At 62.5% G+C, this 114022-nt stretch carries 107 protein-coding genes, 1 tRNA gene, 1 other RNA gene and 1 pseudogene (2 of these 110 running past the window's edge); 53 read left to right on the top strand and 57 right to left on the bottom strand.

Going from position 1 to position 114022, the window contains the following annotated elements; all coding sequences use genetic code 11:
* Window positions 1-508, top strand: partial view of an enoyl-ACP reductase FabI gene (fabI, locus tag ABIE33_RS21240; RefSeq protein ID WP_429129065.1) — the 3' portion only. It extends 299 nt beyond the left edge of the window; 508 of the gene's 807 nt are visible here — the last part of the coding sequence; its start codon lies beyond the left edge, outside the window; the stop codon is at window positions 506-508.
* Between the two features lie 70 nt (window positions 509-578).
* Here fabI and ABIE33_RS21245 read toward each other — a convergent pair whose 3' ends face one another.
* The 12 genes from ABIE33_RS21245 to rimP all read right to left on the bottom strand — a co-directional run bounded on the left by ABIE33_RS21245 (window position 579) and on the right by rimP (window position 14743).
* A complete protein-coding gene (locus ABIE33_RS21245; protein ID WP_429129068.1) occupies window positions 579-794 on the bottom strand; it encodes a hypothetical protein in 216 nt (71 codons plus the stop codon).
* A gap of 310 nt (window positions 795-1104) precedes the next feature.
* Entirely contained in the window at window positions 1105-2121 is a 1017-nt protein-coding gene (locus ABIE33_RS21250; protein ID WP_429129070.1) for a class I SAM-dependent methyltransferase, read from the bottom strand.
* Between the two features lie 83 nt (window positions 2122-2204).
* Complete coding sequence (gene pnp / locus ABIE33_RS21255; protein WP_429129073.1) at window positions 2205-4346, bottom strand: polyribonucleotide nucleotidyltransferase; 2142 nt, start codon at window positions 4344-4346, stop codon at window positions 2205-2207.
* 357 nt (window positions 4347-4703) lie between these two features.
* Window positions 4704-4973, bottom strand: a complete 270-nt coding sequence (gene rpsO, locus ABIE33_RS21260; protein ID WP_025425494.1) for a 30S ribosomal protein S15 — start codon at window positions 4971-4973, stop codon at window positions 4704-4706.
* 170 nt (window positions 4974-5143) lie between these two features.
* Window positions 5144-5485 (bottom strand): SH3 domain-containing protein, encoded by a 342-nt coding sequence (locus ABIE33_RS21265; RefSeq protein ID WP_429129075.1) that lies wholly within the window; start codon window positions 5483-5485, stop codon window positions 5144-5146.
* A 43-nt stretch (window positions 5486-5528) separates the two neighbouring features.
* Window positions 5529-7250: a sensor histidine kinase gene (locus tag ABIE33_RS21270; protein WP_429129077.1), complete on the bottom strand. Its 1722-nt coding sequence runs from the start codon at window positions 7248-7250 to the stop codon at window positions 5529-5531.
* A gap of 277 nt (window positions 7251-7527) precedes the next feature.
* Window positions 7528-8463, bottom strand: coding sequence for a tRNA pseudouridine(55) synthase TruB (gene truB, locus ABIE33_RS21275; RefSeq protein WP_429129079.1), 936 nt, complete (start codon window positions 8461-8463; stop codon window positions 7528-7530).
* A gap of 8 nt (window positions 8464-8471) precedes the next feature.
* Entirely contained in the window at window positions 8472-8879 is a 408-nt protein-coding gene (gene rbfA, locus ABIE33_RS21280; protein WP_429129081.1) for a 30S ribosome-binding factor RbfA, read from the bottom strand.
* A 72-nt stretch (window positions 8880-8951) separates the two neighbouring features.
* Window positions 8952-11654, bottom strand: coding sequence for a translation initiation factor IF-2 (infB, locus tag ABIE33_RS21285; RefSeq protein WP_429129084.1), 2703 nt, complete (start codon window positions 11652-11654; stop codon window positions 8952-8954).
* 105 nt (window positions 11655-11759) lie between these two features.
* Entirely contained in the window at window positions 11760-12458 is a 699-nt protein-coding gene (locus tag ABIE33_RS21290; protein WP_429129087.1) for an RNA-binding protein, read from the bottom strand.
* A complete protein-coding gene (nusA, locus tag ABIE33_RS21295; RefSeq protein ID WP_429129089.1) occupies window positions 12458-14074 on the bottom strand; it encodes a transcription termination factor NusA in 1617 nt (538 codons plus the stop codon). The genes ABIE33_RS21290 and nusA overlap by 1 nt, the downstream gene beginning before the upstream one ends.
* A 48-nt stretch (window positions 14075-14122) precedes the next feature.
* On the bottom strand, window positions 14123-14743 hold the full coding sequence (gene rimP, locus ABIE33_RS21300; protein ID WP_429129383.1) for a ribosome maturation factor RimP: 621 nt from the start codon (window positions 14741-14743) through the stop codon (window positions 14123-14125).
* A 276-nt stretch (window positions 14744-15019) separates the two neighbouring features.
* On the opposite strand from rimP, the gene ABIE33_RS21305 reads away from it, so the two are divergent.
* Window positions 15020-16654 (top strand): MFS transporter, encoded by a 1635-nt coding sequence (locus tag ABIE33_RS21305; protein ID WP_429129091.1) that lies wholly within the window; start codon window positions 15020-15022, stop codon window positions 16652-16654.
* A gap of 97 nt (window positions 16655-16751) precedes the next feature.
* Here the strand turns inward: ABIE33_RS21305 and ABIE33_RS21310 are convergent, their stop codons facing one another.
* The 3 genes from ABIE33_RS21310 to ABIE33_RS21320 form a co-directional block, all read right to left on the bottom strand.
* Window positions 16752-17990, bottom strand: a complete 1239-nt coding sequence (locus ABIE33_RS21310) for a lytic murein transglycosylase (protein ID WP_429129094.1) — start codon at window positions 17988-17990, stop codon at window positions 16752-16754.
* A 166-nt stretch (window positions 17991-18156) separates the two neighbouring features.
* Entirely contained in the window at window positions 18157-18762 is a 606-nt protein-coding gene (recR, locus tag ABIE33_RS21315; RefSeq protein ID WP_429129096.1) for a recombination mediator RecR, read from the bottom strand.
* A gap of 107 nt (window positions 18763-18869) precedes the next feature.
* Window positions 18870-19481 (bottom strand): LysE family translocator, encoded by a 612-nt coding sequence (locus tag ABIE33_RS21320; RefSeq protein WP_429129099.1) that lies wholly within the window; start codon window positions 19479-19481, stop codon window positions 18870-18872.
* 128 nt (window positions 19482-19609) lie between these two features.
* Between ABIE33_RS21320 and ABIE33_RS21325 the strand changes: the two genes are divergently transcribed.
* Window positions 19610-21442, top strand: coding sequence for a hypothetical protein (locus ABIE33_RS21325; protein ID WP_429129102.1), 1833 nt, complete (start codon window positions 19610-19612; stop codon window positions 21440-21442).
* An 8-nt stretch (window positions 21443-21450) separates the two neighbouring features.
* On the opposite strand, the gene ABIE33_RS21330 is transcribed toward ABIE33_RS21325, so the two are convergent.
* The 3 genes from ABIE33_RS21330 to ffs form a co-directional block, all read right to left on the bottom strand.
* Window positions 21451-21774 carry a YbaB/EbfC family nucleoid-associated protein gene (locus ABIE33_RS21330; protein WP_025425480.1) on the bottom strand — a complete coding sequence of 108 codons (324 nt, stop codon included), beginning with the start codon at window positions 21772-21774 and terminating at the stop codon, window positions 21451-21453.
* Between the two features lie 48 nt (window positions 21775-21822).
* Complete coding sequence (locus tag ABIE33_RS21335) at window positions 21823-23694, bottom strand: DNA polymerase III subunit gamma/tau (protein ID WP_429129106.1); 1872 nt, start codon at window positions 23692-23694, stop codon at window positions 21823-21825.
* 141 nt (window positions 23695-23835) lie between these two features.
* An RNA gene (ffs, locus tag ABIE33_RS21340) (signal recognition particle sRNA small type) lies at window positions 23836-23932 on the bottom strand.
* A 107-nt stretch (window positions 23933-24039) separates the two neighbouring features.
* On the opposite strand from ffs, the gene ABIE33_RS21345 reads away from it, so the two are divergent.
* From ABIE33_RS21345 to ABIE33_RS21360, 4 genes are all read left to right on the top strand, one after another.
* Window positions 24040-24444 carry an HIT domain-containing protein gene (locus ABIE33_RS21345; protein WP_429129109.1) on the top strand — a complete coding sequence of 135 codons (405 nt, stop codon included), beginning with the start codon at window positions 24040-24042 and terminating at the stop codon, window positions 24442-24444.
* Between the two features lie 2 nt (window positions 24445-24446).
* The gene (nudC, locus tag ABIE33_RS21350; RefSeq protein ID WP_429129111.1) at window positions 24447-25427 is read left to right on the top strand and encodes an NAD(+) diphosphatase; all 981 of its coding nucleotides are present in this window, start codon (window positions 24447-24449) and stop codon (window positions 25425-25427) included.
* Window positions 25428-25458: 31 nt separating this feature from the next.
* A complete protein-coding gene (locus tag ABIE33_RS21355; protein ID WP_429129114.1) occupies window positions 25459-26169 on the top strand; it encodes a helix-turn-helix transcriptional regulator in 711 nt (236 codons plus the stop codon).
* A 128-nt stretch (window positions 26170-26297) separates the two neighbouring features.
* Complete coding sequence (locus ABIE33_RS21360; protein WP_429129116.1) at window positions 26298-26666, top strand: VOC family protein; 369 nt, start codon at window positions 26298-26300, stop codon at window positions 26664-26666.
* A gap of 104 nt (window positions 26667-26770) precedes the next feature.
* Here the strand turns inward: ABIE33_RS21360 and ABIE33_RS21365 are convergent, their stop codons facing one another.
* The 3 genes from ABIE33_RS21365 to ABIE33_RS21375 all read right to left on the bottom strand — a co-directional run bounded on the left by ABIE33_RS21365 (window position 26771) and on the right by ABIE33_RS21375 (window position 28676).
* The gene (locus ABIE33_RS21365; RefSeq protein ID WP_065784874.1) at window positions 26771-26908 is read right to left on the bottom strand and encodes a DUF1127 domain-containing protein; all 138 of its coding nucleotides are present in this window, start codon (window positions 26906-26908) and stop codon (window positions 26771-26773) included.
* A 144-nt stretch (window positions 26909-27052) separates the two neighbouring features.
* A complete protein-coding gene (locus tag ABIE33_RS21370) occupies window positions 27053-27907 on the bottom strand; it encodes a prephenate dehydratase (RefSeq protein ID WP_429129119.1) in 855 nt (284 codons plus the stop codon).
* 13 nt (window positions 27908-27920) lie between these two features.
* Window positions 27921-28676, bottom strand: a complete 756-nt coding sequence (locus ABIE33_RS21375) for a 3-deoxy-manno-octulosonate cytidylyltransferase (RefSeq protein WP_429129122.1) — start codon at window positions 28674-28676, stop codon at window positions 27921-27923.
* Window positions 28677-28832: 156 nt separating this feature from the next.
* On the opposite strand from ABIE33_RS21375, the gene ABIE33_RS21380 reads away from it, so the two are divergent.
* Window positions 28833-29534 (top strand): c-type cytochrome, encoded by a 702-nt coding sequence (locus tag ABIE33_RS21380; RefSeq protein ID WP_429129124.1) that lies wholly within the window; start codon window positions 28833-28835, stop codon window positions 29532-29534.
* Between the two features lie 81 nt (window positions 29535-29615).
* Here the strand turns inward: ABIE33_RS21380 and ABIE33_RS21385 are convergent, their stop codons facing one another.
* Complete coding sequence (locus ABIE33_RS21385; RefSeq protein WP_429129127.1) at window positions 29616-30560, bottom strand: AEC family transporter; 945 nt, start codon at window positions 30558-30560, stop codon at window positions 29616-29618.
* 162 nt (window positions 30561-30722) lie between these two features.
* Between ABIE33_RS21385 and ABIE33_RS21390 the strand changes: the two genes are divergently transcribed.
* The 4 genes from ABIE33_RS21390 (at window position 30723) to ABIE33_RS21405 (ending at window position 34379) form a co-directional block, all read left to right on the top strand.
* Entirely contained in the window at window positions 30723-30995 is a 273-nt protein-coding gene (locus ABIE33_RS21390; RefSeq protein ID WP_429129130.1) for a BON domain-containing protein, read from the top strand.
* 247 nt (window positions 30996-31242) lie between these two features.
* On the top strand, window positions 31243-32445 hold the full coding sequence (gene cml / locus ABIE33_RS21395) for a CmlA/FloR family chloramphenicol efflux MFS transporter (RefSeq protein ID WP_429129133.1): 1203 nt from the start codon (window positions 31243-31245) through the stop codon (window positions 32443-32445).
* 164 nt (window positions 32446-32609) lie between these two features.
* Complete coding sequence (locus ABIE33_RS21400) at window positions 32610-33413, top strand: MerR family transcriptional regulator (protein WP_429129134.1); 804 nt, start codon at window positions 32610-32612, stop codon at window positions 33411-33413.
* 36 nt (window positions 33414-33449) lie between these two features.
* Complete coding sequence (locus ABIE33_RS21405; RefSeq protein ID WP_429129137.1) at window positions 33450-34379, top strand: hypothetical protein; 930 nt, start codon at window positions 33450-33452, stop codon at window positions 34377-34379.
* Between the two features lie 212 nt (window positions 34380-34591).
* On the opposite strand, the gene ABIE33_RS21410 is transcribed toward ABIE33_RS21405, so the two are convergent.
* On the bottom strand, window positions 34592-35383 hold the full coding sequence (locus tag ABIE33_RS21410) for a helix-turn-helix transcriptional regulator (RefSeq protein ID WP_429129140.1): 792 nt from the start codon (window positions 35381-35383) through the stop codon (window positions 34592-34594).
* Between the two features lie 86 nt (window positions 35384-35469).
* Here ABIE33_RS21410 and ABIE33_RS21415 point away from each other — a divergent pair, with 86 nt between their 5' ends.
* Complete coding sequence (locus tag ABIE33_RS21415; protein ID WP_429129143.1) at window positions 35470-37050, top strand: MFS transporter; 1581 nt, start codon at window positions 35470-35472, stop codon at window positions 37048-37050.
* A 90-nt stretch (window positions 37051-37140) separates the two neighbouring features.
* Here the strand turns inward: ABIE33_RS21415 and ABIE33_RS21420 are convergent, their stop codons facing one another.
* From ABIE33_RS21420 to ABIE33_RS21430, 3 genes are read right to left on the bottom strand one after another with little or no spacing between them, the layout of a single operon-like run.
* Window positions 37141-37764, bottom strand: a complete 624-nt coding sequence (locus tag ABIE33_RS21420; RefSeq protein ID WP_429129145.1) for a dihydrofolate reductase family protein — start codon at window positions 37762-37764, stop codon at window positions 37141-37143.
* Between the two features lie 13 nt (window positions 37765-37777).
* Window positions 37778-38257: an SRPBCC family protein gene (locus ABIE33_RS21425; RefSeq protein WP_429129147.1), complete on the bottom strand. Its 480-nt coding sequence runs from the start codon at window positions 38255-38257 to the stop codon at window positions 37778-37780.
* Between the two features lies 1 nt (window position 38258).
* Window positions 38259-38597: an ArsR/SmtB family transcription factor gene (locus ABIE33_RS21430; RefSeq protein WP_429129150.1), complete on the bottom strand. Its 339-nt coding sequence runs from the start codon at window positions 38595-38597 to the stop codon at window positions 38259-38261.
* Between the two features lie 225 nt (window positions 38598-38822).
* Between ABIE33_RS21430 and ABIE33_RS21435 the strand changes: the two genes are divergently transcribed.
* Window positions 38823-39260: a DoxX family protein gene (locus tag ABIE33_RS21435; protein WP_429129153.1), complete on the top strand. Its 438-nt coding sequence runs from the start codon at window positions 38823-38825 to the stop codon at window positions 39258-39260.
* Between the two features lie 75 nt (window positions 39261-39335).
* Here the strand turns inward: ABIE33_RS21435 and ABIE33_RS21440 are convergent, their stop codons facing one another.
* A complete protein-coding gene (locus ABIE33_RS21440; protein WP_429129156.1) occupies window positions 39336-39863 on the bottom strand; it encodes a Clp protease N-terminal domain-containing protein in 528 nt (175 codons plus the stop codon).
* Between the two features lie 430 nt (window positions 39864-40293).
* Window positions 40294-40383 (bottom strand) — tRNA-Ser (locus ABIE33_RS21445).
* Between the two features lie 367 nt (window positions 40384-40750).
* Here ABIE33_RS21445 and ABIE33_RS21450 point away from each other — a divergent pair.
* From ABIE33_RS21450 to ABIE33_RS21460, 3 genes are all read left to right on the top strand, one after another.
* Window positions 40751-41068, top strand: a complete 318-nt coding sequence (locus tag ABIE33_RS21450) for a hypothetical protein (protein WP_429129159.1) — start codon at window positions 40751-40753, stop codon at window positions 41066-41068.
* Between the two features lie 46 nt (window positions 41069-41114).
* A complete protein-coding gene (msrA, locus tag ABIE33_RS21455) occupies window positions 41115-41768 on the top strand; it encodes a peptide-methionine (S)-S-oxide reductase MsrA (RefSeq protein WP_429129162.1) in 654 nt (217 codons plus the stop codon).
* Window positions 41769-42125: 357 nt separating this feature from the next.
* On the top strand, window positions 42126-43118 hold the full coding sequence (locus ABIE33_RS21460) for a BMP family lipoprotein (RefSeq protein WP_429129165.1): 993 nt from the start codon (window positions 42126-42128) through the stop codon (window positions 43116-43118).
* Between the two features lie 73 nt (window positions 43119-43191).
* Here ABIE33_RS21460 and ABIE33_RS21465 read toward each other — a convergent pair whose 3' ends face one another.
* Window positions 43192-43401, bottom strand: a complete 210-nt coding sequence (locus tag ABIE33_RS21465; RefSeq protein WP_429129168.1) for a SlyX family protein — start codon at window positions 43399-43401, stop codon at window positions 43192-43194.
* Between the two features lie 205 nt (window positions 43402-43606).
* A complete protein-coding gene (locus tag ABIE33_RS21470; RefSeq protein WP_429129170.1) occupies window positions 43607-44344 on the bottom strand; it encodes a sulfate transporter family protein in 738 nt (245 codons plus the stop codon).
* 331 nt (window positions 44345-44675) lie between these two features.
* Here ABIE33_RS21470 and ABIE33_RS21475 point away from each other — a divergent pair, with 331 nt between their 5' ends.
* The 3 genes from ABIE33_RS21475 to ABIE33_RS21485 are packed head-to-tail and all read left to right on the top strand — an operon-like array spanning window position 44676 to window position 47667.
* Window positions 44676-46037 carry an amidase gene (locus ABIE33_RS21475; protein WP_429129173.1) on the top strand — a complete coding sequence of 454 codons (1362 nt, stop codon included), beginning with the start codon at window positions 44676-44678 and terminating at the stop codon, window positions 46035-46037.
* Window positions 46034-46945 (top strand): ROK family protein, encoded by a 912-nt coding sequence (locus ABIE33_RS21480; protein WP_429129176.1) that lies wholly within the window; start codon window positions 46034-46036, stop codon window positions 46943-46945. Before ABIE33_RS21475 ends, ABIE33_RS21480 begins: the two co-directional genes overlap by 4 nt.
* Entirely contained in the window at window positions 46942-47667 is a 726-nt protein-coding gene (locus ABIE33_RS21485; RefSeq protein WP_429129179.1) for a copper homeostasis protein CutC, read from the top strand. Before ABIE33_RS21480 ends, ABIE33_RS21485 begins: the two co-directional genes overlap by 4 nt.
* Before the next feature lie 152 nt (window positions 47668-47819).
* Here the strand turns inward: ABIE33_RS21485 and nagA are convergent, their stop codons facing one another.
* The 4 genes from nagA to ABIE33_RS21505 are packed head-to-tail and all read right to left on the bottom strand — an operon-like array spanning window position 47820 to window position 51673.
* Window positions 47820-48980: an N-acetylglucosamine-6-phosphate deacetylase gene (gene nagA / locus ABIE33_RS21490; RefSeq protein ID WP_429129182.1), complete on the bottom strand. Its 1161-nt coding sequence runs from the start codon at window positions 48978-48980 to the stop codon at window positions 47820-47822.
* Window positions 48977-49999 carry an SIS domain-containing protein gene (locus ABIE33_RS21495; RefSeq protein WP_429129184.1) on the bottom strand — a complete coding sequence of 341 codons (1023 nt, stop codon included), beginning with the start codon at window positions 49997-49999 and terminating at the stop codon, window positions 48977-48979. Before ABIE33_RS21495 ends, nagA begins: the two co-directional genes overlap by 4 nt.
* Before the next feature lie 28 nt (window positions 50000-50027).
* Complete coding sequence (locus ABIE33_RS21500) at window positions 50028-50792, bottom strand: GntR family transcriptional regulator (protein WP_429129186.1); 765 nt, start codon at window positions 50790-50792, stop codon at window positions 50028-50030.
* Complete coding sequence (locus ABIE33_RS21505; protein WP_429129189.1) at window positions 50789-51673, bottom strand: BadF/BadG/BcrA/BcrD ATPase family protein; 885 nt, start codon at window positions 51671-51673, stop codon at window positions 50789-50791. The genes ABIE33_RS21500 and ABIE33_RS21505 overlap by 4 nt, the downstream gene beginning before the upstream one ends.
* A 197-nt stretch (window positions 51674-51870) precedes the next feature.
* Here ABIE33_RS21505 and ABIE33_RS21510 point away from each other — a divergent pair, with 197 nt between their 5' ends.
* The 9 genes from ABIE33_RS21510 (at window position 51871) to ABIE33_RS21550 (ending at window position 63656) form a co-directional block, all read left to right on the top strand.
* Window positions 51871-52767 (top strand): N-acetylmuramic acid 6-phosphate etherase, encoded by an 897-nt coding sequence (locus ABIE33_RS21510; protein WP_429129192.1) that lies wholly within the window; start codon window positions 51871-51873, stop codon window positions 52765-52767.
* Window positions 52768-52823: 56 nt separating this feature from the next.
* A complete protein-coding gene (locus ABIE33_RS21515) occupies window positions 52824-54083 on the top strand; it encodes an ABC transporter substrate-binding protein (protein WP_429129194.1) in 1260 nt (419 codons plus the stop codon).
* A 373-nt stretch (window positions 54084-54456) separates the two neighbouring features.
* Window positions 54457-55407: a carbohydrate ABC transporter permease gene (locus tag ABIE33_RS21520; protein WP_429129197.1), complete on the top strand. Its 951-nt coding sequence runs from the start codon at window positions 54457-54459 to the stop codon at window positions 55405-55407.
* An 11-nt stretch (window positions 55408-55418) separates the two neighbouring features.
* Entirely contained in the window at window positions 55419-56255 is an 837-nt protein-coding gene (locus ABIE33_RS21525; protein ID WP_429129200.1) for a carbohydrate ABC transporter permease, read from the top strand.
* Window positions 56252-57316, top strand: coding sequence for a Gfo/Idh/MocA family protein (locus ABIE33_RS21530; protein WP_429129202.1), 1065 nt, complete (start codon window positions 56252-56254; stop codon window positions 57314-57316). The genes ABIE33_RS21525 and ABIE33_RS21530 overlap by 4 nt, the downstream gene beginning before the upstream one ends.
* 13 nt (window positions 57317-57329) lie before the next feature.
* Window positions 57330-58331 carry an ABC transporter ATP-binding protein gene (locus ABIE33_RS21535; protein ID WP_429129205.1) on the top strand — a complete coding sequence of 334 codons (1002 nt, stop codon included), beginning with the start codon at window positions 57330-57332 and terminating at the stop codon, window positions 58329-58331.
* Window positions 58332-58589: 258 nt separating this feature from the next.
* Window positions 58590-59807: an efflux RND transporter periplasmic adaptor subunit gene (locus tag ABIE33_RS21540; protein ID WP_429129208.1), complete on the top strand. Its 1218-nt coding sequence runs from the start codon at window positions 58590-58592 to the stop codon at window positions 59805-59807.
* A gap of 10 nt (window positions 59808-59817) precedes the next feature.
* Window positions 59818-62958, top strand: a complete 3141-nt coding sequence (locus tag ABIE33_RS21545; protein WP_429129210.1) for a multidrug efflux RND transporter permease subunit — start codon at window positions 59818-59820, stop codon at window positions 62956-62958.
* A gap of 53 nt (window positions 62959-63011) precedes the next feature.
* Entirely contained in the window at window positions 63012-63656 is a 645-nt protein-coding gene (locus tag ABIE33_RS21550; RefSeq protein WP_429129212.1) for a TetR family transcriptional regulator, read from the top strand.
* On the opposite strand, the gene purU is transcribed toward ABIE33_RS21550, so the two are convergent.
* Both purU and polA read right to left on the bottom strand, forming a co-directional pair.
* Entirely contained in the window at window positions 63649-64503 is an 855-nt protein-coding gene (gene purU, locus ABIE33_RS21555; protein WP_429129215.1) for a formyltetrahydrofolate deformylase, read from the bottom strand. The two genes, ABIE33_RS21550 and purU, sit on opposite strands and share 8 nt — an antisense overlap.
* 219 nt (window positions 64504-64722) lie before the next feature.
* Window positions 64723-67704 carry a DNA polymerase I gene (polA, locus tag ABIE33_RS21560; protein WP_429129385.1) on the bottom strand — a complete coding sequence of 994 codons (2982 nt, stop codon included), beginning with the start codon at window positions 67702-67704 and terminating at the stop codon, window positions 64723-64725.
* A gap of 89 nt (window positions 67705-67793) precedes the next feature.
* On the opposite strand from polA, the gene ABIE33_RS21565 reads away from it, so the two are divergent.
* The 3 genes from ABIE33_RS21565 (at window position 67794) to ABIE33_RS21575 (ending at window position 70573) form a co-directional block, all read left to right on the top strand.
* Window positions 67794-68180 (top strand): hypothetical protein, encoded by a 387-nt coding sequence (locus ABIE33_RS21565; protein WP_429129217.1) that lies wholly within the window; start codon window positions 67794-67796, stop codon window positions 68178-68180.
* Window positions 68181-68532: 352 nt separating this feature from the next.
* Window positions 68533-68976 (top strand): MarR family winged helix-turn-helix transcriptional regulator, encoded by a 444-nt coding sequence (locus ABIE33_RS21570; protein WP_429129219.1) that lies wholly within the window; start codon window positions 68533-68535, stop codon window positions 68974-68976.
* 205 nt (window positions 68977-69181) lie between these two features.
* A complete protein-coding gene (locus ABIE33_RS21575; RefSeq protein WP_429129222.1) occupies window positions 69182-70573 on the top strand; it encodes a M20/M25/M40 family metallo-hydrolase in 1392 nt (463 codons plus the stop codon).
* A gap of 38 nt (window positions 70574-70611) precedes the next feature.
* Here the strand turns inward: ABIE33_RS21575 and ABIE33_RS21580 are convergent, their stop codons facing one another.
* Window positions 70612-70950, bottom strand: a complete 339-nt coding sequence (locus ABIE33_RS21580) for a hypothetical protein (protein WP_429129225.1) — start codon at window positions 70948-70950, stop codon at window positions 70612-70614.
* Between the two features lie 299 nt (window positions 70951-71249).
* Between ABIE33_RS21580 and ABIE33_RS21585 the strand changes: the two genes are divergently transcribed.
* Complete coding sequence (locus ABIE33_RS21585) at window positions 71250-72197, top strand: lysylphosphatidylglycerol synthase transmembrane domain-containing protein (protein WP_429129227.1); 948 nt, start codon at window positions 71250-71252, stop codon at window positions 72195-72197.
* A 17-nt stretch (window positions 72198-72214) separates the two neighbouring features.
* On the opposite strand, the gene ABIE33_RS21590 is transcribed toward ABIE33_RS21585, so the two are convergent.
* A complete protein-coding gene (locus ABIE33_RS21590; RefSeq protein WP_429129230.1) occupies window positions 72215-72706 on the bottom strand; it encodes a hypothetical protein in 492 nt (163 codons plus the stop codon).
* Between the two features lie 92 nt (window positions 72707-72798).
* Window positions 72799-73682: pseudogene (locus ABIE33_RS21595) on the bottom strand (DMT family transporter).
* Window positions 73683-74129: 447 nt separating this feature from the next.
* On the opposite strand from ABIE33_RS21595, the gene ABIE33_RS21600 reads away from it, so the two are divergent.
* The 5 genes from ABIE33_RS21600 (at window position 74130) to dnaJ (ending at window position 81183) form a co-directional block, all read left to right on the top strand.
* On the top strand, window positions 74130-74480 hold the full coding sequence (locus tag ABIE33_RS21600; protein WP_429129233.1) for a hypothetical protein: 351 nt from the start codon (window positions 74130-74132) through the stop codon (window positions 74478-74480).
* 120 nt (window positions 74481-74600) lie between these two features.
* Window positions 74601-74810: a hypothetical protein gene (locus tag ABIE33_RS21605; protein WP_429129236.1), complete on the top strand. Its 210-nt coding sequence runs from the start codon at window positions 74601-74603 to the stop codon at window positions 74808-74810.
* A 472-nt stretch (window positions 74811-75282) separates the two neighbouring features.
* Window positions 75283-77517, top strand: a complete 2235-nt coding sequence (locus tag ABIE33_RS21610) for a transglycosylase domain-containing protein (protein ID WP_429129238.1) — start codon at window positions 75283-75285, stop codon at window positions 77515-77517.
* 261 nt (window positions 77518-77778) lie between these two features.
* Entirely contained in the window at window positions 77779-79701 is a 1923-nt protein-coding gene (gene dnaK, locus ABIE33_RS21615) for a molecular chaperone DnaK (protein ID WP_025425431.1), read from the top strand.
* A 345-nt stretch (window positions 79702-80046) separates the two neighbouring features.
* On the top strand, window positions 80047-81183 hold the full coding sequence (gene dnaJ / locus ABIE33_RS21620) for a molecular chaperone DnaJ (protein WP_429129240.1): 1137 nt from the start codon (window positions 80047-80049) through the stop codon (window positions 81181-81183).
* A 124-nt stretch (window positions 81184-81307) separates the two neighbouring features.
* Here the strand turns inward: dnaJ and ABIE33_RS21625 are convergent, their stop codons facing one another.
* The 3 genes from ABIE33_RS21625 to ABIE33_RS21635 form a co-directional block, all read right to left on the bottom strand.
* Entirely contained in the window at window positions 81308-82186 is an 879-nt protein-coding gene (locus ABIE33_RS21625; RefSeq protein ID WP_429129243.1) for a DUF2182 domain-containing protein, read from the bottom strand.
* Window positions 82187-82191: 5 nt separating this feature from the next.
* Window positions 82192-82827, bottom strand: coding sequence for a DUF1326 domain-containing protein (locus ABIE33_RS21630; RefSeq protein ID WP_429129245.1), 636 nt, complete (start codon window positions 82825-82827; stop codon window positions 82192-82194).
* Window positions 82828-83018: 191 nt separating this feature from the next.
* Window positions 83019-83768, bottom strand: a complete 750-nt coding sequence (locus tag ABIE33_RS21635; protein WP_429129247.1) for an SDR family oxidoreductase — start codon at window positions 83766-83768, stop codon at window positions 83019-83021.
* 157 nt (window positions 83769-83925) lie between these two features.
* Here ABIE33_RS21635 and ABIE33_RS21640 point away from each other — a divergent pair, with 157 nt between their 5' ends.
* Window positions 83926-84825 carry a LysR family transcriptional regulator gene (locus ABIE33_RS21640; protein ID WP_429129250.1) on the top strand — a complete coding sequence of 300 codons (900 nt, stop codon included), beginning with the start codon at window positions 83926-83928 and terminating at the stop codon, window positions 84823-84825.
* A gap of 145 nt (window positions 84826-84970) precedes the next feature.
* The gene (locus tag ABIE33_RS21645) at window positions 84971-86356 is read left to right on the top strand and encodes a serine hydrolase (RefSeq protein WP_429129252.1); all 1386 of its coding nucleotides are present in this window, start codon (window positions 84971-84973) and stop codon (window positions 86354-86356) included.
* A 56-nt stretch (window positions 86357-86412) separates the two neighbouring features.
* Here the strand turns inward: ABIE33_RS21645 and ABIE33_RS21650 are convergent, their stop codons facing one another.
* Window positions 86413-87417: an inorganic phosphate transporter gene (locus ABIE33_RS21650; protein WP_429129255.1), complete on the bottom strand. Its 1005-nt coding sequence runs from the start codon at window positions 87415-87417 to the stop codon at window positions 86413-86415.
* The gene (locus ABIE33_RS21655) at window positions 87417-88061 is read right to left on the bottom strand and encodes a DUF47 family protein (RefSeq protein ID WP_429129257.1); all 645 of its coding nucleotides are present in this window, start codon (window positions 88059-88061) and stop codon (window positions 87417-87419) included. The genes ABIE33_RS21650 and ABIE33_RS21655 overlap by 1 nt, the downstream gene beginning before the upstream one ends.
* A 302-nt stretch (window positions 88062-88363) precedes the next feature.
* Between ABIE33_RS21655 and recF the strand changes: the two genes are divergently transcribed.
* Genes recF through ABIE33_RS21670 form a run of 3 tightly spaced genes read left to right on the top strand, consistent with a single transcriptional unit; the run spans window position 88364 to window position 90757 of the window.
* Entirely contained in the window at window positions 88364-89488 is a 1125-nt protein-coding gene (recF, locus tag ABIE33_RS21660) for a DNA replication/repair protein RecF (protein ID WP_429129260.1), read from the top strand.
* Window positions 89489-89516: 28 nt separating this feature from the next.
* Window positions 89517-90290: a molybdopterin-synthase adenylyltransferase MoeB gene (locus tag ABIE33_RS21665; protein WP_429129263.1), complete on the top strand. Its 774-nt coding sequence runs from the start codon at window positions 89517-89519 to the stop codon at window positions 90288-90290.
* On the top strand, window positions 90290-90757 hold the full coding sequence (locus tag ABIE33_RS21670; protein ID WP_429129266.1) for a GNAT family N-acetyltransferase: 468 nt from the start codon (window positions 90290-90292) through the stop codon (window positions 90755-90757). The genes ABIE33_RS21665 and ABIE33_RS21670 overlap by 1 nt, the downstream gene beginning before the upstream one ends.
* On the opposite strand, the gene ABIE33_RS21675 is transcribed toward ABIE33_RS21670, so the two are convergent.
* Window positions 90758-91762 carry a 2-hydroxyacid dehydrogenase gene (locus ABIE33_RS21675; protein WP_429129268.1) on the bottom strand — a complete coding sequence of 335 codons (1005 nt, stop codon included), beginning with the start codon at window positions 91760-91762 and terminating at the stop codon, window positions 90758-90760.
* Between the two features lie 189 nt (window positions 91763-91951).
* Between ABIE33_RS21675 and ABIE33_RS21680 the strand changes: the two genes are divergently transcribed.
* Complete coding sequence (locus ABIE33_RS21680; protein ID WP_429129271.1) at window positions 91952-92491, top strand: SH3 domain-containing protein; 540 nt, start codon at window positions 91952-91954, stop codon at window positions 92489-92491.
* A 43-nt stretch (window positions 92492-92534) separates the two neighbouring features.
* Here the strand turns inward: ABIE33_RS21680 and ABIE33_RS21685 are convergent, their stop codons facing one another.
* Both ABIE33_RS21685 and ABIE33_RS21690 read right to left on the bottom strand, forming a co-directional pair.
* Entirely contained in the window at window positions 92535-93527 is a 993-nt protein-coding gene (locus ABIE33_RS21685; protein WP_429129274.1) for an adenosine kinase, read from the bottom strand.
* A gap of 86 nt (window positions 93528-93613) precedes the next feature.
* Entirely contained in the window at window positions 93614-94042 is a 429-nt protein-coding gene (locus tag ABIE33_RS21690; RefSeq protein WP_429129276.1) for a VOC family protein, read from the bottom strand.
* Between the two features lie 70 nt (window positions 94043-94112).
* Here ABIE33_RS21690 and ABIE33_RS21695 point away from each other — a divergent pair, with 70 nt between their 5' ends.
* Window positions 94113-94706 (top strand): TetR/AcrR family transcriptional regulator, encoded by a 594-nt coding sequence (locus ABIE33_RS21695; protein ID WP_429129277.1) that lies wholly within the window; start codon window positions 94113-94115, stop codon window positions 94704-94706.
* Window positions 94707-94748: 42 nt separating this feature from the next.
* Here the strand turns inward: ABIE33_RS21695 and nth are convergent, their stop codons facing one another.
* Entirely contained in the window at window positions 94749-95525 is a 777-nt protein-coding gene (gene nth, locus ABIE33_RS21700; protein ID WP_429129279.1) for an endonuclease III, read from the bottom strand.
* Window positions 95526-95547: 22 nt separating this feature from the next.
* Between nth and ABIE33_RS21705 the strand changes: the two genes are divergently transcribed.
* Both ABIE33_RS21705 and ABIE33_RS21710 read left to right on the top strand, forming a co-directional pair.
* Window positions 95548-96045: a DUF2244 domain-containing protein gene (locus ABIE33_RS21705; RefSeq protein WP_429129388.1), complete on the top strand. Its 498-nt coding sequence runs from the start codon at window positions 95548-95550 to the stop codon at window positions 96043-96045.
* Window positions 96046-96119: 74 nt separating this feature from the next.
* Complete coding sequence (locus ABIE33_RS21710) at window positions 96120-96992, top strand: methylated-DNA--[protein]-cysteine S-methyltransferase (RefSeq protein ID WP_429129281.1); 873 nt, start codon at window positions 96120-96122, stop codon at window positions 96990-96992.
* A gap of 51 nt (window positions 96993-97043) precedes the next feature.
* On the opposite strand, the gene ABIE33_RS21715 is transcribed toward ABIE33_RS21710, so the two are convergent.
* From ABIE33_RS21715 to mepA, 6 genes are all read right to left on the bottom strand, one after another.
* The gene (locus tag ABIE33_RS21715) at window positions 97044-97679 is read right to left on the bottom strand and encodes a 2,3-bisphosphoglycerate-dependent phosphoglycerate mutase (RefSeq protein WP_429129284.1); all 636 of its coding nucleotides are present in this window, start codon (window positions 97677-97679) and stop codon (window positions 97044-97046) included.
* 31 nt (window positions 97680-97710) lie between these two features.
* Window positions 97711-98529 (bottom strand): 4-hydroxy-tetrahydrodipicolinate reductase, encoded by an 819-nt coding sequence (dapB, locus tag ABIE33_RS21720; RefSeq protein ID WP_429129286.1) that lies wholly within the window; start codon window positions 98527-98529, stop codon window positions 97711-97713.
* A 25-nt stretch (window positions 98530-98554) separates the two neighbouring features.
* The gene (locus ABIE33_RS21725; RefSeq protein WP_429129288.1) at window positions 98555-100357 is read right to left on the bottom strand and encodes an ABC transporter ATP-binding protein; all 1803 of its coding nucleotides are present in this window, start codon (window positions 100355-100357) and stop codon (window positions 98555-98557) included.
* 112 nt (window positions 100358-100469) lie between these two features.
* Entirely contained in the window at window positions 100470-101489 is a 1020-nt protein-coding gene (locus ABIE33_RS21730; RefSeq protein WP_429129290.1) for a glucokinase, read from the bottom strand.
* A 143-nt stretch (window positions 101490-101632) separates the two neighbouring features.
* Complete coding sequence (locus ABIE33_RS21735; protein ID WP_429129292.1) at window positions 101633-102013, bottom strand: methylglyoxal synthase; 381 nt, start codon at window positions 102011-102013, stop codon at window positions 101633-101635.
* A gap of 85 nt (window positions 102014-102098) precedes the next feature.
* Window positions 102099-103154 (bottom strand): penicillin-insensitive murein endopeptidase, encoded by a 1056-nt coding sequence (mepA, locus tag ABIE33_RS21740; protein WP_429129295.1) that lies wholly within the window; start codon window positions 103152-103154, stop codon window positions 102099-102101.
* A 212-nt stretch (window positions 103155-103366) separates the two neighbouring features.
* Here mepA and ABIE33_RS21745 point away from each other — a divergent pair, with 212 nt between their 5' ends.
* The 5 genes from ABIE33_RS21745 (at window position 103367) to ABIE33_RS21765 (ending at window position 110238) form a co-directional block, all read left to right on the top strand.
* Entirely contained in the window at window positions 103367-105226 is a 1860-nt protein-coding gene (locus ABIE33_RS21745; protein WP_429129298.1) for an extracellular solute-binding protein, read from the top strand.
* Between the two features lie 183 nt (window positions 105227-105409).
* Window positions 105410-106492, top strand: coding sequence for a microcin C ABC transporter permease YejB (locus tag ABIE33_RS21750; protein ID WP_429129300.1), 1083 nt, complete (start codon window positions 105410-105412; stop codon window positions 106490-106492).
* Entirely contained in the window at window positions 106492-107631 is a 1140-nt protein-coding gene (locus ABIE33_RS21755) for an ABC transporter permease (protein ID WP_429129303.1), read from the top strand. The genes ABIE33_RS21750 and ABIE33_RS21755 overlap by 1 nt, the downstream gene beginning before the upstream one ends.
* 8 nt (window positions 107632-107639) lie before the next feature.
* Window positions 107640-109268, top strand: a complete 1629-nt coding sequence (locus tag ABIE33_RS21760) for an ABC transporter ATP-binding protein (RefSeq protein WP_429129306.1) — start codon at window positions 107640-107642, stop codon at window positions 109266-109268.
* A gap of 10 nt (window positions 109269-109278) precedes the next feature.
* Window positions 109279-110238, top strand: a complete 960-nt coding sequence (locus ABIE33_RS21765; RefSeq protein ID WP_429129309.1) for a 2-hydroxyacid dehydrogenase — start codon at window positions 109279-109281, stop codon at window positions 110236-110238.
* 54 nt (window positions 110239-110292) lie between these two features.
* Here ABIE33_RS21765 and ABIE33_RS21770 read toward each other — a convergent pair whose 3' ends face one another.
* The 3 genes from ABIE33_RS21770 to ABIE33_RS21780 all read right to left on the bottom strand — a co-directional run bounded on the left by ABIE33_RS21770 (window position 110293) and on the right by ABIE33_RS21780 (window position 113102).
* On the bottom strand, window positions 110293-111147 hold the full coding sequence (locus ABIE33_RS21770; RefSeq protein WP_429129312.1) for an NlpC/P60 family protein: 855 nt from the start codon (window positions 111145-111147) through the stop codon (window positions 110293-110295).
* 6 nt (window positions 111148-111153) lie between these two features.
* Window positions 111154-111504: a MarR family transcriptional regulator gene (locus ABIE33_RS21775; RefSeq protein WP_053252495.1), complete on the bottom strand. Its 351-nt coding sequence runs from the start codon at window positions 111502-111504 to the stop codon at window positions 111154-111156.
* Between the two features lie 206 nt (window positions 111505-111710).
* Window positions 111711-113102 (bottom strand): leucyl aminopeptidase family protein, encoded by a 1392-nt coding sequence (locus ABIE33_RS21780; protein ID WP_429129316.1) that lies wholly within the window; start codon window positions 113100-113102, stop codon window positions 111711-111713.
* Between the two features lie 134 nt (window positions 113103-113236).
* Between ABIE33_RS21780 and ABIE33_RS21785 the strand changes: the two genes are divergently transcribed.
* A protein-coding gene (locus ABIE33_RS21785) for a tetratricopeptide repeat protein (protein ID WP_429129318.1) crosses the window boundary here: on the top strand, window positions 113237-114022 show its 5' portion. The gene runs 36 nt beyond the window's last position; the window shows 786 of its 822 coding nt (coding positions 1-786); its start codon is at window positions 113237-113239; the stop codon falls past the right edge of the window.

A 114022-nucleotide genomic window follows, 5' to 3' on the forward strand; every position in this document is an offset into this window, starting at 1 on the left:
GCTGAAGGGCCTCTACGCCGACACGACGCGCGACAACTTCAGCCGCACCATGGTGATCTCCTGCTTCTCCTTCACGGAGATCGCAAAGCGCGCAGCCGAACTGATGAACGACGGCGGCTCGATGCTGACCCTGACCTATGGCGGCTCGGTGCGGGTGATGCCAAACTACAACGTCATGGGCGTTGCCAAGGCGGCTCTCGAGGCCTCCGTGCGCTACCTTGCGGCCGACTACGGCGTGCGCGGCATTCGCGTCAACGCGATTTCCGCCGGCCCGATCCGCACGCTTGCCGGTGCCGGCATTTCCGATGCGCGGGCCATGCTCTCCTGGCAGCAGAAGAATTCACCGCTTCGCCGCACCGTCACCATCGACGATGTCGGCAACTCGGCGCTGTACCTGCTTTCCGACCTGTCGCGCGGCGTCACCGGCGAAATCCACTATGTGGACTCCGGCTACAACATCACCTCGATGCCGGCGCTCGACGCGCTCAGGACCGCTGACGCCGAGTAAGCATCGGCACGGCAACTATCATCAAAGCCCATGGATCTCCGGTCCGTGGGCTTTTTTTCATGTGCCTTCGTCAGACCGTCAGCAGACCCGCCAGCAGCAGGACGGCAACAAGGCCGATGGCGGCCACGCCGAGCATCAAGCAGGCGTGCGTCTTTCGAATGGGAGTTGTCATCAACGGCAGGCGATAGAGGCTTTTCAGAAACGGCATCGGCACTTCCGAGGTCGCGCCATGTCCTTCCGCCTGCTTGATATCCTTGGCGATCACTTCCGCCACATCCTCGGTCAAAGGCGACCTTCCTGGCCCGAATGGCATGACACCGCACCTCCGATGAGAAACACCGTCTGAAGCCGCATCGTGTGCCTGTTCGCGAGCGATGGCAACGGGATTTCGAGTATAACTTGACTGTCTGTTTTGCCGCCCGCAGAAAAGCAAAAGGCCGAGCACTACAGCGCCGCGCGTCCTATTGGACGCGCAAAGGCCGCTGTAGCACTTTGAATTGCTGCATGTTTTTGTCCCTTAAATCGGTTGCGATTTAAGGGACAAAAACATGCAGTAGGCCCGGCCTCTCCAGTTCACGTCTATCGCAATTATGCGCTCAGCGCTTGCCCCAGAGAACCTTGAAACGTGCGTTCCGGCAGGTCTCGCCATATTCCTTGAAGGTCTCGGCGAGCACCTGCTCGTACTGCAGGCCGCGATTGGCGACCAGCATGACCTTGCCACCCTGCTTCAGCGCCTTGTGCGCCGCCTTGATGATGGCCACGCCCAGCGCCGGTTCGGCCGCATGGCTCTCGTGGAACGGCGGGTTCATGACGATGAGGTCGTATTTGTCGCGCGGGTCTTCGCTCGTCAGATCGAACCAGTAGAACCGCGCCGGCATGCGCGGAGCGTTTGCCATCATGTTGACGCGGGCAGCCTCCAGCGCGTCGTGGTCGGCCTCGAACAGGTCGATGCCCTTGGTGCCTGGGGACGCCTCGGCGAGTTTGACCGCGAGATAGCCCCAGCCGGCGCCGAAATCGGCAGCATGGCCGTTGAAATCGCGCGGCAGACGCGAGGCAAGCAGTTCCGAGCCGGCGTCGATACGATCGTGCGAGAACATGCCGGGCGAAGCTTCGAACAGGCCGTCGACCCGAACCGGTACCTTGGCAAGCTTCTGCACGGCATCTGTGACGTCTTCTGGTCGCGTGAACCAGAAAGCGACGCCGTGATACTTCGGCAGGTGATCGCCATCCCATTCGAACTTGGCAATGCGCTTCTTCAGCGACTGGATGCCATCTTCCTTGCCGCCGGCAACGACGATGAGCGCGCCATCACGCGTGCGCTTCAGCGCCTCGGCAATGCGGTCTTCGTTTTCGCCCTTGTGCTTGCCGCACAGGATCAGCGCGACGTCGTAGTCCTCACCGGCGACCACAGGCGCCACATCGGCGCGCATGGCCTCAAGCGCGCGATAGAGCGGCCTTAGCGGCTGGACGGCAGCGATCGACGCCGCGAAACCCTCAGGCAGCCTGTAGCCCGCCTCAGCGCCGAGGAAGAGCACACGCTCGCCCTCGCCCGGCGGGTCGATAACCCCGGTTTCGAACGGGTGGAACAGGGTCTTCAATGCGTCTCGGCTCATCGGTTTCTTCCGTCGATATCAGTACAAGAAAAGGGCGCGGAGCGATCCGCTCCGCGCCCCGAATGCGTTCGGGCAGAGGCCGCTTATTCAGCAGCTTCGCCGTCACCCTTCTTTTCTGCAGCAACTTCCTTGCCGGTCGCCTGGTCGACGACCTTCATGGAAAGGCGAACCTTGCCGCGCTCGTCGAAGCCCATCAGCTTGACCCAGACCTTGTCGCCTTCCTTGACGACGTCAGTGGTCTTGGCAACGCGCTCGGAGGCGAGCTGCGAGATATGGACGAGGCCGTCACGGGCGCCGAAGAAGTTGACGAAGGCGCCGAAGTCGGCGGTCTTCACAACGGTGCCTTCATAGACCTGGCCGACTTCCGGCTCGGCAACGATCGAGTGGATCCACTTGCGGGCCGCTTCGATTTCCTTGCCCGAAGAAGAAGCGATCTTCACGGTGCCGTCGTCTTCGATGTTGATCTTGGCGCCGGTCTTCTCAACGATTTCGCGGATGACCTTGCCGCCGGAGCCGATGACTTCACGGATCTTGTCGACCGGGATGTTCATGACTTCGATGCGCGGTGCGAATTCGCCCAGCTGGCCGCGGCTTTCGGAGATGGCCTTGGCCATTTCACCTAGGATGTGGAGACGGCCGCCCTTGGCCTGGTTGAGCGCAATGCCCATGATCTCTTCGGTGATGCCCTCGATCTTGATGTCCATCTGCAGCGAGGTGATGCCGGCGTCGGTGCCTGCAACCTTGAAGTCCATGTCGCCGAGGTGGTCTTCGTCGCCGAGGATGTCGGAGAGAACGGCGAAGCGCTCATCTTCCTTGATCAGGCCCATGGCGATACCGGCAACCGGCTTTGCGAGCGGAACGCCTGCATCCATGAGAGCGAGCGAGGTGCCGCAGACCGTCGCCATCGACGACGAGCCGTTGGATTCGGTGATCTCGGAAACGACGCGAAGCGTGTAGGGGAACTGCTCGGCTTCCGGCAGCATCGGGCGGATAGCGCGCCAGGCGAGCTTGCCGTGACCGATTTCGCGGCGGCCCGGGGAGCCCATGCGACCGGTTTCGCCGACCGAGAAGGGCGGGAAGTTGTAGTGCAGCATGAAGCGTTCTTTGTACATGCCGGTCAGGCTGTCGACGTACTGTTCGTCTTCGCCGGTGCCGAGCGTGGCAACGACGATCGCCTGCGTTTCACCGCGGGTGAAGAGCGCCGAACCGTGGGTGCGCGGCAGCAGGCCGACTTCCGAGACGATCGGGCGAACGGTCTCGAGATCGCGGCCGTCGATGCGGCTCTTGGTGTCGAGGATGTTCCAACGAACGATCTTGGCCTGCAGGTGCTTGAACACGGCGCCAATGACTTCGGCGGTGTGCTTCGGCTCTGCGCCTTCCGGGAAGAAGTGTGCCTTCACCTTTGCCTTGACGGCGTCGACGGCTGAGTAGCGGGCTGCCTTCTCGGTGATCTTGTAGGCATCGCGCAGTTCGGCTTCGGCCATGCCGAGCATTTCGGCTTCAAGCGCGGAATGATCTTCCGGCTCGAATTCGCGCGGCTCCTTGGCAGCAACTTCAGCAAGCTTGATGATGGCGTCGATGACCGGCTGGAAACCCTTCTGGCCGAACACGACGGCGCCGAGCATGATGTCTTCGCCCAGTTCCTTGGCTTCCGACTCGACCATCAGCACGGCTTCCTGCGTGCCGGCGACAACGAGGTCGAGGGTCGATTCGTCCATCTCGTCGAGATGCGGGTTGAGAACGTACTGGCCGTTGATGTAGCCGACGCGCGCGCCGCCGATCGGGCCCATGAACGGGATGCCGGACAGCGTCAGCGCAGCGGAAGCTGCAACCATCGACAGGACGTCGGGGTTGTTTTCGAGGTCATGCTGCATGACCGTGACGATGACCTGGGTGTCGTTCTTGTAGCCATCGGGGAAGAGCGGGCGGATCGGGCGGTCGATCAGGCGCGAAACCAGCGTTTCGTTCTCGCTCGGACGACCTTCGCGCTTGAAGTAGCCACCCGGGATCTTGCCGGCGGCGTAGGTCTTTTCCTGATAGTTGACGGTCAGCGGGAAGAAGTCCTGGCCCGGCTTCGGCGACTTGGCCGAAACGACGGTGGCGAGAACGACGGTTTCGCCGTAGGTGGCGAGAACGGCGCCGTCAGCCTGACGGGCGACCTTGCCGGTTTCGAGCTTGAGCGGACGCCCAGCCCATTCGATTTCAACCTTATGGGTATCGAACATGTTCTGTCCTTCGTGTGCGGCAGACCTTTCCGCGGCTGTTGCAGCGCGGGTGGTCGGAAAGCCGCCTGGTATGGCGCATCACGGGCAAGACAACGGGAGGCTTCAAACGAGACCGGCGCTCTCCGCTTTGCAAAACCTGGCTGCTCCGCAGCGGGTTCTGCAAGCAGGCGCCGAAGCATCCTGCAATCCTGCCCCATGACGGGCCATCGGTTGATCCGCGGATCCGGCCCATCCGGCCCGCTGGATACCTCTCCTTGTATGCGCCTAGTGCGCTTGCGGAGAGTTCATTTGCTGAGCGCTCTGCGCTCCATAATAAAAAAGGCCGGCGGACCGCATGCGATCCGCCGGGCAAGTCGCTTAGCGACGGATGCCGAGGGCACCAATCAGCTTGGTGTAGCGCGCTTCGTCTTTCTTCTTCAGATAGTCGAGGAGCGAACGACGGCTGGAAACCATCGCGAGAAGACCACGGCGGGAATGGTTATCCTTCTTGTGGCCCTTGAAGTGTTCGGTCAGGTTGTTGATCCGTTCCGTCAGGATAGCTACCTGGACTTCCGGAGAACCGGTGTCGCCTTCAACGGTCGCGTATTCCTTGATGAGCTGAGCCTTACGCTCTGCAGCAATCGACATCGGATGATCCTTTCGATTTCGAGGATTTAGGGACGCCTTCAGCCGGGATGTCGTCCAGCTGCGGCCGTGATTGCAATGGGCATGCGCCTTTTGCTGGCGTGCCTATAACCGAATTGGATGAAAAAGGAAAGGGTCATGAAAATGGCCCTTCAGCGATGGCCGGGCGCCTCTCAGTTGCCTGACGGTCGTGGGTGCATCGGCGCCGACTTCAGCAGGTCGCCGTCAACCGGGACGCAGTCGAGATAGGCGGCAAATACCCAGCCGAGTTCTCCGGCAACGCTCGAAACGAGCGCCCAGCCCTTGCCGGCTTGCCGGCGTTCGCCGACGCGGCGAACCTTGCTGCCATTGGCCAAGGTCATGACGATCCGGCCGTTCGGTTCCGTGCGAACGTTGAGCGGCGTGCCGGTCGGGTCTGCGACGACACAGGAAACGTCCTGGCCGGCGGCCGGTGCCACGACCATCAGGCTCAACGCGACCGAGAGAATGCCGATGCTACCTGTCCGGACCCGCATTGTCGCCCCTTTCAAAAACGAACCGTTCGAAGCCGAATGCGTCTCAAGGCTCCGCGTCGTCGCCATCGCCATCCTTCGCATTCCGCGGGATGTTGATCCGCCACTCGATGCCGTCGGGATGCATGATCCGTTCGAGCTCGGCCTTCAGCGCCATGCCGAGCATGCGCTCCAGCACCAGTGTGCCGAAGCCCTTGCGGGTCGGGGTCGTCTGCGCCTCGATGTCGGCCCCCTCCTCGCGCCAACGGATGGCAATGCCCTCGTCGGACAGCGACCAGGAGAGCTTGACGACACCGGTGGTATTGGCAAGCGCACCATACTTCGTGGCGTTCGTCGCCAGCTCATGCAGCGCCATGCCGAGCGTCTGGGCGCTCTCCGTGTCGAGCCGCAGGGCAGGCCCCGACAGGACCACGCGCTTGGGATCATCCGGCGTGAACGGCTGCAGCTGGTTCTGGGCGAGCTCGCGGAAGTCGACGCCCTGCGCGGCATTGGCAATCATCAGATCGGTGGAGCGGGCAAGGCCGGCGATGCGCTTGCGGAAGGATTCGGCGAAGTCGGCGACACTTTCGGCCGAATGCACCGACTGGTTCAGCATCGACTGGATCACCGTCAGCTGGTTTTTCGAGCGGTGGGCAACTTCGCGCATGAGGAAGCGGATCTCGCTCTCGGCCTTGGTGCGCGACGCCGCAGCCTTGGCAAGGGCGGCGGATACGGTCTCGACTTCGGCGATCACGTGCGGGCGCGGCTCGATGCGTTCGCCGGCGCCAAGGCGGCGCGCGTCGAGCGCGACCAGTTTCACCCCCTGCGACAGAAGCCTTGCGATCGCCAGCGATCCGGCAATGGCAATGCCGGCAAAGATGATGCCGCCAAGCGACAGCCACAGGAAGGACCAGGTGGCCGGCGCGTCGACCGTGGCACGCGGCGCCCAGGCGATGATCCGCCAGCCGGTCACGACAGAGAACTCCGTCGCTACCCGATAGGCTGTGCCATTCTCGGTGATGTTGCGCACGCCGATGCTGATCGCCGGCACCTTGTCGAGGAAGAACGGCTCACCCGCCTTGACGCCTCCGTCCGAAGAAATGATGACCTTGCCGTTGCCGTCGACCAGAGCGGCATTCCAACCCGGCGACAGCGTTTCGCGGTTCACGGCCTTGGCCATGCTCTCGGCGTTCTGCGTCAGCGTCAGCAGATACTCCTCACCGGTTGGAAGTTTCGCCGGCAAATAAACGTTGAAGACCCATTTTTCAGCCGTCTGGCCGAAGAACACGTTCGAGACCAGCGGCGCGCCATTGTTGGTGAAAGCCCGCTCGACAGAGGTGGGATCGGAAGCCTTGGCGATCGGCGTGCCAAACGGCACCCGCGTGTTTATGAGCTGATTGTGCTTGCGGTCGATGACGATCAAATAGGAGTCGGTGTCGGCGAGCGCCGTCGAAGCCCTGCGATAGAAGGCCTCCATGTTGCCGTCTTCCATCGCGCGCGCGGTCGACAGCACCTTCAGGGTCGTCAGCATGCCCTCGACGTCGCGCTCGACGATGCGGGTCACAGATCCGGTCGAGGCCTGCAGCAGCGCCGTGATGACCTGTTCCTGCGCGTCGACGCTGCGCTTCAGCACCACGAGTGAGAAGATGAACGCAGGAACGATCGCGATCAGCAGCAGCGACGTCAGGTAGAAACGGAAAGGCCGCGTCATGCGGCGGCGAGCGAAATCGAGAGCTGTCGCCAGGCGGCCCACGGCAGTCTCCCTTCCCTCTTGCGAAACCTGCGCCAAATGCACCGCCTCTCAACCACAGCGTCGCGCGCCGAATATAGCGCGCGAAGGCCACCGCAACACCTTAAAACTGCGCCATAATCCCCTCTCCAAATCGATGTCGATCTGGAAAATCATGCAGCAGCCACGACCGCCGGACGGCGGCCGAAACGGGCGAAAGCAGGCAACGAGCGCCTGCTTGCGAGCTGGAAACGGAACCGTTTCGAAGCAGCCGCAAGCCCTTCGGCGGGATCATGCGTCAGCGATGCAGCAAAGGCAAATGCCGGGATCGAAGAGATCAGCCGACGGCAAAGACGCGCTTCGGACGGAACTCACCCTCGGCGATTTCACCGATGGCAATCAGCTTGCCGCGGGCCGTCGCATAGGCCTCGGGCGTTGCCAGGGGCGCATCGCGGCCGCGCAGGATGATGGGATTGCCCATCTTCAGCCGGTGCGCCTGGTCGTCATTGACGGCGATATGCGGCAGGCTGGACAGTGCCTCGCCGGTTTCGATCACGAAGGCGTCGAGCGCGGCCAGCCGCTCCTCTTCGCTTTCGATCTTTTCGAGCGCCACCAGGTCGGCAAGCGGCACCATGTCGTCCTCGCCGAACGGCGCAACGAAAGTGCGCCGCAGCGAGGCGATGTGTCCGAAACACCCGAGATCGCGGCCCATGTCGCGGGCGAGCGAACGGACATAGGTGCCCTTGCCGCATTCGATCTCGAACTGGGCGAGATTGGGCGTGGCACCGAGCAGCGTCAGGCGAAACACCTCGACCTCGCGTGCCGGAATATCGACGGTTTCGCCCTCACGAGCGAGGTCATAGGCGCGCTCGCCGTCGATCTTGATCGCCGAGAACTGCGGCGGCACCTGGCTGATGACGCCGGTATAGTTCGGCAGGAGAGCGCGGATCGCCTCTTCCGTCGGGCGTTCGTCCGAGGAATGGGTCACTTGTCCTTCGAGGTCGTCGGTCGAGCGTTCTTCGCCCCAGGCGACGGTAAATTCGTAGATCTTGCGGCCGTCCATGACATAGGGAACGGTCTTGGTCGCGTCGCCAAGGGCGATCGGCAACATGCCAGAAGCCAGCGGATCGAGTGTGCCGGCATGGCCGGCCTTCTGCGCCTTGAACAGCCACTTGATCTTGGAAACGGCTTCGGTCGAGCCGAAATCGAGCGGCTTGTCGAGGATCAGCCAGCCGGAAATCGGGCGGCCCTTGGGTTTACGCGGTTTGGACATGAACTCTTCTATTCTTCGTCGTCGGTATTCGGATCGAGATCGCGGCTCACTTCGGGCGAACGAAGGAGGGCGTCGATCTTCTTGTAGTTGTCGAAGCTCGTATCGTCGCGGAAGCGAACTTCGGGCATGTACTTCATCTGGCGCAGCTGCGGGCCGAGGCGGCCGCGAATGTACTTGGCGTTCTTGTTCAGCGCCTCGATGACCTCAGCATGATTTGGAACGCCGAGCGGCGTCACAAAGGCGGTGGCGATCTTCAGGTCGGGCGACATGCGTACTTCGGAGATCGCGATCAGCGTCTTCTCGATCACGGGATCGCGGACTTCGCCACGCTGCAGGACCTGCGTGATCGCCGCGCGCACCTGTTCGCCGATGCGCAGCATGCGCTGGGAGGGGGCAGAGGATGTGGCTCTGGTCATTGGTCAATACCTCAAAAAATGCGAGCGCCGAAGGATAACCCGGCGCCCGCACAATTTCTAATCGGACGGATCTTACAGCGTCCGCGTGATGTGTTCGACGCGGAAGCACTCGATCGTGTCGCCTGCGCGGATGTCTTCGTAGTTCTCGAACGCCATACCGCATTCCTGACCGACGTTGACTTCCGAGACTTCGTCCTTGAAGCGCTTGAGCGTCTTGAGCTTGCCTTCGTGGATGACGACGTTGTCGCGAACCAGACGGACGCCGACGCCACGCTCGACCTTGCCTTCGGTGACGCGGCAACCCGCGACCTTGCCGACCTTGGTGATGTTGAACACCTCCAGGATCTCGGCGTTGCCGAGGAAGGTTTCGCGACGCTCGGGCGAAAGCAGACCGGACATCGCCGCCTTAACGTCATCCACCAGATCGTAGATGATGTTGTAGTAGCGGATTTCGATGCCTGCACGCTCGGCTGCCGAACGGGCCTGGTTGTTGGCACGAACGTTGAAGCCGATGATGGCGGCGTTCGATGCTTCTGCGAGCGAGATATCCGACTCGGTGATACCGCCGGCGCCCGAATGGACGATGCGCGCACGCACTTCGTCGGTTCCGAGCTTCTCCAGCGCACCGGCAATCGCTTCGATCGAGCCCTGCACGTCGCCCTTGATGACGAGCGGGAACTCCTTCAGACCGGAGGTCTGAAGCTGGGTCATCATCTGCTCGAGCGAACCGCGCGAACCGGACTGACGGGCAACCGCCTTGTCGCGGGCAAGCCGCAGACGGTATTCCGAGATCTCGCGAGCGCGGCTTTCGTTTTCGACGACGGCGAACTTGTCGCCCGCTGCCGGCGTGCCCGAAAGGCCGAGAACTTCGACCGGCATGGACGGACCGGCTTCCTTGACGTGTTCGCCCTTGTCGTTGACCAGAGCGCGCACACGGCCCCACTGGTCGCCGGCAACGATGATCTGGCCCGGACGCAGCGTGCCCTTCTGAACGAGCACGGTTGCGACGGCGCCGCGACCACGGTCGAGTTCGGCTTCCACCACAGTACCTTCGGCCGTCCGGTTTGGATTGGCCTTGAGGTCGAGGATTTCCGCCTGGAGCAGGATCGCTTCAAGCAGCTTGTCGAGGTTGGTGCCGGCCTTCGCCGAGACTTCGACGTCGAGAACTTCACCGCCCATGGATTCGACGAAGACTTCGTGCTGCAGAAGTTCGGTGCGAACCTTCTGGGCATTGGCCGTCGGCTTGTCGATCTTGTTGATCGCCACGATGATCGGAACACCAGCCGCCTTGGCGTGATTGATGGATTCGATCGTCTGCGGCATCACGCTGTCGTCGGCCGCAACCACCAGAATGGCAATGTCGGTCGCCTGGGCGCCACGGGCACGCATGGCGGTGAACGCCGCATGGCCGGGGGTGTCGATGAAGGTGATCTTGTGGCCGTTCTGCTCGACCTGGTAGGCGCCGATGTGCTGGGTGATGCCACCCGCTTCGCCGGCAACCACGTTTGCATGACGGATAGCGTCGAGCAGCGAGGTCTTGCCGTGGTCGACGTGACCCATGATCGTGACGATCGGCGGACGCGAAACCAGTTCTTCCTCGATGTCGGAGACGTTGAAGATGCCTTCTTCGACGTCGGACTCGGAAACACGCTTCACGGTGTGGCCGAATTCGCCGGCGATGAGTTCAGCCAGGTCGGCGTCGATCAGATCGCCGGGCTTCATCATCTGGCCTTCCTTCATCAGGTACTTGATGACGTCGACGGCGCGTTCGGACATGCGCTGCGACAGTTCCTGAATCGTGATGGTTTCCGGCAGAACGACTTCGCGCGAAATCTTCTCGCGGGTCTCCTGCATCTGGCTGCGCTTGAACTTCTCCTGGCGGCGACGCATCGCCGACAGCGAACGGGCGCGCTGGCCGGCATCCTCGTCGGCAGCGGTGGTCAGCGTCAGCTTGCCCTGGCGGCGACCATCGTCACCCTTCGGGCGCGTTACCGGCTTTGCCGGCTCCGGACGCACGACCTTGCCACGAACCGGACCTGCACCGGGGCGCGGGCTACGATCGTCATCCTTTTCGTTGTCGACCTTGCGACCGCGCAGAGCACCGGCCGGTGCCGGCGTCGGTAGGCCAGCCGCCGGGGCGGCTGCGGGCCGTCCGGCCTGCGGGCGGTTGTCGACGCGACGCTCGGTGGAAGCTGGTGCGCGAGCAGCCACGGGGCGCTCTTCGACAACCTCTTCGGCCTTGGCTTCGGGCTCGACAGCCGGACGGGCTGCTTCTTCTGCGGCGCGGCGTGCGGCGTCTTCCTTCTCCTGCTGGAGACGGACTTCTTCCTCACGCTTGCGGCGCGCTTCGTTCTCGGCCCGGATGATCGCTTCTTCGGCTTCGCGGATCTGGGCTTCGGCCAGAGCACGGCGGCGCGCATCGATCTCACCGGCGGAAAGCTGGTTCAGAACGACGCCGACGCGCGGACGGTTCGCCTGGTTGGCTTCCTGGCGTGTCTGGTGCTGCTGCGGCTGTGGTGCCGGGCGGCCCGAAGGCTGTGGCTGAGCCGGACGCTGTTCGACCGGCCGTGCCGCAGGAGCCGCGGCCACCGGCGTGATCGGACGCTCGTCCTTGGGGCGATGGAAGGGGCGCTTCTTGGTTTCGACCACGACCGCCTTGGTGCGGCCACGGCCCATGTCCTGACGCACGGTCCCCTGCGAAACCCCGGAGGGCTTCAGGGTCAGCGTCTTCTTGCCTGCTGCGCTGCCTGTCTTGTCGTCGTTGTTGTCGGTCATTCCGTTCCGTTCCTAGCGATCAGGGCCGGATGCGTATCACCTGACCCTGTCTTCCAAATTGTCTCAAACAATGTACGCGATGCCGGATTTTGCCGGTGACGCGCGTCATTGCTGTGGCTTGCCAGCGCCGCCTTCGGCCCGGACCGGGACGGATCCACGGTACTTTTCGAGCATGATTGCGCGCTTCACTACACCCTCACCCGCCTGCCCTGCAAGCGTTGCGGCATGGATAAAAGCATTACTTCCCAAAAGGCCCTCCATTTCCGCCGCCGTGAAGGGGCGGAACGCGGGTATTTCCGTTTCATCTTCAACCACAAAGCTCATCGCCTTGCGGGCCTGGTCAATCTTGCGGACGCCGTCAGCTGCCGCATCACTCGCGTGGAAGACGGCGAGTGCCGCCAATCCACGAACTGCCTGCTCCGTCTTCGTCGCGCCGGAGATGAACTGGGCCGCTTTGCGCGCCAAGTTCATCATTCCGGCAAGCTGCTCGACGAGCAGCCTGTCCACGTCGTCGGCAAGCGTCGCCTCGACCTTGACGTCGGCCTTCAAGGCACGGGCGAAGAGCTTCTTCGCCATGGCCTTTTCGACCAGCGCTCGCTCCGCCCTGATCCAGCAGCCGCGTCCCGGAAGCTGACGCTTCAGATCGGGAACGATGCGGCCGTCGGGTCCGGCGACGAAGCGGATCAGATCGTCGGGCGCGCCACTTTCGCGCGTGACGATGCAAGTCCGGGTGCTGCCGCTCTTGTCCTTCGGGCCATTGTCCGAAGGCAGAACGTCAGCGTCAGTCGATGCGGTGGTCGCCATCAGGCGTCCTGTTCCGCGCCTTCGGCAACCTCGATCGCCTCTTCTTCTTCCGGCGCGACGGCAAGGTCATCTTCCGTGATCCAGCCGGCCGCAAGGCGGGCCTGAACGATCATGGCTTCAGCATCGGCACGCGAAACTTCGAACTTCGTGAACGTGCCCTCGAAGCGCTTGGTCTCGCCGTCCTTGCGTTCGCTCCAGCCGACCAGATCGTCGGCGGCGCAACCGGCAAAGTCCTCGATGGTCTTGATGCCTTCCTCGCCGAGCGCGACCAGCATCGGGCTGGTCAGGCCATTGATCGTGCGCAGTTCGTCGGCAACACCGAGTTCCTTGCGCTTGGCATCCATCTCGGCTTCCAGCCTGTCCAGGTACTCGCGGGCGCGGGTCTGGATTTCGGTGGCGGTTTCGTCGTCGAAGCCGTCGATCGAAGCAATTTCGTCGAGATCGACATAAGCGAGCTCCTCGACGGCCGCGAAGCCTTCGGAAGCCAAAACCTGGCCGACCATCTCGTCGACATCGAGCGAGTCCATGAACAGGTTGGTGCGCTCGTTGAATTCCTTCTGGCGACGTTCGCTTTCTTCCTGCTCGGTGAGGATGTCGATATCCCAGCCGGTCAGCTGCGAAGCGAGGCGAACGTTCTGGCCGCGGCGGCCGATGGCCAGCGACAGCTGCTCATCCGGAACCACGACTTCGATGCGCTCCGCATCTTCGTCGAGAACGACCTTGGCGACTTCCGCCGGCTGCAGCGCGTTGACGATGAACGATGCCGGATCCTGCGACCATGGAATGATGTCGATCTTTTCGCCCTGCAGTTCGCCGACGACGGCCTGAACGCGCGAACCGCGCATACCGACGCAGGCGCCGACCGGGTCGATCGAGCTATCGTTCGAGATCACGGCGATCTTGGCGCGCGAACCCGGATCGCGGGCAACCGACTTGATCTGGATGATGCCGTCGTAGATTTCAGGCACTTCCATGGTGAAGAGCTTGACCATGAACTGCGGATGCGTGCGCGACAGGAAGATCTGCGGGCCGCGCTGTTCGCGGCGAACGTCGTAGACGAAGGCGCGGACGCGGTCGCCGTAACGCATGTTTTCGCGCGGGATCATCTCGTCGCGACGGATGATGCCTTCGCCACGGCCGAGATCGACGATGACGTTGCCGTATTCGACGCGCTTGACGGTGCCGTTGACGATCTCGCCGACGCGATCCTTGAATTCGTCGAACTGGCGGTCACGCTCGGCTTCGCGAACCTTCTGCACGATGACCTGCTTAGCCGACTGGGCGGCGATACGGCCGAAATCCATTGGCGGCAGCGGGTCGGCGATGAAGTCGCCGAGCTTTGCGTCCGGGTTGCGGTCGCGGGCCAGTTCGAGCGGGATCTGGGTGGAATAGTCTTCCGCCTTCTCGACCACTTCCAGGAGACGTTGCAGGCGAATTTCGCCGGTCTTGGAATTGATGTCGGCACGGATGTTGGATTCCGAACCATAGCGGGAGCGCGCGGCCTTCTGGATCGCATCGGCCATCGCGGCCAGAACGATCTCGCGGTCGATCACCTTTTCGCGTGCCACTGCATCTGCGATCTGCAGAAGCTCGAGCCGGTTAGCACTGACTGCCATCTCATGTCTCCGTCTGGTTGCAGGGGGCCTCAAGCACCGCCCCGGCTTTTATTCTTCGATAGGTGAATCTTCGTCTTCAAAATTCTCGTTCGCGGCGCGCGCTGCCTTGGCCTTCTTGTCGGCCGTCAGGGCGTCGCGGATCAGATCGTCGGTCAGGATCAACCGCGCTTCCGCAAGCGTGGTGAATGGAATGACCACCGTCGCTTCCTCGCCATAAGCAGGCTGATCGCGCTCAATCTGGAAACCATCCGCATCCACGGACACGATCTTGCCGCGGAAACGCTTGCGGCCTTCGACCAGCACCGAGGTCTCGCATTTCAGCAGGTGACCCTGCCAGCGGAAGAAATCGGACTTGCGAACCATCGGGCGATCGATGCCGGGCGACGACACTTCCAGATGATACGCCTTGTCGACCGGATCTTCCACATCGAGAACCGGGGAAATGGCCATCGAGATGGCTTCGCAATCTTCGACGGTCATGGTGCCGTCGTTGCGCTCGGCCATGATCTGCAGCGTCATGCCGTTCTGGCCGGACATGCGCACGCGCACCAGGCGATAGCCCATCGGCGTCAGCACCGGTTCGATGATGTCGGCTATGCGCTGATCGAGACCAGTCTCGGTGATCAGGCGGGGTTCATGTTCATTTTCAGCCGTTGTCGGATCGGACAAACGATGTCTCCTCATGGGACCGGCTAATAAAAAAGAGCGGGTCCTGACGGGCCCACTCTTCATCTACCGATCAAGAATTTGAGGCCCATATACGCCTCGTTGCCGCAAATTGCAAGGTGTTCCACCGGCGGCGACCGAAGCCGCCAGATCGGTGCGGGCGACAGGCAATCGATGCGACGGCAAGTTTCAGCGGCTGGCACTTCGGCCTTCGAGGTTTATAACAGGCAACGAACCGCTTCGATATCGCAATCAAAAAGACACGAGAGAGAAGACGAGGTGCCCACCCGAATCTCGCCACTGGCCCCCTTCAAGCACGACATCTTCCGCACCATCTGGATCGCAAGCCTCGCGTCCAACTTCGGCGGCCTCATCCAGTCGGTCGGCGCCGCCTGGCTGATGACCTCGATTTCCTCGTCGGCCAACATGGTTGCGCTGGTGCAGGCATCGACCGCGCTTCCCATCATGATGTTCTCGCTGATATCAGGCGCGCTTGCCGACAATTTCGACCGGCGGCGGATCATGCTGGTGGCGCAGTGTTTCATGCTGACGGTGTCGGTGCTTTTGACCGTCAGCGCCTATCTCGGCATCATCACCCCTTGGCTGCTCCTGCTCTTCACCTTCATGATCGGCTGCGGCACCGCGCTCAACAACCCTTCCTGGCAGGCTTCGGTCGGCGACATGGTTCCACGCGACGACCTGCCGGCGGCCGTGGCGCTGAACAGCATGGGCTTCAACATCACGCGCAGCGTCGGCCCGGCGATCGGCGGCGTGATCGTGGCGACCGCGGGTGCGGCTGCAGCCTTTGCCGCCAATTCGCTCAGCTATTTCGCCATCCTCTTTGCGCTGGTGCGCTGGCGGCGCGAGGTGACCATGAGCCCGCTGCCGCGCGAAACGCTCGGCCGGGCGATCACTGCGGGCCTGCGCTATGTCGTCATGTCGCCCAATATCGGCAAGGTGCTGGTGCGCGGCTTCCTCTTCGGCCTTTCGGCAAGCGCCATTCTCGCGCTTCTGCCGCTGGTGGCGCGCGATCTCGTTAAGGGTGGCCCGCTCACCTACGGCCTGATGCTCGGCGCCTTCGGCCTCGGCGCAATCGGCGGCGCATTGCTGAGCGCGAGGCTGCGCGAAATGATGTCGAGCGAGGCGATCGTTCGCCTGGCCTTTGGCGGCTTTGCCGTGAGCACGCTCGTCATTGCCTTCAGCCCCTATGCTTGGCTCAGCTGTCTCTTGCTGCTGGCCTCCGGGGCATCCTGGGTGCTGGCGCTGTCGTTGTTCAACACCACCGTCCAGCTTTCGGCCCCGCGTTGGGTCGTCGGCCGGGCGCTGTCGCTCTACCAGACCATGACTTTCGGCGGCATTGCCGGCGGCAGCTGGCTCTGGGGTACCACGGCCGAACTCTACGGCGCCACCAACGCGCTTTTCGTCTCCTGTCTGCTGATGCTGGCGGGTGCGGCCATCGGCCTGCGCCTGCCGCTGCCCGAGTTCAAGTCGCTCAACCTCGACCCGCTCAACCGGTTCAACGAGCCGCTGCTCGAGCTGGACCTGAAACCCCGCAGCGGCCCGATCGTCATCATGATCGATTACGAGATCGACGATGCCGACATACCGGAATTTCTGGAGACCATGGCCGAGCGTCGACGCATCCGTATCCGCGACGGCGCCGGCCATTGGGCGCTGATGCGCGATCTGGAAATTCCGACCACCTGGACGGAAACCTACCATGTGCCGACCTGGGTGGAGTATGTGCGCCACAACCAGCGCCGCACGCAAGCCGACGCCTCGGTCGGCGACCAGCTGACGGCGCTGCATCGCGGGGCAGCGCCGCCGCGGGTGCACCGCATGATCGAGCGCCAGACGATCGTTCCGACCCATTACGAGCGCTACAAGCGCCAGGTCGACGTCGACATGCACTAGCTAGAGCGCCCAAGGGGCGCGGATCACCCGGCTTGCATGAGGCAAGCCTCGCCCTTTTCAGACGCCGCGATAACTCCGTATGTCGTCCGGTGGGAAACTACCGGAGCTTAGCCTTCAGCGAGGCATCGGGAAAGCAGGTCGGCGCCAGGCCGTTCTTGGCCTGCCAGTCGCCGAGCGAGCGGCGCGTCTTGTAACCGGCAAGACCATCGGCCTTGCCGACGTCGTAGCCCTTGGCAACCAGTGCCTTCTGCATCGCCAGGACATCGGAGCGCAGCATGTTGCCGACATCGCCCCAGGCGCCGCGGAAGGCGCCGCCACCCGAGCCGATGCGATCGGCGAGATTGCCGATGAACAGCGCATAGAGATCGGAGTTGTTGTACTCCTTGAGCACGTAGAAATTCGGCGTGACGATGAACTCCGGCCCGTGGGTGCCGGCCGGAACCAGCATCATCGAAGGTGCCGAAAGCTCGTGCGACGGGAATGCCTTTCCGGAAATGCGGGTGATGCCCTTGGTCGCCCAGTCGGACATCCGCCGGGCAAGATCGGGGCCTTCCTGCGCGCAGGAGACGCCAGCCGGGATCGACACCTCGAAGCCCCAGTCGCGGCCGCGCTGCCAGCCCTTCTTGACCAGATAGTTGGCGATCGAGGCCAAGCTGTCGGGGACCGAGTTCCAGATGTCGCGGCGGCCGTCGCCGTCGAAATCCACGGCATATTGCAGGAAGCTCGACGGCATGAACTGCGGCTGCCCCATGGCGCCGGCCCAGGAACCGCGCATCGCCGCCTCGTCAACATCGCCGCTTTCCAGAATATGCAGGGCGGCAATCAACTCGCGGCGAAACAGATCCGGCCGCGTCGACATGAAGGCCTTGGTCGCCAACACATCGACGACCGGATAGGGAATTTTCGCGCGGCCGAAGCCGGATTCGCGACCCCAGATCGCCACGACCACCGATGCCGGAACGCCATAGGTCTTTTCGATCCGCTTCAGGGTGGAGGCGTGGGTGGAGGCGAGGCCTCGCCCCGTGGCGGCCAGTCCCTGCAGACGCTTTTCGGAAAAGTAGCTGCCGGGCGAGGAAAACTCCGCCTGGCTCTGCTTCTGTTCCTTAGGCTTCGGAAAGCCCGGAGGCGCCAGGTCGGGCAGGTCCCAATTGAGCTTCACGTCGGCGAACGCCGCCTTGAAGGAACGCGCCGACACGCCGGACTTCTCAGCTTCAGGCCAGAGATCGCGCTGCAGCCACTGGCGAAACTGGTTTTCGACATCCGCCTTGGAGGCGGCCTGGGCCAAGCCCGCGAAAACGAACAAAAGCAATGTCGACAGTGATAGAAATCTCAGCATCCGGTTTCCCTAGAGCGTGTCGCGCAAAAGTGCGCAGCGGTTTTGCGACAACGACATGCGCAAAAACAAGAACGTAAAGCGCAGTCAGCGAATCTGAAAGACCGCAAAGCGCTTTATCGGTTGGATCGCGGGCGGTCGGGGCGAAAGCCCCGGCAGGTTCGAGGCGTCAGATCGAGGTACGGGCGCGAAGGGCGGCGGCCAGCGTGCCTTCATCGAGATAGTCGAGTTCTCCACCGACCGGCACGCCATGGGCAAGCCGGGTGATCTTCACCTCCATGCCCTCGAGCTGGTCGGTGATGTAATGGGCGGTGGTCTGGCCCTCGACCGTCGCGTTGACGGCGATGATCAGCTCACGCACGCCGCCATTGGCAACGCGCTGCACCAGACCCTTGATGTTGAGATCGTCGGGGCCGACGCCGTCGAGTGGCGACAGCGTGCCGCCAAGCACGTGGTAGGCGGCGTTCATGGCCGCGGCACGTTCCAGCGCCCAGAGATCGGCGACATCCTCGACGACGATGATGACAGAATGGTCGCGGCGCTCATCGGCGCAGACCGTGCAGGGATCGATCGTGTCGACATTGCCGCAGCACGAGCAGATGCGCACCTTGCGGTGGGCCTCGCCCATGGCTTCCGCCAGGGGGCCAAGCAGTTGGTCCTTCTTCTTGACCAGATGCAGTGCCGCGCGCCGCGCCGAACGCGGCCCCAGCCCCGGCACCTTTGCCAAAAGCTGGATCAGTTTTTCGATTTCGGGACCGGTGACTCGCTTTGCCATGCGGCGCTTTTAGCCCATATCGCCGACAAACGGAATCGCCTTGCCGGAATATGACGCGGCTCCTCGCCACGATAGCACTGGAGCCGACCGATGCGTCGAAACAGAACTCAGCGCGTCGCGATGACGACCGCCGCCCCGGCGATGGTCCCGGCGCTGGCGCGGTTGGCGATGCGAACGGCGCGCTTGCTCTTCAGCAATTTACGGGCATTGGCAGCCATGATCACCCAGCCGAGATCGACCACGACCAGAACCACCAGCATGGTCGCAACCAGCTCCATCCAGCCGATCAAGGTGACCGAACGCAGATCGATGATCGAAGGCAACAGCGCGACGTAGAACATCATCACCTTGGGATTGCCGAGCGTCACGGTCAGGCCGGCGAAGAACAGCTTGGAGGCCGAACGCGATTGCGGCAGGCTGTCACCGGGCAGATCCGGTTCGGCCATCCACATTTTCCAGGCGAGATAGAGCAGGTAGGCGACGCCCAGCCACTTGATGGCGACGAACAGCAGATGGAAGCTTTCGGCGATCGCTGCCAGGCCCGCGACAGCAAACGACAGCCAGATGCCCTCGCCGATCCAGAGCGCCACGAGGAAGGGGAGCACGTCGCGTGCGCCCTTCGACAGCACGCGCGCCACAAGCGCTGCGACACTCGGCCCGGGCGAGCCGGCAGCAACCAGCAATGCGGCGGCAAACATAAGCAGGGACGTCATGGTCATGCGCGATCCTCCTCGGGCGGCGGCAATTTATCATGCTTTGCCGTCGGCGCCAGCCTTCCGCCGGCGCGAAATCGCGTGCATCGAATATCAACACAATCTAATGTTGTTGTTCGGAGATGGAGGGTGCGATGAACGACACGACTTTCCGTTACGCCAAGCCCAGCAAAGAGTGCGACCTGATCATGAAGGGTGGTATCACCTCCGGCGTGGTATTCCCGCGCGCCATCACGGAGCTGGCGACCCGTTACCGCTTCATGCACATTGGCGGAACGTCGGCCGGAGCGATCGCCGCCGTGATGACGGCGGCAGCGGAGTACCGGCGGCAAACCGGCGCGACGGTGGAAGAGAAAAATGCCGGCTTTGCCCTCATCGACGCCATGCCCGGCGAGCTGGCGGCAAACCTCGCAACCTTCTTTCAGCCCTCGCCCGACACGGCCCCTCTCTTTCGCATCGGCATGGCAGCCGTTCGCACGCGGCACAGCGGGGCCTGGGCCTGCATCCTGGAGACGCTACGGGTCTTTGCCGTGCCGGCGTTGCTAGGCGCAGCACCCGGCATTTTGATCTCTATTGCCGGTGTGCTCAGCCTCGGCGTCGCGACGATGCTGCTTGGCATCGTTGTCGCCTTGATCGGCGCAATCCTGATGATCCTCTACCAATTCTACCAGGCGGTGGCGGTGGTCCTGCCGGCCAACGATTTCGGTCTGTGCAGCGGCCTGACCCAGCCGGGCGCGAAGAACCCGGCCTTCACCAACTGGATCTCGGAAAAAATAGAGGCGATCGCCGGGCCGGACCGGCCCGACGGTTCGCACAGGCCATTGACCATCGGCGATCTCGAGGCACATGACATCACACTTAGAAGTGTGACCACCGACCTCTCCTCGCGCCGTCCCTATGAGCTGCCGTTCGGCGACAGGGTCCATAACTATCGCAAATCGGAGTTCGAGGCATTGTTTCCGCCCTCGATCATGGCGCACCTGCTCAAGGAGAGCAAACCACGCGACATCGTCGCCGCCGATGGATCGAAGGACTTCTACCAGCTACCGCCGGCAAGCAAGCTACCCGTCGCCATCATCGCCCGGATGAGCCTGAGTTTTCCCGGGCTGATCCGCGCCGTGCCGCTTTACCGCTACGACTACTCGCTGAAAAGCAGCGCACGACGCGACCCCGCTACGCACATCCGCTGCCTGTTTTCCGACGGCGGCATCACCAGTAACTTTCCGATCCACCTTTTTGACGGCCTTCTTCCCGGGCGACCGACCTTCGGCATCTCGCTTGCCAGCTACGATCAGCGGCGGCACGGCGATGACACGGACAGGGCAAGCCGCGTCAATCTTCCGCGCAAGACATCAGAAGGCAAGGTCGCGCCCATCTACCCGGTCGAAGGACTGTTCGGCTTTGTCGGCGCCATCCTCGACACGGCGCGCAATTGGCAGGACACGCTGCAGAGCCAGTTGCACGGCTACAGCGAGCGGATCGTCGAAGTCAGGCTCGACGACAGCAAGGAGGGTGGGCTTAACCTGGATATGGATCGCGAAACGGTTGCCTATCTCAGCGCACTCGGCGGAAAAGCCGGGGAGACGCTTCTTGCCGATTTCGACTTCAACGAACACCGGTGGCGTCGAGCGTTGACGATGCTGCCGACGCTGGCGGAATCGCTGAGAAAGCTCTCGGCACGCTACAATGCGCCACCGACGGACAGCACCGCCGACTATCCAACGATCCTGACGAAATATGACCCGACCGGATTGGTGGGGTCGTCCAAGGCCGAACGCGCGGCGCTCAACGATTTCGCCTCGAAGCTCGCCGAGATCGGCGCGACGCTCGATCAGCGGCCGATATCGCCCGCCTCCACACAGAAAGCCGATCTCCGCATCACCGCCAGCATGGACACCAATCCGCGCGGTGCCAGCCCGGCGAAGCCGATCGTTCCTTCGCCGCCGCCCGTTTCATCGTTGCAATGAATGACCGATCAGAACGGCAGCTTCATGCCCGGCGGGATCGGCAGACCGGCGGTGAGTTCGCGGGTCTTTTCAGCCTGGACGGCCTCGGCCTTGTCCTTGGCGTCCTTGTGGGCGGCGACGATCAGGTCTTCGAGAATCTCGACATCGTCTTCCTTAAACAGCGACGGGTCGATCTTCAGGCTCTTCAGGGTGCCCTTGCCATCGAGACGGACGGTGACGAGGCCGCCACCGGAGACACCATCGACTTCGAGCGCAGCGATTTCCGCCTGCATCTTCTCCATCTTGGCCTGCATTTCCTTGACCTTGCCCATCATCCCCATGATGTCGCGCATCGTCGTCTCCTGTTTCTCTTGAGATTTCCGGTCGTTCGTTCCGACGGATTATTCGATATCGTCGCCGGGGACGATATCACCATCGGCAGATTCGGCTGTGGCCGGAGCAACGCTCTCGGCCTCTTCTTCCTCGACGGCGCGAATGCGCACGTCGGTGATCTTGGCGCCCGGGAAGCGGGCGAGGATCGCGGCCACATCCGGATCCTGGCGCGCGTCGCTGACGCGCTTTTCCTGGGCCCGCTGTTCGGCTTCGATCATGGTCGGCTCGCCGGGTTCGCGGCTGTAGCTGACGATCCAGTGAATGCCGGTCCATTCCTTGAGCTTGACGGCGAGTTCGCCGAGCAGCGTCTTCGGCGCATCGTCGGGAACGTTGACGTCAAGCCTGCCGGGCTCGATGCGCACCAGCCGCACGAAGCCGCGCACCAGCGTCTTCAGCTTGATGTCTTTGTTCTTGGCGCAGAGGTCGGCAATGTCGCTGACCGAGTTGACCGGCACCGACGGCTGCGCTTTCGCTGCCGGGGCGGCTGCCGGCCGCTCCTCGATGTGTCCGACGCTGATCGGCTGCGGGCTGACATCGGGAACCGCACGCAGCATCGTCGCACCGTTGCCGGTCGGCCGTCCCATCGACGTCGGCTGGGCAGCCTGCACCTGCAAGGGGGCACCGGCTGACGCCTGCATGCCGCCGCCATTGCCGCCCCCTGGTGCAGGACGGGCGCCGCCATTGTCGCTGCCGGACAGTTCGAGCACGCGTCTCGCCGCGTCTTCCGGCGACGGAAGATGGGCCGCGTGAGCAAGCCGGATCAGCACCATTTCCGCAGCACCTGCCGGGCGCGATGAACTTTCGGCCTCGGGAATGCCCTTCAGCAGCATCTGCCAGATGCGCGACAGCGTGCTGACGGCGACATTGCCGGCAAATTCCGCTCCGCGCGTCCGCTCGATCTCGCTCAGGGATTGATCGCTGGCCGCATCCGGCACGTATTTCAGCCGGGTGACCAGATGGGTGAAATCGGCAAGGTCGGTCAGGACCACGGTCGGGTTGGCGCCGGCCTCGTATTGTGCCGCGAATTCGCCGAGCGCTGCAGCAACGTCGCCCCGCACGATATGTTCGAACAGATCGACGATGCGGGCGCGATCGGCAAGGCCCAGCATCGAGCGCACTGTCTCGACCTCGACGGAACCGCCGCCATGGGCAATCGCCTGATCGAGCAGCGACAGGCCGTCACGGGCAGAGCCTTCGGCCGCACGGGCAACCATCGCCAGCGCCTCGGGATCGAAGGGAACGCCTTCCTTGCCGAGAATGGTCGAAAACAGGCCGACCAGGTCGGAGCCGCTGATGCGCCTCAGATCGAAGCGCTGACAGCGCGACAGCACGGTGATCGGAACCTTGCGAATTTCGGTGGTGGCGAAGATGAACTTCACATGTTCCGGCGGCTCTTCCAGCGTCTTCAACAGGCCGTTGAAGGCCTGCGTCGACAGCATGTGCACTTCGTCGATGATATAGACCTTGTACCGCGCCGAAACCGGGCGGTAGCGCACCTGCTCGATAATCTCTCTGATATCGTCGATGCCGGTATGGGAGGCGGCGTCCATCTCGATGACGTCGACATGGCGGCCGTCCATAATCGCCTGGCAATGCTCGCCAGGAGCGCGCAGGTCGATGGTCGGCCGATCGATTTCGGGTGTCTTGTAGTTCAGCGCCCGGGCGAGAATGCGGGCGGTGGTGGTCTTGCCCACCCCGCGCACGCCGGTCAGCATATAGGCTTGAGCGATGCGGCCGGTTTCGAACGCGTTGGTCAGCGTGCGCACCATCGGCTCCTGGCCGACCATCAGGTCGGAGAAATCCTTGGGGCGATACTTGCGCGCCAGAACGCGGTAGGCGGCTGGTTTCTGTTCGGATGAAATGGACGTTTCGTCGCTCATCGACCCTGCCGCTGCTTGAACTCGTGTCCCGACAGGACGGATTTACGGCACCGCGCGTCGCATGGGATGCGCCTGGACGCCGCAACATTCTGTGGTGCTGCCTGATTGCTGAGAGCGGTCTCGATCTCAGCAATCAGGCAGGTGGGAGGCTGGCACGATGACCCGTGCCGGGCTCGTTAGGGCTGCTTCCTTCCGGACCTGACCCGGTTGGCGAGTGGCTCGTCCACCACCAACCTCCCGGCTCCCATATCGGCAATATCGCAACCAAATGCAAGCCAAGCCATCAAAAAACTGATATCGATATGCAAAACAAGGCGAATCTGCTCCCGGCCCAAGGAGACCTTCTTGACGACATTCACCCTCGACGAGCGGCTTGAACGCGACGGCATCCCGATCGCCTCGATCGGCCTCTGCCAGATGCGCCTGATGAACGATCGCCGCTGGCCCTGGCTGGTCCTCATTCCCCAACGCGGGGACATTTCCGAGATCTTCGATCTCACGCCGCTCGACCAGACGATGCTGACCTTCGAAACCAACATGGTGGCGAGCGCCTTGAAAAAGGTCACCGGTGCCGAGAAGATCAATGTCGGCGCGCTCGGCAACATCGTCCGGCAGCTCCATGTGCATGTCATCGCCCGCAGCAACGGCGACCCGAACTGGCCCGGCCCCGTCTGGGGCTTCGGCAAGTCGGAGCCGTGGAGCGAGAAAGACCATCAGGCATTTGCAGCCCGCATTCTGGAAAATCTCTGAACATGACGAAATCGATCTTTGACCTTCGAAGCCCTCATCCGGAGCCGAGCACCCTCGTCGCCTTTTCCGAGAACCACCTGGATCGCCAGTCCGAGCATCGCGCCGACGACTGCATCGAAGTCGCGCTCAAACATCCCGGCGCCCATTTCCTCGCCTTTTCCGGGCCGAAGCTGATCGTCAAACACGACGAGAAGATCATCGACCCGCTGTTTGCCCCCTATGAACTCGAAGGGCTCGAGCCGGTGCTCGACGAGACCATCCTGCTCGGTTACCTGCCGAACGGCGAGCCGCGGCTCGCCGTGCCGACCGGTCTTACCGAGGACAACATGGCCGAGCCGTTCAAGATCGCCGACGGGCGCACGCTCTACCGCCAGCAGATGCTGCCGGAAGAACTTCTCGGCCAGTTCGCCCAAGGCTCAAGCCTTGTCACCTGGAACGCCAACAACCGCTTCTGCGGCCGTTGTGCCGGACCGATGGAAGGCAAGGCCGGCGGCTATCGCCGGGTCTGCACCGCCTGCGGCCACATGGTTTTCCCACGTACGGATCCCGTCGTCATCATGATGACCATCGATCTGGAGCGTGATCTCTGCCTGCTCGGCCGCAGCCCGCATTTCACGGCGGGCATGTATTCGTGCCTTGCCGGCTTCGTCGAGCCGGGAGAAACGATCGAAAACGCCGTGCGTCGTGAAACCCATGAGGAATCCGGCATTCACATCGGCCGCGTGCGCTACCACGCCTCGCAACCCTGGCCGCTGCCGCATTCGCTGATGATCGGCTGCTATGCCGAGGCGAAATCGACGGCGATCAAGCGCGACGAACAGGAGCTCGAGGATGTCCGCTGGTTCACCCGCGACGAAACAGCGGCAATGCTGGAGCGTACGACCGGCGTGACCGATACCGGCAACGAACATATTCCGCCGCCGAAGGGCGCCATCGCTCACCGGCTGATGCGCGACTGGCTGGCCTGGGACGAGAACGGCTGAGCGCAGACCGGCCGATACGAGGAGACTTCCCTTGTCCCGCTCCGAACGGCTGCTCGACCTGCTGCAGGTTCTCAGGCGCTACCGACAGCCCGTCAGCGGGCGGCGGCTGGCGGAGGAAACCGGTGTCAGCCTCAGAACGCTCTACCGCGATATCGCCAGCCTGCAGGCGCAAGGCGCCCATATCGAAGGAGAGCCGGGGCTCGGCTACATCCTGAAACCCGGATTCATGCTGCCGCCGATGATGTTCTCGCAGGAGGAGATCGAGGCACTGGTGCTCGGCTCCCGCTGGGTGGCAAAGCGTGCCGACACCCATCTGGCGGCGGCCGCTAGCGATGCGCTCGCCAAGATCGCCGCGGTGCTGCCGGCGGACCTTCGCGACGAGCTCGACGCCTCGACGCTGCTCGTCGGGCCAAGCCCGCCGGTGCCGGACGGCATAGACGTTGCGCTTTTGCGCAAGGCGATACGGCACGAGCGCAAGCTCGACCTGCTTTATATTGACAACGACGGCAGCGAGACCCTTCGCACGGTCTGGCCGTTTGCCCTGGGCTTCTTTGAGAATGTTCGGGTTCTGGTAGCCTGGTGCGAACTGCGCCAGGGTTTCAGGCATTTCCGCACCGACCGCATCAGGCAGGCCGACATGAGCGAGACGCGCTATGCGCGCCGCCGGCAGGTGTTGCTTCGGGAATGGCGAGCGACGCAGAATATCGCCGCGCCGGAAGGCAGGTGGGTCGGTTCGGCCTAAAGCATTTCCAGGATAAAGTGCGGAGCGGTTTTCCGTTCGGAAAATGCGTAAAAGACGGACCAATCGATGCTGACAGAAATTGGCAGTGGCGCGCACTAATCTGCAACTCCCAAGCAAGGAGACAGATCATGGCCAAGGCAAATCTCATCGTTCTCTATGTCGACGACCCGCTCGCAAGCGTCGCCTTCTACCGCAAGCTGCTCGACAAGGAGCCGCTCGTTTCCTTCCCGACCTTTTCGTCATTCGAGCTGCAGGACGGTTTCGTGCTCGGGCTGTGGGCGCAGAGTACGGTGACGCCTCCGCCGTCGAAGACCGGCAACCGCTCGGAATTGGCATTCATGGTGGAAGACGAGGAGGCCGTTCGCGCGCACTATGAAAAATGGAAGGACGCTGGCCTGCCGATTGCGCAGGAATGGACGAAGATGGATTTCGGACCGACCTTCGTGGCGCTTGACCCGGATGGACACCGCCTGCGCGTGTGCCTCTTCGACGAGTAGGCCTACTGCATAATTCCTTTGCGTGTCATATTTGACGCGCGGCGTTGTAGGGCATTGCGCGTATCCCGCCAGCTTTGGTGGCGGGATACGGCGAATTGTGCTGATTAGCGACCGTAAACGGCGGCCTGGATCTGCGAACGGGAAATACCGATATCGCTCAGGGCGTGGTCGTCGAGCGAATTCAGCTCGCGGATCGCACGGCGCATTTTTGCATATTCAACGATCTTCTGACGGATCTTCATTTTTAACACTCCATATGTGAACGAGTGTCAAATAGGCATTTGCACATTATTTAGATACCTCCGCGATTGCAGACCGGGCATGCACCAGACGCGTAGCCGGTTAACGCATCGGTAAGCCTGATCTGCAGTCGCGGTCGAAGCGGCTTAAAGCACGCCGCGCATCGGATGCGCCTTGTAGGTACCGAGAATACGGACTTTCTCCGAGAAGAAGCGCAATTCGTCCATGGCGTGACGCACACCAACATCATCCGGGTGGCCCTCGATGTCGGCATAGAACTGCGTGGCCACAAACTTGCCACCGAGCTGGTAGCTCTCGAGCTTCGTCATGTTGATGCCGTTGGTGGCAAAACCGCCCATCGCCTTGTAGAGGGCAGCGGGAATGTTGCGCACGTTGAACACGAAGGTGGTGATGATCAGCTCGTCATCGGCGCTGCGGGCAAGCCGCTGCTCCTCGCGCGACAGCACCACGAAGCGCGTCACGTTGCTTTCCGTGTCCTCGACGTTCTCGGCGACGATCTCGAGGCCGTAGAGATCGGCCGCAAGCCGCGGCGCCAGCGCCGCCATCGAGCGATCGCCCTGTTCCGACACCAGTTTCGCAGCGCCGGCGGTATCGCCGGCAACCACCGGCTTCCAGCCATTGGCGCGCACGATCTTGCGGCACTGTCCGAGCGCATGAATGTGGCTGTGAACCGTGCGGATCTCGTCGCGCGTCACGCCCGGCAGCACCATCAGCTGGAAACGGATCGGCATGAAATATTCGCCGACGATATGAAGGCGCGATTCGGGCAGCAGGTGGTGGATGTCGGCGACACGACCGGCGATGGTGTTTTCGATCGGGATCATCGCCAGATCCGCCTCGCCGTTCTCGACCGCCACGAAGGCGTCTTCGAACGTCTGGCAGGGAAGCGGCTCCATCGACGGAAACATGTCGCGGCAGGCCATGTCGGAATTGGCGCCGTAATCGCCCTGGAAGGAGATCCTGTTGGTCTTCGTGGTCACACTGTCTTCCTTCTCAGGCTTTTTCGGAAAGGATGCGGCGGGCTTTTTCCAGCTCGACCGGCGTATCGACGCCAAGCGGCACGGTATCGACGATTTCGACATCGATGCGCATGCCGGCTTCGAGTGCCCTGAGTTGCTCGAGCGATTCGCGCTTTTCCAGCGTCGACGGCTTCAGAGCAACGAAGTTTTCGAGCGCCGGGCGCCGGTAGGCATAAAGCCCGATGTGGTGATAGAGAGGACCCTCGCCGTAGGGCGCGGTCGCGCGCGTAAAATAAAGAGCGCGCAGGCGTGTCTCCGACAGCGGCGAACCGACGATCTTGACGATGTTGGGGCTCTTTTTCTCTTCCTCGTCGGTGATCGCCACCGTCAGCGTGGCGATATCGGTCGAGGCATTGTCGATGAGCGGCTTCAGTGAGGCGCGGATCGGAGCCGGCTCGATCGTCGGCAGATCGCCCTGCACGTTGATGACGAACTGCGCCTCGCCATGCGGATCGGCCTTCGACAGCGCCTCATAGATCCGGTCGGATCCGGACTGGTGATCGATCCGCGTCATGATCGCTTCGAAACCGGCGTCGCGCACGACATCGAACACACTCTGGTCATCGACAGCGACGACGACGCGTCCGACATCGGCTTCCGCCGCACGCTTGGCAACCTGGACGATCATCGGCAGGCCGCAGATATCGGCGAGCGGTTTGCCCGGCAGACGGGTGGAGGCCATGCGCGCCGGAATGAGCACGATGGCTTTGCCTGAATTTTCGCGATTCATGATGTGGCCTTCAAAAACCCCGCCCAAAGTGTCAAAAAGTCTCAGTTCGGGGCCCATAATCTCTGTTGCAACGCAGAGCCAAAAGACATAGGTTCCGCGCGATTTCAAGATGGGCCGGGTTTTTGTTTACGCCGGTGGCAAAGGGAGCGTTTGCAGATGAACTCATATGTGAACATGGGCGTGGGTGCCTTTCTGGGTACGGTTTTCGTTCTGATGTCCGTATCCATTGCGTCGGAAGGCATTTTCCATTCCGAGGCTCCCGAGAAGGAAGGCTTCGCGATCGTTGCCGAAGAAGGCACGGCCGAAGCTGGCGGCGGCGCCCAGGAAGCGGCTGAAGTCGACATCAAGCCCTTGCTCCTCAAGGCAGATGCTGCAGCCGGCGAAACCGTGTTCAAGAAATGCGCAAGCTGTCACACCGTGGATAAGGGAGGGGCCAACAAGGTCGGCCCCAACCTCTGGGGTCTCGTCAACCGCCCGATCGCCTCACATGAAGGTTTCAGCTACTCGGCTGGCATGAAGACCTTTTCCGAAGGCGGCAAGGTCGTCTGGGACTACGACCACCTCAGCTTCTTCATCGAAGCTCCGAAGAAGCACGTTCCGGGCACCGCAATGGGCTTTGCCGGCGTGAAGAAGCCTGACGAACGCGCCAACCTGATCGCATGGCTGCGCGAGCATGCCGACGCTCCGGCCGCTCTGCCCGATGCAGCGGCTGCAGAAGCCGCTCCGGCTGCCGCGACCGAAGGTGCTGCCGAGAAGCCGGCCGAAGGTCAGCAGGCTCCGGCCGAAGCGCCCGCAACGGAAACCAAGCCGGCCGAAGGCCAGGCTGCTCCGGAAGGCCAGCCTGCACCGGCTCAATAAGCCCAAGCATTTCAACGATCGAGATTTGAGAAGCCCGGCCATCGCGCCGGGCTTTTTGCTGCGATGAGCCAGACCCGCCGGTCACATCAGGATGTAGGCCCAGACCGAAACGCTGACGACACCAAGGGCCGTCGTCAGCGTGATGGTAGAGGACGCCAGCGCATGGCCGACGTTGAAGTGATTGGCGATCAGCCATGCGTTGACGCCGGTCGGCACCGCCGAGGTCAGCACAAGCGCGGTCGTCCAGTCGTCATTGAGGCCAAGCAGATGGCAGGCGGCAAAGACGACACCCGGCAGAACCACAAGTTTCAACAGGCTCGTCACCGTCGCCAGGCCCAGATTGCCGACAAGACCATATTTGTCGAGCGCCATGCCGATCGAGACCAGCGCAGCCGGCGCCGCAATGGCGGCAAGCTGATCGACGACGCTCTTGACCGGCCCACCGAGCGGCTGACCGAGCAGATGGAAGGCGGCACCGAAGGCAAGGCCGATGACCAGCGGATTGCGCAGCAAGTTGCGGGCAACGCCGCCCAGGAGCTTCAGCGGGCTTTGCCCCGGCTTGCCGCTTACCTTGCGCTCGGCACGCTCCATCAGCACGGTACCGGCGATCATCATCACCGGCAGATGCACCGACAGCAGGATCGACAGCGCGACGATCCCCTCCTCGCCGACGATGCGTGAGACCAGCGGCAGGCCAATGAAGACGGTGTTGGCAAAGGCCGAGGAAACCCCGGCCAGAACGCCCATGCGCGCATCGCGGCCAAAGGCGAGCGTCGATACGAGATGGCCGATGGTCCAGGTGACGGCGACGCCGGAGAAATAGGCGACCCAGAGCGGCCAGGGCGAGCCATCCTTGAAATCGGCCTCGGCGATGGTGCGAAACAGGAGAACCGGCACCGCGACGCGGAAAACGAAATCACCGAGCGCATCACCGACAGTCGGTTTCAGGTAACCGAACTTGACGATCAACCAACCGGTGAGGATCAGGATGAAGACGGGCAGGACGTTCAGGAAGATATCGGACATGCGGGAGCCTTGCGATCGGTCCGGAAGAGATAGACCCGTTCCGGCGACCGCCGCAAGGTTGCAAGACCAGTTCCGTGCCCTCGCGGGACCAGCGATCAAGGGCATAAAGACCGGAACATTCCCTTGCGCGGGGCGTTCCCAAACAGGACCGGGAAAACGATCATGCCAACAGAAAAACCCATCTACTCCCATCAGGACGACGATCCTCATCTGAAGGATGACGATCTGGCGGGAAAGGTTCTGCGCTTCATCCGCTACGCCACCTTCATTGATACCACCGACATGGAGGTGTTCGCGCTCGGCGAAATGATCGTGCTGTCGGGCCAGGTCTCAAACGAGTCGGACGTAGCCTGCGCCGGCGATGCCGCAAAATCGGTGATCGGCGTGACGACCGTCGAGAACCGCCTGACGGTGAAGCCGGGCCAACATTCGTGATCCTTGTCGCGTTGCGGCTTGACGGCAAGCGGTTGTCGTTCGCCGCTTCCGCTGGTAAGTGGGTACGGCGCCCACGACCGCGCGCAAAATTTCCTATGGAGACCGGAATGGGGACAACCGAGTCAGCAACCAGGTAAGCCGCAACAACACTCCCAATCGTTGTTGCGGCGTCTGTCCGGTCATTTCACACTACCGATAAGAAGGCAGAGCGCCGCCGAATGTCATTCATTTGAGCGGATGTTCAATCATGCCCAAACATAGATCACCAACCTGGAATTATTCGGTGCCGGCAGCGCTGTTGCTGATGGCTCCCTTCGATATCCTCGCCTCGCTGGCGATGGATATCTATCTGCCTGTCGTGCCTGTCATGCCCGGCATCCTTGCCACGACGCCGGCGATCGTCCAGCTGACGTTAAGCCTCTACATGGTCATTCTCGGCGTCGGCCAGATCGTCTTCGGACCCGTTTCCGATCGCATCGGCCGGCGTCCGGTCCTCATCGGCGGGGCGCTGCTCTTTGCGACCGCTTCGCTGCTCATGGCCGCCACCGCGTCGGCTCCGACCTTCCTCGCCCTTCGCCTCCTGCAGGCAATCGGCGCATCGGCAGCACTCGTCGCGACCTTTGCCACGGTTCGTGACGTCTATGCGGAGCGGCCCGAAGGCGTGACAATCTACGGGCTGTTCAGTGCAATGCTCGCCTTCGTGCCGGCCCTCGGCCCGATCGCCGGCGCGCTGCTTGCCGATCGCTTCGGCTGGCAGGCGATCTTCCTGGCGCTCGGCATACTGGCAATCGCCGCCACGGCGAACGCCGTGCCGCGGTGGCGGGAAACCCGGCCAGTCGATGCCGAAGGCCAGAGGCGGTCCTTCGGGCCGATCCTCAGGAACGGAGCGTTCTGGACCTACACGCTCGGCTTCAGTGCCGCGATGGGCTCGTTCTTCGTGTTCTTCTCGACGGCGCCGCGCGTGCTCATCGATCGGACGGGCTATTCCGAGTTCGGCTTCAGCCTGGTCTTTGCGACTGCGGCCGTGGTGATGATCGTCACGACTCGTTTTGCCAAGCGTTTCGTGGCGCTCTGGGGCATCACCGGCAGCCTTGCCCGCGGGATGGCGCTGCTGATCCTCGGCGCGGTGCTGCTCATCGTCGGCCAGAGCCTGGCCGCACCGTCGTTCTGGACCTTCATCCTGCCGATGTGGGTCATCGCCGTCGGCATCGTCTTTACCGGTTCGGTCACCGCCAATGGCGCCCTGCAGGCCTTCGGCCATGTGGCGGGAACCGCAGTCGCGCTCTATTTCTGCATTCAGAGCCTGATTGTCGGGGTGCTCGGCACCTTGGCCGTGGTCCTCCTTGGTGGAGACACCGCGCTTCCATTAGCCGGCTATTCATCGACGATGGCAATCGTCACGCTGGTCGCCCTCGGTCGGCTGACGAGGAGCCGCACGGCGCAAGCCTGATGCGATGAAATCGCCGCAGGGCGTGCCGGCCATGTCGGCACGCCCTGCGGCACCCCTCGTTTACCCCCAACCAGCGCGGGCAAACGGGGGCGGGTATCAAGCAGGCACATCGACAACGATTGCCTCTTGACCTCGCCCCAGGGGCAAGCCCCACAGTCAGATCCATGAGCGATTCCTATCTTCTTGCCGGCCGTTTCGGCGCGGCCACACGACTTTCCCCAAAGGCGCTACGGCTTTATGCCGAGCAGGGCCTGCTGGTGCCTGCCTATACAGATCCGGCGACCGGCTATCGCTACTATGCGCCGGAGCAGGCCGCCCGTGCACGGCTGATCGCGCGCCTTCGACATCTCGGCCTTCCGGTGGCGCGGGTCGCGCAACTGGTGGAACTTGATGCGGGCAGCCGCCTTATCGAATTGCGGTCCTGGCTGGACGCTCAAAGCGAACGGCTGAGCGAACAGACCGAGCTGGTGGAGGCGATCGCGCGGCAGACCAACGGCCGCGATGCCGACCTGATTTCGGCGATTGCCAGACGCGAGGTGGCGGCCTGCAAGCTGATCTACTGTCAGCGGCAACTCAATATCGAGGCGCTCGATCCATTCGTGGCAAGCGCCCAGGCGGAGATCCGTGGTTACCTCCGCCACTGCGGGATCGCCGATGGCGGCGCGATGACCGTGCATTTCCACGAGACCGTGAGCCGCGACAACGAGGGACTGGTAGAAGTCGCCATTGCCTATGAGGGCAGCATCGAGCCGGTCGACGATCTGCGCATCCGCCTTCAGGCTGCACGGCACGAGGTCTTTCTGCCCGTGCCGTCGGCTTGCGAAAACTTCCCGCTGGTGCTGCGTGTCTACGACGCCATAGAGACCTGGCTGGATGCGCGAAGCGACATCAACGGCATCGGCAGCCCCTACGAAATCTACCCCGGCAGCCACGGCGCCACCTTCGATGTCGCCTACTCCATAACCTAAGCTGTCTCCCCCCCAAAGCTAACAGGAAAGACGATCATGATGCATTTCGCCTATACGGGCTCCGGCCCCTATTGCTACGCCAATTCGTTTGCAATGATGTTCGGCGCACACGCCCCTTCCACCGCGGTGATCGAATTTGCCACCAGCAGCCCGTTCGGCATGCAGTTGCTCGGCGGTACACTGCCGTTCTTCGACCCCTACGGCTGGGATCCGGAAGCCGGATCCGACGGTGCGCTTGCTGCGCTCGGCTGGACATCGACGCTGAGCAAGGGCGGCGATGCGGACGACGCGCTTTCCCGCCTGCGCGCAGCCCTCAAGGACGGGCCGGTCTGGATCGGCCCCATCGAGATGGGGCATCTCCGGCACCAGCCGGGCATGACCGGACCGATCGACGCCGACCATTACGTCGTGGTCCTCGACATGGACGAGGAGAGTGTGCTGATGCACGACCCGCAGGGCTACCCCTATGCGCGCCTGCCGCTCGCCAACTTCATGGCGGCCTGGCGCGCGGACACGCTGAGCTATGGTGATGCCTACACCATGCGGACCGACTTTGTCCGTGTCGCCGAGATGTCGGAAATCGAGACGATCCGGGCGTCGATCCCGGCCGCCATCCACTGGTTGTCGATGGAGACGGACCTGCCTGTTCCTCCGGGGACCCTCGGCAATGCCGACGCCGCCGAAACGCTCGCCGTACGCATCGAGAGCGATTGCGACAAGGGACTGCGCGCCCACATGGTCCACTTCGCCATCCGTACCGGCGCCCGCCGCGCGGCTGACGCGGCGGCTTGCCTCGCACGGGCAGGCTACCACGAGGCGGCCCGCATCGCCGACGAACAGGCACGCCTCATCGGCGCGCTGCAGCATCCGCTGGTCGTGCGCAAGGACGCGGTCGCGGCGGCCACGTTACGGGCACTCGCCCCGACCTATGACCGGATGAAGACCGCGCTGGAGCACGGCGGTTAAAAGACGACATCCAGCCGTTGCCAGCCGCGCCTACAGCGCGGCTCCTCCCCCATCTTTGTTCTTGGCACCCGCAAAGGCGTGAGCAGCAATAAAAGCCGATGGGAGACAAAAATCGCAGCCGTGCCGATCTCGGTGGGGGCTTGAAAGAACGGATAGCGGTTCGCGCCCGACGCCGTGGCGCTAGGACTGAGAGCCTCTTTCCAATGCCGTTCCTACTGCCGAAAATAGACGACCATCTTCAAGTGCCGGTACTCGTCCACAGTCAGCATCTCGTGCATGAAGCCGAGTTGAGTGCCACCCGAATCCATGATGGTACCGATGCCCCGAGCGTGGCTTTCCGTGCTCGGCTGCTCGAACCAGCGGCGGAAATCCGGCGACAGCTTCTTCATTTCATCGACCAGAGCAAGCATCGCCGGATCGTCCGGAGCGGCTGCCAGATCATAGCGAAACTGCGCCAGCAACTTCGGCGCTTCGTCGCGCCATCGGGGAAGGCGTCGCCGCAACTCCGGATCGGCAAAAATCAGGCGTATGAGATTGCGCTCCGGTTGCTCGCGGTTTGTGAAGCCGAACAGATCGTCCGCGCACGCATTCCACGCGACAACATCCCAGCGCAAGTTGGCGACATAGGCCGGCCGCGCCACGAGATCATCCAGCAGTCGCTGAATAAGCGGGTTAACCGATGGCCATTGATAGGCCTCAGGTGGCGGTGGTCGCCTGTGCGCAAGCAGGAACAGATGGCTGCACTCGGCATCGTCCAGCTTCAACGCTTTCGCCACCTTCAGCAGAAAGCTTTCAGAGACCTGGATGTCTCGGCCCTGCTCGAACCACGTGTACCAGGTAAGGCCGACACCCGCGAGTGCGGCCACTTCCTCTCTCCGGAGACCGGGTGTGCGGCGGTGGCCGGTCGAGGGTAGGCCCGCATCGACGGGCGTAAGCTTTTTCCTGTGGCGCAGCAGGAAATCTGAGAGGTCGGTTCGCGTGCGCACAAGTGTACGGTCGGTCAAGACTATTGCCTCTAGTAACAGGATAATTTCCTATATTGTAACAGGATGATCGTGCCTCGAAAGTCTGCCCGCGACAAGGAGGCAGCATGACTTACGAGGACGAATCCGATTTTCCACTTTCCAGAACGACGGTTGAAGCAACCCCTTCACCAGCAACGACAGCAGGAGCACGCGAGTGGGTGGGGCTTGCGCTACTGGCCCTGCCAACCATCTTGCTCGGTCTGGACCTGACGCTTCTTCATCTGGCGCTTCCGGCGCTCGCAACCGATCTGCAACCGACCAGCATGCAAGCGCTCTGGATCATGGATGCCTACGGCTTCATGATCGCCGGCTTCCTGATCACCATGGGGACGCTCGGCGATCGTATCGGACGCCGCAAACTGCTGATGATGGGCGCGGCCGCCTTCGCCGTCGCCTCCGCGCTCGCTGCTTTCTCCACCAGCGCCGCTATGCTGATTGCCGCCCGGGCACTGCTCGGCATAGCCGGTGCAACCCTGATGCCATCGACACTGGCGCTGATCACCAACATGTTCGCCGACCCGCGGCAGCGCGCGCTTGGTTTTGGGATATGGGCGACGATGTTCGCACTCGGCATGGCACTGGGACCGGTTGTCGGCGGTGTGCTGCTGGAACATTTCTGGTGGGGCGCGGCCTTTCTCATCGCCGTGCCCGTTGTCGGCCTGCTGCTTCTGCTGGCGCCTGTCCTTTTACCGGAATATCGCGCGCCACACGCCGGCAAACTGGACCTTGCAAGCGTCGGCCTTTCGCTCGCCGCCATTCTGCCCGTCGTCTATGGCATCAAGCAGATCGCCAAGGATGGCTTCGGACTTCATCCAGTCGGCGCGATTGCGCTCGGACTTCTCTTCGCCGCGCTGTTCGTGCGCCGACAGCAGCGGCTCGCCGATCCCCTGCTCGATATCTCCCTGTTTGCCAACAGAGCCTTCAGCGTGGCGTTGATCGTGCTTCTCCTTGGCCTGGTCGCGGTCGGCGGCACAATGCTGCTGGTCACGCAATATCTGCAACTGGTGGCTGGGTTTTCTCCGCTCGCCGCGGGTCTCTGGATGGGGCCGCCCGCCCTTGCCATGGTCGCTGCTGGCGTCGCTGCGCCATTGATTGCGCGGCGTGTTCGCCCCGGCTTTGTCGTGGCCGGGGCGCTGGGGTTGTCGGTGATGGGCTATCTGCTGCTGGCCCAACTGGATAACGGCACTTCCGGCGTCGTCGTTGTCGTCGCCGGCTTCTCGCTGGCCTATCTCGGGCTCGGCACGATAGCTGCACTCGGTACCAACCTCGTGGTAGGATCGGCACCCGCCGACAAGGCAGGCTCGGCATCGGCAATGTCCGAGACGGTGCAGGACCTTGGCGTGTCGCTCGGCATCGCCGTTCTTGGCAGCCTCGCTACCGCCATCTATCGCCGGACGATGCTTGACCGCATACCCGAAAGCCTCAGCCGCGAAGCGCATGAGGCCGTTGGCGACAGCTTGTGGGCGGCATCTTCCGTTGCGGCGGAATTGCCGCCCGGCCTGATGGAAGAGGCGCAGGCTGCGTTCGCGGCAGGGTTCAGCAGTGCGGCAATGGCCAGTGCCGTGAGCGTTTCCCTGCTCGCCGTCCTCTCTGCCGTTTCGCTGCGGCATATCGGTGTCATTGACGGTGGCAAACCGCTCCAGTGATATTGGAGCTTCGCCATCTGCGATAGGCTCTCGAAGCGGCGGATCAGCAGCGCTCGGCGTGCCTCGCACCGGCAGGTGCGCCGGAGGCGACTAGACGAGCAGCTCGGAAAAGCCGCCTGCCCGCTTCGCGTTCTCGCGCTCGAGCGGTTCGTAGTGCAAGCCGACCACGCCATTTTCGTAGGTGTCCGTGCCCATCAGCCGCAGATCATATCTGTCGGGAAGCTCGCCGAACCAAGCCGCACCAGGGGACGAGACGGGGAAGACGAAGAAGTGGAAGGTATCGACCAGGCCGAGACCGATGACCGTCTGGGCCAGGCTGGCGCCGCCGGAGAGGTGAATATCGCCGCCCGGCTGCGCCTTCAGATCCCGGAGATAGGCGGCCAGCGCCTCGTCACCGGGGGTGACGACCTCATCGACATTGTTCCATGCGGTCAGTTTCTGGGACCCTGAGCGCGAGATGACCAGCTTGCGATAGTCGTGCATCCGGCGCGCCATCTTGCGGTTGGTTTCGGTCCCGACATCCTCCGACAGGGCGCCCGGCCAATAGGATGCCATTTCCTCGTAGGTCACGCGCCCGACGAGCACGGTGTCATAGGTGGCATAGAGCCGGTCGATCGCCCGGTACTGGTCGTCGCCGACGCTGCCGATCCAGGCCAGCGGATCGTCGAGGCGACCGTTGAGCGTCGTCATCATCTGCAGGACAATCTTGCGCATGCGCGTGCCTCCTCTACTGGGTTCTGCCCTCCACGAGCCGGGCGAGTTGCTCGATGACCGTTCCCCAGCCATCGTGGAAGCCCATCTCCTCGTGCATGTTCCGGTCGGCATTGCTCCGGTGCATGACATGGGCAGCGTAGTCCGTACCCTCCGGATGATCCTTGAGCGTGATGATCGCCGTCATGAAAGGGTTTTCCGCCGGGCGCCAGCCTGCGACCAGCGAATTGGTGAAGATGATGCGCTGCAGGGCGTCGACAGCCAGGAAGCAGGCATCCAGATGCGGCGTGAACGCGCCACCGCCTTCGCTGATCCGGGTGACGAAGGCGCCGCCCGGCCGCAAATCCATCTCGACCACCTTGCATCTGGCCGGCCCCGGAACCCACCATTGCTCGAAGCTTGCGGGATCGGTCCAGGCGTTCCAGATCACCGACCGCGGCGCCTTGATCAGGCGCGATATCGTCAGATCGAGATCGGGGTTGGGAGATCGGATCATGTCATTTCTCCTTGTTCTCAGCGGATATCACGAACTGCTCCAGCCGATCGGTACGGCCTTCCCAAAGCGCGCGCTGCTCCGACATCCACGCCTCGATTGCGGCAAACCGGCTCTTCTCGATGGTGCAGGTGCGCACCCGGCCCTGCTTCTCGGTGCGGATCAGGCCGCTGCCTTCGAGAAAGTGGATGTGTTTCATGAACGATGGCAGCGCCATATCGAATGGCTTTGCCAGATCGCTGATGCTGGCCGAGCCGCGACCGAGCCTCGCCAGCACTGAGCGCCGTGTTGGGTCGGCCAGGGCTTGAAAAATTCCGTCCAGAGGGTCCGAATACTGTTCCATAAGGCTAAGTATCACGCCAAGACACTTAGCGCAATGGATAACTATTATGCCCCCTTACCGTGTTGGCTGCCACGGCTCGATCACGGGAGCAAGCGCCCGACGCATGAACGACTCGGCGTTCAGAAGCAACGGCACCGGAGCCAATTTGTCACACCGGCGCCTCGCTTGATCTCAACCTAGGTCGAGCTTTTATAAAGCCGTCGGTTCGTTCCAAGGGAGGCCGACGTGAACCTCGAAAATCAAGTCAAGTCTGAAACTGCCGGCATGCCGAGCATCATCGCAAGGATATTGGACGCACGCGCTTTCGATCTGCTGGCCCGGGTGCTGCTAACCCTCGTCTTCTGGTCGAGCGGCCTCGCCAAGCTGTTCGATTTCAGCGCCAGTATCGCCATCATGGAAGGGTTCGGCCTTTCACCGGGCTGGCTCGTCAACACCGCGACGCTCATCCTCCAGATCGGTGGCTCGCTCATGATCATCTTCAACCACCGGGTCTGGCTCGCAACGGGCGCGCTCGCCGTCTTCACGATCCTGACCATCCCGATCGCCCATCCGTTCTGGGCCAAGGAAGGTGAAGAAGCGTTTCGCGACATGACCGTGGCGCTGGAACACGTATCGGTCATCGGCGGGCTCGCACTCGTTGCGATCCTTTCGAGACGAAGCTGAGGTCTGATGTCATGACCGCCGCATAATGCGGCGGTCGGGATCAGAAATCGGGGCGGCTTTTCCTCTCGTATCGGATCAACACTTCAACGCACTGCGAAGGGCATCACTTTCGGCGTCGGCGGCGGCTTTCAATGCATCGGGATCGACTCCCAGCCTGCGAAGCGCACGCGCTGCGACACCTTCGCGAAGATCCGCGACCTTCGCCACCACATCGGCGCCGAGCAGCGGTCCACGCCTTGCCCGATCGGCAGCCAACGCCTGCATGACGTGCTCGCCTGAGGGTGCGGCGACATATGCTCCGCGGTCGCGCGGCAACGGTGTCTGTCCCTGCGCGAGCTGCGCGGCAATCCGGGGATCGAGACCAACAAGGCGGAGCGCCTCGGCGTATTGGCGTGCAATGGCTTGCGGCAGGTCGGACGCGTCGGCACCGACCCGCGCAAATGCGCGGCACGCTGTGCCATCCGGAAGATCGAGAGCAGACAACAGGAAGTGTTCCGCTCCCGGCTCGCGCTGCTGGTCTTGCAGAGCATGATATTCGGCGCGTTCACAAAGCGCCTTTATCGTACCCATGTCGTTGAGGCGCTGCTTCATATGGCTGAACACGGAAACCTCCTAGCGCTCGTTACCAGTGACGAGATCCGACAACCGCTTGTGTGCGGCCTGTTTGGAGATCCCAAGACCCTGAGCGATTCTCGCCCATGACCATCCCTTTCCCAGCGCCGCTGCAACCGCTCGGCGCTCAAGGCTATCCGCCAGCCTTCGAAGCGCGACAACGGTGGCAAGCGTCTCTGCTGGATCGTCGGAGGGTTGAAAGGCTTCGGGATCGATCATGCCGTCAACATTAGTTGACGGAAAGTGTGGCGTCAACTTAGGTTGACGAATAGCACTCCGTGGAAATTCCGGCATCTAGCCGCGACACCTACGGGCAAGCAGCAACGAACGAGTCCGCAATTCCGGCTCTTCGGGCGACCCAAAATCAGCACACAAAACGAAGCGGTTTTGTAATTCTGCAGAGGACAGTCGAGATAAGGGATGGCGGACAGAGAGGGATTCGAACCCTCGATACGCTTTCACGTATACACGCGTTCCAGGCGTGCGCCTTCAACCACTCGGCCACCTGTCCATCCGTCAACAGCCGATGGTCATGCGGCTGGATGGGAAGGGCGAGGCCCTTCGTGTCATCCGGCGCGAACCGGCGGACGGGCGGGATATATACCGATGATTTGCGCGGGATCAACTGCTTTCTGACAGATTGTTGACATCTTATGAAACTTGGCAGCGAACGGCTGCCATTGCGCTTGTCGAACACGGGGCCTATCTCTTGCGGCAGAGTTGTTCGGCGCCTCCCTTCGAAGGTCGCCTGGACGTTGCGCCATCTCGGATTGCCACGCTCTCCCATCGCGCCGGCTTTGCCCTGAAACGGGAACCGATGCCGGAAGACGGGCGTGACTGCTCGACCTGGCTGATAGAATTTGAGGAATAAGGGACCGATGCGCTTCGTGCTGAGACTGGCGAGCTTTGTGGTGTTGCTTGCGGCCGTCCTTGCCGGTGCAGTCGATGCCATCCAGTCCGTCGCCGCCTCCGAGCTGGTGATGACGTCGCTCGGCGACGATCTTGAAGCGCTTAGCGCCGACACCGCCAGCTGGGTGCAGTTCGCGCAGCGGACCGATGCCGGGCCGACGCTCTGGCACTCGGTGCTGCACTGGTTTTTGACACAGCCCGCCTTTGCGGTGCTCGCACTTCTCGCCCTCCTCCTGTGGATGGCCGGATACAAGAAGCGACCGGCAGCCGGCCGCTTCGCTGCCTGATCATCGCGGGGCGCTGACCCCACGTCGACGACAAGGAGTTTTCACGATGTTCCTGATCGACATGTTCAACAAGAAGACCATCCTGCCCGACGCGCAGACGGCACTGCCCGGGCGCGAGGACGCCATTGCGACCGCCGCAACCCATTTTGTCTCCGGACGCCCGCTGAAGGGCCCCTACCCCGAAGGAACCGAGAAGATCCTGCTCGGCATGGGCTGCTTCTGGGGCGCCGAGCGGCTGCTTGGGAACTTGCCCGGCGTCTATGTCACCGCGGCCGGCTATTCCGGCGGCATGACGCCGAACCCAACCTATCAGGAAACCACCACGGGGCTGACCGGCCACGCCGAGGTGGTGCTGGTGGTCTACGATCCGAAGGTGGTTCCCTTGTCGAGCCTGCTCAAGACCTTCTTCGAGGAGCACGACCCAACCCAGGGCATGCGCCAGGGCAACGATATCGGCACGACCTATCGCTCCGCTATCTACGCCTATGACGATGTGCAGCTGAAGGAAGCGAAAGCTGGGCGCGACGCCTTCCAGGCGGCACTGAAGAGATCCGGCCATACCGGCAAGATCACCACCGAAATCGAAAAGGCCGGCCCGTTGTACTTTGCCGAGGACTACCACCAGCAGTATCTGGCGAAGAACCCCAGCGGCTATTGCGCCCTGCGCGGCACCGGCGTCAGCTGCCCGATCGGCGCCTGAAGCGCGTCGCGATCTTTCAGAGGCGCTTGCTGCGCTTCAGGCTTTTTTTGTGCATGTCGTTATCGCAAAACTGCTGCACGCTTTTGCGGGAGATGCCTTGGCCTTTTACGCCCCGCACCCGGCGCGCTGTACCCACCCTCGGGTCCTAAAAGGTCAAGGGAACCGGCATTTTAACGCTGCCTGTGAATGTCGGCCGGCATTTTTACCATCCGAAAAATTTTGAGTGTTTTTTTGCCGTGACCGTGCAAGGATGCGGCCACCCTAGCCCCCACGAGAGGGGTGGGTTCCGCAGACAGGCTCCATCCGGGGCCCGCGGGAGGACCCGATAAAGATCAATAGCGACAACAGGGCTGCACGATGAAAAAAACAATTCTCGGTCTCTTTGCTTTTTCCATGATGTCCGCGACGGCTCTGGCCGCCGACATCAAGCCGGCCATCATTTACGATCTGGGCGGCAAGTTCGACAAATCGTTCAACGAAGCGGCCTTTAACGGCGCCGAAAAATTCAAGACAGAATCGGGCGTCGAATACCGCGAGTTCGAAATCGCCAACGACGCACAGCGCGAGCAGGCCCTGCGCCGCTTCGCCAGCGACGGCAACAATCCGATCGTCATGGCCGGCTTCAACTGGGCCGCACCGCTCGAAAAGATCGCCGGCGAATATCCTGATACCAAGTTCGCGATCATCGACATGGTGCTCGACAAGCCGAATGTGAAGTCGATCGTGTTCAAGGAACAGGAAGGCTCCTACCTCGTCGGCGTGCTCGCTGGTCTCGCTTCTAAGTCGAAGACCGTCAGCTTCATCGGCGGCATGGACGTTCCGCTCATCCACAAGTTCGCCTGCGGCTATGTCGGCGGCGCAAAGTCGACCGGCGCTGACGTGAAGGTTCTCGAAGCCTATACCGGCACGACGCCGGACGCCTGGAACGACCCGGTCAAGGGCGGCGAAATCGCCAAGTCGCAGATGGACCAGGGTTCGGACGTGGTCTACCACGCAGCCGGCGGCACGGGCGTTGGCGTCCTGCAGGCCGCTGCAGATGCCGGCAAGCTCGGCATCGGCGTCGACTCCAACCAGAACGCACTGCAGCCGGGCAAGGTTCTGACCTCGATGCTGAAGCGCGTCGACGTCGCCGTCTATGAAGCCTTCACCGATGCCAAGAACGACAAGTTCGAGTTCGGCATTTCCAACCTCGGCCTTAAGGAAGATGGCGTCGGCTACGCGCTTGACGACAACAACAAGGCCCTGATCACCCCGGAAATGCTTGACGCGGTCGAAAAAGTGAAGGCCGAGATCATCGCCGGCAAGGTCCAGGTTCACGACTACATGAGCGACGAGGCCTGCCCCTACTAAGGGCTTAGCCTGAAATCAGAAAGGCCGCCGTTCGCAAGAACCGGCGGCCTTTTTTGTTTCCTGCCGTGATATCTCAATAGTGCGGCGGGCGGGTGATCGCCGGCGCATCGATCGATTGCTCCTCGAGGCTGAGAAAGCGCTCCGTCAGCCGGTCGAGCTTTGCCCGCGTCTGTTCCACGACCTTCCATTGCTCGGCGAGCTGATCGGAGAGCTCCTCGATCGTCTTGGCTTGGTGGGCGACCGTCTCTTCGAGGCGGGTGACCCGGTCTTCGGCGTTGTTCATTTCAGCTGCTCCGTCCTGTCGCCGCCATCCGGGCGCGACACCTACAGCGACCTTTGTGCGTCTTTTCAGGCGCACAAAGGTCGCTGTATCACGTTGAAGAGCTGCATGTTTTTATTCCTAAATCAAACAGGATTTAAGGAAGCATGCAGCGGGGGATTTGCCGGCAGATTGGCCAGCGGATGGCCGCTGTCAAGCAGATTGCGGTTCAGGCTTTGGCCATCGACCCTCGCGTCAGCGAAAATCCGGGATCGCTGGCCGACAGCTTCTTGTGCAGATGCACCATCATGCCGGCGGCAAAGAGCGGCGTCAGCAGATTGAGCAGCGGCACGGCCAGGAAGGCCGCAAGGATGAGCCCGGCAAGAAACACGGTCGAGCGATGCTTGGCGCGGAAAAGCCGCGCCTCCGCCGGCGACCGGTAGCGCATGGCGGCAAACTCGAAGAACTCCCGCCCCAGGAGATAACCGTTGACGAGGAAGAAGGCGATCAGATTGACGCCGGGTACGAGAAGCAGGAACAGCGCCAGTATGTTGCCGAGAATGACGACGCCGAGGAACTTGGCGGAGCCGGCAATTGCCTCTCCGAGCGGCAAGGGCCTGCCCGCCGGCTCGTTCGGATAGTCGCGCGCCTCGACCACTTCGGCGACATCGTCAAGGAAGAGGCCGGCGATCAGCGCCGTCACCGGTGCCAGCAGTAAGGCCAGCGCCAGAGCCAGCCCCAGGCTTGCGAAGATGCCGAGCACGAAGGTGAGCCAACCGGCCCAGGCGGGCGTGCCGGGCATCAGCGCATCGAGCCATGGCAAGGCGAGCCAGATGAACAGTTCGCGAAGCCCGAACCAGAGTGCTGCCAGCGCCAGAAGCGTCAGGCCGAGCACTTTCCAGAACACCGAACGGGTCTCCGGTGCAAAGAGATTGGCAAAAGAAAGCCGCGCCGCGTCCAATATCATCAAATGTCTCCAGTGCCGGGCAGGGTTCGATGAGGCATGTAGGCAAACGTGTTCGCATCGACAAGGCAAGACGGCAGGCATCGCCGGCTTTCGGCAAAATTCGTGCGGCGAACACCGACGAGCCATGGCAAACGCCACGGGGAGCGATATGGTAAGGCATGTCGCGCAAAAGTGCGCAGCGGTTTTGCGATAACGACATGCGCAGGAACAAGAGCTTAAAGCGCAGCCAGCGAATCCTGGAGATCGCGACGCGCTTTAGATGAAAGGCCTGCCGGTGCAGGTCAATGGAAGGACGAGCTACCCAAGGGCGGTAGGCGGACAAGGGGAGACAATGACCAGACAGAAAACGCTCGCCGGGCTCTCGGTACTCGTCCAGGAAGGCAAGCTCGACCCGGTCACCCTCGCCGAGCAAACGCTTGCCGGCATCGCGGCGCATGGCGATCAGACGATCTTCGTCGGCATCACCCGCGAACGCGCTCTTAAGGAAGCCGCGGCCGCCTCTGCCCGGCTAAGGGCCGGCCGGTCGCTCGGCCTGCTCGATGGCCTTCCGGTCGCGTGGAAGGACCTCTTCGACGTCAAGGGCAGCGTGACGACGGCTGGCTCCGCGGTCCTGCGGGACAAGCCGCCCGCTGGCAGTGACGCCGCAGTCGTCGCCGCGGTTGCCGGTGCGGGCATGGTCAGCGTCGGGCGAACCAACATGAGCGAGTTCGCCTTCTCCGGCCTCGGCATCAATCCGCATTACGGCACGCCGCACAACCCGGCCTCGACCGATGTCGAGCGCATCCCCGGCGGCTCCTCGTCGGGCGCGGCGGCGGCAGTCGCCGGCGGCCTCGTGCCGGCGGCAATCGGCACCGATACCGGCGGCTCCGTCCGCATCCCGGCGGCAATGACCGGCATCGTCGGCTACAAGGCGACGCGCGGCCGCTATGCGATGAAGGGCGTCTTTCCGCTCGCCGAAAGCCTCGATTCGCTCGGCCCCCTCTGTCACACGGTGCAGGATGCGGTCTGGCTCGATGCTGCCATGCATGGGCTGACCGCGCCGGTGGTGCGCCGCGGGGAGATCGCCGGCCTTTCGATCGTCATCCCCGAAACGGTGGTCTTTGACGAGGCGGAAAGCGAAGTCGTTGAAGCTTTCGAGGACGCGATCAAGCGGCTGGAAAAGGCTGGCGCGACGGTTGCCCGCCGCGCCTTCCCGACGTTCCAGGCGGTGTTCGACGTCATGGCGCGCCATGGGGCGCTCGTCACGGCCGAGGCCTTCGCGCTTCACCGGGAACGGCTGGCTGGTCCCGAGGCCGAACGCATCGATCCGCGTGTCGTCGCGCGCACAAGGCTCGGCGAGAAGATCACCATGCCTGATTATATCGCGCTTCTCGACGCGCGCGACCGGCTGATCCACGAGACGGTGGAGAGCCTGAAGCCGGGCGAACTCATCGTCCATCCGACATTGCCGCATGTCGCACCGCCGCTGGCGCCATTGCTTGATGACGACGAGCTGTTCTTCAAGACCAATGCCAAGACGCTGCGCAACACCCTGATCGGCAACTTCCTCGATTTCTGCGGCATCTCGATCCCCTGCGGAACCGGCGCCGGCGAAATGCCCGTTGGCCTGCAACTTGCAGCGCCGCATCACCAGGACGACCGGCTGCTGTCGATCGCCCTTGCCGCCGAAGCCGTGATCCGAGGAGAGGCATGATCGTCTGTTTCGATATCGGCGGCTCGGCGATCAAGGGAGCGATCGTGCATTCGCGCGAACGGATCTTTCCGTTGCCGCGACGCACGACGCCGCTCAACAATTTCCGCCAGTTCGTCCAGGCGCTCGAATCCGTGCTCGACGAGGCCGGGGGCCACCCGGAATGCGTGGCGATCTCGATCACCGGCGTCATCGACCCGGAGACACGCCGGATCAAATGCGCCAACATCCCCTGCATCGACGGTCGCGAACTGGTGGCCGAACTCGAGCGCGAGCTGCACCTGCCGGTCAAGATCGCCAATGACGCCGACTGTTTCGCTCTTGCCGAGGCGGGCGCCGGCGCCGGCCGGGGCCACCGCATCGTCTTCGGGGCGATCCTCGGCACCGGTGTCGGCGGCGGGCTTGTGGTCGACGGCCAGTTGATCAACGCCGACGGCGGCTTTGCCGGCGAATGGGGTCATGGGCCTGCATTGGCAGCAGAAGCGGGCGAACCGCCGATCGCCATCCCCGCCTATGCCTGCGGCTGCGGTCAGCGGCGCTGCGTCGATACGGTCGGCGGCGCACGCGGGCTCGAACGGCTGCACGGCACGGTGCACGGCAAGACCATGTCGAGCCACGAGATCATCGAGGCGTGGCTCAAGGGCGACACGGAAGCGAAGCGCACCATAGAAATCCTTGTCGATCTCGTCAGCTCACCGCTGGCGCTGGTCATCAACACCACCGGGGCGACGATCGTGCCGGTCGGTGGCGGCCTTTCCAACGTCGAACCGCTGCTTGAGGAGATCGATCTGGCGGTTCGAAGCCGGATTCTGCGGCAGTTCAAACGGCCGCTGGTCGTGCGCGGCGAATGTCAGGTCGAGCCGGGGCTGATCGGCGCAGCCCTGCTCGGCCTTGGAGGAGAAACGGCATGAACGGCATCGGACTCGAGGTTTGCGTCGACGACGCCGACGGGCTTGCCACTGCGGTCGAGGGCGGAGCAGACCGGATCGAACTCTGCGCGGCGCTTTCCGTCGGCGGACTGACACCGACCGCTGGATTGATGGCGCTCGCCGGGCCGCCACGGGTACCCGTTTACGCGATGATCCGGCCACGTCCGGGCGACTTCGTTTTCAGTGTGGCCGATCTCGACATGATGCGCCGGGATATCGATGTCGTGCGCGATGCCGGGCTCGCCGGCGTCGTTCTCGGCGCATCGCTTGCCGATGGCCAGCTTGATGCGCCCATGCTCAGAAAGCTCACCGGCCACGCCGCCGGCCTCGGCCTCACCCTGCACCGTGCCTTCGACCTGGTGCCGGATTTCAAGGACGCGATCGAACTTGCGGTCGAACTCGGCTTCGAGCGGATCCTGACGTCGGGCGGCGCAAGGAGCGCACCGCAGGCAATCGAAAAACTTGCAGAGCTTGTCGATCTGGCCGGCGGACGCCTTTCGATCATGCCGGGCTCAGGCGTGACACTCGATACCGTCGACGCGGTGCTTGCCCGACTGTCCGTCAGCGAAGTGCACTCGTCCTGCTCGATCCGTGAGCCGGCTCACGATCAGCGACTGGTCGATATGGGTTTTGTGACGGACGATCGGCGCCGGACGGATGCGGCGACCGTTCGGGCGATGAAGGCACGGCTTTCGGCAAAATAGAGCGATCGTTCACTCTTTCAGTTCGCGTCAAAGAAAAGACCCGACGATCATCTCCGATCGTCGGGTCTTTTCTTTGCTTTTTCGCATTTCCTCACGGAAAAACCGCTTCGCAGTCTTTCTGGAAAAGCTCTCGTTTTCCGGTGCCGCCGCGATCAGGCGGCGTAGACTTTGTCGCCGCCGATCCAGGTCGACCCCATGGCGAGCTCAGGCGTCAGCAGCACGAAATCGGCATCTGAACCGGGCAGCAGACGGCCCTTGTGTGAGGAGATGCCCATGGCGTCGGCGGGATAGGCCGATGCCATGCGAAGCGCTTCCTCGACCGGAAGCCTGAGCTTCTCATGCACGAAGCGCACCGACGAGAGCATGTCGATGTCAGCACCGGCGAGCGTACCGTCGGCAAGCGTCAGACGACCGCCGTGGCGCAGGATCTCGCGGCCGTTGAGTTCGAAGCTCGTCATATCCGTCCCGATCGGCGACATCGCGTCGGTCACCAGGAAGATCTGGCCCGGGCCGGTCTTGGCCCGCAGCGCAACGCCCATCGAGGCGGGATCGACATGGTAGCCATCGGCGATCAGGCCGGCATGCAGGGTGCCGGTCGCAAGCGCTGCACCGACAACGCCCGGCTCGCGATGGCCGAGACCGCTCATGGCGTTGAACAGATGCGTCACCGTCTTCGCCCCTGCCTTGGCATAGGACACGGCGGTTTCGTAGCCGACATCGGTATGGCCGAGGCTGACGATGGCGCCGGCGTCGGCGAGTGCCCGAACCTGCTCCTTCGTGGCGTTTTCCGGGGCGACCGTGACCATGAGGGTGCCGAGCGCCTTGGCGCAGTCGAGCATCTCCTTCAGGTCGGCGTCGTCCATCGGCCGGATCAACGCCGGATCATGGGCGCCCTTGCGGGCGACCGAGAGATGCGGGCCTTCGAGATGCAGACCAAGGAAGCCGGGTACGCCGGCCGCCTTCGCCTGAAGGCCGGCGGCGATCGTTGCCGCGCGGACTTCGCGCGTATCGGTGATCAGCGTCGGCAAAAGCGCCGTGGTGCCGAACTTCGCATGGGCCGAACAGATCTGGCGGATGCTTTCCAGCGTCGGCTGCGCGTTGAGAAGCGCCCCGCCGCCGCCGTTGACCTGCAGGTCGATGAAGCCGGGCACCAGCAACAGGCCGTGCGCGTCGACAACCGCGGCATCGGCCGGCACGTTACCGGCTGCCACGACCCCCTTGACGCGACCGGCCTCGATCAGGAGAGCGGCGCCATCGTGCCATTCGATGCCATCGAACAGGCGGGCGCCGATGATTGCCTTCTTCTCGGTCATCTCGTCTCCGTTACCTTCTTGAGGCTGGCCGGTGCATCGGGGTTGAGACCGCGCGAGCGAGACCAGGCTTCGACGAAGCCGTAGAACGGCAGAATCAGGGTCAGCGCGTCGGTGATCGGATGTCCCGTCTCGACAAACGGCAGACGCTTCGCCTTGCCGGCACGGCTCGAAGTAACATGCACCACCGCGCCCTTCTCGGCCATGCCGTCGGCGATCTCGGCGACGGAGCCTTCAGCCGCATCGCGTGCGGCAAGGGTCAGCACCGGGAACTTGGCGCCGACCAGCGCCACCGGTCCGTGCAGCACTTCGGCTGCGGAATAGGCCTCGGCATGCATGCCCGAGGTCTCCTTGAACTTCAGCGCCGCTTCGCTTGCGATCGCCAGCGCCGGGCCGCGGCCGAGCACGTAGAGCGATTCGGCCTCGCCGAGATCGGCGGCGAACTCATGCCAGTCGAGCTTCACCGCCTTGGCGAACTGGTTCGGCAGGTCGGCAACGGCGCGCTGCAGCGCCGCGTCACCGGTCCATTCGCCGAGAACGGCAAGGCCGGCGACAATGGAGTTGACGTAGGACTTGGTTGCAGCAACGGCGATTTCCGGGCCGGCGAGAATGTCGAGCGGATGGGTGCAGGCCTTCGAGATCGGCGACGGCAGGGTGTTGGTCAGCGCGATCGATACCGCGCCGGCATCGGTCGCCGCCTGCGCCATCGCCACGATATCCGGGCTCTTGCCCGATTGCGAGATGGCGATTGCCGCGGCGCCGCCGAGCTTCAGCTTGGCGCCGTAGATCGAGGCGAGCGACGGCCCGAGCGACGCGACCGGGCGACCGGCCTGCAGCTCGATTGCGTATTTCAGGAACAGGGCGGCATGGTCCGAAGAACCGCGCGCGATCGTCACCAGGAAAGCCGGGTCCTTGGCGCGCAGCGCTGCGCCGGCCTGCTTCAGGGCTTCGGACGAATGCTCGAGCAATCGGGCTGCCGCTTCGGGGATCTCGTCGATTTCTCGGCGCATGTTGGTCTGCATGGTCAATTCCTTTCTTGCGGAGCGGCGGTCAGGATTCCGACAGGGTCAGTTCCGCGACAAAATCATAGGCATCGCCCCGATAGAGCGAGCGGGTGAATTCGACGACGCGTCCCGATGCGAGATAGGAGACGCGTTCGATGGAAAGGCCGGCAGAGCCGACGGCAACGCCGAGCATGGAGGCATCCGGATCCTTGATGTTGCAGGCGGAAATGCGCTGCACAGCGCGAACCGGCCGGGAGCGGGTCTTGTCGAGCGCGGTATAGAGCGACGATGTGACCGCCTGCGGATCCGGCAGAAATTCGGCCGAGATGCTCGCGCGCTCGATCGCGAGCGGCATCTCGTCGGCGATACGCAAACGCCCGAGCCGTGCCACCAGCGCATCGGCCGGCAGGCCCAGCGCCATCATTTCGTCCGGCGACGGATGAAAGAGACCGCGCTCGAGCCAGCGGGCATGGGTGTTGAGACCGCGGCGTGCCATGTCCTCGGTAAACGAGGTCAGCCGCGACAGCGATTGCTGCACCTTGGAAACCGGTTTGACGACAAAGGTGCCGGAGCCGTGGCGGCGCACCAGCAAGCCGTCGCGCACGAGATCGTCGACCGCCTTGCGCACGGTGACGCGGCTGATGCTGGCGTAGTCGGCAAGATCACGCTCCGGCGGCAAAGCATCGCCATGATTGAGCTTGCCCGATTGGATCGCATCTTCCAGCGATTGGCGCAGTTTCAGATAAAGCGGGCCGGATCCGCCGGACTGCAGGCCTTCGAGCGGCAGAATGGCGGCAAGATGGTCGGTCATGCGCCGACCTCCGAGCGGGAGCCGAAGCGCTGTGCGGCCAGCGCGACGGCGCCGGTGAGCGCGTCTGCCTCAGCTTCGACGAAAAACGGCTGGTGACGCTCGGCAAGCCAGGGACGATAGAGCGGCGCCAGGCCACCAAGCAGGCAGAGCTTGCGCCCTCCCCGGGCGACCACGACGTCAAGCGCCTCGTCGACCGTAATCGCCGCAGTCTTCAACAGACGCACAGCGACCGGATCGCCCGCCTGCGCAGCTTCGAAGACCCGCGGGGCATAACGGCCGAACTCGCCCGGCTTTGCCAGGCGCGCGAAATCGACGACGGCACTCGGATCGTTCCTGAACTCGGCCATGACGCTATCGGTTACCGGCGACGCCTCGTGGATGCCATCGAAGGCAAGCAGGCTTTCCTGCAGCAGGGCATGGCCGATGCGTGCACCACTGCCATGATCACCGATCGTGAAGCCCCAGCCGCCGACATAGCTGACGACGTCGGCCTGGCGCAGGATATAGATGCTGCCGGTGCCGAGAATGGCGACGGCGCCGTCCTCATCGCCGAGCGCGCCCTGCAGGGCGATCAGACCATCGGACTCGATATCGGCTGCGGCAAACGGCAGACGGCGCTTAACATAGTGTACCGCATCGCCGACATTGTGCCCGGCGACACCGACGATCGCGCGCGCCTCGGCGATCCCTGTGGGATCAAGACCGGCTTCCTCGAATGCCGCCCGCGCAGCGTCGCCGATATGAGCAAGCGCCGTTTCAGGATCCGTCAGAATGTTGGCTGCACCGGCCTTGCCGCGGCCCAGAATACGTCCATCCCCCGCAGCCACAGCCGCCCGGCAGCTTGTTCCGCCGCCATCGATTCCTATTAGGTAGTTTGGCATGAGCACCTCCGCCCATTGAAGATACCAAAAAAATACCAATAACCAAGTCCGAATTGGCCTCGCCATCCAATTTTGAAATAATGCTTTGAATAACAACGGATAATTTCAGCATTTGCTTTTTTCTGCCGCCAAAATGTAATTTCTCCTAGACAATTGGTATTTTTTTGGCATTAATTCGCCCAGAGGAGACACAACCTATGCCTTCAGTGAAGACCGAGGAGCGTCACGACAACGCCAAAGGCCTGGATGTCATGCATCCGGCGCTTGCGCTTCGGCTGCTCGCATCCGGACAACAGGCGGCAGCAAAGGTCGTGGACGCCGCGATCGAGCAGATATCCGCCGCCGCGTCCATCGCTGCAGAAGCGCTCGCCTCCGGCAAGCGCCTCGCCTATGCCGGCGCTGGCAGCTCCGGCCTGATGGCCATGGCCGATGCGCTGGAACTTCCCGGCACCTACGGCATCCCCCAGGACCAGATCGTCATTCTGCTTGCAGGCGGTGTCGCCAGCCTCAGCGACCTTGCCGGCGGCTATGAAGACGACATGGATCTGGCCCGCGAAGATGTGCGCAATGCAGGCATCGCCGCGGGCGACTGTCTGGTTTCGGTGTCGGCCAGCGGCTCGACACCCTATGCGCTGGCCGCGGCCGACGAGGCGCGCAAGCTCGGCGCCAAGGTGATCGCCGTCGCCAACAATCCTGGTGCTGCCCTCTTCAAGGACGCCGATGTCGCCATCCTGCTGCAAACGCCGCCGGAAGTCGTTTCCGGCTCGACGCGCATGGGCGCCGGCACGGCGCAGAAGATCGCCTTCAACATGTTCTCGACGCTCGTCGGCATCCATCTCGGCCACGTGCTCGACGGCCATATGGTCAACCTGCGGGCCGACAACATCAAGCTGCACGGCCGCGCCGTGCGTATCGTCACCGACATTACCGGCGTCGGAGCGTCCGAGGCCGGCCGGCTGATCAATGCCGCATCCGGCTCGGTCAAGATCGCCATCCTGCTGGCGTCTGGCGCGAAGGACGTGGCGACGGCCGAGGCGGCGCTCAACCAGACCAAACAGAATCTGCGCCGGGCGATCGATATCGTTTCGGCCTGAGATAAACCTGGGATTCAAACCGCGCCAAAACGGCGCATATAAGAGGGAGAAGCTAAATGACCCGTACGACACTCAAGGGCCTGCTGCTCGCGTCGAGCATTCTCGGCTCGGCCGGCCTAGCCCACGCGGAGGACGTCACCCTGACGATCGAAAGCTGGCGCAACGACGACCTGGCGATCTGGCAGGAAAAGCTGATCCCGGCCTTTGAAGCCAAGAACCCGGGCATCAAGGTAAAGTTCGCCCCGATGGCGCCGACCGAATACAACGCGGCGCTGAACGCCAAGCTCGACGCCGGCTCCGCGGGCGACCTCATCACCTGCCGTCCGTTCGACGTCTCGCTCGAACTCTACAACAAGAAGCACCTTGCGGACCTGACCGCACTTGCGGGCATGGAGAACTTCTCGCCGGTCGCCAAGTCCGCCTGGACGACGGACGATGGCTCGGCCACGTTCTGCGTGCCGATGGCTTCGGTCATCCACGGCTTCATCTACAACAAGGACGCCTTCGACCAGCTCGGCATCCAGATCCCGACGACGGAAGCGGAATTCTTCGCGGCCCTCGACAAGATCAAGGCGGACGGCAACTACATCCCGATGGCGATGGGTACCAAGGACCTCTGGGAAGCCGCGACCATGGGCTACCAGAACATCGGCCCGACCTATTGGAAGGGTGAAGAAGGCCGCGCTGCGCTGATCAAGGGCGAGCAGAAGCTGACCGACGAGCCGTGGGTCGAGCCCTATCGCGTTCTCGCCAAGTGGAAGGACTATCTCGGCGACGGCTTCGAGGCCCAGACCTATCCGGACAGCCAAAATCTCTTCACGCTCGGCCGCGCCGCGATCTATCCGGCCGGCTCGTGGGAAATCGGCCTGTTCAACACCCAGGCACAGTTCAAGATGGGCGCCTTCCCGCCGCCGGTGAAGAATGCCGGCGACGCTTGCTACATCTCCGACCACAACGACATCGGCGTCGGCCTGAACGCCAAGAGCGCGCACGCCGAGCAAGCCAAGACTTTCCTTACCTGGGTCGCTTCGCCGGAATTCGCCGAGATTTATGCCAATTCGCTGCCGGGCTTCTTCAGCCTCAATTCGACCCCGGTGAAGATGAGCGATCCGCTCGCTCAGGAATTCGTTTCCTGGCGCGAAAAGTGCAAGCCGACGATCCGCTCGACCTACCAGATCCTGGCGCGCGGTACGCCGAGCCTCGAAAACGAGACCTGGGTCGAATCTGCAAACGTCATCAACGGCACGGATACGCCTGAGGTGGCCGCTGAAAAGCTGCAGAAGGGTCTCGACGGCTGGTACAAGCCGGCAAAGTAAGCGCAACTGGTTCCCTCCCCTTTCAAGGGGAGGGTCGGCCCTGCACCGCCGCGTCCTATCAGACGCGCAAAGGGCGCTGTAGCACTTTGAATTGCAGCATGTTTTTATCCTCAAATCGGATAGGATCTGAGGAAACATGCAGCAAGGGCCGGGCGGGGCGGTATTGCCCAAGGAGGCACTCCCCCAGCCGCAGCGTCATCGACCTCCCCTTGATGGGGAGGTCACCGACGCCGTCGTTTGCAAAAGAACGCGATAGCCTTAACCTTCGTCATGAGCCCGGATCGGGGCAGGCGTTATGCGGCAAGACCGGCCGTATCGCGTCGATGTGCATCATGGTGTCTTGGGGAACCGGTCGAACAAGCGGGTACGATCAATGAGCAACGCCACTTCACTGCAAGAGGGACAGCCGACCGTAAAACGGCCGAAACGCTGGCACATCCTCGTCTTTCTGCTGCCGGCCCTTCTGGTCTACACGACGGTCATGATCCTGCCGTTGATCGAGACGCTGCGTCTCTCGCTGTTCAACACGGTCGACGGCCAGCCGACCTTCGTCGGTCTCGCAAACTTCCAGGTGCTGTTCGGCGAAGAGCGTTGGGCGCACGATTTCTGGAACGCGCTGAAGAACAACGTCATCTTCTTCATCATTCACATGTGCGTACAGAACCCGATCGGCGTTGCGCTGGCGGCCATGCTGTCGATTCCGAAGCTGCGTTTCGTCACGTTCTACCGCACGGCGATCTTCCTGCCGACCCTGCTTTCCTTCGTCATCGTCGGCTTCATCTGGAAGCTGATCCTTTCGCCGATCTGGGGTGTTGCGCCCTGGATGCTCGATCTCGTCGGCCTGAAGTCGATGTTTGCGCCCTGGCTCGGCAAGCCGGGTTCGGCCCTGATCGCCGTGTCGCTGATCTCGGTCTGGCAATATGTCGGCATCCCGATGATGCTGATCTATGCCGCCCTGCTCAACATTCCCGATGAGGTGATCGAAGCTGCCGAATGCGACGGCGTCACCGGCTGGAGCCAGTTCTGGAAGATCAAGCTGCCGCTGATCCTGCCCGCGATCGGCATCATCTCGATCCTGACCTTCGTCGGCAACTTCAACGCCTTCGACCTGGTCTATACCGTGCAGGGGGCGCTTGCCGGTCCTGATGGCTCGACCGACATTCTCGGTACGTTGCTCTACCGCACGTTCTTCGGCTTCCAGTTGCAGCTCGGCGACCGCTCGATGGGCGCTACGATCGCGACGGTGATGTTCCTGATCATCCTCGCCGGCGTCTCGCTCTATCTCTTCGTCATCCAGCGCCGCATGCGCCGCTATCAGTTCTAAGGGAGGCCGAGATGCAAGCACGCCACTCCATTTTCCGCACCGGCTTCGTCCACATCGCGCTGATCGCCTATACGCTGATCTCGCTGTTTCCGGTGTTCCTGACGATCATCAACTCGTTCAAGGATCGCAACGCGATCTTCCGGGCGCCGTTGACGGTCCCAACGCCCGAGACCTTCAGCCTCATCGGCTACCAGACGGTGCTCGGCCAGGGCGATTTCGCGACCTACTTCCAGAACAGCTTCATCGTCACGGTCGTCGCGATCGCGCTGGTGCTGCTGTTCGGCGCCATGGCCGCGTTCGCACTTTCCGAGTATCGCTTCCGCGGCAACACGATGATGGGGCTCTATCTCGCGATCGGCATCATGATCCCGATCCGGCTCGGCACCGTCGCCATCCTTCAGGGCATGGTCGCGGCCAACCTCGTCAACACGCTGACAGCGCTGATCCTCGTCTATACGGCTCAAGGGTTGCCGCTCGCAGTGTTCATCCTGTCGGAGTTCATGCGCACGGTCTCCGATGACCTGAAGAATGCCGGCCGCATCGACGGGCTGTCGGAATACTCGATCTTCTTCCGCCTCGTTCTGCCGCTGATCCGGCCGGCGATGGCAACCGTTGCCGTGTTCACGATGATCCCGATCTGGAACGATCTGTGGTTCCCGCTGATCCTGGCACCGGCAGAAGCGACCAAGACGGTCACGCTCGGCTCGCAGATCTTCATCGGCCAGTTCGTCACCAACTGGAATGCCGTGCTTGCGGCCCTATCGCTCGCCATCCTTCCGGTTCTCGTCCTCTATGTCATTTTCTCGCGGCAGCTGATCCGCGGCATCACCGCAGGAGCAGTCAAGTGAGTTCATCCAGCAATCCGGTCCGGGTCCTCGTCGCGGGTCTCGGCAATATGGGGCGCAGCCATGCGCTCGCCTACCACAACAATCCCGGCTTCGAGATCGTCGGCCTGGTCAATCGCTCCAAGGTCGAGCTTCCAGAGGAACTGCGCGGCTACGAAATCCATCCGGATTTCAACACGGCCCTGGCGGAACTGAAGCCCGAGCTCTGCTCTGTCTGCACCTATTCCGACAGCCATGCCGACTATGCGGTCGCCGCCTTCGAAGCGGGCTGCGACGTGTTCGTGGAAAAGCCGCTGGCAACGACGGTCGCCGACGCCGAACGGGTCGTTGCGGCTGCCAGGAAGCATGGCCGCAAGCTGATCATCGGCTACATCCTGCGCCATCATCCGTCCTGGATCCGCCTGATTGCCGAAGCCCGCAAGCTCGGCGGCCCTTACGTCTTCCGCATGAACCTGAACCAGCAGTCGAGCGGTCCGACCTGGGAAACCCACAAGTCGCTGATGCAGACAACCCCGCCGATCGTCGACTGCGGCGTGCACTACGTCGACGTCATGTGCCAGATTACCGATGCCAAGCCGGTGGAAGTGCGCGGCATGGGCCTGCGCCTTTCCGACGAAATCGCTGCGGACATGTACAATTACGGCCATCTGCAGGTGATCTTCGAAGACGGATCGGCCGGCTGGTACGAAGCCGGCTGGGGTCCGATGATTTCGGAAACCGCCTTCTTCGTGAAGGACGTGATGTCGCCGAAGGGCTCCGTGTCGATCGTCATGGACCCGAACGCCAAGTCGGACGATATCGACACCCACACCAAGACATCGGTCATTCGCGTGCACACTGCGGAAACCGGCCCCAACGGCCGCTTTCTCAGGCCGGATGAAGACCTGACAATGGACGGAGAGCCGGGCCATCAGGAACTCTGCGATCGTGAACAGGCCTATGTGCTGAAGGCCATCCGCGAAGATATCAATCTCGACCGCCACATGAACGACGCCGTCCAGTCGCTGCGCATCTGCCTTGCGGCTGATGAGAGCGTGCGAACCGGCCAGCCGGTCAAACTTTAAGAGGGGCAACCAGGTGGGATCACTTCAACTCAAATCCATCCGCAAGGCCTACGGAAGCCATGAGGTTCTCAAGGGCATCGACCTGGAAGTGAAGGACGGCGAGTTCGTCATCTTCGTGGGTCCTTCCGGCTGCGGCAAGTCGACTTTGCTGCGCACCATCGCCGGCCTTGAGGACGCGACCTCCGGCAGCGTCCAGATCGACGGCGTCGAAGTCGGGCACGTGGCGCCCGCCAAGCGCGGCATCGCCATGGTGTTCCAGTCCTATGCGCTCTATCCGCACCTGACGGTGAAGGACAATATGGGCCTGGGCCTGAAGCAGGCCGGCAAGCCGAAGGCGGAAATTGAGAACAAGGTTGGCAAGGCCGCCAGCATGCTGTCGCTCGACCCTTACCTCGCTCGGCGCCCGGCGGAGCTTTCCGGCGGCCAGCGCCAGCGCGTCGCCATCGGCCGCGCCATCGTGCGCGAACCGAAGTTGTTCCTGTTCGACGAGCCCTTGTCGAACCTCGACGCGGCCTTGCGCGTCAACACCCGGCTCGAGATCGCCCGGCTGCATCGCAGCCTGAAGGCAACGATGATCTACGTGACCCACGACCAGGTCGAGGCCATGACGCTTGCCGACAAGATCGTGGTGCTGAACGCCGGCCAGATCGAGCAGATCGGCTCGCCGATGGATCTCTACAACCGGCCGGCCAATGTCTTCGTTGGCGGCTTCATCGGTTCGCCGCAGATGAACTTCGTCGACGGCGCCCGCCTCGGCGATGCGAGCGCCAAGACGATCGGCATCCGGCCTGAGCATATCGGCCTATCGCGCGAAAGCGGCGACTGGAAGGGCAAGGTCGTCCATGTCGAGCATCTGGGCGCCGACACGATTGTCTATATCGAGTCCGAGCAGGTCGGCCTGATCACAGTTCGGCTGTTCGGTGAACACCGCTACGCCCCTGATGATATCGTCTATGCGACGCCGATGGTCGGCAGCATGCACCGCTTCGGTGCCGACGACCGCGTCCTCGCCTGAGACGATAATCCGGCGACAAGGCTGGATCACACCTTAGTGATATCAAGCCGCCGTGGTGCCGAAAGCACTGCGGCGGCTGATTTTTTTGCTCGATTGGGCGCACTGCATCACGGTGTTGCACTGCGGCGCAAATTAACATACATTTGTGTTTGTATATTAGCGTTCCGGTATTTTCCCATCCCGATACTGGTCTTGCTTCCCTTCACTTCCGGACCGCGCAGCCCTGCGATACGCACTGGCTGCGCACGGTCACCGAATATGGACATCGCTATGCGCATGAACCGACCGACACTGGCCGCCGCCTTGGCAACCGTGATTCTCCTTTCCGGCTGCCAGAAACAAGAAGAACAGGCCGCTCCTGCCTTCCCGCCATCGGCCGTCGCTGTCTTTACGACCGCATCCGAGACGCTGCCGATCACCAATGAGCTGCCGGGCCGCATCACCGCGACGCGTGTCGCCGAAGTTCGCCCGCGCGTTTCCGGCATCGTCGTCGAACGCGTCTTCCAGCAGGGCACCAAGGTGAAGGAAGGTGACGTGCTCTACCGCATCGACCCTGCTCCCTTCCAGGTCCAGGTCGAGAAGGCCGAAGCGACCCTGCGCCGCGCCCAGGCCGTACATCTCCAGGCCGAGCAGAAGGCTGCCCGTCAGGAGGCCCTGAAGAAGGCCAATGTCGTCGCCGCCCAGCAGTTCGACGATGCAAACGGCCTGCTCGCTGCAGCAAACGCCGACGTCGCCATCGCCCAGGCGGGCCTGGCCGCAGCCAAGCTCGACCTGCAATACGCCAACGTGACCGCGCCGATCAGCGGCCAGATCGGCCGGGCCCTGATCACCGAGGGCGCGCTCGTCAGCGCCAACAGCTCGGAAAACCTCGCCACGATCCAGCAGCTCGATCCGCTCTATGCCGACTTTACCCAGTCGGCGACCGACCTCATCCGCCTGCGCAAGGCGCTTGAAGCCGGCCAGATGATGAGCGGTGACCAGGAGGCCGAGGTTCAACTGATCCTCGACGACGGCACGCCTTATGAACACAAGGGCAAGCTCCTGTTCTCGGAAGCGGCCGTCGACGCGACGACCGGCCAGGTGACGCTGCGCGGCGAGTTCCCCAATCCCGACGGCGACCTGCTGCCGGGCATGTATGTCCGCGTGCTGGTCCAGCAGGGTGTTGAGAAGGACGCGATCACCGTGCCGCAGCAGGCTGTCCAGCGCAACAATGCCGGCCAGTCGCAGGTCTATGTCGTGGCCGCCGACAAGAAGGTCGAGTTCCGCAACGTCACGCTCGGACGCACGGTCGGAACCCGCTGGCAGGTGACCTCCGGGCTGAAGCCCGGCGAAAAGGTCATCGTCGAAGGCTTCCAGAAGATCGGCCCCGGCGCGCCGGTGGAGCCGACCGACTGGGATCCGAATGCAAAGCCAGCGGCCGAAGCAGCCCAGACGACCGCGGCGACCGAAGCAAAGCCCGCTGAAGCCACAGAGTGAGTGCTGATTAATGCCTAGTTTTTTCATCGACAGGCCTATTTTTGCCTGGGTGGTGGCGATCTTCATCATGCTCGCCGGCATCATCGCGATACCGCTCTTGCCGGTATCGCAATATCCTGATGTTGCGCCGCCGCAGATCTCCATCAACACGAGCTACCCCGGCGCTTCGTCGCAGGACACCTATCAGAGCGTCACCCGTCTGATCGAAAACGAGCTGAACGGCGTTGAAGGCCTGCTCTATTTCGAATCGACTTCCAGCGCTTCCGGCTCGGTCGACATCAGCGCCACCTTTGCACCGGGCACCGATCCGGGACAGGCGGCCGTCGACATTCAGAACCGCGTTCGCCGCGTCGAACCGCGCCTGCCCGATTCGGTCAAGCGCCAGGGTGTGCAGGTCGACGAAGCCGGCTCCGGCTTCCTGATGATCGTCGCGCTCACCTCGACCGACGGCTCGATGGACGCCATCGGCCTCGGCGACTATCTCAGCCGCAACGTGCTGAACGAAGTCCAGCGCGTGCCCGGCGTCGGCCGTGCGCAGCTGTTTGCGACCGAACGCTCGATGCGCATCTGGCTCGATCCGGACAAGATGCTCGGCCTCAACCTGACGGCCGCCGACGTGACGAATGCCATCCAGGCCCAGAACGCCCAGATCGCATCCGGCTCGATCGGCGCACAGCCGAACCCGATCACGCAGCAGGTCAGTGCTCCTGTTGTCGTCAAGGGTCAGCTGTCGAGCGCCGAGGAATTCGGAGCGATCGTGCTTCGCGCCAATCAGGACGGCTCCTCCGTTCGTCTGCGCGACGTCGCCCGCGTCGAAATCGGTGGCGAAAGCTACGCGTTTTCGACCCGCCTGAACGGCAAGCCATCCGCGGCTATCGCCATACAGCTGTCGCCAAGCGGCAACGCGATGTCGACCTCGACGGCGATCAAGGAGCGCATGGACGAACTGTCGAAGTTCTTCCCTGATGGACTCGAATATTCGGTTCCCTACGACACTTCGCCGTTCGTTGCCGTCTCCATCGAGAAGGTGCTTTCGACGCTCGTCGAAGCGGTCGCGCTCGTCTTCATCGTGATGTTCCTGTTCCTGCAGAACATCCGCTACACCATCATCCCGACGCTCGTCGTGCCGGTCGCTCTCTTGGGCACCTGCGCGGTGATGCTGGCGATGGGCTTCTCGATCAACGTTCTGACCATGTTCGGCATGGTGCTGGCGATCGGTATCCTCGTCGACGATGCGATCATCGTCGTCGAGAACGTCGAACGCATCATGTCCGAAGAGGGGCTGACGCCGAAGGACGCCACCCGCAAGGCGATGAAGCAGATCACCGGCGCGGTCATCGGCATCACGCTGGTGCTGGCTTCCGTGTTCATCCCGATGGCCTTCTTCCCGGGCGCCGTCGGCGTGATCTATCGCCAGTTCTCGCTGACCATGGTCGTGTCGATCCTGTTCTCGGCGTTGCTCGCGCTGTCACTGACACCGGCGCTGTGCGCCAGCTTCCTGAAGCAGGTTCCGAAGGGCCACCATCACGCCAAGCGCGGCTTCTTCGGCTGGTTCAACCGCAGCTTCGACAAGACCTCGCACGGCTATAGCGGCATCGTGAAGCGCCTGGTCCACCGGACCGGTCGCTACATGATCGTCTACGTCGCCGTGCTCGCCGGCCTCGGCTGGCTGTTCATGAAGCTGCCATCGTCGTTCCTTCCGGACGAAGACCAGGGCTTTGTGATCGTCATGATGCAACTCCCCTCCGAGGCGACGGGCAACCGTACGACCGAGGTGGTGGAACAGGCCGAAAAAATCTTCGGCCAGGAGCCGGCTGTCGAACGCATCATCGCGATCAACGGCTTCTCCTTCTTCGGCACCGGACAGAACGCAGCGCTCGCCTTCGTGACGCTGAAGGACTGGAAGGAACGCGACGCCGACAACGCCGCTCAATCGATCGCAATGCGCGCAACCATGGCCATGAGCCAGATCAAGGATGCGATCAGCTTCGCGCTGTCGCCGCCGGCGATCCAGGGCCTCGGCACCACCGGGGGCTTCTCCTTCCGCCTGCAGGATCGCGGCGGCCTCGGCGAAGCGGCGCTATCCCAGGCCCGCGACCAGCTTCTCGGCCTTGCGGCTCAGAGCAAGATCGTCACCGGCGTACGCGTCGAAGGCATGCCCGATGCGGCTCAGGTCAGCGTGACCATCGACCGCGAAAAGGCCAATACCTTCGGCGTGACCTTCGCGGACATCAACTCGACGATCTCGACCAACCTTGGCTCGTCCTATGTCAACGACTTCCCGAATGCCGGCCGCATGCAGCGCGTGACGGTGCAGGCGGACGAGGGTCAGCGCATGCAGACGGCGGATCTGTTGAACCTCAACGTCCGCAACGCCAATGGCGGCATGGTCCCGCTCTCCGCCTTTGCGACGGTGGAGTGGGTCAAGGCCTCGACCCAGACGATCGGCTACAACGGCTACCCGTCGATACGCATCAGCGGTGAAGCGGCTCCGGGTTACTCCTCCGGTGACGCGATCAACGAAATGCAGCGGCTTGCGGGCGAACTGCCGGCAGGCTTCGGTTACGAATGGACCGGCCAATCCCTGCAGGAAATCCAGTCGGGTACCCAGGCGCCTCTGTTGATCGCGCTGTCGTGCCTGCTCGTCTTCCTGTGCCTCGCCGCGCTCTATGAGAGCTGGTCGATCCCGGTGGCGGTCATCATGGTGGTTCCGCTCGGCGTCATCGGTTCGGTGCTTGCAGTCACCATGCGCGACATGCCGAACGACGTGTACTTCAAGGTCGGCCTGATCGCGATCATCGGCCTGTCGGCGAAGAACGCCATCCTGATCATCGAGTTCGCCAAGGAACTGCGTGAGCAGGGCAAGTCGCTGATCGATGCGACGCTGGAGGCAGCGCACTTACGCTTCCGCCCGATCCTGATGACGTCGCTCGCCTTCACGCTCGGCGTTCTGCCGCTGGCGATTGCCACCGGCGCAAGCTCCGGCAGCCAGCGCGCCATCGGTACCGGCGTGATGGGTGGCATGATCTCGGCAACGGTGCTGGCGATCTTCTTCGTTCCGGTGTTCTTCGTGTTCGTCACGAAGCTGTTCGGACGCAAGAAGGTGGAAGCCACACCAACCGCAACCGAGACCCCGACACCCGCCGAGTAACACGACAATCGACGGCCCGCCTTCTCGGCGGGCCGTTCTGCAAGGAGGAATGAATGCGCCGAACGAAAGCCGATGCGGAGGCAACCCGGCAGAAGATCCTGAGTGCTGCCGAACGTGTGTTCTACGCAAAGGGTGTTTCAAACACGACACTGGAGGAAGTGGCCAAGGAGGCGGGCGTCACCCGCGGCGCCATCTACTGGCACTTCGCCAACAAGACCGATCTTTTCCTGGCCCTGCACGATGCCGTGCCGCTGCCGCAGGAAGACATGATTGCCCAGGAAATAGAGGCTGAAGCCGCCGATACGCTGGCGATCGTCGAGGACGCGATGGGCGCCTGGCTCGATACACTGGCCGCCGACGAGCAGCGCCAGCGCATTCTCACCATCATGCTGCGCACGAACTACGACGGGGACATGAGCGAGGTCCTGACCCGACACAAGGAGCTCGACGAGCACCACAATGCCCTGCTGGAACTGGCCTTTTCCCGTGCGCTTGCCAAAGGCTACATGCAGGACAGCTGGACGCCCACGTCGGCGACCCGTGCGCTTCACTGGGTGATGCTGGGTTTGTGCACCGAGTGGCTGCTCTTCGGTCGCCGCTTCGACATCGTCACCGAAGGGCGTGACGGGCTGAGGCGACTGTTCTCCAGCTTTCGCACGCCGTCCGCCACCCGTTCCGCGCTGCCCACGCTCAGCTGAAGACGACGGTCTTATGACCGTTGAGCATGACGCGCCGTTCCAGGTGCAGCTTGACGGCGCGAGCCAGCACGCGGCTCTCGATGTCGCGGCCGCTGGCGACGAAATCCTCTGCCGTCAGCGCATGGCTGACGCGCTCCGTCTCCTGTTCGATGATCGGTCCCTCGTCGAGATCCGAGGTGACGTAGTGGGCCGTGGCGCCGATCAGCTTGACGCCGCGCTCGTGCGCCTGATGATAGGGCTTGGCGCCCTTGAACGACGGCAGGAACGAGTGATGGATGTTGATGGCCTTGCCATAGAGGCGCTTCGACAGGTTGTCTGAAAAGACCTGCATGTACCGCGCCAGGACCACCAGATCGGCGCCGGCTTCCTGCGTGAGGCGCAGCAGCTTCTCCTCCTGCTCCGCCTTGTTGATCTTCGATACCGGCAAATGATGGTACGGAATTGCCTCGAGTTCTGCCGTTCGTCGGCTGTCCTCGTGATTGCAGACGATGGCTGCGACCTCTGCGTTCAGCCAGCCGACGCGGATCTGATAGAGCAGATGCAGAAGCGCATGATCGAACTTCGAGACGAGGATGATGATCTTCGGCTTGCGCGCGGCTTCCGTCAGCGTGATGCGCATCTGGAACCGGTCGACGGCCGGCCGTAGCGCCCGCTCGACATCGTCCCGTAGCATGCCATCAGGCGCCTGGAAGGCGATGCGCATGAAGAAGCTGTTGGTGTGCCGATCCCAGAACTGGCTGCTCTCGGCAATGTTGGCGCCAAGGCCGGCCAGCTCCGTCGTGACCGCGGCGACAATGCCCGGCTTGTCGTCACAGGACAGCACAAGGATGAATGTGTTGGTGGCCATGGTCTCCTCCGATCGGCGGCTCTGCCGGGCGCGTTTGCGCCCTCCCCAGACGCTGCCTAGGGGGAGACGAGGACGGCCGCAACAGCCGACGTGGCGGGCGGGCGCGGTTTCTATCATTGTGATACGCCGACAGGCAGAAGGCGGCCGTGGCGGCCGCCTTCTGCAAGAATAACTGCACCTGTCGATGCAAGGACGTTGATGGAATCCCTCAGGGGAACCTCAGTGCGCCTCGTCCCAGTTCATCGCGGCGCGGGCATCGACCTTGAGAGGTACCCGCATGTCGAGCGCCGGCATCGCGGCATTCTCCATCACCGACACGACGATCGGGATGGTCCGCTCAACCTCGGCATCCTCGACCTCGAAGATCAGTTCGTCGTGCACCTGCAGCAGCATGCGGGCGGAAAGCTTCGCCTCGCTTAGCGCCGGCTCGATCTTCACCATGGCACGGCGGATGATGTCCGCGGCGGAACCCTGGATCGGTGCGTTGATCGAGGCGCGCTCGTTGAACGCGCGATGCGAGGGGATCGACGAGCGAATGTCGGGATAATGCGCACGGCGACCAAAGATCGTTTCGACATAGCCATGCTCGCGGGCAAAAGCCTTGGTGTTTTCCATATAGTCGCGAATGCCGGGGAAGCGCTCAAAATACTTCTTGATGTAGTCGCCGGCCTCCGAGCGCTCGATCGACAGCTGGTTCGCCAGGCCAAAGGCGGAGATGCCGTAGATGATGCCGAAGTTGATGGCCTTAGCCCTTCTGCGGATTTCGCTCGGCATGCCGTCGACCGGCACGCCGAACATCTCCGAGGCCGTCATCGCGTGAATGTCGACGCCGTCGGCAAAGGCCTGGCGAAGCTGCGGGATATCGGCCACATGGGCAAGCACGCGCAGCTCGATCTGGCTGTAGTCGGCCGAAACCAGCTTATGGCCTGATGTGGCGATGAAGGCCGTGCGGATCTTGCGGCCTTCGGCGGTGCGCACCGGAATGTTCTGCAGGTTCGGGTCGGACGAGGACAGGCGTCCCGTCGTCGTCGCCGCCAGCGCATAGGAGGTATGAACGCGCTTGGTTTCCGGATGGACGAAACCCGGCAAGGCGTCCGTATAGGTCGACTTGAGCTTCGTCATCTGGCGCCAGTCGACGATCTTGCGCGGCAGCTCATGGCCCTCGGCCGCAAGATCCTCGAGCACCTGCGCCGATGTCGACCATTGGCCGGTCTTGGTCTTCGAACCACCGGGCAGCCCCATCTTGCCAAAGAGAATGTCACCGAGCTGCTTCGGTGAGCCGACGGTAAATGTTTCGCCGGCTAACTTGTAGATCTCGTCTTCGAGGGCGGCTGCACCCTGCGCCAGCTCGCCGGAGAGACGCGACAGGATCTGGCGGTCGATGGTGATGCCGCGCTCTTCCATGTGCGCCAGTACCGACACCAGCGGCCGCTCCAGCCGTTCATAGACCCGCACCAGACCCTTGGCTGCGAGCCGCGGCTTCAGCACGTGCCAGAGCCGCAGCGTGACGTCGGCATCCTCGGCGGCGTAGGCGGTGGCGCGGTCGATATCGACATAGTCGAAGGTCACCGACGACTTGCCGCTGCCGGTCATATCCTTGTAGGCGATCGGCTTGTGGCCGAGCCAACGCTCCGACAGCGCATCCATCCCGTGCGTGCCGTTGCCGGCATCGGCGACGTAGGACATCAGCATGGTATCGTCGAAGCTCTGGACGGTGATGCCGTGCCGCTTCATGACGAGATAATCGTATTTCAGGTTCTGGGCGACCTTCAGCACCGACGGATCTTCCAGCAACACCTTCAGCCGGCTCAGCGCCTCGCGCACCGGGATCTGGTTTTCGGCATGACCACCGCCAAGAAGATCGCCGACCCCTGTTTTATGGATCAACGGCACATAGGCGGCACGGATCACCGTTCCCGAGGGGTCCTTGGCATAGTCCGCAAGCGCGAGAGAAAAGCCAACGAGCTCAGCATGCATGGCATCGAGCGACGTCGTTTCGGTGTCGAAGGCGACGAGGCCCGCATCCTTCGCGTCGGCAATCCAGGCGTCGAGCGTCGGCAGATCGCGGATCGCGACATAACGCGAGTGGTCGATGGCAGCGCTGGCGAACAGGGCGGCGCGCGACTGCGCCAGCGCCTCTGGCGTCGCCTCGGTGACCCCGCCCGTGGAGACTGCCTGGTCCTTGGCCGCAGGCGCGACCTCTCCAGCACTCGACGGCGGCGGGGCAACCGCGGCCTTGTCGAGATCCGGTCCGCGCGCATCCGCGCCCCACTCGACCGGCACGGCAGCCGGCTCGACCGTGTCTGCGTCCGTGTCCGTGGCAGCGGCGACGCGACGGGTGAGCGTCGTGAATTCCATCGCCTTCAGGAAGGCGATGAGACGCGGCCCATCCTGGGGTTCGAGCTGAAAGTCTTCGAGAGGAACGTCGAGCGGCGTGTCGGTGCGCAGCGTCACCAGTTGTCGCGACAGCCGGGCAAGGTCGGCATTGGCGATGATGTTTTCGCGGCGCTTGGCCTGCTTGATCTCGCCTGCGCGCGCCAGCAGCGTATCGAGATCGCCGTATTCCTCCAGCAGTTGCGCTGCCGTCTTCGGACCGATGCCGGGAATGCCGGGCACATTGTCGGTCGAATCGCCGGTCATCGCCTGAAGGTCGATCATCTTTTCCGGCGGCACGCCCCATTTCTCGATCACTTCCGGAATCGAGATCTGCTTGTCCTTCATGCTGTCGTACATCGACACGTTCGGCGTCACGAGCTGCATCAGGTCCTTGTCGGAGGAGATGATGGTGACGCTGGCGCCGGCCTTTTCGGCAAGGCGCGTATAGGTCGCGATCAGGTCGTCGGCCTCGAACCCTTCCTTCTCGATGCAGGGCAGATTGAAGGCGCGCGTGGCGTGGCGGATCAGCCCGAACTGCGGGATGAGATCCTCCGGCGGAGCCGTCCTGTTGGCTTTGTAGAGGTCGTAGAGTTCGTTGCGGAACGTCTTCGAGGAATAGTCGAAAATGACGGCGACATGCGTCGGCGTGACGCCGACGGACGTGTCGCGCGCATCGGTGAGCAACTTCCACAGCATGTTGCAGAAACCGGACACCGCGTTGACCGGAAGGCCATCGGATTTGCGGTTGAGCGGCGGGATGGCGTGGAACGCCCGGAAGATGAATCCGGAGCCGTCGACGAGGAAGAGGTGATCACCGTTTTTCATGGGCAATGGATAGCGCGGGGTGAGCCAAACGTCCATTGCGGTTTTCCCGCCGGACACTACAATCTCCATTTGTCACAGAGGAGGCAATGATGCCGCATGACGCGCAATATGCCCTGAGGCAGTACCTTGTTCTTTCAGGGTTTGCCGGAGTCTGCTTCGTCATTTCCTGGCTCTTGGCGAGCGATCCGGCATTCCTTGTCGTCATCAAGACCATCTTTGCGCCTATCTATCTGCTTGCGACGACGGGGCTGGATACCCATTTCAGACGGGCGGACGCCGCGCCGTGGCCACGTTGGCAGAAGGTCGAATACACGATCGCTCGCGCCGCACTTTTCGCCGCCTTCATTGTCATCATGTGCATCGGACCGGATCAATCGGCCGGCAATGTAGCGAAATCGGCGTTGACGATTGCAATCGCGGTCGGCTCCGTCGAGGTCATTTTTGCCTTGCGGAACCGGCACTCGACGGGCGCTTGAGCAATGTCCGGCTTTCACAGAAACGTTACGCATTTGTAATGCGCGATTCATTGGCCCAATCCTTGAAAAGCCACATTTGAATCCTCAAATCCTAGTCAACGGCACCGAGTGATGCCGTCTTCTGGTGATTGGCCTGTCCCCCGCCCGCACCAGATGAGGACAAAGGCCTTATCCCCCTCTCCGGGCCTTTGTCCCGTTTTCAGAGAACCGCCACGGCGCCGCCTCCGCGCCGTGGCGGTTTCTCGTTGATCGGGTCAAGTCCTTGTCAAATCCTTGTGAGACAAGGCTTTCTCAAGTCCATCGCCTGCTTTGTAACTTGTCTTCACGCCGCTTCGAGCGTACCCATTGGAGCATGGCCTTCAATCGTATGGAATCTGCGACCTACCTGGCCAGTCTGCTGGCCAAAAGTTTCTCGCGTGCCCTTCAGGAGCGCGGTCAGAAGCTCGGCTTCGCGCCCGGGCAATTTCCCGTCCTGTTGGAACTATGGGCCGAGGAAGGCCTGACCCAGAAGCAGCTCCTCGACAAGCTCGATATCGAACAGGCGACCATGGCCAACACGCTGGCGCGGATGGAGCGGGATGGGCTCATCACCCGCCGCAAACATCCGCAGGACAAACGCTCGCAACAGATTTTCCTGACCGAAAGAGCGCGGGAGATCGAGGCGGCCGCCAAGGAGGCAGCGCTTGCTGCCGATCAGTCTTTGCTGTCCGGCCTGCGGCAGTTCGAGCGCGAACTCATGCTCGAATATATGCGCATGGCGCTTGCCCACGCCGCGCGCGAGGGCAGCGCCCCGTGACGGGACAGTGCGCCCTCTGATCGTTCCATCAAAAAATTTGGCTTAAACCCATCCCCTTGAGGCTCTAAACAACCTGAGCGGGTTCGTTCGGACACGCCAAAATCACTGCCGCCCGTTGAACGGCCGCATGATTTCGCCGCTGAAATCGATTCCGATTTGCGACGTCATGCAGTAGGTTCCGGCAAAACTTGAAGCAAGGATATGCATGATGGCAGATATCACCCCCATTCTCGAGCGCGCAGACGCAAACCTGCCGAAGAGCCTGGACAGGCTTTTCGACCTCGTGCGCATCAAGTCGATCTCGACCGATCCCGCCTTCAAGGCCGATTGCCGTAAGGCCGCCGAATGGCTGGTCGCCGAATTGAACGGTCTCGGTTTCACCGCCTCGATCCGCGACACCCCCGGGCATCCGATGGTCGTCGCCCACCACGCCGGCGCCACCGCCGATGCTCCGCACGTGCTATTCTACGGACATTATGACGTCCAGCCGGTCGATCCCTTGAACCTGTGGGATACCGACCCGTTCGAGCCCGGCCTCAAGGAGCTGGAGCCCGGTCGCAAGGTCATCACCGGCCGCGGCACCGCCGACGACAAGGGCCAGCTCTTGACCTTCGTCGAAGCAGCCCGCGCCTACAAGGAAGTGCACGGCTCGCTGCCCTGCCGCGTCACGATCCTGTTCGAAGGCGAGGAAGAGTCCGGCTCGCCGTCGCTAAAACCCTTCCTCGAAGCCAATGCGGCGGAACTCAAAGCCGACTATGCACTTGTCTGCGATACCAGCATGTGGGACCGGGACACGCCTGCAATCTCGGCGGGCTTGCGCGGTCTCGTCGGCGAGGAAGTCGTCATCAAGGCGGCCGACCGCGACCTGCATTCGGGCTATTTCGGCGGTGCTGCCGCCAACCCGATCCGCATCCTGACCGGCATCCTGGCCGGGCTTCATGACGAAGACAGCCGCGTGACGCTTGAAGGCTTCTACGAAGGTGTCGAGGAAACCCCTGATCAAATCAAGGCCGGATGGGAGACCCTCGGCCAGACGGCAGAAAAATTCCTCGGCGAGATCGGTCTGTCGATCCCGTCAGGTGAAAAGAACCGCTCTGTTCTGGAGCTGACCTGGGCCCGCCCCACGGCCGAGATCAACGGCATCACCGGCGGCTATACCGGCGAAGGCTTCAAGACGGTGATCGCCGCTGAGGCTTCCGCAAAGGTCTCGTTCCGTCTGGTCGGCAACCAGAACCCGGAAAAGATCCGCGAAGCTTTCCGCGCCTATGTGCGCTCGAAAGTGCCGGCGGATTGCACGGTCGAGTTCCATGCCCATGGCGGATCGCCGGCGATCCAGCTGCCTTACGATTCGAACCTGCTCAACACGGCAAAGCTCGCCCTTTCCGACGAATGGCCGAAGCCGGCCGTGGTCATCGGCATGGGCGGCTCGATCCCGATCGTCGGCGACTTCCAGAAGATGCTCGGCATGGAATCGCTGCTCGTCGGCTTCGGCCTTTCGGACGACCGCATCCATTCGCCCAACGAAAAATACGAGCTGCAGTCCTATCACAAGGGCATTCGTTCCTGGATCCGCATCCTGAACGCGCTTGCCGCCTGATATGAACAACGTCGTGGCGGGCATACCCGCCACGACGGTCAAGCGGCTTTCGAGATCATCACGACAAAGTCAGCGATCAGCGCTGCGAACACGCCGCTGCCGGTAACCACCACACCGATGAAGAAGATGCGGGTCGCCTGGTCATAGACCTTCGGCTGCAGCGAGCGCAGCTGCAAGAAGTCCCACAGTGCGTGCATCTGCAAAAGGATGCCGATCGCCAACAGGATGACGGCCGGAAGATCACCCATATTCCACGGCACCGGATTGGCCGCCCACTGGGTGAGAAAGCCCAGCGAAAACGACAGCACCACGCCGACGACCGTCACGGTTCCATTGCGGAAGACCGGCTCGATCGGCTTTTCCTTGTCGTTCTGCATCTACCCACCTCCGGTTTACCGTGTCGTCTTCGCGATTTCTTGACCAAACACGCACCTATGCAGGGGCATCGATCCTTGACCTGCCCGGTCTCAGGTGCTTCCCTTTTGCAAAACAAATCAGAATGGGAAATTGGATCATTGGCAAGTGTGAGGACCGAGACGTCGCGCTCCGGACGCGAAACTGTGACGAGCTGGAGCCGCGACCGCGGCTGCTTTCATGAACAGATGCGTCCCGAGATAGAAACGACGCCGTCTACAGGGCCTTCGGCCGGATTTGCTGCAGCGATCGCGACGCCGGTATGAGCAGGCTGCGCGCGTATTTCTGGCCCGTCGTCGGGCTGGCGGCGATCATTTTTTCGGTGCATGCGCTCTATCACGAGCTGAGCGGCCTCTCGCTGGACGACTTCCTCGCCAGCTTCACGGCGATTTCGCTGGAAAGCTGGTTTCTGGCGATCGGCGCAACGCTGGTCGCCTATGCGGCACTTGCCGGCTACGACAAACTGGCAATCGATCACCTCGGTCATCGTATTTCGCTGTGGTTCATTACCGTCTGCTCGTTCACCACCTATGCGCTCTCGCACAATCTTGGCGCCTCCGTCTTCTCGGGCGCTGTCGTGCGCTACCGGGCCTACCGATCGAAAGGGCTGACACCAGGCGAAGTCGGCGTGCTCGTTGCCTTCTGCTCGTTCACCTTTGCGCTCGGAACCCTGATGCTCTCGGCGATCGTGCTTCTGGTGAAACCGGAGATCATCGAACGGTTTGCCGAATTCCTGCCGGTCGAAATGTCGTTGACGACGGGCGTGCTGATCCTGATCGTGATCGCGCTCTATGTGATCGGAAGCCTCGTCGGCCTGCCGTCGATCCGCACGCGCTGGTTCCAACTGCACTATCCCAAGCCATCGATCGTGCTGCGGCAGTTGGTGATCGCGCCGGTCGAGCTGATCGGTGCGGCCGGGATCATCTATTTCGCCCTCCCGGAAGCCGGCAATCCGGGTTTCATCGTCGTTCTCGGGATCTTTCTGGCATCGTTCTCGGCAGCACTCTTGTCGCACGCGCCGGGCGGACTTGGCGTGCTGGAGCTGGTCTTCATCGCCGCCCTGCCGGAAATGGACCCGGCCGACGTGCTGGCGGCACTGGCGATCTTCCGTATCCTTTATCTCGTCATTCCATTCATCATGGCGCTCGCCGTGATCCTGGTGTTCGAACGGTCGCGGTTCCTCGCCGAGCGACGCGGACCTATTCAGTGAAGATCAAGAGGTAAGCGTCACGGCGCGTTGCAGACAGTCGGAAGGGCCGCCTCGAGCGGTCCCTTCACTTCCTTCAGGCGCGCGGCTTCGATCTGATAGGGCGTGAACGGCGGCACCTGCAGCGACGGATTGATGATGCGGGTCACATAGCAGCCGGCGAAGAAGCGTACACGCGAGCGTTTCTCGATCGACTTCACTGCGACCGGTACCGCCGAATAGATGCTGCCAGCACCTGCCTCGGTCTTCACCTTGCCGAGCTTTATTTCGACCGCAACGGTGCCCTCATAACCGCGCGTGAACGTCTTGTACCCGCCGACCGGTTTCGTCTCGCCGAAATAGCCGTAGGCGCGCGCATATTCCTTGCGATTGATGGCGTTGTAGAGCGAGCGTACGACAGCGGCACCATCCGAGCGGTCGTCGATATAGGCGACGTTGTCCTGCGCCAGAGCTTCGGAATTCACGGCAGCGAGCGTCGAAAACACCAGCGCGGCGGTGGACGAAAACTTCATGGCATTCCTCCTCATCGGCTTTCGGAGCAGCCAACCGAGCACAACATAAAGGCGAAGCCATAGCAGGATTCGCCAAAAGATCGATGACGCGCTCAGGTCGGCGGCAGGCCCGCCTTACGGCGAGCAACGACACGTTCGCGCCAGACGGTAAAGATGCCGGCCGCAACCACAAGCACCGAGCCGGCAATCATGTTGGTGGTCAGCGTCTCGCCGAAGAGGCTGACGCCCATGATCGACGCGAAGACCAGTTGCAGGTGAGCGGCTGAACCGCCACCGCGTCCAACAGGTCATAGGCGCGGATGAGGAAATAGTGGCTTGAGGTTCCGGTGAGACACAAGAGCAGCATCCAGCCCCAATCCGGCGGCGACAGTGTCGTCCAGAAGAATGCGCCGACAAGGCTGATCGCCACGGCACCGACGACACCGGTATAGAAGAAGCTCGTTATCGCCGGATCGTCGCGGCTGACCAGCCGGGTGACGATGACATAGAGGGCGAAGACAAGTGCTGCTGCCAGCGGCAACAGGAACGCCAGCTCGAAAACGCCTTCAGGCGGTCTCAGGATCAGGAGAACGCCGACGAGGCCGACCGAGATTGCCAGCCATCGGCGCCAGCCGACACGCTCGCCCAGAAGCGGCATCGACAGAAGCGCGACAAAAAGCGGCGTCGCTGAAAGGATCGCCTGCGAATGCGCCAGCCCCACCATCGTGAAAGAGGTAATGATCATGACGATCTGCAGCGGCAGCAGCATCCCGCGCAGCACCTGAAGCAGCGGTCTCCTGGTCGTCGCCGTTATCTTGAGCCCACCCGTTGCGCGGGCGGCCAGCACCACGGCAAACAGGGCAAAGGCCCAATAGCGGATCATCGCCACGAAAACTGGCGGATAGATGCTGCCGAGATGTTTGGAAATGCCGTCCTGGATCGCAAAGATGACGATAGCGAGGAGCGCGTAGATATAGCCGTTTGCCTTGGAGCCCATGACCGCGCCGATACACCCGCAAGACCGACAGGACCAGCAAAATCTGCACCGCCGCTTGGGCGTGTTTCATCAGGCGCGCAAAGGTCCGGACATGAAAAGAGCCCCGCGCGGGAGGAGGTGCACGGGGCTCTCAAACTTGACCGGTGACTGGGAGGAGGAGTGCCACCGATCCACATCGGGCGCCACGGGAGGAGGTGCAGCGCTTCGATAAGTCTTACAATAATCATGCGTCGCAATATTTTCAAGAGCAGATTTGCTGCGCCGCACAATTTACTCCCGAAATCGTGCCCATCCGCTATTAACGGCTGCTCATTTTTGGCAAATACTAATGTTACAGGTTGCAAACCACAACCGCAGATAGCTTATACCATAGCGTACATCTTTCTCGACATGCAGACGTTTTGTGGTTCCCTAGATGCCATTGCACCTAGGAATTGCAGGCTTTTCATGAAATTATTGCTCCAGATCCCGACCGCGATCATCGTTTTCCTGATTCTGGCGACCTGGCTTGCCAGCTTGCGCCTCGTTGTCGTGCCACCCGGTTCATACCGGTTGACCGCGATGACCACGCTGGTCTTTCAAGGTCACGGCTATCGCCTGGTCGATAGTCCGCAAGCGATGTGCACCCGCCAGGCCTACCCGGCGCGCGACTGCGATGCGATGGCCACCAACAAGCTGGCAAAGACCGTCCTGCTGCGGCTGCCCTACAGCCAATGGCTTTACGAGTACACCGAACCGGACCGCAGCAAGCAGGCGAAGCTCGTCGGCGAAACACCACTCAGGAGCTCGATCGAGTAGAACAACAAGGTTCGCTCCATCCTCCACACCCTGGCGCAGCCTCCGCCGGAACAAAATCGTGATTTCGAGCGGCTCGCGTTGCGGGTTAGGATCTCACCCGTGAGCGAGAAGGAGAAGATCATGAAGATCATCCTAGTGACTGTGGCTGCAGTCGGCCTGTCCGCCTCCGCGGCATTTGCCGAATGCGCCTATCACGCCAAGACCAATGCAGCGGTCGACACGACAACAACCACCGCCAGCATAGCGACGGAGAGCCAGCCAGCATCCGAAGAAATGGTGCTCTTGAAAAAGACCGATCGTGTCGTTGAGGACGAAAAGACCGCCGAATAGGCCCGCCACAGACACAGTGCTTGGTCATGCGCATCGGCGTTCCAAGGCTGATTCGCCCGCGGTCGCCGACGTCGCGTGCGGCTCCCAACTCGTGCGGCCAATAGACCAGGCCTCCGAACGGCGCGGTCGCCACAAATGCCAAAAGCCGCGATGTGAAAGTGCCTTTGCGCGATAGCTGTTGGATATCCGTTTCCATCCGTCTCGCCCGCGCAAACCACCCGCAGCTCTCGAGAGGCCGGAGTTGAGCGAACGAAGCAGCAAAGCCTGAGACTTCAAATCCGGCAAGTTGTTGAAGACCATGCATATTTTACAATTCGGTTTTTAACCCCCCCTTAAATTGCCGCATTTAAAGTTCACCGCATCGCCGTGGCGGGTCGATGGGTTAATTTCTCCCCGCCTTCGAGATTGCCTTCGCCACTGGGGCGGACGGCTGGGCGCCCGCGATGCGGCATGAGGGGTTAATCCAAACGGCATGGCAGCAAGCGGCAAGTCAGGACAACGGATCGAGCCCTCGTTCGGCGGCAGCACGGACGACGATGACGATTTTCGCATCGAGGCCAGCGATCGCGTGACCGGCGGCAGCCGCAAACCTGCCCGCAGCAAATCAGCTCCCCAGCCCAAGAAGAAAGCCCAACGCAGCAAACGCGGTGGAACGCGCCGCAGTTCCGGCGGAGGCGGCGGGTTCATCGGCCTCGTGCGCACGCTGTTTTACTGGTGCATCGTGCTCGGCATCTGGGGCGCGATGGGCGTTGGCGGTCTCGTGCTCTACTACGGCGCGCGCATGCCGAGCGCTGAAAGCTGGTCGATCCCCGAGCGTCCGCCCAACGTCAAGATCCTCTCCGTCAATGGCGACATCATCGCCAACCGCGGCACGACCGGCGGCGAGGCGCTGTCGCTCGAAAACATGTCGCCCTACATCCCTCAGGCGGTGATCGCCATCGAGGATCGCCGGTTCTATTCGCATTTCGGCGTCGACCCGCTTGGCCTGGCCCGCGCCATGCTGACCAACGTCACCACCGGCCGGATGGTCCAGGGCGGCTCGACGCTGACTCAGCAGCTTGCCAAGAACCTGTTCCTTTCGCCGGAACGGACTTTGGAGCGAAAGGTTCAGGAAGTGCTGCTCGCCTTCTGGCTGGAGCAGAAATATTCCAAGGACCAGATCCTGGCGATGTACCTCAACCGGGTGTTCTACGGCTCTAATGCCTACGGCGTCGAGGCGGCATCGAGGCGTTACTTCAACAAGTCGGCGCGCGACGTAAACCTCGGCGAAGCAGCATTGCTGGCCGGCCTGTTGAAGGCGCCCTCCCGCCTGTCGCCGGCCCGCGACCCGAAGGCTGCGGAAGAGCGCGCCCAGGTCGTTCTCGGTGCCATGCGCGAGGAAGGCTTCGTCACCGACAGCGAAATCAAGACGGCGATGTCGCAGACGCCGACCAAGGCCAAGAGCTACTGGTCTGGCGCCGAACACTATGTCGCCGACATGGTGATGGACCAGCTTCCCGGCATGATCGGCGAGGTCAAGGAAGACCTGATCGTCGACACCACCATCGACCTCAATCTGGAAAAGAAGGCGGAGGAGGCGATCAGCGCCACGCTTTCGACCGACGGCGCCAAGCTCGACGCTTCGCAGGCAGCCCTCGTGTCGATCGACGGCACCGGCGCCATCCGCGCGCTGGTCGGCGGCAAGGATTATGCCGAGAGCCAGTTCGACCGCGCCTCCAAGGCCAAACGCCAGCCGGGCTCGGCCTTCAAGCCCTTCGTCTATGCGGCAGCGCTCGAGATCGGCCGCACGCCGATGTCGATCCGCAACGACGGCCCGGTCCGGATCGGCAACTGGACACCGGAAAATTACGACCAGAAATACCGCGGCGAAGTTACCATCGCCGACGCGCTCGCCAACTCGCTCAACACCATCGCCGCGCAGCTGGTGATGGAGGTCGGTCCGCAGAACGTGGTGAAGGTGGCGCATCGCCTCGGCATCGATTCCGAGATGCAGGCCAATGCCTCGATCGCGCTCGGCACCTCGGAAGTCAGCCTCGTCGAACTGACCTCGGCCTATGCCCCGTTCATGAACGGCGGCTTCAAGGCGACGCCGCATGTCATTCGCCGGATTTCGAAGGCCGACGGCACGGTGCTTTACGAAAACACCTACGACAACCCGCCGCGCGTGCTCGATCCGGCCATCGTCAGCGAGATGAACCAGATGATGGTGCGGGTGCTGACCAACGGTACCGGCAAGAAGGCGCGTCTGAAGGGCTGGGAGGCGGCCGGCAAGACCGGCACCACGCAATCCTTCCGCGATGCGCTTTTCGTCGGTTACACCTCGAACCTCACCACCGGCGTCTGGTTCGGCAATGACGACGGCAAGTCGATGAAGAAGGTCACCGGCGGCGGCCTGCCGGCCAAGGCCTGGCACGATTTCATGGTGACCGCGCATGAGGGGCTTTCGCCTTCGCCGCTGTTCGGCACCACCGGGGTCCAACCGGTCTTCGACGACGGCGGCGCACCGCCTGCCGCGACGGGAGACATCCTTTCCGGCGATCCGAACGCGTTTCCGGAACCACCTGTTGGCGTCGACGGTTCGATCGCCGTGCAGCAGACCCGGCCCTTGCCTGACGGCAACGGCGGCATGGTGCCGCCGGCCGATGTCGGCCAGACCACCGGTGCCACCAAACGCACGACGCTTTTCGATATCCTGACGGGCGGCTGAGGCGGCTCGAACGCCGCCGCCGCAACGCTTTGCCGCCCTGCCGGCCGCGGGCCGAGCGTCTATTGTTGGCCGCGTGCCAATCGCAGGCTTGCTTTTGCCCCCAATCGCCCCGCAGAATGCCTTGCAGTCCGAAACGCCGGTCCTTATATACGCCGCATCGGCGCAGCCACCGCTGCGATGAAATCCAAAGACCATCCCGTTAGGGACTGTCTCACGAATGCCTGACCGGGTTCCGACAGTCCGCTGCAAGGAGAGAACGACATGGCTAAAGTTATTGGTATTGACTTGGGAACGACCAACTCCTGCGTCGCCGTCATGGACGGAAAAGATGCGAAGGTCATTGAAAATGCCGAGGGCGCGCGCACGACCCCCTCGATGGTGGCATTCAGCGAAGACGGCGAACGTCTCGTTGGTCAGCCGGCAAAGCGCCAGGCGGTCACCAACCCGGAAAACACGCTTTTTGCGATCAAGCGCCTGATCGGCCGGACCTTCCAGGATCCGACCACGCAAAAAGACAAGGACATGGTTCCTTACAAGATCACCAAGGCCGACAATGGCGACGCCTGGGTCGAAGCACACGGCAAGGATTACTCGCCGTCGCAGATCTCCGCCATGATCCTTCAGAAGATGAAGGAAACGGCCGAATCCTATCTCGGTGAAAAGGTCGAGAAGGCCGTCATCACCGTTCCGGCCTACTTCAACGACGCTCAGCGCCAGGCAACCAAGGATGCCGGCAAGATCGCCGGCCTCGAAGTGCTGCGCATTATCAACGAGCCGACTGCTGCAGCCCTCGCCTACGGCCTCGACAAGAAGGACGGCAAGACGATCGCCGTTTATGACCTTGGCGGCGGCACCTTCGACATCTCGGTTCTCGAAATCGGCGATGGCGTCTTCGAAGTGAAGTCGACCAACGGCGACACCTTCCTCGGCGGCGAAGACTTCGACATGCGTCTCGTCCAGTATCTCGCCGGCGAGTTCAAGAAGGAACAGGGCATCGACCTGAAGAACGACAAGCTTGCTCTTCAGCGCCTCAAGGAAGCCGCTGAAAAGGCCAAGATCGAGCTGTCTTCGTCGCAGCAGACCGAAATCAACCTGCCGTTCATCACGGCAGACGCCTCCGGTCCGAAGCACCTGACGATGAAGCTGACCCGCGCCAAGTTCGAAGCGCTTGTCGACGACCTGATCCAGCGCACCGTCGCTCCGTGCAAGGCCGCGCTCAAGGACGCCGGCGTTTCGGCTGCCGAGATCGACGAAGTCGTTCTCGTCGGCGGCATGAGCCGCATGCCGAAGGTCCAGGAAACCGTGAAGCAGCTGTTCGGCAAGGAGCCGCACAAGGGCGTGAACCCGGATGAAGTCGTGGCCATGGGTGCTGCGATCCAGGCCGGCGTTCTGCAGGGCGACGTCAAGGACGTTCTGCTGCTCGACGTAACCCCGCTGTCGCTCGGCATCGAAACGCTCGGTGGCGTCTTCACCCGCCTGATCGAACGCAATACGACGATCCCGACCAAGAAGTCGCAGACCTTCTCGACCGCCGACGACAACCAGTCGGCCGTGACGATCCGCGTCTCCCAGGGCGAGCGTGAAATGGCAGCCGACAACAAGCTGCTCGGCCAGTTCGATCTCGTCGGCATTCCGCCGGCACCGCGCGGCATGCCGCAGATCGAAGTGACCTTCGACATCGACGCCAACGGCATCGTGCAGGTATCGGCCAAGGACAAGGGTACGGGCAAGGAACACCAGATCCGCATCCAGGCATCGGGCGGCCTGTCCGACGCCGACATCGAGAAGATGGTCAAGGACGCCGAGGCCAATGCCGAAACCGACAAGAAGCGCCGCGAAGGCGTGGAAGCGAAGAACCAGGCGGAGAGCCTGATCCATTCTTCGGAAAAGTCGCTGAAGGACTACGGCGACAAGGTCTCGGAAACCGACCGCAACGCGATCTCCGACGCCATTGCCGCGCTGAAGACCGCCGTCGAGGCTTCCGAGCCGGATGCTGAAGACATCAAGGCCAAGACCAACACGCTGATGGAAGTCTCCATGAAGCTCGGTCAGGCGATCTATGAGGCCCAGCAGACGGACGCCGCCCATGCGGACGCCGCCGCTGACGCCGCCCGCGATGGCGATGTCGTCGACGCGGACTATGAAGAAGTCAACGACGAAGACGACCGCAAGCGGTCGGCTTAAGTCGCGCTCTCCTAGAGACGGAAAAGCCCGGGGTGACCCGGGCTTTTTTGTTTCTCCTTCCCCTCGGGCACTCGTGCCAGGCAGCTTCTGACGAACGTCAGTCCCTAGACCCACCCTGCTGAAACCGCCGCCACAGCGCAACGTCGCAGGCGAGAGTGGGCGCCAAATCGAGCTGACCGGGCGCGAGACCGGAAGAAACGTCATTTTTCCGACAAAAAACCGCGTCCGCGGGCAGGTGGGCTATGGTATCGCGCTTCAAGGTTTACTAAATCCTTTGGCAAGGTAACCAGGCAGCCGCCGGGCCCCCGCGCTGGCACGCCTTGTCAACAGGACAATCTTTGAAGAATGAAACGTGATCTTTACGAAACGCTTGGCGTTGCCAAGAACGCGGATGAGAAGGAGCTGAAGAGCGCCTTCCGCAAACTGGCGATGCAGTATCATCCGGACAAGAACCCCGGCGACGCCGCCTCGGAAAAGACCTTCAAGGAAATCAACCAAGCGTACGAGACGCTCAAGGACCCGCAAAAGCGCGCGGCCTATGATCGCTACGGTCACGCGGCCTTCGAGCAGGGCGGCATGGGCAACGGCTTTGGCGGTGGCGCCGGTGGTGCCGGCGGTTTCTCCGACATCTTCGAAGACATCTTCGGCGAGATGATGGGTGGCGGGCGCCAGCGGCGTTCATCGGGTGGCCGCGAGCGCGGCGCCGATCTGCGCTACAACATGGAAATCTCGCTGGAAGAGGCCTATTCCGGCAAGACCGCGCAGATCCGGGTGCCGACCTCGATCACCTGCGATGTCTGCACCGGATCCGGCGCCAAGCCCGGCACCAGCCCGAAGACCTGCGGAACCTGTCAGGGCTCCGGCCGCGTACGCGCCGCCCAGGGCTTCTTCTCGATCGAGCGCACCTGCCCGACCTGCGGCGGCCGCGGCCAGACGATCACCGACCCCTGCACCAAGTGTCACGGCCAGGGCCGCGTCACCGAGGAGCGCACGCTCTCCGTCAACATTCCGGCCGGCATTGAAGACGGCACCCGCATTCGCCTCTCCGGCGAAGGGGAAGCGGGCCTGCGTGGCGGACCGGCGGGCGATCTCTACATCTTCCTCTCGGTCAAGCCGCATGAATTCTACCAGCGCGACGGCGCTGACCTCTATTGCAGCGTGCCGATCTCGATGACGACCGCGGCGCTGGGCGGCAAGTTCGACGTCACCACGCTCGACGGCACCAAATCGCGCGTGACGGTGCCGGAAGGCACCCAGGCCGGAAAGCAATTCCGCCTGAAGGGCAAGGGCATGCCGGTGCTGCGTTCCAGCCAGACCGGCGATCTCTACATCCAGATGCAGATCGAGACGCCGCAGAAGCTGACCAAGCGTCAGCGCGAGCTGCTGCAGGAATTCGAGCAGATCTCGTCCAAGGACAACAATCCGGAATCCGCCGGTTTCTTCGCCCGAATGAAGGATTTCTTCGACACGCTGAGCGACTGACGCTCAGCGGTTGCCCCTACTGCATGTTTCCTTAAATCCTATCCGATTTAAGGATAAAACATGCAGCAATTCAAAGTGCTACAGCGACCTTTGCGCGTCTAATAAGACGCGCGGCGCTGTAGGATCACGTCATGGCCGCAAGCTGCCACAGCCCGGCCATGACGAGCACCACACCCGCGGCGCGGGAAAGCAGGCGGCCACCGGGAAGAACCTTCTCGGCGAGCACGAAAACGGCGATGGCGGCGATCCATAGAACGTTCATCACCCCGCCGATGAACAGCAGCGCCATCAACGCCCAGCAGCAACCGACACAATAAAGGCCGTGGCGAAAGCCGAGCCGATACGCCCCTCGTGCACCGCGGCGAAAGCCGCCGTGATTCTGGATGAAAAGCAGCGGCGCCTGGCACTGCCTCAGACAGGCATCTTTCAGCGGCGTCCACTGAAACAAGCCGACCGAAATCAGGATGATGCCGCTGAGCATGCGGCTGGCGCTCATCAGCATCGGCGTCAGCATCAGTGCGGCCTCCAGCAGCCATTGTCCGAGCGTTGCGACAAGCGCGAACAGGATCCAGGCCGAGAGATAGCCGCCGGCAAAAAAGCCGGTCGCGGCAAACGGCCTGTCCTCGAGCGCCGCCTGCCGCCCGACGCGGGCATAGAGCAGGATCATCGGCGTTGCCGAGGGCGTCATCATGCCGACCATCATCACCGCCCACATGACAAGGGCATAGGCGAAGGTCGAAGCGCTCCAAGGGCGGAAAGCAACGTCCGCCATCGACGCCATGGCACCCGGCGACCTGTCCACCTCCATGCCGTCACCCGCCCCCATGTCCATCGCCATGTCGGCGCTCATGCCATCGGCAGAGGCCGGCATGACCGCAGTGGCATCCATGCCGGCTGCCAGCCAGAGCGTATAGAGCCAGGTAATTCCGGTCAGCACCAACAGCGAGACGACAACGATGAGCCGGTCGCGCCTTAGAAGCGTTTCGAGCGCGGTGTCGGTCATGGGCGTCAGTGAACCACGCCGCTTTCGGTCAGATGCATGCTGGCGAAATGGGCGTGCGAATCCGGAATGGACAGCGTCAGCGGCCCCTTCGTATCGGCCCATCCGCGTCCGACCTCGCAGACGTCGTATTCGAAGCCCTGCGGCAGGTTGATGCGCGCCTGATGCGGGTTTCCGGTCACGGGGTTCAGGATCGGCTCGCCGCGCGCCACGATCCAGCCGGGCACATTCAGCCTCGCTGTACGAGCGCGGACATCGACATCGAACTCGATTTCGGCAAAGACCGGGTCGTAAAAGGTCTCGAAGGTGGTGGCGAACACCTGGAAGAAGGTCGCCCCGGGCTCGGTATCCTGGCCGCTCATGATGCGCAGCAAGGACTCGCGCTGTGCGGGCGTAGCATTGATGTCGACGATCGGCACGACCTCTCCCCTGCCCTCATGAATTGCTCCAGGCCAAGCCGCGATCATCCCGCATCTCAAGCCGTCGAGGCGCGTTTCGCCGTGATGGCCGGTCTCGATCTCGAACCCGCCGACGGCGCAGCAATTGCCGTGGGTCGGCAGCGCATTGAACTGACAGGGGCAGCCATAGGCGCAATTGCAATGAAGGAATTCCCGACCTTTGATCGTCCACCTGACACTCGTCATCGTCTCCTCCTGGATCTGATCGGTGTGGGTCTGCTTCATTCCCCTCGATTGCTCGACGGCCTATTAGATTTCAAGAATATACTCTTCTCCGACCGCCCTGCCAACGCCGCCAGCGGCGTGCCGTCGATGACGAACAGGACTTTGCCGCCACACGCGATCGAACGCGAGCGGCGGCAACAGACAGGTGAGTATCAGAGCGTGGCCATGCCACCATCGATGATCAGTTCAGCGCCGACCGTAAACGCAGCCTCGTCGGAAGCGAGGAAGACAATTGCCTTGGCGATCTCGCTGGCATCGCCGAAGCGGCCGAGCGGGATCTGCGCGGCGATCGACGCGACGATCTCCTTGTTTTCCGCCGGCGTCGCGCCGTGCCCGTCATGCAGCGGCGTCTTGATCGGCCCAGGGCTGACGGCGTTGACACGAATGCCGCGGCCGATGAGTTCACCCGAAAGCGTCTTGGCAAGCGACAGGAGTGCCGCCTTGCTGAGCGCATAGACGCTGGAGGTCGGCATGCCGATATGGGCGTTGATCGAGGTGTTGAGCACGATCGAGGCGGGGTTGGCGAAGATCGGCAGCAGCGCCTGGATCAGGAAGAACGGGCCCTTGACGTTGATGTTCAGCGACTGGTCGAAACTGGCCTCATCCCATTTTTCGATCGGCTGAAGCTTGGCGATGCCGGCATTGACGAAGAGGATGTCGAGATGGCCGAAGGCAGCCTTGACCTGCTCCGCAACCGCCGCCTGTCCGGCGGCGTTGCCGGCATCGGCCTGGATGATGACGGCGCCTTCGCCGAGTACCTTGCGGGCTTCGGCGATATTCTGCGGATTGGTGCCGGTAACGGCGACCCGAGCCCCCTCGGCGATAAACTGGCGCGCCGTCTCGAGGCCGATGCCGCTGGTGCCGCCGGTGATGAGCGCGGTCTTGTTCTGCAAACGTGACATGATGGAGTTCCTTTGTTGGGTTGACTTGACTGTTGGGTTGGTTGGGACCGGTCTTCTTTCCATCGACCGCCGCTCTTCGATGCCGATAGATATGGCCGAAGATCGTCGTTCGGATTAGTCTGCCAATGATGGAACTCGAATTCGGAAATGCCGAACGATGCTGAAGATCGAAGGAATTGCTGCCTTTGTCGCCGTCGCAGAAGCCGGCTCGATCAGCGAAGCGGCGCGCCGGCTGCGGCTATCGAAATCCGTGATCAGCGAACGGGTCGCGGACCTGGAGCGCCACCTGAACGCAACGCTGTTGCATCGAACCACGCGCAAGCTGACGCTCACCGAAGATGGCGTCGCCTTTCGCGAGCGCGCGGTGCGGATCGTCAGCGAGGTGCAGGCCGCCGCCAGCGATCTGGCCGAGCGCCGCGGAACGCTGACCGGACCATTGCGGATCGCCGCCCCCGTCAGCTTCGGGCGCCTGCATCTGGGGCCTGCACTCTATCCCTTTCTGGCGACGCATCCCGAGATCGAACTGACGCTCGATCTCGACGACCGCCGGGTCGATGTCGCCTCCGAAGGCTATGACGCGATCGTGCGACACGGGGTCATCGCCGATTCACGGCTGATCGTGTGGAAGCTTGCCAAAAGCCGGCGCTTGCTGGTCGCCTCGCCCGATTATCTCGCTCGCCACGGCACGCCGGCCTCGCTTGTCGAACTCAACGATCACCGCGGCATCTTCTACACCAACCGCGGCGCCTCGGACTGGCGGTTCGAGGGGTCAACCGGTTCGACCGTCATTCGCGCCCGCATGGCGCTGCGCATCAACAACGGCGACATGATCCACGATGCCGCCGTCGCCGGGCTTGGCATCGCCCTGCTGCCGACCTTCATCTGCGGTCCGGCGGTGGGCGACGGTCGGCTTCGCGAGATCGATGTCGGTTTTCGCCCGGAACCGGAGTTCATCTACATGGCTCATCCCGAAGGCCGGCGGCCGTCGGCCAAGCTCCGGGCAATCGCCGAACATCTGAAGAAGGCCTTTGGCGATCCGCCCCATTGGGATCCATGAGCCGGTGGGCATTTCGGGCGTGTCAGCGCAAAGAACCCCACCTTCCGCCAAATCTTGATCAGCTCTTGACCAGATCTCGACCGACGAGGGGTGGCATGTGACGAACGCGCCTTGCAACTGAAAATTGGATGCCTATCTCGCCTGCATGCGACCCTTCCTCCTCACCTGGATCATTCTCATGACCCTCGGCGCCACCGCCCAAGCGGAGCTTCTCTCTGCGACCGATGACGAGATTTTGGAAATTCTGACCGAGCGCATCGACGAGCACAAGCAATCGGTCGGCATCGTCGTCGGCATTATCGATGCGAAGGGGCAACGGGTCGTCGCGCACGGCCGCTTGGCCAAGGACGACCTGCGCCCTGTCGACGGCGACACCGTGTTCGAGATCGGCTCGGTAACCAAGGTCTTCACCGCACTGCTGCTTGCCGACACGGTCGAACGCGGTGGCGTGCAGCTCGACACGCCGGTTTCGCCGCTACTGCCGGAAAGCGCTGCTATGAAAAACGCGGCCGATGGAAAACCCATCACGCTTGAGCATCTGGCAACGCATATGTCCGGCCTGCCGCGATTGCCGGACAATCTGGTGCCGGCCGACGACAGCGACCCCTATGCAGACTACGGCGTCGCCAAGCTCTACGCCTTCCTTTCCAGTCACCAGCCGATCCGGCGACCCGGCGGTGAGCACGAGTATTCAAACCTCGGCTATGGCCTGCTTGGCCATGCGCTCGCATTGCAGTCGGGCCTGTCCTATGAGGCGCTCGTCAGCGAGCGCATCGCGGTCCCGCTCGGCATGGCCGATACCGCAATCAGCTCTCGCGCGGAATGGGATGGGCGGCGGGCGACCGGCCACGATGCTGGCCTGGAACCGACAAGCGATTGGGATCTCGGCGCGCTGCAAGGAGCCGGAGCACTGCGTTCGACGGCGAATGATCTGTTGATCTTCCTGCAGGCGGCGATGGGCCAGAAACCCACAACACTGGCGCCTGCATTCACCACCATGCTGGGCAAGCGACAGCAGCTTGGCGACGACAACGAGCAGGCGCTCGGTTGGGTGATCTCCGGCCGCGGCCAAAAACAGGCCGTCTGGCACAACGGCGGCACGGGCGGCTATCGATCGTTCGTCGGCTTCGTTCCATCGACCGGCGTCGGCGTCGTGGTCCTGTCGAACACGGCAACGGAGGCCGGCGTCGACGATATCGGCGCGCACCTGCTCGATAGGGAGAGGCCACTTGCACCCGCGCCGGTTCAACGCATCGCCATCGCCCTCGACCCGGCGACCTACGACAGTTATGTCGGCACCTATCGGCTGGCGCCCGATTTCGATCTGACGGTTTTTCGGGACGGCAACAGACTGTTTACGCAGGCAACGGGCCAGGGACGCATCGAAATCCTCCCGGAAGCGGAACATCGCTTCTTTGCAAAGACGATGGATGCGCAACTGACCTTCGAGGTCCCGGCCGGCGTTCGTGCCGCAAGCCTGACGCTGCATCAAGATGGCCAGGACCACCCGGCCCCACGCGTGAGTGACTGAGGCGTTTCGATTTCAAATGTGGCCCGCCCCCGGCAATGAGCCGGGGGCGGATGAGATCACAGGAACAGATCAACTGCGAAGTAGGTGAGTGCCGAAATCGCAGCAGCGGCCGGCATTGTCACGAACCAGGCGATGACGATGTTGCCGGCAAGGCCCCAGCGCACCGCCGAGACCCGCTTTGCGGCACCCACGCCGATGATCGCACCGGTGATCGTATGGGTGGTAGACACCGGAATGCCGAGCCAGGTGGCGGCAAACAGCGTGATGGCGCCGCCGGTCTCCGCGCAGAAGCCCTGCATCGGGTTGAGCTTGGTGATCTTCGAGCCCATGGTGTGCACGATACGCCAGCCGCCTAACAGCGTGCCAAGCGCGATCGCGGCCTGGCAGGTGATCACCACCCAGAACGGCACATAGAACTCGGAGCCGAGATAGCCCTGCGAGAACAGGAGCACGGCGATGATGCCCATGGTCTTCTGCGCATCGTTGCCGCCATGGCCGAGCGAATAGAGCGAGGCCGAGATGAACTGCATCACCCGGAATTTACGGTCGACCGCAAACGGCGTCTGGCGCACGAACAGCCAGGAAACGATGAGGATCAACAAGAGCGCCAGGAAGAAGCCGATCATCGGCGACATGAAGATGGCGCCAACGGTCTTGAGAAGACCGGTCCAGACGATGGCGTCGCCGCCGGTGCGCGCCAGGCCGGCACCGACGAGACCACCGATCAGCGCATGCGAAGAACTCGACGGAATGCCGAAGATCCAGGTCGCAATGTTCCAGAAGATTGCGCCCATCAGCGCCGCAAAAATCACCAGCGGCGTGACGATGCTGGGATCGATGATGCCCTTCCCGAGGGTTTCAGCCACATGCAGCCCGAAGAACAGGAAGGCGATGAAATTGAAGAACGCCGCCCACATGACCGCATATTGCGGCCGGAGCACCCGGGTCGAAACGATGGTTGCGATCGAGTTGGCGGCGTCATGCAGCCCGTTGAGAAAGTCGAAGAACAGCGCAATCGCGATCAGCGCGACGAGCAGCGGCAGGGCTAGCGTCGCGTCCATCAGACGTTCTCGATCACGATGCCGCTGATCTCGTTGGCGACGTCCTCGAAGCGGTCGACGACCTTCTCGAGTTCGCCGTAGATCTCGCTACCGATGATGTAGGCCATGGCATTGTTGGCACCGTAGCGGCGGAAAAGATCCTTCAGGCCCTGGTCGTGCAGTTCGTCAGACCGGCCCTCGATGCGCGTGACCTCTTCGGCGATGGCGATGAGCCGGCCGTGGTTGACGCCGACGCGATTGAGCAACGGAATGGCCTCGGCGATCAGGTGCGCCGCCTGGACGACGATAGCGCCCATTTCCTTCATGCCAGGATCGAAGGTCTTCTGCTCGTACAGCCGGATGGTCTTGACCGTCTTGTGCATCATGTCGATGGCATCGTCCATCGACTGGATGAGATCCTTAATGTCGCCACGATCGAACGGCGTGATGAAGGAGCGGCGAACGGCCAGAAGCACTTCGCGGGTGACACCGTCTGCCTCGTCTTCAAGGGCGACGATCCGGTCGCAGTGCTTTTCGAGATCGTCTCCGCCGACGAGAAGCTTGTCGAGCGCTTCGGCGGCACCGACGACGGTACGCGAATGGTGCGCGAAGAGATCAAAAAAGCTGTCTTCGCGGGGAAGGAGTTTGCGGAACCAAGCCAGCATCACAAATATGTCCGTTCATGGATTGTCATGCGGCTGTCATATTGTACACAAGCGATCAAGAAAAGCGCTGAACTACAGAGATTGCAAGGCTTTCCCCGCCGTTATCGCGCAATTTTACCTGGAAATGACACAGGTCGCCTTTCGTCTTGCCTTGGCGCCCGCTTTCGTCCTACTGCATAGCTCCTTAAATCGGCATCGATTTATGGAGCTATGCAGTAAGTTTAAAGTGTTGCAGCGTCCTTTGCTCGTCTCGTTCGACGCGTGGCGCTGCAACTGGCGCCGAAGTCGAATCCGGACCCGAAATGCCACACAAGGTCTTTCTCAATCGCCTGAAGCTGAGCGAGTTCCGCAATTATGCGGCGCTGTCGCTGGCGCTCGACCAGAGGCACATCGTGCTCACAGGCGAGAACGGCGCCGGCAAGACCAATCTGATGGAAGCGGTGTCGTTTCTGTCGCCCGGCCGTGGCCTCAGGCGCGCCGCCTATGCCGATGTCGCTCGCGTCGGCGCAAGTGACGGCTTCTCGGTCTTCGCTGAAGTGACGGGCATGGAAGGCCCGGTCGAGATCGGCACCGGCACGGCGGGCGCCGGCGAAGGGCAATCGCGACGCCTGCGGCTGAACGGCACGACAGCGAGTGCGGTCGATGAACTGACCGACCATCTGCGCGTGCTGTGGCTGACGCCGGCCATGGACGGGCTCTTCACCGGCCCCTCGGTTGATCGCCGTCGCTTCCTCGACCGGCTGGTGCTTTCGCTCGATCCGGAACATGGGAAGCGCGCCAGCGAATTCGACCGCGCCATGCGCAGCCGCAATCGGCTCCTCAGCGACTTTCGCCCTGATGCTGCCTGGCTGACTGCCATCGAGCGGGAAATGGCGGGGCTCGGCGTGTCGATGGCGCTGGCTCGGCAGGAGATGCTGGGTCTGCTGACCGCGCTGGTCGAAAGAAACACCGGCGACAGCGTCTTTCCGTCCGCGCGCCTGGCGCTTGCGGGCTTCCTCGACAACGAGAGCCATAAGCCCGCCTTCGACCTCGAAGAGCAATATCTCACAATGTTGCGCGAGGGCCGGCCTCGCGACGCGGCCGCCGGCCGGACGCTGGACGGACCGCACCGCACCGACCTCCTGATCCGTCACCGCGAAAAGGACATGGAAGCCGAGCGCTGCTCGACCGGCGAACAGAAGGCGCTGCTCGTCGGCCTGGTTCTTGCCCATGCGCGCCTCGTCGGCGACATGACCGGCCATGCCCCCATTCTGCTGCTCGACGAGATCGCCGCGCATCTCGACATGGGCCGCCGCGCCGCCCTCTTCGACCTCGTCGACGGGCTCGGCGGCCAGGCTTTCATGACCGGGACAGACCGTGCGATGTTCGATGCACTCGGCGATCGCGGCCGGTTCCTGACGGTGGAGCACGGAAGCGTCTCGGGATGAGGGAACCGATCATGGAAAGTGTCCGCTCATGACAAACACCAGCCTCGACCCATCGGAAATTGCCCGCTACGCGCGCCACATCATCCTGCCGGAACTCGGCGGTGCGGGGCAGCAGAAGCTGAAAGGCGCGCGCGTTCTCGTCATTGGCGCCGGCGGCCTCGGCGCTCCCGCTCTTCAGTATCTGGCCGCGGCCGGCATCGGCACGCTGGGCATCGTCGACGATGACGTGGTGTCGCTGTCGAACCTGCAGCGTCAGGTGATCCACCGCACGGCCGATATCGGCCAGACAAAGGTCGAGAGCGCCTCGGCAGCGATCGGTGCACTCAATCCGCATGTGGTGGTCGAGACGCATCCGTTTCGTCTGGCGGCCGACAACGCCGAAACGCTGTTGCGCCAATATGACCTGGTGATCGACGGTTCGGACAATTTCGACACGCGCTATCTCGCCGCCGATACGACGGCGGCCATCAGGATACCGCTCGTCACAGGTGCGGTCGGCCGTTTCGACGGCTCGCTCACAGTGCTGATGCCCTACCGTACCGGCAAGGATGGAGAACAAAACCCATCCTATCGCGATCTCTTTCCCGAAGCGCCGCCGCCGGGCGTCGTGCCCTCCTGTGCCGAGGCCGGCATCATCGGCGCCCTCACCGGCGTCATCGGAACATTGCAGGCTATGGAAGCTATCAAGGTGATTGCCGGGATCGGCGAACCGCTGATCGGCCGGCTGTTGATGTATGACGCGCTCTCGGCGCAGTTCAGCACCATCCGCTACCGCAGGCGCAAGGTCGGCAGTGCGGACTGATGCAGATCGTTCGGATCGACGCTGCCTTCGATCGCCATGACGAATTGGTGGCCCTGATCCAGGATGCCTTTGCCTATATGGATGGACGGATCAATCCGCCGTCGTCGGCCCATGCGCTGACTGTTGAAGGGCTGAAGGAGAAGGCTTCGGCGGAAATCGGCTTCGTCGCTGTCGACGGCTCAAAGCTTGTCGGCTGCATCTTCTGCAAGCCGGAGATCGACTGTCTCTATATCGGCAAGCTTGCGGTCGCCGCGACCTGCCAGGGGAAAGGCGTCGGCCGGCTGTTGCTTGCGAGCGCCGAAGCAGCGGCGCGCGGCCGCCACCTCCCGGCCCTGAGACTGCAGACACGGATCGAGCTTGTCGAAAACCACCGGACGTTTTCGGCTTGGGGGTTCGTCGAAACCGACCGGACCGCTCATCCGGGCTTTAACCGACCCACCTCGATCGAGATGCGCAAGACGCTTTGATCAGTCGCGGCCGGGCAGCACCCGGTCCGGCGGCCGGTGTCCGTCGAAGAAAGTGCGGATGTTGATCACCACCTTGTCGCCCATGTCGACGCGACCTTCGAGCGTCGCCGAACTCATATGTGGCAACAGCACGACCTTGCCTTCGCCGGCGAGCTTGATGAGCTTGGGGTTGACCGCAGGTTCGTTCTCAAAAACGTCGAGCCCCGCCCCGGCGATCTTGCCTTCGCGCAGGCACTTGATCAGCGCCGTCTCGTCGATGATGCCGCCGCGGGCGGTGTTGACGATATAGCTTTCCGGACGCATCAGCGCCAGCCGACGGGCCGAAAGCAGGTGATAGGTCGCCGGCGTCGAGGGGCAATTGACCGAGACGATATCGACGCGGGCAAGCATCTGGTCGAGGCTGTCCCAGTAGGTCGCCTCCAGCATTTCCTCGGTCTCGGCCTTGACCCTGTGACGGTTGTGATAGTGGATCGACAGGCCGAAGGCTTTGGCGCGACGCGCCACCGCGGTGCCGATGCGGCCCATGCCGACAATGCCGATGCGCTTGCCCGCAATGCGCCGGCCGAGCATCCAGGTCGGAGACCATCCGGCCCATTCGCCCTTGCGATCGGTCAGGATCTGCGCACCCTCGGCAAGCCGGCGCGGCACGGCGAGAATGAGCGCCATCGCCATGTCGGCGGTGTCCTCGGTCAAAACATTGGGCGTGTTGGTGACGGTGATGCCCTTTCGCGCCGCGGCGTCGACGTCGATGTTGTCAACGCCGTTGGAGAAACTGGCGATCAGTTTAAGCTGCGGGCCGGCCTGCTCGATCAAGGCCGCATCGATGCGGTCGGTCACGGTCGGCACAAGCACGTCGGCGCGCTTCACCGCCGCCACAAGCTCCGGCTGGCTGCGCGGCGTATCATCAATATTGAGCTCGGCGTCGAACAACTCGCGCATTCTGGTTTCGACGATGTCCGGCAGTTTCCGGGTGATGTAGACCTTAGGCTTCTTCTTGCTTGTCATTGCTGCGATGGGCCTCGTTGACGGGTCCTTAACCAAGTTGGGTGATACTTTCTCCCTGTAGCCGCAATTTCTACCAGACCCGGTCGGGAAGACAAACAAAACTCGCTGCGTCGTCCCCGCGATTTACGCCCCGGCCAAGAGCCTTGGGTGAACTGCGCCTGCAAGTTGCCACGGAAAATGAGCTTCGTCATGCGTCACGTCATTTCCAAACTCTCGTTCGCATTGATCGCCGCCTTAATCGGCGCGATCATCACGGCGTCGGGTGCCCATGCCCAGGCCGCGAAGGGGGCCAGCGGTTTGCCGCTGCCGCGTTTCGTCAGCCTGAAGGCAAAGAGCGTCAACCTGCGCATCGGCCCCAGCGTCGACTACGCGGTGGCGTTCCGTTACCTCCGACCCGGCGTGCCGGTGGAAATCATCCAGGAATACGATAACTGGCGCCGTATCCGCGATGCCGACGGCACGGAGGGCTGGGTGAACCAGGCCCTTCTGTCGGGCGACCGCACCGCCGTCACCGCGCCATGGATGCGCGGCAAAGGCGAAGGCGTCTTCGTCAACCTGCGCCGCGAGCCGCAGAGCACGGCGGCGATCGTCGCACGCATGGAGCCCGGTGTGGTCATCCGTGTGGGTGAATGCAACGGCGACTGGTGCCACATCGAAACCCAGGGCGTCGAAGGCTGGATCGTCCAGAGCGAGATCTGGGGCGCCTATCCGGGCGAAGCCTTCAAATAAAGGCTACGCCCGCTCTGACATTTAAGGAAAAGGCTAGCTCGCCTCAGGCGAGCTCGGCCTGCTTTGCGGCAGAGGCAAGCGAGACCATCGGCCGCGGGCCGATCTGGCCGATGACGATACCGGCTGCGAGATTGCCGAGCTTGCTGCAATCCTCGAGCGACCGACCGGTCGTATATCCATGGAGAAAGCCCGCAGCATAGAGGTCACCGGCGCCTGTCGTATCGACCACCTGCGCGAGCGGCGTCGCGCCGACGCGGACACGTTCGGTGCCGCGCACGACGACGGAGCCTTCTTCACTCAAGGTGACGGCTGCAAGCTTGCAGTCCTTCGAGAGCTTTTCCAGCGCCAGATCGAAGTCCTCGGTCTCGTAGAGCGCGAGCGCTTCCTGCTTGTTGGCAAAGACGATGTCGACCGTGCCGGAGCGCATCAGTTCCAGGAACTCATCGCGGTAGCGGTGGACGCAAAAACTGTCCGACAGGGTCATTGCGGTTTCGCGGCCGTTTTCATGGGCGATCTTGGCGGCCTCGCGGATCGCATCCTTGGCGCGCGGCGGATCCCACAGGTAGCCCTCGAAATAGGTGACCTTGGACTGGGCGACGACGTCGGCTTCCACATCCTCCGGACCAAGCTCGACGCAGGCGCCGAGATAGGTGTTCATCGAGCGCTCGCCGTCCTCGGTCACGAAGATCATCGAGCGGGCGGTCGGCGGCACGGTTTCGAGCGGCTTGGTCTGGAAATAGACGCCCTGGGCGCGAATGTCGTGCGCAAAGATCTCGCCAAGCTGATCGTTGGTCGTCTTGCCGAAGTAGGCGGCGCGTCCGCCAAGGCTGGCGACGCCGGCCGCCGTGTTGCCGGCGCTGCCCCCGGAAGCTTCGACGGCAGGGCCCATGCGCGAGTACAACAGCTCCGCGCGGTCGGCATCGATGAGGTTCATTGCGCCCTTGATGATACCGTTTTCGCTCAGAAAGCCGTCATCGCATCGCGCAATGATATCCACGATCGCATTGCCGATCGTCAGCACGTCGTATTTTGTCATGAACTCCGTCCAGTTTCCCTAATGGCCGGTGTTCGTTAATAGCGGTTTTCCAGCCATTTGGAAGACAAAACACGCGGTCGCTGCGATCATTCCGTCGGCAAGGCGCTGGCGTCGTAGGCGGCCGCAAACTCGGCGCTCGGCGGGATCGGCTTGATGACGTCGATCAGAACGCCATTGGGATCGGCGGTGATGAAATGGCGCTGGCCGAAATCTTCGTCGCAGATCGCCTTCAGGATCGGCAGGCCAGCTGCCTGACAATCGGCGTAGACCGCATCGGGATCCTCGACCTCGAAGTTGAGGAGCAGGCCGCGGACGGGCGCCCGGCCCTCTTCCGGAATCGTTTCATGGCGATAGTCGAGAACGGCCAAGGTGACCGTCTCGGATTCGGTCGACTGCAGATGCACGTACCAATCGCTGGTGAACAGCGCCTGGAAGCGAAAGTTGTCGATGTAGAATACCGCCGTCGCTGCAACGTCTGATGTCATGATCACCGGATAATAGCTCGTCGATTTCATCGCTTTCCCTCGCGGTCGCATTATCATACAGTCTGCATGTATCTTTCGAACCAACATACAGGCTGAATGTATGCAAATAAAATCGTCTCGCCGCTCCAATCGCGAGCGCTCCGACACGACCCGCGCCGCGATCCTTGATGCGGCCCACGGTCTTTTCGTCGCGAGAGGATATGCGGAGACGTCGACGCCGGACATCGTGGCTGCTGCCGGAATGACGCGCGGCGCGCTCTACCATCACTTCGAAGACAAGAAGGCGCTGTTTCGCGCGGTTGCCGAGCGGGAGGCTAGTGCAGTGGCGGCGAGGATCGAAGAAGCGACAATCGAGGACCTGACGCCGCGCGAGGCGCTGATGATTGGCGCACGCGCCTTCTTCGACGCCATGGCAGAGCCCGGCAGAATCCGAATTCTGCTGCTCGACGGCCCGGCCGTACTCGGCACGCGCGAGATGGCAACAATCGACGCTGCAAATGCCCAGAGAACGCTGGAAGAAGGTCTCGCGGAAGCGATGGCGCCAAGGGTCTGTGATCGGGCCAACTTGACGGCAACCGCGACGCTGCTGTCAGCCGCCTTCGATCGCGCCGCACTGGAGATTGCCGAAGGCGCGCCGACGGACCTCTACGTCGAGGCGATTGGCCAGTTGATCGACCGACTGATCTCCGCCTGAGTCGGGCTCGAGCCTATAGCGCGCGCAGAGATAGGGCGCGCATCAGCCGGCGACCGGAAGAACCTGCTGCGGCAGCTCGACCAGGGGCGCCGGGATATCGCAGGTCTTTTCCGGTGCCTTGCAGATGTCGGCAATGACGCAGCGCTCGCATTCCGGCTTGCGCGCCTTGCAGCAATAGCGACCATGCAGGATCAGCCAGTGATGCGCGTGGTAGAGATATTCGTCGGGGATAATACGCGAGAGCTTCGCCTCGACCTCATCAGGGGTCTTGCCCGGTGCCAGACAGAGCCGGTTGGCGATACGAAGGATATGGGTGTCGACGGCGATCGTCGCCTGGCCGAAAGCCATCGACAGCACGACGTTGGCGGTCTTTCGCCCGACACCTGGCAGCGTCACCAGTTCCTCCCGCGTGCGCGGGACCTCGCCGCCGAAATCGGTGATCAGCTTTTCGCTGAGCGCGATGACGTTCTTGGCCTTGTTGCGGAAAAGACCGATGGTCTTGATGTAGTCGCGCACCTTCTCCTCGCCGAGCGCCAACATTTTTTCCGGCGTGTCGGCAACGGCAAAAAGCGCCCGAGTTGCCCGGTTGACGCCGGCATCGGTCGCCTGCGCCGACAGGGCCACGGCCACCACCAGGGTGAAAGGATTGACGTGCTCCAACTCCCCCTTCGGCTCCGGCCGCTGGATCGAGAAGCGTCGGAAGATCTCGGAGATTTCGTCGCGACTGTAGACGCCCGTCGTTCGCGGCGGGGTGCGGCGGCCCGTCGCTGACTTCGTTTTCGCAGGCTTGCCCGGCAATTTCGGCTTCACGTTTTTCATGATGCATCTATAGTCAATGGTCATGACGAATGGCAACGATCAGACGCTTGGCGGCGAAGAGCCGGTGTTCAGCGCCGAACTGACCCCCTATCGCTCCCTGGGCTTCAAGGGGTTAAAGGTCTTTTTCCTGATCGCCGGGCTGCTCAGCCTGGTGCATGCGGTCGTGTTCATGGTGATCGGCGCCTGGCCGATCGTGTTCTTCTTCGGGCTGGATTTTGCGCTGCTGTTCGGTGCTTTCTGGCTGAACTACCGGTCGGCACGCAGCCGCGAGGAAGTCAGCGTTTCGCGAACCGACGTGTCGGTGCGCAAGTTCACGCCGTCGGGCCGGATGATCGAACACCGCTTCAATCCGTTCTGGGCGCGCTTCAACATCGCGCGGCATCAGGAGATCGGCATCGTCTCGATGAGCATCAGCGGCGGCGGCCATCGGACCGATGTCGGGTCGTTCCTCAACCGCGACGACCGCGAAACCTTTGCCACTGCGTTTTCCGGGGCACTTGCAACCGTGCGTCGCCGCTGACGAGCGGCCCAATCAAGTTTCGGGTGGCAACGACACTGGCAGCATGGTTACCTGTGTACGACAGGAGATGACCGATGAACATTGCGACAACCCTCCCCGCCGACATCACGCCTGATGGCACCGACTATGACACGGTGAGAAGCGTGATCGAAATGCTCACCGAAGAGTATCGCGAGCAGCCTTCGCTGGACGCGATCGCCAAGAGGCTGAAGCAATCGCCGACGCAGTTGCAGAAGGTCTTTACCCGCTGGGCCGGGCTTTCCCCGAAGGCCTTCCTGCAGGCGGTGACGCTCGACCATGCCAAGCGGCTGTTGCGTCAGGAAGACATGCCGCTGCTGGAGACCAGCATCGAGATCGGGCTTTCCGGCCCGAGCCGACTGCACGACCTCTTCGTCACCCATGAGGCGATGTCGCCGGGCGAATGGAAGGCGCGCGGCGCGGGCCTCACCATCCGCTACGGCTACCACCCCTCCCCCTTCGGCACGGCGCTGGTGATGATCACCGACCGTGGCCTGGCGGGTCTTGCCTTTGCCGATGGCGGCGGCGAGCACGAGAGTTTCGAGGATATGGCGCATCGCTGGCCGAACGCCGCCTATGTCGAGGACAGCGCGGCGACGGCGCGGTATGCGGCGCGCATTTTCGATCCGGAACGCTGGTGTGCGGGCGAGCCCTTGCGCATCTTCCTAATCGGCTCCGATTTTCAGATCCGGGTCTGGCAGGCGCTGTTGAAGATCCCGCTCGGCCGCGCCACGACCTATTCGACGATCGCCGGCGAGATCGGCCAGCCGACCGCCTCACGCGCCGTCGGGGCAGCCGTCGGCCGCAACCCGATCTCGTTCGTCGTTCCCTGTCACCGGGCGCTCGGCAAGAGCGGCGATCTTACCGGCTATCACTGGGGACTGACGCGCAAGCGCGCGATCCTCGGGTGGGAAGCCGGCAAGGCCTGAAAACGAAAAAGGGGCGCCAGGCGCCCCTTTTCATTATCATGGCAGTTCGGCTTAGTGGGCGGCCGACATATCGCCCAGCACTTCCTTGGATGCGACTGTCGAATTGGCCTTGAGCTTGTAGACCATGGGGACGCCGGTCGCGAGATTGAGCTTCAGGATCTCTTCCTTCGTCAAACGGTCGAGAACCATGACGAGCGAGCGCAGCGAGTTGCCGTGTGCGGCGACGAGAACCTTCTCGCCGGCAAGCACGCGCGGCAGGATTTCCGTCAGGTAATAGGGCCATACACGGGCACCGGTGTCGCGCAGGCTTTCGCCACCCGGTGGCGGAACGTCGTAGGAACGGCGCCAGATATGTACCTGTTCTTCGCCCCACTTCTCGCGGGCGTCATCCTTGTTGAGACCGGAGAGGTCGCCATAGTCGCGCTCGTTCAGCGCCTGGTCGCGGATGGTTTCGAGCGACGGCTGGCCGACGGCATCGAGCACGAACTGGCAGGTACGCTGGGCGCGGATCAGCGACGAGGTGAAGGCGATGTCGAACTTGATGCCGTAGTCGGCGAGCGCCTTGCCGCCGGCCTTGGCTTCGTCGACGCCAAGCTCGGTCAGGTCAGGATCGCGCCAGCCGGTGAACAGGTTCTTCAGGTTCCAGTCGCTCTGGCCATGCCGGACGAGGACGAGGGTGCCGCTCATGTGATTTCCCCTTGAGACGATAGAGATGGTGTCAGTTGAGCCCGAGAACATCGAGCATGGAGTAGAAGCCGGGTTTCTGGTCGCGCGCCCAAACGGCGGCGGTGACGGCGCCGCGCGCGAAGATGGAGCGGTCGGTGGCGCTGTGGGACAGCGTCACCTGTTCGCCTTCGCCGGCGAGAATGACCGAGTGCTCGCCGACCACGGAGCCGCCGCGCAGGGTGGCAAAGCCGATCGTGCCTTGCGGGCGGGCGCCGGTGTGGCCGTCGCGGACGCGGACGGAATTTTCTGAAAGCGCGATGCTGCGCCCCTTCGCCGCCGCTTCGCCAAGCAGCAGTGCCGTGCCGGAAGGGGCATCCACCTTATGCTTATGGTGCATTTCAAGGATTTCGATGTCCCAGGCAGCGGGCCCAAGAGCACGCGCCGCCTTCTCCGTCAGCACGCCGAGAAGATTGACGCCGAGGCTCATATTGCCCGACTTGACGACGCGCGCGTGACGCGCGGCCGCGCGGATTTTCGCGTCGTCGTCTGCCGAGCAGCCGGTGGTGCCGATCACATGCACGATACGCGCCTGTGCGGCGAGGCCGGCAAATTCGACGGTGCCGGCCGGCGAAGTGAAATCGAGCACGCCTTCGGCTTCGACAAAGGCTTCGAGCGGCTTGTCGGTGATCGCGATGCCGATCGGTCCGAGCCCGGCGAGTTCGCCCGCGTCACGGCCGATGAAGGGTGAACCTGGACGTTCGACGGCCGCATGCAGGCGGACGCCCTCCATGCCATGAACCGTGCGGATCAGCGTCTGGCCCATGCGACCGGCCGCGCCGACGACCACAAGCTTCATGTCCGTTGTGCTCATCGGCGATTTTCCTTCCTGCTCATGTTTAGATTTCGGCGTCGACCGACGCCTCGGGGGCCTTGCCCTGGAGATTGTGCAGGCGAGCGTAAAGACCGTCCTCGCGGCGCGCAAGCTCCTCGTGCGAGCCTTCTTCGACGACGAGACCATCCTTCATGACGATGATCTTGTCGGCATTGACGACGGTCGAAAGCCGGTGCGCGATGACGATCACCGTGCGTCCGTGCATCGCCTCGTCGAGCGCCTTCTGCACCGCGGCCTCCGATTCGGTGTCGAGCGCCGAGGTCGCCTCGTCGAGCAACAGGATCGGCGCATTGCGCACAAGCGCGCGGGCGATCGACAGGCGTTGCCTCTGGCCGCCGGACATCGTGACGCCGTTCTCGCCGACCGGGGTATCGTAACCCTGCGGCTGGGCGAGAATGAACTCATGCGCATAGGCCAGACGCGCAGCTTCCTCGATTTCCGCATCGGTCGCGTCCGGGCGACCATAGCGGATGTTGTCGCGGATCGAGCCTTCGAAAAGATAGGGCTGCTGCGAGACATAGGCGATGCCATTGCGCAGCGACTGCTTGGTGACGTCGGCTATGTCCTGCCCATCGATCAGGATCTGGCCGGAGGCCGGATCGTAGAAGCGCGGAACGAGGCTGATGACCGTCGACTTTCCGGCACCGGACGGGCCGACCAGCGCAGTGGTCTTGCCGCCTTCGGCGACAAAGCTGACGCCCTTCAGGATCTCGTCGCCATTGGCGTAGCGGAACCGCACATCGCGCAGCTCGACGTTTGCACCGCGGAACTCGATCTGCTTTGCATCCGGCTTGTCGCGCTGATGCGGCACCGTGTCGAGGATTTCGTAGACCATGCGGGCGTTGACCGCGGCACGTTCCATCGAAACCTGCAGGCGCGCCAGGCGTCGCGCCGGGTCATAGGCCATCAACAGGGCGACGACGAAGGCGAAGAAGGCCCCCGGCGGTACGTCGGCATAAATCGCGCGGAACGCGGAATAGGCGAGCACGCAGGAAATCGCCAGGCCCGCAAAGGTTTCGGTCATCGGCGCGGTGCGTTCGCTCAAGCGCGCGATCCGGTTGGCCCGGTTTTCGGCCCGGTCGATGATCGCTTCGACCTTGCCGCGCAGTTCGCGCTCCATCGTGAATGCCTTGACGATGGAAATGCCCTGGATCGTCTCCTGCATGGCGCCGAGAACGCGGCTGTTGACTTCGATGGATTCGCGCGTCGCCGAGCGCAGCCGCTTTGAGATATATCGCAGGCCCAGCAGCAACGGCGGCGCGGCTACAAAAACAATGATCGACAGCAGCCAGTCCTTGAAGAACATCACGCCGATCAGACCGATCAGGGTCAACAGATCGCGAGCGATCGAAGTGACGGTCAGGTTGAGCACGTCACGAATGCCGCTGACGTTCTGGCTGATCTGGGCCGCGAGCTGCGCCGAGCGCGTCTCGTTGAAATAACCGACGCTCAATGCCATCAGATGCGCATAAAGCCGGCGCTGGTAGCGGGCGACGATGTTATTGCCGATCTTTGACAGGGCGACCGCCTGGCCGTAGGTGGCAAAGCCGCGCAACACGAACGCGCCAAAGATCGAACCGCACACCAGGAGCACGATACCCGCATTCTTGTTGGCAAAGGCCTCATTGATCACGGTCTCCATGATCGAGGCGGTAAAGCCGGTCGTCGCAGCGACGACAGCCAGGCAGGCAATGGCAAAGAGGTAGCCGCGGATATGATCGCGACCGTTTTCTGCGATGACCCGCTTCAAGATTCCACTGATCGTGTCGGAGTCGACAGCGTGCTGTTTTCTATCTTTGGCGCTCAAAAAGCCTGTCTTCCCTGAGCCTACGCGGTAGGTCGGACGCCGACACTACCTTTCCCGGGCTCTATAGTGCTTTGATGTCGCTTTGGCGAGTCTTTGCGACACCCCAGCCCAATCAGCTTCGCCAGCGGCGTCCTTCCGCTGCAACACCGAAGTCCCTCGGCGTGCGCGCGAACGCCGCCAAACCGGACAGTGCCGCCATCGGATGAATGACCGCGAAGGTCGGGATGGTTTTCATCAGCGCGGAATGCGGCGCCTTGTCTTCGAAGGCGGCCCGGAATTCCGGTTTTTGCAGTGCAGGCAGGATCTTCTGCGAAATGCCACCGGCCAGGAACACACCGCCACGCGCCATGAAAATCAGCGCCATGTCGCCGGCAACCCGGCCAAGATAGGTCGAGAACAGCGATATCGTCTCGACCGCGGCGGAGTTGTTGCCGGCAAGCGCGCTTGTGGTGACCTCGGCCGGATCGTTCAGGGCCGACTCCTCGCCATTGGCGGCGCAAACGGCGCGATAAAGGTTCATGATGCCGCGACCGCAGAGGATCTGCTCGCCGGCCATGCGCCCCTCGATCGGCTCCAGGAACGGCCAGATCTCGAAGTCGCGTTCGGTGCGCGGACCGATGTCGACATGACCGCCTTCGCCGGGAACCGGAAACCAGGTGTGTTGTGCAAAGACCAGGCCGCCGACGCCAAGCCCGGTGCCCGGACCGAGAACGACGCGGGAGGTCAGCGGGCGAACGCTGCCGCCGCCGATCTGCACCAGATCTTCGGCGGCCGGGGCAGCGACCGCAAGCGCCTGCGCCTCGAAATCGTTGATGATCAGGACGTCCTCAAGGCCAAGGCTTGCGAGCATATCCTTGGGGCGAATCACCCAGCCGGCATTGGTCAGCGGAATCTCGTCGCCCTTGATCGGGCCGGCGACGGCGAGGATTGCCGAACGCGGCTGGACGGAGGTCTTGTCGAGGATGCTCTTCTGCAACGCTTCCTCGATCGTCTCGAAATCGCCGGTCTTGATCGGCGGCAGTTGCTTCGGCTCGGCAAGGGCATCGAGCAGCAAAGCGAAGCGGGCATTGGTGCCGCCGATATCGCCGATCAGGATCGGAAAGGAAAAGCTGTTGTCACTCGCACCGGGCATCACACTGTCCATCCTGATCCTCGCCGTGAGGTTTCGAATTCACTACAGCGCCGCGCGTCAAACAAGACGCGCAAAGGACGCTGTAGCACTTAAGATACTGCATAATTCCTTAGATCGGATCCGATCTAAGGAATTATGCAGTATCAGTTGTGGTTGAAGTCGATCAACTGCTCGGCCGTGGCGCGATTGAGGGCCATCGGAATATCGTAGACGATCGCAAGCCGCATCAACGCCTTGACGTCAACATCATGCGGCATCGCCGTCAGCGGATCGACGAAGAAGATCAGAAGCTGAATATCGCCGGTTGCGATCATCGCGCCGATCTGCTGGTCGCCGCCGAGCGGGCCGCTTTTCAACCGCGTGATATCGAGACCGGGACAAACATCGAGAACGCGGCCGCCGGTCGTGCCCGTGGCAACGATCTTCCATTGCGCGAAGACCGCTTCGTTTGCCTTGGCAAAAGCGGCGAGATCGTCCTTCTTCTGATCGTGAGCGATCAGGGCAACGCATTTCCGATCCGCCATGCCGTATCCCCGCCAGCAAATTTAAATCGATTTGATGGCCGTATACATGAGCCCAACGAGATTGAAAAGGCGCAAGCCGAGACGGCTACTGCAGTGTCGGGCGCGGCAGCGGCACGGGAATGTCTGATGGCGGCAGGTCGGCCGCTGCATTGCCTATCACCTGCTCGATACCCTGTTCGGCAGGCGCCGGGGACGCGGCGCGATAGGCCATGCCGAAGGTCGCCTCCTGCTCGGAGGAGGGCGCCGGGCCGTTCAGCACCAGCGTGCAGGCCTTCGGCAGATCGGCCATGGTCGTGACCCGGGGCTTCACCGGCTTTTCGCCAGGCTTCTTCTTCGGCTTTGCCCATGGTTCATCGGTAAACCACCAGGCCAGCGACTTGTCGCAGCCATCGCCGGCCGGGACGGCCGCCTGGTCCTTGCAGGTCGTCGATCCCTCAGGGCATTTGATGCGGATGTGGAAATGGTAGTCGTGGCCATAGATCGGCCGGACCTTGCCGAGCACAGAGCGGTCGCCGTTCCAGGTGTCGCAGAGCTTCTTCTTGATCGCCGGATTGACGAAGACCCGCTCGACCTGCGGGTAGCTGGCGGCCAGCATGATCAGCCGGGCATGCGCCGGCGTCCAGATCGACGGATCGACGGTCAGAAACTTGTTCTTCTGCAGCATCGACGTGGCGGAGATGTCCTCCCGCTCGCGATTGGTCAACGTCTTCTGCGGCATCGGCGTCAGCCAGATGTCGGCATCGAGACCGATCTGATGAGAGGCGTGCCCCGAGACCATCGGCCCGCCGCGCGGCTGCGAGATATCGCCGAGGAGCAGGCCGGGCCAGCCGACCTTTTCGACAGCATCGTGGGAGAACTGTTCGATCAGTGCGATCATCTGGGGATGGCCCCAGCGCCGGTTGCGCGACAGCCGCATTGCCTGCCAGGTGGGACCGTCCGTCGGGATGGCCACGCCGCCGGCAAGGCAGCCCTTGGCGTAGAAACCATAGGACGAGGGCGCCATCTGTGCCGGCAGTGTCTTGGCGCCGAAAAGCGCCTTTGCCGGCGCCTCGTCGGCCCTGGCAGCATCGGCAATCAAGAAGCTCGTTGCGAGCAAAAGCGCCAGAAGCGCCGAGCCGCAACGTCGTAGTGGAGCAACCATGTCATTTCGTCCCGTTCATGTCCCGCAGACATCGACGCCGACGCGCCGTGCCCGATGAACCCCTATCCTAAGGCGCCGTCTTTGCCTCAGCCTTGTGAATCACCGGGATGTGACGCAAAAATTTCGCCTGATTTACGGCAGTGCCTGTCAATTGCCCGGATTTCGCCTATGCTTTCAAAAAAGAACATTGGAATATAAGGGGTACCGGCTGGATGCCAAACTTCTGCAGGACCGTGAAACCTGGCCTCGCGGCCTCGCTTCTGACAGCAGCGCTTCTTCTCCTTCCCCCTGCATCGAATGCGCAAGAACAGCCCGTCTGGCACCATGGCACGTCGTCGATCGGCGAACTCAAATACAAAGATGGCTTCGTCCGCTTCGACTACGTCAATCCGGATGCACCGAAAGGCGGAGAGCTGCGGCTCTCGGAAAACGGCACGTTCGACACGTTCAACCCGATCCTTGCAAAGGGCGAAGCGGCGACCAGCGTTTCATCGCTGGTCTTCGATACGCTGCTGAAAACCGCCGAGGACGAAATCACCACCGCATACGGCCTGCTTGCCGAGGGCGTCTCCTATTCCGACGACATCTCGTCTGCCACTTTTCGCCTGCGTGCGGAGGCGAAGTGGGCGGACGGTGTGCCGGTGACCCCGGAGGATGTCATCTTCTCCCTCAACATGGTGAAGGAGCACAATCCGCTCCTATCCAACTATTACCGCCACGTGGTTTCAGCAGAAAAGACGGGTGAGCGCGACGTTACCTTTCGCTTCGACGAGAAGAACAACCACGAACTGCCGAACATTCTGGGACAGTTCCCCATCGTACCGAAGCACTGGTGGGAAGGGCAGGACGCCAAGGGCAACAAACGCGATATCGCCCGCACGACGCTGGAACCCGTGATGGGCTCCGGCCCCTACAGGATCGCATCGTTCCAGGCGGGTGGCTCGATCCGTTTCGAGCTCAGGGACGACTATTGGGGCAAGGACCTCAACGTCAATGTCGGGCAATACAATTTCGGCACGATCACCTACACGTTCTTCAGTGACAGGAATGTGCAGTTCGAGGCCTTCCGCGCCGGCAATTTCGATTTCTACCAGGACAACAGCGCAAGCCATTGGGCGACGGCCTATGACTTTCCGGCCATGAAGGACGGCCGTGTGATCCGCGAGGAAATCGAGAATCCACTGCGCGCAACGGGGGTCATGCAAGCCTTCGTGCCGAACATGCGTCGTGAAAAGTTCAAGGATCAGCGGGTGCGCGAGGCGCTGAATTATGCCTTCGACTTCGAGGATCTGAACCGCAATCTTGCCTATAACGCGTTTCAGCGAGTCGACAGCTATTTCTGGGGCACCGAGCTTGCTTCCTCCAAGCTTCCCGAAGGCCGCGAGTTGGAAATCCTGGAGGAGCTGAAGGACAAGGTTCCCGCTGCCGTCTTCACCACGCCCTATACGAACCCGGTGAACGGCGACCCGCAGAAGGTGCGCGAGAACTTGCGCAGGGCGCTCGGGCTGTTCAAGGAGGCAGGTTACCAACTCAAGGGCAACCGGCTGGTAAACGTCAAGACCGGCGAACCCTTCTCGTTCGAGCTGCTGCTGTCCAACCCGTCCTTCGAGCGCACGGTCACGCCATTCGTCAACAGCGTGAAGAAGATCGGCATCGATGCTCGCATCCGCACCGTCGACGACTCGCAATACACCAATCGCGTCAGAAGCTTCGACTATGACATGATCTATGGCATCTGGGCGCAAACACTGGTGCCCGGCAACGAGCAGATCGATTACTGGGGCTCGGCCTCGGTCAACCAGCCGGGATCAAGAAACTATGCCGGCATTGCCGATCCGGCGATCGACGAGCTCATCCGAAGGATCATCTTCGCGCCGAACCGCGAGGAACTGATCGCGACGACGCGGGCGCTCGACCGCGTTCTTCTCGCCCATCACTATGTCGTGCCGCTGTTTTATTCAAAGGCGATCCGCGTTGCCTATTGGAACCACCTCGCCCGTCCGCAGGAGCTGCCCTATTACGGGACCGGCTTCCCGGATGCCTGGTGGTCGAAAAACGCCACGGCCAAATGAAGCCCTTGCACTCCGATGCCGTCTCGATTCCAAATGCAGAAAAACGAATCACTGAAAACGAATATAGGCCCGGCTTGGGCCTGAAAGCCGCAAGGAGACGTGAGGATTGAGACATCATAGGGCGCATGCCGACGCTTCGCGGGTCCGGGCCACCGGCAACACGTCGATCGAGAGGCTGGCCTGATGGGTGCCTATATCCTGCGACGCCTGCTGCTGATGATCCCGACGATCGTCGGGATCATGGCGATTTCCTTCACAGTCATCCAGTTTGCGCCGGGTGGACCGGTCGAGCAGGTAATTTCGGACCTGACGAACGCCGGCGGCTCCGACCGCCTGAGCGGCAGCAGCGGCGACCTGATGCAGGCCGGCGGCGATCAAGGCGGCCAGTACCGCGGCGCCCAGGGGCTGGACCCCGAATTCATCGCCAAGCTCGAAAAGCAGTTCGGCTTCGATAAGCCGCCGCTCGAACGCTTCGGCACGATGATGTGGGACTATATCCGCTTCGATTTCGGCGAGAGCTTCTTCCGCAACACATCGGTCATCGATCTCATCAAGGAGAAGATGCCGGTCTCGATCTCGCTCGGCCTCTGGATCCTGTTGTTTTCCTACGCGATCTCGATCCCGCTCGGCATCAAGAAGGCGGTGTCGGACGGATCGGCTTTCGACGTGTGGACATCGGGCATCATCATCATCGGCTATGCCGTTCCGAGCTTCCTTTTCGGCATCCTTTTGATTGTCGTCTTTGCCGGCGGATCGTTCCTCGACTGGTTTCCGCTGCGCGGCATCGTATCCGACAATTTCTGGCAACTGCCCTGGTGGCAGAAGATCCTCGACTATTTCTGGCACATGACGCTGCCGCTGATCACGCTTTTGCTTTCGGCTTTTGCAACGACGACGCTGCTCACCAAGAATTCGTTCATCGACGAGATAAAGAAGCAGTATGTGACGACGGCGCGCGCCAAGGGCCTGACAGAGCGCCAGGTGCTCTATGGCCACGTCTTCCGCAATGCGATGCTGATCATCATCGCCGGCTTCCCAAGCGCCTTCATCTCGGCCTTCTTCACCGGTTCGCTGTTGATCGAATACATCTTCTCGCTCGATGGCCTTGGACGGCTCGGCTATGATTCCGTCGTCAAGCGCGACTACCCGATCGTCTTTGCGACGCTGTTCATCTTCTCGCTGATGGGGCTGCTCGTCAGCCTTCTCTCCGACCTGATCTATACCTGGGTCGATCCGCGCATCGATTTCGAGCGGAGGGACGTGTGATGAGCGTGACCACCGCCCCCACCCAGGTTGCCGCCCCACCGCGCGGCTGGCTGTCGCCGGTCAACAGGCGACGCTGGCAGAATTTCAAGGCGAACCGGCGCGGCTACTGGTCGCTCTGGATTTTCCTGCTGCTGTTCGTGCTCAGCCTGTTTGCCGAGTTCATCGCCAACGACAGGCCGATCGTCGCCTCCTACAAGGGCGAAATCCTGTTTCCGGCGGTGGTGGATTATCCCGAGGAGAAGTTCGGCGGCTTCCTGGCCGAGACCGACTTCCGCTCGGATTTCATCCGCGACGAAATCGAGGCCAACGGCTGGATGATCTGGCCGCCGATCCGCTATTCCTATCAGACGGTCAACTCGAACATTCCACATTCGGCGCCGACAAAGCCCTTCTGGCTGATGAGCCAGGAGGAACGCTGCTCCGCCTATCCGGAAGGTTCCGCCGACCGCAACTGCATTGCCGGCAACCTCAACTGGCTCGGCACCGACGACCAGGCGCGCGACGTGACGGCGCGCATGATCTACGGCTTCCGCATCTCGGTGCTCTTCGGGCTGGTTCTCACCATCGCCTCGGCGATCATCGGCGTGACGGCCGGCGCGGTGCAGGGCTATTTCGGCGGCTGGACCGACCTCTTGATGCAACGCTTCATCGAGATCTGGTCGTCGATGCCGGTGCTCTACATTCTGCTCATCATCGCCGCGATCCTGCCGCCGGGCTTTTTCATCCTGCTCGGCATCATGCTGCTCTTTTCCTGGGTCGGCTTTGTCGGCGTCGTGCGCGCCGAGTTCCTGCGGGCGCGGAACTTCGAATATGTGAATGCGGCGCGCGCGCTTGGAGTCGGCAACGGCACGATCATGTACCGTCACCTGCTGCCGAACGCGATGGTCGCGACGCTGACCTTCCTGCCGTTCATCCTGTCGGGCTCGATCACCACGCTGACCTCGCTCGACTTCCTCGGTTTCGGCATGCCGCCGGGCTCGCCTTCCCTCGGCGAGATGATCGCTCAGGGCAAATCCAACCTGCAGGCGCCCTGGCTCGGGCTGACGGCCTTCTGCGTCATGTCGGTGATGCTGTCGCTGCTGATCTTCGTTGGCGAAGCGACGCGCGATGCCTTCGATCCGAGAAAGACATTCCGGTGAGCGCGACGATGACCGATCCCATTCTCTCCGTCCGCGATCTGTCGGTCGCCTTTCACCAGGGCGGCAACACCTCGCTTGCGGTTGACAGCATTTCCTTCGACATCAGGCGTGGCGAAACGGTTGCGCTGGTCGGCGAGTCCGGCTCCGGCAAATCCGTGTCCGCAAACTCGATCCTGAAGCTCCTGCCCTACCCTTCGGCAAGCCATCCGGGCGGCGAGATCCGCTTCAACGGCAAGGACCTCCTGAGAGCCAGCGATGCCGAGCTGCGCCATGTGCGCGGCAATGACATCACGATGATCTTCCAGGAGCCGATGACGTCGCTCAATCCGCTGCATCCGATCGAACGGCAGATCGGCGAAATCCTCGAGCTGCACCAGGGGCTGGAAGGTACTGCTGCGCGCACGCGCATTCTCGAGCTTTTGAACCAGGTCGGCATTCGCGAGCCGGAGAAGCGGCTGGGCGCCTATCCGCACGAGCTTTCCGGCGGCCAGCGCCAGCGCGTGATGATCGCCATGGCGCTCGCCAACCGGCCGGAGCTTTTGATCGCCGACGAGCCGACGACGGCGCTCGACGTCACGGTGCAGGCACAGATCCTCGAACTTCTGAAAACACTGAAAGACCAGCACGGCATGTCGATGCTGTTCATCACCCATGACCTCGGCATCGTGCGCAAGATCGCCGACCGCGTCTGCGTGATGACCAAGGGCAAGATCGTCGAGACCGGACCGACGGCCGAGATCTTTGCCAATCCGCAGCATGCCTATACCCGCCACCTGCTCGCCTCCGAGCCAAGAGGCAACCCGCCGCCCTCCGACGCCTCCAAGCCGATCGTCATGGAAGCCGATGACGTGAAGGTCTGGTTTCCGATCAAAGCAGGCTTCCTGCGCAAGGTCGTCGATCACGTGAAGGCTGTCGATGGCATCGACTTGCAGTTGCGCGCCGGCCAGACGCTCGGCGTCGTCGGCGAATCGGGCTCCGGCAAGACGACGCTCGGTCTGGCGCTGACACGGCTGATCTCGTCCAAGGGCCGCATCGCCTTCGTCGGCAAGGATATCAACGCCTACAGTTTCCGCGAGATGCGGCCGCTTCGAAACCGGATGCAGGTGGTGTTCCAGGACCCCTACGGTTCGCTCAGCCCACGCATGTCGGTTGCCGACATCATCGCCGAGGGTTTGCAGATCCACGAACGCGCACTGTCGGACGACGAGCGCGATCAGCGCGTTGCCGCAGCGCTCGAGGAAGTGGGACTCGATCCCGCCACTCGCTGGCGCTACCCGCACGAATTCTCCGGCGGCCAGCGCCAGCGCATCGCGATAGCCCGTGCGATGGTGCTGAAACCGAAATTCGTGATGCTGGACGAGCCGACTTCGGCGCTCGACATGAGCGTCCAGGCGCAGGTGGTCGACCTTTTGCGCGACCTGCAGCACAAGCACGACCTTGCCTATCTCTTCATCAGCCACGACCTCAAGGTCGTGCGGGCGCTTGCCAACGAGATGATCGTGATGCGCATGGGCAAGGTCGTCGAACAAGGCCCGGCGGAGCGCATCTTCAACGCCCCGCAAGAGGATTATACCAAGGCCCTGATGGCGGCAGCCTTCAACCTCGAAGCCGTCAACTTGTCCGCCATCCGCCAGTAGAGTTCTCGCAATGCCCTCGAAAAGCCCCGTCATCGTCGATCTGAAATTCATTCCCGAGGAGGTTGAGGTCGCCCTGAAGGGCGCTTTCCCGGATCGGGAAGTGATCAACCGTGCCGATGCCATCCACCACAATCGCGACCTCTCGGGGATCGACTATGCGGTAGTGTGGAAATCGGCACCGGACCTTTTCGAGAGGGCGCCTGATCTCAAGGTGGTTTTCTCCGGCGGCGCCGGCGTCGACCATGTCCTGACGCTGCCGGGATTGCCGGATGTGCCGCTGGTTCGCTTCGTCGATCGCAGCCTGACGACGCGCATGAGCGAATGGGTGGTGATGCAATGCCTCATGCATCTGCGCCAGCACCGGACCTATGAGGCGCTTGCGGCAAGACGGGAGTGGCGCGACCTTTCCCAGCCCGAAGCGGCCGATATTACCGTCGGCATCATGGGCATGGGCGTACTTGGCCAAGACGCGGCCCGCAAGCTCTCGGTCATCGGTTTCAACGTCATAGGCTGGTCGCGCAGCAAGAAGGCGATCGATGGCATCGAGACCTATGGCGGCGACGAACTGGACGCCTTCCTGGCGCGCGCGGACTTCCTGGTTGGCCTGTTGCCGCTGACACCGGAAACCCAGGGCATCTTCAATGCCGACCTTTTTGCCAAGCTGAGACGCAACGGCCCCTTTGGCGCGCCCGTCTTCATCAATGGCGGCCGCGGTGGCAGCCAGAACGAAGCCGATATCTTGAGTTCGCTCGATTCGGGCCTTCTCGGCGCCGCTTCGCTCGATGTCTTCGAGCAGGAGCCACTTTCGCCGGACAGCCGCTTCTGGCAGCTGCCGAATGTCTATGTGACGCCGCACGTCGCCGCCTCGTCCGACGTCAAGGCCTTGTTCCGCCACGTCGAACAGCAGATCGCCCGCCTCGAAAGCGGGCTTCCGTTGCAGCACGTCGTCGATAAATCAGCCGGCTACTGAGCGAATAGAGCGCTTCCCAACGGAAAACCGCTTCATACTTTTGCCGGAAATGCTCTAAGGGCGGCGATAGCCCGTCGGCTGGTCGTAGAGCCAGCCGATGCGCTCGATCGACGCTTCCAGTCCCTCGCGGGCAACGGTCATCGTGTGACCATTGGCGTGGATCAACGTTTGGTCGTCTTCCATCAGCGCAACATGCCCCTTCCAGAAGACGAGATCGCCGCGCCTGAGCTCCTCGCGTGCGATCGGCGTTCCCAAGCCGGCGGCCTGCATGTCGGAATCGCGCGGCGCGAGCTTGCCGACCATCATCATCGACAGTTGCACGAGGCCGGAGCAATCAATGCCGAAACCGGAGCGGCCTCCCCAGAGATAGGGGGTTTCGACGAAGCGGGCGGCGACCGAGACATAGTCTCCCGGAACCACGCTGCCGACCTCGACGCAATGGTTGGCAATCACCGCCTGGCCGCCGTCGAGCAGGAAATAGCGCGTGCCTCGGGTCTCGCGCTCGTCGACAACACTCAGACGGCTGCCCATCGACAGCGGATAGACCGTCGGAAAACGCAGATCATGACCGGAATAGACGAAGGTGCGCGGGGCCGAGACCAGGTGCGTCGGGCTCTTGACCACCGGCGCAAGGCAATATTCCGGGAGGTAGCCGACATAGCCGTCGAGATCCGCCTTCACCCAGCACCAGCTCTCGTTGGTATCGAGAACGCGAACCGATTCGCCGAGCAGCAGTTCGGTATCGGTACCGCAGGCAAGATCGGGCTTTGCCCGAAGCGGCGCCACCGGCACGGAGACGCGGGCAACGCTTCCTTCGACATAGCGCTCGGCCTCCACGACACCGCGAAGGCGGCTCTCGGCGAGGTCGGCTCGATAGGCATTCAGGCGGCGATCGGGAAGTGTCGACATGTCAACTCACTTAGGCTGTTTGCGGCCCTGATCAATGATCAGATCACCGAACTTTTCAAGATAAAGAGCACCGTCGACTGTCCTTTTGATGACGACATTGCGGCGATCGCGGTCATCGCGGACGCGGTCGACAAGCCCGAGTGCCCCCATTGTATCGAGCGCCCGCGTGATCACCGGCTTGGTGACGCCAAGCGTTGCGGCAAGGCCACGAACGGTGTGGGGCGGCGGCACGAGATAGATCTGCAAGAGGATCGCCATCTGGCGCAGCGTCAGATCGCGGCCGTCGACCCGCACCTGTTCCAGCGAGACCGTATGCCAAAGCCCAAGGGCTTGGGAGGGCGTAAGCTCGACGGGCAATGGCAACTCCTGCGCAACCGCATGAATCCCTGGATCGTTCTCCGGTTCGAGGATCCAAACAGACAGTCAAAGGGCTACAGCGACCAATGCGCTTCTGAACGAAGCCCGGCGCTGTGCTAGTCGCCACCATAGCGGCGGACCGTTACGCAAGCGTTTCTTTTTGGACGACCGGCGCATCGCCAGCGCCGGTCGTCTTCGTCAGAGGGTTACTTGGCGATCTGCCCGATATGCTGGTAGAGCGCGCGAATAGCCTGGGCCTCGCCGCCAACGGGCGAATGCGGCCGCTCGGATTGCGCCCATCCGAAGATATCGAAATGCACCCAGCTCTTGGTATTGGTGACGAAGCGCTTGAGGAAAAGTGCTGCGGTGATCGAGCCCGCCATGCCACCCGAAGGCGCGTTCGTCAGATCGGCGATGCGTGCGGAGACGTCCTTGTCGTAACCCATGTGCAAAGGCATGCGCCACATCGGATCGTCGACGCTGAGGCTCGCCTCGGAGAGATCGTGCGCCAGGTCGGCGTCGTCGGTGAAGAACGGCGGCAGGTCGGGACCGAGCGCAACGCGGGCGGCACCGGTCAGCGTTGCCATGTCGACGAGCAGGTCATTCTTCTCCTCGTCGGCATAGGCGAGCGCATCGGCAAGGATGAGCCGGCCCTCGGCATCGGTGTTGTCGATCTGCACCGTCAGGCCCTTGCGGCTGCGATAGATGTCGCCGGGCCGGAACGCATTGGCGGAGATCGAGTTCTCGACGACGGGGATGATGACGCGCAGATCGACCTTGAGCTTCGCGTCCATGATCATCAGCGCCAGGCCCATGACGTTGGCGGCGCCGCCCATGTCCTTCTTCATCAAGAGCATGGAGGAAGCCGGCTTGATGTCGAGGCCGCCGGTATCGAAGCAGACGCCCTTGCCGACCAGCGTCACCTTCTTGTGGCCCTTCTTGCCCCAGCGCAGTTCGAGAAGGCGGGGTGCTTCGGCACTGGCGCGACCGACGGTATGAACCAGCGGAAAGTTCTGCGTCAGAAGCGCCTCGCCTGATATCACCCAGACATCCGCCTTGTAGTGCGTGGCAAGCGCACGGAACGCCGCTTCCAGCGCCTCCGGGCCCATGTCGTTGGTCGGCGTATTGATGAGGTCGCGGGCAAGAAAGACACCGGCGAGCTGGCGCTTGATATCGGTCGCATCGGCATCGGTCGGGATCAGCAAGGTCGGCGGCTCGCCCTTTGCCGACTTGTAGCGCTCGAAGCGATAGGAGCCGAGGCCATAGCCGAGCGCCAGCCGGTTGGCTGTCAACGGCGCCGTTTCGATATGCCATTTGCCCGCAGGCAGGGCGCGCGCGAGCTTGCCGGTCAGGAACGGCGCTTCGGACGGGTTGCCACCCAGACCGAAGAGCGCGCCGCCGAGATGGCCATCGGAAGACGGGATCAGAAGAACCGCACCCGATTCGGCCTTGAAGCCGGCCTTGCGAGCCCAATCAAGCGCGATCGGATCGATAGCTCCCGTTTCGATATGCGCCGGCGTGACCGCGAAGATCGGCAGCGTCTTGCCTGCGCTGGTGTTGAACGGCGACGGCCGTTCGATGAACTGATAGGGGGCCATGGAAGTCCTCGGCTGACAGAGATGGATTCGTGCAATTAACGCTCTGTTAGGGTTAACAGATTATTGCTGGAGTGAAAGTTGCGCCGATGTTGTTTGGAGTTCTGGTGCGCGAATGCATGCTGGGGACACCACCGATGGCCAAACGCACGATCTCATCCCTGAACGCCAACCGTCTGCTGCAAGGCGTCGCGATCGCGATCGTCGCCCTGTCGGTAGCCGGCTGCGCCAACCAGCCGAAGAAGGAGCTGACGACCGGCTCCATTTCGCGGACGTCGAAGCCCGTTCAATCGATGACCGCATCGGAATTGTCCCAGGCGGCCGAAGGCATCGGCCAGGCCTATGAGAAGAACCCGCGGGATCGCGAGGCGGGGTTGAACTACGCCAACCTTCTGCGCATGACCGGGCGCAACGAACAGGCGCTTGCCGTTATGCAGCAGGTCGCCATCAACCATCCGCAGGACCGCGAGGTCCTCGGCGCCTACGGTAAGGCGCAGGCAGCGGCAGGACAGCTGGATCAGGCATTGAACACGATCAGTCGCGCGCAAACGCCGGACCGGCCGGACTGGAAGCTGAAATCGGCCGAGGGCGCGATCCTTGACCAGCTCGGACGCGCCCAGGAGGCGCGCCTTCGCTATCGCGAAGCGCTTGAGCTCAAGCCGAACGAGCCTTCGGTGCTTTCCAACCTCGGCATGTCCTACCTTCTGACCAAGGACCTGCGCACGGCGGAAACCTATCTGAAATCGGCGACGAACCAGCCCGGCGCCGACAGCAGCGTACGACAGAACCTCGCGCTCGCCGTCGGACTACAAGGACGCTTTCAAGAGGCCGAAGCGATCGCCCGCCAGGAGCTTTCCGGCGAGCAGGCCGAAGCCAACGTGAAGTACCTGCGCTCGATGCTGTCGCAGCAGGGTGCGTGGAAG

Origin of the sequence: Ensifer sp. 4252 (assembly GCF_050434565.1) — a bacterium.
Classification (GTDB): domain Bacteria; phylum Pseudomonadota; class Alphaproteobacteria; order Rhizobiales; family Rhizobiaceae; genus Ensifer.

Coding starts and splice junctions, on each gene's coding strand:
- ABIE33_RS21430 (WP_429129150.1), bottom strand. CDS start 38,597: ATGGAACAGTATTCGGACCCTCTGGACGGAATTTTTCAAGCCCTGGCC.
- ABIE33_RS21515 (WP_429129194.1), top strand. CDS start 52,824: ATGACCCGTACGACACTCAAGGGCCTGCTGCTCGCGTCGAGCATTCTC.
- ABIE33_RS21450 (WP_429129159.1), top strand. CDS start 40,751: ATGCGCTTCGTGCTGAGACTGGCGAGCTTTGTGGTGTTGCTTGCGGCC.
- infB (WP_429129084.1), bottom strand. CDS start 11,654: ATGACCGACAACAACGACGACAAGACAGGCAGCGCAGCAGGCAAGAAG.
- ABIE33_RS21650 (WP_429129255.1), bottom strand. CDS start 87,417: ATGGACGCGACGCTAGCCCTGCCGCTGCTCGTCGCGCTGATCGCGATT.
- ABIE33_RS21580 (WP_429129225.1), bottom strand. CDS start 70,950: ATGCAGAACGACAAGGAAAAGCCGATCGAGCCGGTCTTCCGCAATGGA.
- ABIE33_RS21625 (WP_429129243.1), bottom strand. CDS start 82,186: ATGACCGACACCGCGCTCGAAACGCTTCTAAGGCGCGACCGGCTCATC.
- ABIE33_RS21645 (WP_429129252.1), top strand. CDS start 84,971: ATGCGACCCTTCCTCCTCACCTGGATCATTCTCATGACCCTCGGCGCC.
- ABIE33_RS21655 (WP_429129257.1), bottom strand. CDS start 88,061: ATGCTGGCTTGGTTCCGCAAACTCCTTCCCCGCGAAGACAGCTTTTTT.
- ABIE33_RS21685 (WP_429129274.1), bottom strand. CDS start 93,527: ATGACAAAATACGACGTGCTGACGATCGGCAATGCGATCGTGGATATC.
- dapB (WP_429129286.1), bottom strand. CDS start 98,529: ATGAGCACAACGGACATGAAGCTTGTGGTCGTCGGCGCGGCCGGTCGC.
- ABIE33_RS21695 (WP_429129277.1), top strand. CDS start 94,113: ATGCAAATAAAATCGTCTCGCCGCTCCAATCGCGAGCGCTCCGACACG.
- nudC (WP_429129111.1), top strand. CDS start 24,447: ATGACGAAATCGATCTTTGACCTTCGAAGCCCTCATCCGGAGCCGAGC.
- mepA (WP_429129295.1), bottom strand. CDS start 103,154: ATGGTTGCTCCACTACGACGTTGCGGCTCGGCGCTTCTGGCGCTTTTG.
- ABIE33_RS21380 (WP_429129124.1), top strand. CDS start 28,833: ATGAACTCATATGTGAACATGGGCGTGGGTGCCTTTCTGGGTACGGTT.
- ABIE33_RS21545 (WP_429129210.1), top strand. CDS start 59,818: ATGCCTAGTTTTTTCATCGACAGGCCTATTTTTGCCTGGGTGGTGGCG.
- ABIE33_RS21665 (WP_429129263.1), top strand. CDS start 89,517: ATGACAAACACCAGCCTCGACCCATCGGAAATTGCCCGCTACGCGCGC.
- ABIE33_RS21485 (WP_429129179.1), top strand. CDS start 46,942: ATGAACGGCATCGGACTCGAGGTTTGCGTCGACGACGCCGACGGGCTT.
- rpsO (WP_025425494.1), bottom strand. CDS start 4,973: ATGTCGATTGCTGCAGAGCGTAAGGCTCAGCTCATCAAGGAATACGCG.
- ABIE33_RS21715 (WP_429129284.1), bottom strand. CDS start 97,679: ATGAGCGGCACCCTCGTCCTCGTCCGGCATGGCCAGAGCGACTGGAAC.
- ABIE33_RS21325 (WP_429129102.1), top strand. CDS start 19,610: ATGAACGACACGACTTTCCGTTACGCCAAGCCCAGCAAAGAGTGCGAC.
- dnaK (WP_025425431.1), top strand. CDS start 77,779: ATGGCTAAAGTTATTGGTATTGACTTGGGAACGACCAACTCCTGCGTC.
- ABIE33_RS21630 (WP_429129245.1), bottom strand. CDS start 82,827: ATGACGAGTGTCAGGTGGACGATCAAAGGTCGGGAATTCCTTCATTGC.
- ABIE33_RS21505 (WP_429129189.1), bottom strand. CDS start 51,673: ATGCCAAACTACCTAATAGGAATCGATGGCGGCGGAACAAGCTGCCGG.
- ABIE33_RS21250 (WP_429129070.1), bottom strand. CDS start 2,121: ATGAGCCGAGACGCATTGAAGACCCTGTTCCACCCGTTCGAAACCGGG.
- ABIE33_RS21510 (WP_429129192.1), top strand. CDS start 51,871: ATGCCTTCAGTGAAGACCGAGGAGCGTCACGACAACGCCAAAGGCCTG.
- ABIE33_RS21735 (WP_429129292.1), bottom strand. CDS start 102,013: ATGGCGGATCGGAAATGCGTTGCCCTGATCGCTCACGATCAGAAGAAG.
- ABIE33_RS21480 (WP_429129176.1), top strand. CDS start 46,034: ATGATCGTCTGTTTCGATATCGGCGGCTCGGCGATCAAGGGAGCGATC.
- pnp (WP_429129073.1), bottom strand. CDS start 4,346: ATGTTCGATACCCATAAGGTTGAAATCGAATGGGCTGGGCGTCCGCTC.
- nagA (WP_429129182.1), bottom strand. CDS start 48,980: ATGACCGAGAAGAAGGCAATCATCGGCGCCCGCCTGTTCGATGGCATC.
- ABIE33_RS21365 (WP_065784874.1), bottom strand. CDS start 26,908: ATGAAGATCCGTCAGAAGATCGTTGAATATGCAAAAATGCGCCGTGCG.
- ABIE33_RS21465 (WP_429129168.1), bottom strand. CDS start 43,401: ATGAACAACGCCGAAGACCGGGTCACCCGCCTCGAAGAGACGGTCGCC.
- dnaJ (WP_429129240.1), top strand. CDS start 80,047: ATGAAACGTGATCTTTACGAAACGCTTGGCGTTGCCAAGAACGCGGAT.
- ABIE33_RS21610 (WP_429129238.1), top strand. CDS start 75,283: ATGGCAGCAAGCGGCAAGTCAGGACAACGGATCGAGCCCTCGTTCGGC.
- ABIE33_RS21680 (WP_429129271.1), top strand. CDS start 91,952: ATGCGTCACGTCATTTCCAAACTCTCGTTCGCATTGATCGCCGCCTTA.
- ABIE33_RS21710 (WP_429129281.1), top strand. CDS start 96,120: ATGAACATTGCGACAACCCTCCCCGCCGACATCACGCCTGATGGCACC.
- ABIE33_RS21500 (WP_429129186.1), bottom strand. CDS start 50,792: ATGACCGACCATCTTGCCGCCATTCTGCCGCTCGAAGGCCTGCAGTCC.
- ABIE33_RS21265 (WP_429129075.1), bottom strand. CDS start 5,485: ATGCGGGTCCGGACAGGTAGCATCGGCATTCTCTCGGTCGCGTTGAGC.
- ABIE33_RS21520 (WP_429129197.1), top strand. CDS start 54,457: ATGAGCAACGCCACTTCACTGCAAGAGGGACAGCCGACCGTAAAACGG.
- ABIE33_RS21705 (WP_429129388.1), top strand. CDS start 95,548: ATGACGAATGGCAACGATCAGACGCTTGGCGGCGAAGAGCCGGTGTTC.
- msrA (WP_429129162.1), top strand. CDS start 41,115: ATGTTCCTGATCGACATGTTCAACAAGAAGACCATCCTGCCCGACGCG.
- rbfA (WP_429129081.1), bottom strand. CDS start 8,879: ATGACCAGAGCCACATCCTCTGCCCCCTCCCAGCGCATGCTGCGCATC.
- ABIE33_RS21310 (WP_429129094.1), bottom strand. CDS start 17,990: ATGCTGAGATTTCTATCACTGTCGACATTGCTTTTGTTCGTTTTCGCG.
- purU (WP_429129215.1), bottom strand. CDS start 64,503: ATGGCCACCAACACATTCATCCTTGTGCTGTCCTGTGACGACAAGCCG.
- ABIE33_RS21525 (WP_429129200.1), top strand. CDS start 55,419: ATGCAAGCACGCCACTCCATTTTCCGCACCGGCTTCGTCCACATCGCG.
- cml (WP_429129133.1), top strand. CDS start 31,243: ATGCCCAAACATAGATCACCAACCTGGAATTATTCGGTGCCGGCAGCG.
- ABIE33_RS21600 (WP_429129233.1), top strand. CDS start 74,130: ATGAAATTATTGCTCCAGATCCCGACCGCGATCATCGTTTTCCTGATT.
- ABIE33_RS21575 (WP_429129222.1), top strand. CDS start 69,182: ATGATGGCAGATATCACCCCCATTCTCGAGCGCGCAGACGCAAACCTG.
- ABIE33_RS21550 (WP_429129212.1), top strand. CDS start 63,012: ATGCGCCGAACGAAAGCCGATGCGGAGGCAACCCGGCAGAAGATCCTG.
- ABIE33_RS21475 (WP_429129173.1), top strand. CDS start 44,676: ATGACCAGACAGAAAACGCTCGCCGGGCTCTCGGTACTCGTCCAGGAA.
- ABIE33_RS21540 (WP_429129208.1), top strand. CDS start 58,590: ATGGACATCGCTATGCGCATGAACCGACCGACACTGGCCGCCGCCTTG.
- ABIE33_RS21415 (WP_429129143.1), top strand. CDS start 35,470: ATGACTTACGAGGACGAATCCGATTTTCCACTTTCCAGAACGACGGTT.
- ABIE33_RS21290 (WP_429129087.1), bottom strand. CDS start 12,458: ATGGCGACCACCGCATCGACTGACGCTGACGTTCTGCCTTCGGACAAT.
- ABIE33_RS21565 (WP_429129217.1), top strand. CDS start 67,794: ATGCCGCATGACGCGCAATATGCCCTGAGGCAGTACCTTGTTCTTTCA.
- ABIE33_RS21495 (WP_429129184.1), bottom strand. CDS start 49,999: ATGCAGACCAACATGCGCCGAGAAATCGACGAGATCCCCGAAGCGGCA.
- ABIE33_RS21605 (WP_429129236.1), top strand. CDS start 74,601: ATGAAGATCATCCTAGTGACTGTGGCTGCAGTCGGCCTGTCCGCCTCC.
- ABIE33_RS21385 (WP_429129127.1), bottom strand. CDS start 30,560: ATGTCCGATATCTTCCTGAACGTCCTGCCCGTCTTCATCCTGATCCTC.
- ABIE33_RS21585 (WP_429129227.1), top strand. CDS start 71,250: ATGAGCAGGCTGCGCGCGTATTTCTGGCCCGTCGTCGGGCTGGCGGCG.
- ABIE33_RS21425 (WP_429129147.1), bottom strand. CDS start 38,257: ATGATCCGATCTCCCAACCCCGATCTCGATCTGACGATATCGCGCCTG.
- ABIE33_RS21690 (WP_429129276.1), bottom strand. CDS start 94,042: ATGAAATCGACGAGCTATTATCCGGTGATCATGACATCAGACGTTGCA.
- ABIE33_RS21770 (WP_429129312.1), bottom strand. CDS start 111,147: ATGTCGACACTTCCCGATCGCCGCCTGAATGCCTATCGAGCCGACCTC.
- ABIE33_RS21375 (WP_429129122.1), bottom strand. CDS start 28,676: ATGAATCGCGAAAATTCAGGCAAAGCCATCGTGCTCATTCCGGCGCGC.
- ABIE33_RS21400 (WP_429129134.1), top strand. CDS start 32,610: ATGAGCGATTCCTATCTTCTTGCCGGCCGTTTCGGCGCGGCCACACGA.
- polA (WP_429129385.1), bottom strand. CDS start 67,704: ATGAAAAACGGTGATCACCTCTTCCTCGTCGACGGCTCCGGATTCATC.
- ABIE33_RS21750 (WP_429129300.1), top strand. CDS start 105,410: ATGGGTGCCTATATCCTGCGACGCCTGCTGCTGATGATCCCGACGATC.
- ABIE33_RS21405 (WP_429129137.1), top strand. CDS start 33,450: ATGATGCATTTCGCCTATACGGGCTCCGGCCCCTATTGCTACGCCAAT.
- ABIE33_RS21335 (WP_429129106.1), bottom strand. CDS start 23,694: ATGAGCGACGAAACGTCCATTTCATCCGAACAGAAACCAGCCGCCTAC.
- ABIE33_RS21635 (WP_429129247.1), bottom strand. CDS start 83,768: ATGTCACGTTTGCAGAACAAGACCGCGCTCATCACCGGCGGCACCAGC.
- nusA (WP_429129089.1), bottom strand. CDS start 14,074: ATGGCAGTCAGTGCTAACCGGCTCGAGCTTCTGCAGATCGCAGATGCA.
- ABIE33_RS21640 (WP_429129250.1), top strand. CDS start 83,926: ATGCTGAAGATCGAAGGAATTGCTGCCTTTGTCGCCGTCGCAGAAGCC.
- ABIE33_RS21460 (WP_429129165.1), top strand. CDS start 42,126: ATGAAAAAAACAATTCTCGGTCTCTTTGCTTTTTCCATGATGTCCGCG.
- ABIE33_RS21330 (WP_025425480.1), bottom strand. CDS start 21,774: ATGCGCGACATCATGGGGATGATGGGCAAGGTCAAGGAAATGCAGGCC.
- ABIE33_RS21570 (WP_429129219.1), top strand. CDS start 68,533: ATGGCCTTCAATCGTATGGAATCTGCGACCTACCTGGCCAGTCTGCTG.
- ABIE33_RS21320 (WP_429129099.1), bottom strand. CDS start 19,481: ATGACCATGACGTCCCTGCTTATGTTTGCCGCCGCATTGCTGGTTGCT.
- truB (WP_429129079.1), bottom strand. CDS start 8,463: ATGTCCAAACCGCGTAAACCCAAGGGCCGCCCGATTTCCGGCTGGCTG.
- recR (WP_429129096.1), bottom strand. CDS start 18,762: ATGGCAAAGCGAGTCACCGGTCCCGAAATCGAAAAACTGATCCAGCTT.
- ABIE33_RS21390 (WP_429129130.1), top strand. CDS start 30,723: ATGCCAACAGAAAAACCCATCTACTCCCATCAGGACGACGATCCTCAT.
- ABIE33_RS21470 (WP_429129170.1), bottom strand. CDS start 44,344: ATGATATTGGACGCGGCGCGGCTTTCTTTTGCCAATCTCTTTGCACCG.
- ABIE33_RS21675 (WP_429129268.1), bottom strand. CDS start 91,762: ATGACAAGCAAGAAGAAGCCTAAGGTCTACATCACCCGGAAACTGCCG.
- ABIE33_RS21760 (WP_429129306.1), top strand. CDS start 107,640: ATGACCGATCCCATTCTCTCCGTCCGCGATCTGTCGGTCGCCTTTCAC.
- ABIE33_RS21360 (WP_429129116.1), top strand. CDS start 26,298: ATGGCCAAGGCAAATCTCATCGTTCTCTATGTCGACGACCCGCTCGCA.
- ABIE33_RS21765 (WP_429129309.1), top strand. CDS start 109,279: ATGCCCTCGAAAAGCCCCGTCATCGTCGATCTGAAATTCATTCCCGAG.
- recF (WP_429129260.1), top strand. CDS start 88,364: ATGCCACACAAGGTCTTTCTCAATCGCCTGAAGCTGAGCGAGTTCCGC.
- ABIE33_RS21745 (WP_429129298.1), top strand. CDS start 103,367: ATGCCAAACTTCTGCAGGACCGTGAAACCTGGCCTCGCGGCCTCGCTT.
- ABIE33_RS21420 (WP_429129145.1), bottom strand. CDS start 37,764: ATGCGCAAGATTGTCCTGCAGATGATGACGACGCTCAACGGTCGCCTC.
- ABIE33_RS21730 (WP_429129290.1), bottom strand. CDS start 101,489: ATGCCCGGTGCGAGTGACAACAGCTTTTCCTTTCCGATCCTGATCGGC.
- ABIE33_RS21755 (WP_429129303.1), top strand. CDS start 106,492: ATGAGCGTGACCACCGCCCCCACCCAGGTTGCCGCCCCACCGCGCGGC.
- ABIE33_RS21590 (WP_429129230.1), bottom strand. CDS start 72,706: ATGAAGTTTTCGTCCACCGCCGCGCTGGTGTTTTCGACGCTCGCTGCC.
- ABIE33_RS21780 (WP_429129316.1), bottom strand. CDS start 113,102: ATGGCCCCCTATCAGTTCATCGAACGGCCGTCGCCGTTCAACACCAGC.
- nth (WP_429129279.1), bottom strand. CDS start 95,525: ATGAAAAACGTGAAGCCGAAATTGCCGGGCAAGCCTGCGAAAACGAAG.
- ABIE33_RS21670 (WP_429129266.1), top strand. CDS start 90,290: ATGCAGATCGTTCGGATCGACGCTGCCTTCGATCGCCATGACGAATTG.